This is a genomic window from Myroides sp. LJL119 (genome assembly GCF_054871605.1).
In genome coordinates, this window is the sequence record NZ_JBTXLO010000002.1 from 403700 (window position 1) to 489165 (window position 85466).

Genomic DNA, 85466 nt, shown 5'->3' on the forward strand with positions numbered 1-85466 from the left:
AATATGAATATACCATTTTCACCTCCATATATAAGTGAGGACGTAATTACTGAAGTAGTAGATTCTTTGCGTTCAGGCTGGATAACAACAGGACCAAAGGTAAAAGAGTTGGAATCAGAAATAAAAAAATATTGTGGCGCAAAAGAAGTTTTATGCGTTAATTCTTGGACATCTGGAGCAATTATGATGTTAAGATGGTTCGGTATAGAACCTGGTGATGAAGTAATAATTCCAGCATATACCTATAGTGCTACTGCATTAGCAGTATATCATGCCGGTGGTACTCCTGTAATGGTTGATGTTAATAGTAATTTTAATATTTCAATTGATAATATAAGAAAAGCTATAACTGACCGTACTAAAGTAATTTTACCCGTGGATATTGCAGGTTTTCCTTGTGATTACGATTCTATAATGTCTCTTGTTAATGAGAGCGAAATTAAAAAGAAATTTCAGGTAAATTCCGAAAATCAAAGAAAATTAGGTAGAATTTTAGTAATTAACGATGCGGCTCATTCATTGGGAGCAAAGTTTGAAGATGGGGTTAGGACAGGTAGTGAAACAGATATAGCTATTTTTTCTCTGCATGCTGTAAAAAATATTACAACTGCTGAAGGAGGAGCGATTTGCTTGAATTTACCGCTTCCTTTTGATAATAGCGACTTATATTCGGTACTACGTCAGATGAGTTTAAACTGCCAGACTAAAGATGCTTTTTCTAAAAGTAAAGCAGGTAGTTGGAGGTATGATATAACTGGTCTTGGTATGAAAATAAATATGGCTGATGTAAATGCAGCTATTGGTCTAGCTCAAATTCGCAATTATCCTTCAATTTTAACCGAACGAAAAAGAGTGTTTAATTTATATGACCGTTTTTTTAGAAGTTTAGATTGGGCTATAATTCCACCAAGTGTAATAAATGGAAGGGAAAGTTCATACCATTTGTATGCTTTGCGAATTAAGAATATATCAGAAAGTGAAAGGGATGCTATAATAGATGAGATTTCGAAAAAAGGGGTTGCGGTTAATGTTCATTTTATTCCTTTACCCATGCTTTCCTTTTTCAAGGAAAAAGGGTTTGAAATTAAGAATTTCCCACAAGCTTATGAAAACTACAAATGCGAAATTTCTTTGCCAATATATCCACAATTGACGGATAAAGAAGTTGAGTATGTTATTAGTGCAGTTGTTGAATCATATCAATTGGTAGTTAAAGGATAAATAGTAATGAAAAGGGTATTTGATATCATTGCAAGTGCTACAGGACTTATTTTATTAAGTCCTGTTTTTATAATAGTAGCTATAGCTATAAAATTAGATTCAAAAGGACCGATTTTTTATAGACAAACACGAGTAGGACTTAATAATCAGGATTTTCAAATTTTTAAATTTAGATCCATGTATATGGATGCAGATAAAAAGGGTTTGATTACAGTTGGTGGGCGAGATCCTAGGGTTACAAATATAGGTTATTACATTAGAAAATTTAAGCTTGACGAATTTCCTCAATTGCTAAACGTGTTTGTTGGTGAAATGAGCATTGTTGGTCCGCGTCCAGAAGTTAGAAAGTATGTTTTAATGTATTCAAAGGAACAGTTAAAAGTTTTGTCAGTTCGTCCGGGGATAACTGATAACGCATCTATTAAGTATAGAAATGAAAATGATATTTTGGAAACTGCTAATGATCCTGAGAAAATGTATGTCGATGTTATTATGCCAGATAAGTTGAAATTTAATTTAGAATATGTAAATAATCAAACGATTATTAATGATATTAAAATTATTTTTTTAACTTTTAAAGAGATATTACGTAAATAATTATTATATATTAAAAAGATGAAAATTTTAGTTACTGGGGGATTGGGATTTATTGGTTCTCATACCGTTGTTGCATTGATAGAGCGCGGGTTTGAAATAGTTATTGTCGATGATTTGTCTAATTCCTCGATTGATATTTTACATCGTATAAATTCGATTACAGGTAAGCAGGTTATTTTCGAACAATTAGATCTTAAAAATGAGATTGAGGTTGAGCGATTGTTTTCAAAATACTTTGATATTGAAGCTGTGATTCATTTTGCTGCTTTTAAGTCTGTAAATGAAAGTATAAATAAGCCTCTAGATTATTATAAGAACAATATTTACCCAATTATTAACTTATTAGATCAGTTTAAGAAAAAAGACGGAGGACATTTTATTTTTAGTTCATCATGTACTGTCTATGGTGAGGCCAATTCTATGCCAATCACAGAAGAAGAATCTCGTAAAGAGCCTTTTTCTCCATATGGTAATACTAAACGTATAGGTGAGGATATTATTAATGACTTTTGTAAGATTAGTAAAGTGTCAGCAGTTATTTTGCGATATTTTAATCCTATTGGTGCTCATGCTTCGGGTTTAATTGGTGAATTACCTACTGGTGTACCACAAAATCTTATTCCTTTTATTACACAATCCGCAATAGGAAAGCGTGGTCCTATATCCATATATGGTATTGACTACCCTACAGATGATGGTACGTGTATAAGAGATTATATACATGTAGTTGACTTGGCGCAGGCCCATGTAGTTGCAGTAGAAAGACTTTTGAAAAAAGATAACTCCTCAGTCGTTGAAACTTATAATATTGGCACGGGTAGGGGAACATCTGTTCTAGAAATAATTAAAACTTTTGAAAAAGTAAATGGGATTAAGTTAGATTATTCATTTAAATCTCGACGTGAAGGAGATGTTGCTACTGCGTACGCTTCTACTATTAAAGCTAATAATGTACTTGGATGGCAACCTAAAGAAACTTTAGATGCTGCTCTTAAAAGTGCATGGGAATGGGAAAAGTCTTTATTTGAATCTGAAAATTCTTAAGTTAGTTTAATAGTAATAGTCTCTCTTTCTGAGATTGAGTTAGAATTAAGAAACAATGTTATTTTCTTTATTCGTATAGATTTTCAGATTTGAATATTTCTAATTTATGAAAAAACTTTCTATGTTCAGATTTGTTGACAAATTTAAATTATACAATAAATCTGAACTCTTTTGTTCTAAATTCATTTTACGATTGATGTAAATTTACGATAGAGCTTTTTTGGGATAAATATCAAAATCCGTTTTGAGGGACTAGAGCTTACAATATTATCAAGAAATAATGAAAATTAAAAAAGAGCGGATGTTTTGCATTTTAGGAATATGATAGATTGTAAGTAAAATTATTGTATTACTTTATATCTTAATTTTTTATAAATAGTAATTTCTATTATTTTTAAGTATCGTAATGAATGAAGTTTTTTTAGTTGGAATTTTTTAACAAGATATAATCGTTCTGCGGTAGTTTTAATATGGTAAAGTTACTTATCATGAATCAAAATAAATAATTGAATATTGATTAATGTCAGTCATAAGTTTTAAAGTATTGATTCTTAACGTTAAATCAAGAATTGGTTAGACTCAAAAGAGTCTAAGCCAATTTTTTACAGCCTACGCATTTTAGTTAAGCGATAATTTATTTAAGATTAACAACTTTACTATTTTCTTTTTCGGCAACTTCTTTTCTCAAAGAGCTACTTGAAAAACGATGATCTCTAGTGTTAAAATATAAAGCAATAGGTTTCTCTTCACAATATTTTCTACCTGTAAAGTTTTTATGCGCATATTCATCTCCTAGTATACGGACATCGATGTGAAAAGAGCGGAGTATATCCTCCAAGTCCTGTTCTGTAGCGTAAGGAACAATTTCATCTACAAATTTGCAACCCTTGAGTTGTATATATCTTTCAACAACGCTTTGCGTAGGTTTGTTTTTTTCAGGTCTGTCAATAGTAGGATCCGTTTGAAGTCCGACAATTAAATAATCACATTGACGCTTAGCTTCTTCCAACATTTTAATATGTCCTGCATGTAGTAAATCAAACGCGCTAAAAGTTATTCCTATTTTCATTTCTAGTAAATATTTGCACTAATTTATAATATTTTTTTTATATCAATAAGACTTCTTAATAGATAATGTTTCAAAAATAATAAATTCTATAATTCCAAAAGCAAGAATTAAGTGAATGGTTAGAATATACTAGTAAGCATATTTACTTTTGAGTACAAAATTGATTCATACGTTAAGTTTGTAATTTCGGCTTCTGCGCAATCAGATTAAAATTAATTTACTATTTTATTAATGATAGGTTAATTACATTTAGCTAATTCTTTTATCTATATGTTTGTTGTGGAACACAAATTAAATTATTTTCCTTATATGTAAACTAGTGCTTTTTGTTTATGATTATATTTTTGATTGAACTTCATCGGTAAATGTTTAGTCTTAACTCGAAAAAAATACACTTTTACAAATTTTCCACTGTTAATTGGCAATAATTATGTATTTTTGACGTCACATTATTTGCTATGATATTGTAAGAAGAAATCTCGGTTTGTAATATAAAAAGTAATTAGAAGTAAATTACTTGTATTTTTTAAACCTAGAGTAATGTTACAGAAGATATTTTTGTAACAGTAATAATTAAAAGAAGTATACTGTTTTTTATAAATGAAAAATATTTACCAACCGTTTAGTGTCTTAAATGATACCATAAAAGTTTATGAGGATGATCAAAGTGCTTCCGTGTATGTAGCGGGTAGAATCGCAAACATCATTGAAAACAAGCAAAGTTTAGGACAGAGTGCTATTTTGGGCCTTGCCACTGGGGCTACACCAAAAGGCGTGTATAAGGAATTAATTCGTTTACATAAAAATGAAGGTCTTAGCTTTAATAATGTGATTACCTTTAATTTAGATGAATATTATCCAATGCAGCCTGTTGAGGAGTTAAGTTACGTTTCTTTTATGAATACTAACTTATTTAATCATATTGATATAAATAAAAACAATATTCATATTCCAGATGGAACTTTATCTAATGAAGCAATCAGAGAATTTTGTCTAGAATATGACAAGAAAATTTCTGCATTAGGTGGATTAGATATGCAATTATTAGGTATAGGAAGAACCGGTCACATTGGTTTTAACGAGCCTGGATCGGTAATTGATTCCACTACACGTTTAGTTACGTTAAATGACTTAACTAGGTCGGATGCTATTGATGATTTTAAAGGACTAGAAAACGTACCAACTCATGCCATTACTATGGGTATTAAAACTATCACTGAGGCTAAAGAAATCATTTTATTGGCTTTAAGTGAACGTAAGGCTGAGATCATGCAAAAAGCTTTAGAGGGTGAAATTTCTGCTCAGGTGCCTGCTACTTATTTAAAACAGTTCTCTCATGTGGAGTATGTTCTTGATCAAGGTGCAGCCAAATTGCTTCAAAGCATGGAAGTGAATAATTAAATTTTGGGATATTAATTACTTTAAAAGGTACTTTATCGCTTTTGTATCTTTTTATGGTTTTTACATATTATATTAAAGGTCTGAACTTGTTCAGACCTTTGTTTTTTATTGCATTTATACCTTATATTTGTTTTGCAAGATTAGAATATAGTCTTGCATTTTTTATTTAACTAACTACAACAAAGAATAATGACATTTGAAAAACAACTTCAACAAAAAATCGATTTGAAAACGAAGCCTCTAGGTTCGCTAGGGTTTTTAGAAGAATTAGCTTTTAAAGTTGCAAAGGTTCAAAACACCTTAACTCCTTGTTTGAATAATCCTACTATGGTTGTCTTTGCAGGGGATCATGGCTTAGCTAAAAAGGGTGTTAGCGCCTATCCACCTGAGGTAACCCATCAGATGGTTTTAAACTTTTTATCAAACGGGGCTGCAATTAATGTTTTTTGTAAGCAAAACAATATAGACATAAAAATTGTAGATGCTGGGGTGAATTTTGACTTTGAAGACCACCATGCTTTAATAAAAGCTAAAGCGGGTTACGGTACCAATAATTGTTTAGAACAAAAGGCCATGAGTAAAGAGCAATTAGACTTTTGCTTTACTAGTGGAGCTAAGATTGTTGAAAATGCTTTTGATTCAGGATGTAATATAATTGGCTTTGGTGAAATGGGTATTGGTAATACATCTAGCGCATCGTTGATAATGTCTATGTTAACGGGATTGCCTATTTCGGATTGTGTGGGACGTGGAACAGGAATGAATGACCAGCAGTTATATCACAAGTTAGCCATTTTGCAAGGTGTTATACAAAAACATAGTGATGTTAAAGAACCTCTAGATATTTTGCAAAGTGTTGGGGGATTTGAAATTGCTCAAATCACAGGGGGTATGTTACAGGCTAAAAAACTTAATATGCTTATTATGGTAGATGGTTTTATTGCTACAGCTGCTTATGGGATAGCGCGAGCAATAAATCCAGAAATAGATCAAAATGCAATATTTTGCCATGTTTCGGATGAAGTTGGGCATAAAGAGTTTTTAAAGGCCATTGGTCAGCGTGCAATTTTAAATTTAAATCTACGTGTTGGCGAGGGAACCGGTTGTGCTTTAGCTTATCCTATTGTGCAAAGCGCGGTAAATTTTTTAAATGAAATGGCCAGCTTTGATAGCGCTGGAGTTTCAAATAAATAGTGTAGCATGTTAAAAAAGGAAATTACTTATTTTTTAACGGCCTTAATGTTTTTTACTAGAATTCCTATACCTTTTAAAGTGGCGTATTCCAATGAGATTATGAATCAATCGCAGAAGTATTATCCATTAGTTGGGCTGTTTGTAGGGGTATTTAATGCTGTTGTTTTTTATGTATGTCATTTGGTATTGCCAATTTCCGTGAGTCTTGTGCTTATGATTATTGCCAGTGTGCTTTTAACAGGGGCTTTTCACGAAGATGGTTTAGGTGATGTGTGCGATAGTTTTGGAGGTGGTTATGGTAAACAAAAGATACTTACTATAATGAAAGATAGCCGTATGGGAGCATATGGTGTAATAGGTATTGTGTTAATCTTACTTTTGAAGTTTGAATCCATGGTATTTTTGGCCCAGGTTAATTTAAAGGAATTTCTTATCGTACTTGTTATCGCTCATAGTGCCAGTAGGTATCTATCGGGTCTTATGATCCATACCCATAGTTATGTCACCGATATTGATCAAAGTAAAAGTAAACCCATTGCAAGTAAGGCATTACCTACAAAAACTCTTTTAGTTGGACTTGTTTTTACTTTACTACCTTTTTTGTTTTTAGCTAATCCAATTTATTTATTAGTACTTGTTTTTGCTTATTTGGGTAAAGTTTATTTAGGTTGGTATTTCAATAAACACATAGGTGGTTATACGGGGGATTGCCTAGGTACGGTACAGCAGGTAACCGAGGTGATGATTTATATAGGATTTATAATATTATGGAAATTTATTTAATACGTCACACAAGTGTAGATATAGATAAAGGAGTATGTTACGGGCATAGTGATGTTTTTCTTAAATCAACTTATAGTAAAGAGCTTGGTGAAATCAAAGATCTTTTGCAAGGAGACTTTGATATAATATATACTAGTCCTTTAATAAGGTGTAAGCAAGCAGCTAGTGACCTTGCAAGTTACTTAGGGGAATTAGAAGTACGATCAGATAGTAGATTGAAAGAAATGAATTTTGGAGCCTGGGAACTACAAAGGTGGGAGGATATCAATCTGCAGGAAATTCAGCCTTGGTATGATGATTTTGTAAATCAAAGGGCCAAGGAAGGAGAAAGCTTTTTAGATTTAAATCAGCGTGTTGTAGAATTTATAAAGGCATTGAAAAGTCAAAATTATAAACGAGTTGTTCTAGTTACTCATGCCGGTGTGATTAGGTGTTTTTTAAATCATTTTTATAATATTCCCTTAGAAAAAACTTTTGATGTTAAGATAGACTACGCTTCGGTGGTCCAAATCAACCTTTAAAAAGAAAACTACACTAGGTATTATCTTAAAAGATAACCAACTAGTGTAGTGATTTCTTACCTTTTCTTAGTAAAGCGATTAAGAATTAGGATTATCAGATTAGAATACTGGGGATCTAAAAAATTACTGTAATTAAACTTAGTATTAATTAAGTTGTTTTTTGGTACAATGTTTTAACCATGTTATTACAGTAATCCGTAGCGGATTTACAAACGCAAGAGTAATAAGCAAGGTTTTAAATAAAGCTTTCTTATTAGATGGTAATCCAAAGAACTCTTTTAATTCATCTACTTGCTCGGCTTGAATCCAATGCTTTAATTCTTTATGCCAAATTAAAGTAATTGGACTGGGATTAGCCTTTTTTAACTCTTCTAATGTAAATGGTCCTTCTACAGTTGCACTTTGTAAGTAAAAGTATTTTCTCATTGTAGGTACCGGTTTTTAATCTTAAGTAAGGTTGTAAGGTTATTATGAAATTAAAATTTAAGTAAATATATCCTTTTTGGATAACAGTTTTAAGTATAATTTCGTATATTATATCTATTTCTTTGTGTGTTGATTTTTTGAACAGTCGTAAGTGTTGATAATCAGCTAGTTGTTTGTTTTGGTGTTTCAGAAAATTTTACAAGAAAAAGACGTTTCAAAAAATAGTTGCTACGCGTTTTTAACTTTATACAAAGCGAAAAACTATAAAGAGAATAAAATCTTATAAGATTGGTGCTCTAAAAAGAGATTCTTTGTTCTCTTGTCATACGTTCTTTTAGTAATTAATTAAATCAAATTGTTTTACCGAGTTTTTTTCATTTTAAAGGGTATGTAACTTTATTGGTTACTGGGTGAGTCAGAATTAAATGAAAAAGCAGACGAAAATTTTGCCTTAAGAAGAAATGATTTGAATGATTTGTTGTGTAGAATAATTCTAAATAATATCTTTACCGTTTTAAACAGCAAGTTTTAAATCTTTGGTATGTATAAAAGTTATTTAATAATTATAACCTTATTTATGTTTAGTGTTATAGGAAGAGCTCAAGAAGTAAAGCCAATATCAATTGGAAGTAAATACTCTCTTTATGCCAATGAGCTACAAGAACAAAGAGAAGTAGAAATTTATTTACCACTAGGATATGATACTAAATTGGAAAATTCTAGTTATCCAGTTGTTTACTTACTGGACTCGGAGAGTAACTTTCATTATTTAACTGGGATTATAGCTAATCTATCCAAGGGGCCTTATCCAAAAATACCTCCCATGATTGTGGTTGGAATTATCAATACAGATCGATCACGAGATTTAACACCTAGTACACCTTTAAACATGAGTGTGCAGGAAAAAGCTAGGATATCTGGAGAGACTGGTGGTAATGCAAAATTTTTCGCTTTTATAGAGCAAGATTTAATTCCCTTTGTTGAATCTAATTTTTCAACTAATGGCTATAATATATTAATAGGACATTCTTTTGGAGGTATTACTAGTTTAAACTACCTATTAAAAAACAACGACACTTTTAAAAGCTTCGTGGTCCATGATCCAAGTATTTGGTGGGATGGGGAATATATTTTACAGCAGTTTAAAGCCACAATGGCTGAGAATTATCACGGAAAAAAACTATTCTTATCTCAAGTTGGAGCTTTACAAAACAAAGGACACTTACAAGCGCATTATAAAGCCATCAAAGAATTTGATTCACTAATACAAAAAGAAGATAATCTGGGATTAGAATATATTTATAAACAATATCCGGAGGAAGACCATGGAAGTATTGTTTTAAAAGCTAATATAGATGCTTTAAAATATTTATTTCAAGGGTTTGATATAAACTTTAAACAAGTCGAACAAAATCCAGATCTTATAAAAGACTCCTATGAGAGTTTCTCCATTAAAATGAACCATAGATTTGTGCCAGATGCTAATTATCTAAAACTTGTAATTGATTTTTTTAAACGTTCGGGTAAGCAAAAACAAGCGCAGGATATTTTAGATTATAGTGAAACTATTTACCCTGACTTTATAAAAGCTTATCAGTATTAGTCTGATGAAAATTAATTAGAAAAACTGGCTATAAGAGTCTAAAGTGTATACCGCTTGTACAACTCGTTATTAAGATCAGAAAATCCAATATTAGTTTTCAATATTGGTTTTTAATTTTCTGATCTTAAATCCAAAGTCTATATAAAGGCGGTTAGTATTGTTTTATCTTGTAGGATACAACACTAGAATGCTATTTTAGAGATGCTTTAATCATGGCTTAAATGATTTTTTTTTTTAAGCTAAGTGCAATTTTAAAGTTTATACCTTGAAGGTTAAGCCATATAAATTCCTTTATTGTTACACTTAGCAAAGCGATCGTTTTTTTTTTAAGTATTTAGGCTTGTTAATCAAAGCTTATAAGTACTTTTTGGCAAAACCTAAAACTGTTACATAGCTTCAAAAGTCACGGTATGTGTTTGCGTATCTGGAGCCTGTAAATAGTTATAATTACTACTAATGGTAACCTTTGTGAAGCCTGCAGTCTTAAGGGCTAATTCAAACTCTTTTACACCCCAAAAGCGAAGGGAAAATAAATCAATCTCCGAATTGATTAGTCCTTTTTCATTGTCCCAATGTTCGTATCTAAGTTGAGAAACCGTTGTTTGTGATACGTAATTTGTTTCTACACGTGCTTCATTAAGTGTTAGTAGTCCCCTTGGTATATTCCATTGCCTAGCAAGAGTAGCAGGTTCAAAAAGTGAAGACAAAAGAGATAAATCAACAATAAGTCGTCCATTGTCTTTTAATGCTGATTTAAAGCGTTTTAAAACCGTAATAGATTCATTTACATCTGTGATTAGCTGAAATGAACCAGCAGGAATTATAATAGCCTCATAAGGTGTAGTGTGTGTGAATGTATGGAACATTTCTTGTTTAAAGTTTCCTTTTAGTCCTCTTTTTAGGCATTCTTGTTCACAATAAGCAAGCATTTCTGCAGAAGCATCGAAACCTTCTATATCAAATCCAGTTTCTAATAAAGGAATTAATATTCTGCCGTTTCCACAAGCAGGCTCTAGAATTTTTCCTTGTGTATTTTTTAATCTCTCACTGTAGTATTCCACATCTCCAAAAGACCTTCCAATAGGTTTATCAATATGATATACCCAAGAGGCTAGTGATCCATATCTATTGGTTAAAGTAGTGTTTTTCATATTTGTAAATAAGTTGTTGTAAACATAGAGAAAAAAGTGAAAAGCAAAAAACGTAAGCTTTAATTAATTTAAAAAAATAAAAGTGAAGACTTAGTAAGTTTCAATATCTTATACTGTAGGTACTCTTGGAACAGCAAGTAAATATCGTTTATTAAAAGGGAAGAGTGGTAATATTTTAACTTAGCTATTAAAGTTGTACTTTTTCATTTACTGTTTTTGTAAATCTCTTTTTATGTACAAGACAAACTTGTACCCTTATTTTGTTAACTATGAATTTGTGCGATTAAGGACTAATTATAGATAGGTCGCTATGGATACCAAAGAGGTCTTGATGTTGCTGTTTTTGAACTAATGAATATTAACTGTAATTTATTAAAATAACTTGCAGTAGTAAAATGATTTTTTAAAAATAGTAGATGAGACTTTTTTGTATTTTTACCAATATAAATTATGATTGTTAACTATGAAAATATACCACAACACTAATTGCAGTAAGAGCTGTAAGGCCTTGAATTTACTTTTAGAGAATAATTTTAAATTTGATATAAAACAGTATATCCATCAGAGTCTTACAAGGGAAGAGCTAATTGATCTTCTGAAAAAATTAGATATGCAACCTTTGGATATTATCAGAACAACTGATAGTTTATTTATCGAGAAATTTCAAGATAAAGAGTACTCTTTTGATCAGTGGATACAAGTTATAATAGAGAACCCAACTCTTTTGCAAAGACCTATCGTAGTTTTGGCAGATAAGGCTATAATTGCGCGTCCACCAGAAAGAGTACTGGAATTACTCTAAATACATCATAAATCTAACTTAAAGTAAATAAAGGGGAGGGGTAATGCAAAGTAGTAATTCCAAAAAGGTTAAAAACTCAAATTGGATATTTTTTTAAGATTGTTATGTGAAAATAGAGTTAGTTTCTATTGCATAATTATTTGCATTTTGCTTTACAGGACATTGGGTGTTAACATACTTTTTGTAGTATTTATTAAGTAGTTATTTACAAGGAAAGTATCTTGTTACTTTGTAGAGGTAAGTTTTAATTTTCTTGAAATAAAGAAGCTTAAAAGGAACGTTTCTAAATAGAGTTTCAAGTGTCAAAATAGCATTATTTATACTTAGTTTTGCTTTAAACTCATTACAATTAATAGATATGACTAAAACAAAACTTACCATTAATGATAATGGATCGGTAAAGATTGAAGGTGATTTCGAAATCGTTGATAAGCATGGTAACTCATACGGATTACAAGGAAGAACGATTGTTTCTATTTGCCGTTGCGGATTATCTAAAAACAAACCTTTTTGTGACGGTGCGCATAAAGGACATTTTGAACATAATGCAGAAGCATTTGACTTACCTCCAAAAAAAGCTTAAAGCACTTTATAAATTCTACACCCTCTAATTAAATTACTACTTAATTTGAGGGTTTTTTTATTATAGATATCGTTACCATGGTAGATAATTTAAACAACTAAAGTAATATCTTACATAAATATAGAAGGCTGGAAAACCCTCCTTTTTGAGTAGATCATTTTCTATTAGAGGCTGGAAAACCCTCCTTTTTTGGGTAAGTCTTTTTTCTATCAGAGGCGGGTAAACCCTCCTTTTTACGTATATCGTTTTTTATTAGAGGCGGGTAAACCCTCCTTTTTACGTATATCGTTTTTTATTAGAGGCGGGAAAACCCTCCTTTTTGAGTAGATCATTTTCTATCAGAGGCGGGTAAACCCTCCTTTTTACGTATTTGTTTATTCATCAAGGGCGGGAAAACCCTCCTTTTTAGCGTATATCGTTTTCTATCAGAGGCAGGAAAACCCTCCTTTTTGAGTAGATCATTTTGTCTCCAAGGCGGGAAAACCCTCCTTTTTGAGTAGATCATTTTGTCTCCAAGGCGGGAAAACCCTCCTTTTTTGGGTAAGTCTTTTTCTATCAGAGGCGGGAAAACCCTCCTTTTTGAGTAGATCATTTTGTCTCCAAGGCGGGAAAACCCTCCTTTTTACGTATTTGTTTATTCATCAAGGGCGGGAAAACCCTCCTTTTTCGCGTATTTGCTTTTTTTATCAAGGGCGGGAAAATCCTCCTTTAAGCGCATCTCTTTTTCTATCAGAGGCGGGAATACCCTCCTTTTTGAGTAGATTATTTTCTATCAGAGGCGGGAATACCCTCCTTTTTAAGTAGATCCTTTTGTCTCCAAGGCGGGAAAACCCTCCTTTTTACGTATATCTTTTTCTATCAAAGGCGGGTAAACCCTCCTTTTTGAGTAAATCTTTTTCTATCAAAGGCGGGAAAACCCTCCTTTTTTGGGTAAGTCTTTTTTCTATCAGAGGCGGGAATACCCTCCTTTTTTGGGTAAGTCTTTTTCTATTAGAGGCGGGAAAACCCTCCTTTTCGCGTATATCTTTTTTTTTGAGAGGCGGGAAAACCCTCCTTTTTCGCGTATATCTTTTTTATGAGAGGCGGGAAAACCCTCCTTTTTCGCGTATATCTTTTTTTTTGAGAGGCGGGAAAACCCTCCTTTTTCGCGTATATCTTTTTTTATGAGAGGCGGGAAAACCCTCCTTTTCGCGTATATCTTTTTTTTTGAGAGGCGGGAAAACCCTCCTTTTTCGCGTATATCTTTTTTATGAGAGGCGGGAAAACCCTCCTTTTTCGCGTATATCTTTTTTCTATCAGAGGCGGGAAAACCCTCCTTTTTCGCGTATATCTTTTTTTATGAGAGGCGGGAAAGCCCTCCTTTTTCGCGTATATCTTTTTTTATGAGAGGCGGGAAAACCCTCCTTTTTGAGTAGATCATTTTCTATTAGAGGCGGGAAAACCCTCCTTTTCGCGTATATTTTTTTCTATTAGAGGCGGGAAAACCCTCCTTTTTGAGTAGATCATTTTCTATTAGAGGTAGGAAAACCCTCCTTTTTACGTGTTTTTTTATTCATCAAGGGGGGAAAACCCTCCTTTTTTGGGTAAGTCTTTTTTCTATTAGAGGCGGGAAAACCCTCCTTTTTGAGTAGGTCCTTTTGTCTCCAAGGCGGGAAAACCCTCCTTTTTTTGGTAAGTCTTTTTCTATTAGAGGCTGGAAAACCCTCCTTTTTACGTATTTGTTTATTCATCAAGGGCGGGAAAACCCTCCTTTTTTGGGTAATTCTTTTGTCTCCAAGGCGGGAAAACTCTCCTTTTTGAGTAGATCATTTTCTATTAGAGGCGGGTAAACCCTCCTTTTTTGGGTAAGTCTTTTTTCTATTAGAGGCGGGAAAACCCTCCTTTTTTGGGTAAGTCTTTTTTCTATTAGAGGCGGGAAAACCCTCCTTTTTGAGTAGATCATTTTCTATTAGAGGCGGGTAAACCCTCCTTTTTCACGTATATCTTTTTCTATCAGAGGCGGGAAAACCCTCCTTTTTCACGTATATCTTTTTCTATCAGAGGCGGGAAAACCCTCCTTTTAGCGTATTTGTTTTTTTTATCAAAGGCAGGAAAATCCTCCTTTTTGAGTAAATCTTTTTGTCTCCAAGGCAGAAAAACCCTCCTTTTAGCATATTTATTCTTTGCTTAAAAGCGTTAATTAATTATTAGAACAGGAGACTGATTTGTTTTGATGATATATTAACTTCCAAAGTAAAGGGGTATAGACTTCTTAAAAAATTTGCCACAAAAATGAAGTGGAATATATAAGGGTTAATTTGCTTTATTAGGAATAATAAGCATTAGGGATAAATTGAATCTTTTAAAGCATGTGTACTAGCTTTTTTTGTTTTTGGTATACTTTAGTTTCTGGCGGTTATAAATCACAAAGAGTTTGTACGGTTAGATACCATATGATACACTAAGGTTTTAAACTTAATTTTAAAATCGGATAATCTCTACCTTGATCATCTTTTTCTGATCTATCAATGATATGAAAACCAAGCTTTTTATAAAATAAAAAAGCCTGGTGGTTTTGTTGATTAACATCCACTAGGTAAGCATTCTTGCATTTTATGGCGAATTCTAAGAGTTTTCTTCCAAAACCTTCTCTAAAGTACTTAGGATCTATAAATAGCATTTCTACTTTGTTTTTAAAAATACCAATAAACCCTAGTACTTGATCTTTAAAAGTCAAGCAATATATATCAAGTGTAGTAAAGTCCATGTTTTCAACTAGTTTTTTGATTTCGATAAAATCTTCCGCACTTAAAAAGTCATGAGTAGCTTTAACGGAGTTTTCCCATATATTAAGTATAGCGCTACGATATATCTGTTTGTAGGGTGTAATAGATAGGTTTGAGTCTAGCATCTTAAAATTGTTTATAGGATGTAAATATAAAAATTGTCTACCTAAAGGACATCTTTATAGTTTATAAAATAAAAGCATAAGGCTTAAATATCTTTATCGGAAAAACTATCCGTAAGACAGCTAAGGATCAATAATTGTAATTTTTACAGCCTTCTATATTCAAGGTTTGTTTTAATTTATAACGCTTAAAGCCTTATGGGGCTTTAATACCGGAGCTGTTTACAGTTCTAATTGGCAGTAAAAAGCTAGTGTCTTTAAAATTTAACAAGCTTTTGATTTCTTAATTTTGTTAAAATTAGTAATAAAAATAACGTTGTTTTTGTTTCAATTGTTATCTTAAATAGATAAATTATTATAAATTTCAACTTAAAACTTGTTTTATTTTTATTATATTTGTATTAAACCTTAACATTTAATTAAGGTGGGTAGGACTTTCCATATTTGTTTATGTAAGGTTCTTATAAAATAACAATATTCTGAATCGCCTTGTAAAGGTGGATTGGTAACTAATTACTTTTGTGATAGTTCTAAGGGTAATATCAAAGGGTGATATTCCAATTTATTGAAAATAGGATATTTTCTGACTCTGAAGCTTGTCAAAAATTAGTTTGTTTTATGTTTTTTATAATTGCCATGTTTTGTCATTTGTAGGTATATGTTAAAGCATGGAGCGCTATAGACGTGTCAAATAGTTAGGTTTTATTGAAACACGTTTTAAGAATCTAAATAGTAAGTTTGAAATCGTACGCCTAGCCTTTTTAGGGAATATTAGGATGTATTTTGTGGTTGTGCTAGTTTTTTAATTATAAAAAAAGTAAAATAAAATGAAAAATGAGATTGCCTTACGACAAGTTTCCGTAGATGATAGATTAATGCATGTTGTTAGTTTAATTTTCTATGGATTTCTTTCTGTTGCTTTATTTGTAGGTTTTTATTTAGGTAATATTATTTTTAATGATATTTGGAATAATACCCTTTTTACAGCAATTATGCTAATAGTTCTGGTACTAGCATATTCTAATCCTGATAATTCAAAACGACTTAAACTAGAGATTAGTTTCGTTATCATTTTAGGAGGCTTTTTGCTTGGACTGTTATTTCTGTATAACACTTATTGGTTGGTTTTCGAATTCATTAATGTGTTTACTGTACTTTACTTTTTGGTATATAGTCATTACTTTAAAAATAAGATGTTCATATACAGAGAGTGGTTCTATTGTATCAGTGTTTTAAACTTCTGTATCATTTTAAATTTAGTGCTCTTTAATAGTTATCTTCTAACTTATTTAGATTTATGGGGGCGATCTGCATTAATAAACAATATTATCAATCACTTTCAGGTTGGTTTACAAGGAGGGGTAATCATTATTATTTTTGGGACTTTTTTAATGTTCCAAAAAAAGATTTCAGGTCGTTTATGGCTGCGAGTAAGGTCGAGATTTAAAAAAATATATTCCTTTTTTAAGCCATTTAATCCCGTTGATATTCCCAGTGATCAGCCCCAAGGTAGTACCGAAAGCCCGAAGCCTCAAGAAACAAGAAGGAAGAAAAATAGTCAACAGGAAGTTTACAACTCTTTACGCCATCAGATAAGTAAAGAGATAATAGATAACAAGGCCTTTCTTAATCCAGATTTATCCTTAGATGGATTTGCTCAACATGTAGGTTATCCAGCTACTATAGTTCGCCGATATATTAGACAATCTAGTTCTGTGACTTTTAAAAACTATATAAATCGCTTAAAAGTTGAGTATGCTATCGAGCTAATAAAGGATAATAAGAATAAAATTAGTATTGAGGATTTAAGCATTATGGCTGGCTTTAATAATCGAATTAGTTTTTATCGTGCTTTTGTAACTGTTTATGGGTTTGCACCCTCAGAGATTACCTAATAGTATATCGATTATTACTTATTTTTTTAATTAATTCACATATTTATAGATATTTATATACTCAATGGGAATCTTAGAACTGTTCTTTCCTTTTTAGTAATCGTCTTTAAAAAGCAATATCTTAGTTTAAAAGGTTAATTAATTTGTTTTTGCTTTATTATAGACATGTGTGAGGGGTTAGATGAAACAGTGGATAATAATAAAGAAGATTTGTAGAGCATAAATATTTTATAAGCAATTCTTTACCTATAATGTTTTATGGTCTATTTTGTGTCCAAGGAGGGATTAAAATAAGTCTTTTTTGATATCTAAAGAAGAGTATTGTATATAAGCAACCTTGGGAATGTTTAGGGATCTTATTTTTATTTTCCTAGCCATAATTGTCCATAGTGTTTCGTTAATTTGAAGTAGGAGACAAAAAAAGACTTTTATATCACTTAATGGATAATTCCCATTATATAGCAAAGATCTATATATTAATACAAAGCGAGATTAATTTATAGGTATTTAAATAATAAAGACCTTGATCTTATTCTAAAGGGATATAGACTTTTAGCCTATATCAAAGATCTATCAATTAATGTAAAGCGAGATTAATTTACTGGTATATAAATAACAAAGACCTTGATCTTATTCTAAAGGGATATAGGCTTTTAGCCTATATCAAAGATCTATCAATTAATGTAAAGCGAGATTAATTTACTGGTATATAAATAATAAGGACCTTGATCTTATTCTAATGGATATATGCTTTTAACCTATATCAAAGACCTATATATTAATCTAAAGTCAGATTAATTTGATGATATATAAACACCAAGGGGACTAGATGTTTTTCTATAGTGATATAAACTCTTAGTTTATATCAAAGACCTAGATTGCTGTAAAGTGATACAAACTCTAAGTATCTATTAAATAATGATCTAAAACTGTATGTAATATATACCTGAGTATCTATTAAAATTGACTTCATACTTTTACATAAAACTAAGCTCTTTGCTTATTACATTAAAGTCAAACTTCTTAACTATTTCAATTAGAAACTTCCACTTTACTAGGGTTTAAAGCATTAATTGTTTTTTATCTATGGTTTGGTAGGCTTTTTTTGTCTTTTTTATTTAAAAGAAGGCTCTGTAAAGCAGTTGTAGGTTATTAAGTTGCAAGTCTTTTTTTTCTTACAGCACTTTTTTTATTCCTACATTCAAGTAATAAATGCAACGGGTAAAAAAAAAGCCAGCAGAAAGACTTTAATTAGTACAATGTTTTTTCAAATACGGTGGGTGGGTAAGTAAAATAGAAGTAATTCCCATAGATCAAGCAGGTATAAAAAGTGCTGTAGCCTATATAACTCTCTCTACTTTATAATAAAGGATATAGTTGGTCCTTTATTGCTGCAATATTTTTTAGGATACTTCCTCAATAGGCTTTATTTGCTTTGTTTTATTCTAAAAACAAGACAATCTAATTAGTTCTTAAACAACTCTTGAATTTAATTTAAAGGCATTGAGTAGGTCTAAAATGATCTATTTGTAAGTAAGGTTTTACAGAGTTGTTGTACGCTACTCCTTGTTTTTGCTTTCTCTTAGTCGCAAGACAATATATAAAGACAACTAAGGTCTTGTGATCTTATAAGAGTTTGATAGGTTTTTACTACCAGAATCCTAGAAAACAAAGCCAGTTAATATTTTTTAAGAATATAGAATCTACACTATGAAAATAAGAAAAGCCCTTTGTCTTGATAAAAGTGCTCTTTTTTAGACAATAATTAGTCTTTAATGAGTTGATTTTTAAATTTATACAAGCAAATTTTTTGCTTCTGGCTCTTATTTTTCTGTTTTTTTGGCTTTCCAAAAGAAAAAATAGGGGAAAAATTGAATTTGAAAAGCTCAAATAGAATTGTTTATTGTTGTTTTGATACTAAAACAAGTGATTTTTGTGCGAAAAAGTGAGAATGATAGATTCTTTAGTAAATAAAAAAATGCAAAGTATTAAAATACCTGACTTTTTAATTTTCCCAATGTTAATTATCGTGTCTTCAATGATAAATAATGGGCTATTTGATGCGTTTCGCGAATCAAATGCGGTTTTTGAATGGTTCTTTAACGTTTAATAAATATTTAAATTATTACAGTATTCTCTTATTTTAGTAGTTTTTGGTATAAAAAAAACATTTAAATAAGGGTGTTCATGCTTTAAATTATCAATTGTATACTGTTTTATGATATTGCGAAACAATTCTTAACATGACCGATAATAATTTTGCCTTCGTAAAACAAAAAGAAAAGTTTAATGAAGAAAATAATTTTACCCGCTGCTTTACTTGTATTTTCAAATTACATGTATGGCCAAGTTGGAATCGGTACAGCCAACCCAAATAAATCTGCCGAGTTAACTATTTTATCATCCGATAAAGGGGTATTGATTCCCAATGTTGCATTAGTTGACCACAAAGATAGTTCAACAATTGCAAATGGTAATGTAGAGAGTTTGATTATTTATAATACAACAACTACAGAGTATTTAAAACCAGGTTATTACTACTGGAATAAAGATACATGGCAACGTTTGGTTAATTCAGACGATATGAAAGTTTACATGGAATCTATTGTTAGCGATCAGATAACTGGTAAAGATGGAAAAGATGGTAAATCAGCTTTTGATTTATGGAAAGAGATTCCAGGAAATGAAAATAAAACCCAAGATGAATTTTTAACTGGACTTGTTGGAGCTCAGGGGATTGCAGGATTCCCAGGTCAAAGTGGAACCCCAGGTACTCCAGGTGAACCAGGTGGTCCAGGTAAAGGAGTTAATTTGGTTGTAAACCAAGACGGTTTATGGATCTATAACGAATCTACAGGTTCTTGGATTAATGTACATGGTAAAGATGGAGTGGATGGTAAATCAGCTTTTGATTTATGGAAAGAAGTTCCAGGAAATGAAAATAAAACGCAAGACGAGTTTGTAGCTGGACTTATTGGAGCTCAAGGTATTGCTGGTCTTCCAGGTCAAAGTGGAACTCCAGGTACCCCAGGTGAGCCGGGTGGTCCAGGTAAAGGAGTTAATATGGTTGTAAACCAAGATGGTTTATGGATCTATAACGAGTCTACAGGTTCTTGGATTAATGTACACGGTAAAGATGGAGTGGATGGTAAATCAGCTTTTGATTTATGGAAAGAAGTTCCAGGAAATGAAAATAAAACCCAAGAAGAGTTTGTAGCTGGGCTTGTTGGAGCTCAAGGTATTGCAGGACTTCCAGGTCAAAGTGGAACCCCAGGTACCCCAGGTGAACCAGGTGGTCCCGGAAAAGGAGTTAGCATGGTTATAAACCAAGATGGTTTATGGATCTATAACGAGTCTACCGGTTCTTGGATTAATGTACACGGTAAAGATGGAGAGAAAGGGGAAGATGGTAAATCTGCCTTTGAATTGTGGAAAGAAATTGCAGGAAATGAGACCAAAACCTTAGAAGAGTTCTTAGCTGGACTAGTTGGAGCTCAAGGTATTGCAGGACTTCCAGGTCAAAGTGGAACCCCAGGTACTCCAGGTGAGCCAGGAGGTCCAGGAAAAGGAGTTAGCATGGTTGTAAACCAAGATGGTTTATGGATCTATAACGAGTCTACCGGTACTTGGACTAATGTTCACGGTAAAGATGGAGTGGATGGTAAATCAGCTTTTGATTTATGGAAAGAAGTTCCAGGAAATGAAAATAAAACGCAAGAAGAGTTTGTAGCAGGACTTATTGGAGCACAAGGTATTGCTGGACTTCCAGGTCAAAGTGGTACCCCAGGTACACCAGGTGAGCCAGGTGGTCCAGGTAAAGGAGTTAGCATGGTTGTAAACCAAGACGGTTTATGGATATATAACGAATCTACAGGTTCTTGGATTAATGTACACGGTAAAGATGGAAAAGATGGTAAATCAGCTTTTGATTTATGGAAAGAAGTTCCAGGAAATGAAAATAAAACCCAAGAGGAGTTTGTAGCAGGACTTATTGGAGCTCAAGGTATTGCTGGTCTTCCAGGTCAAAGTGGAACCCCAGGTACCCCAGGTGAACCAGGTGGTCCCGGAAAAGGAGTAAACATGGTTGTAAACCAAGATGGTTTATGGATCTATAACGAGGCTACTGGTACATGGACTAATGTTCACGGTAAAGACGGAGTGGATGGTAAATCTGCTTTTGAAATCTGGAAAGAAATTCCAGGAAATGAAAATAAAACAATTCAGGAATTCTATACCAGTCAAACAGGAGAGAAAGGACAAGATGGTAAATCAGCTTTTGAATTATGGAAAGAAGTTCCAGGAAATGAAAATAAGACTCAAGAAGAGTTTTTAGCTGGACTTATTGGAGCTCAAGGTATTGCTGGACTTCCAGGTCAAAGTGGAACCCCAGGTACTCCAGGTGAGCCAGGTGGTCCGGGAAAAGGAGTTAGCATGGTTGTAAACCAAGATGGTTTATGGATCTATAACGAATCTACTGGTACTTGGACTAATGTTCACGGTAAGGATGGTATAGACGGAGTGGATGGTAAATCAGCTTTTGATTTATGGAAAGAAGTTCCAGGGAATGAAGATAAAACGCAAGAAGAGTTTGTAGCAGGACTTATTGGAGCTCAAGGTATTGCTGGACTTCCAGGTCAAAGCGGAACTCCAGGTACTCCAGGTGAGCCGGGTGGTCCAGGTAAAGGAGTTAGCATGGTTGTAAACCAAGACGGTTTATGGATCTATAACGAGTCTACAGGTTCTTGGATTAATGTACACGGTAAAGATGGAGTGGATGGTAAATCAGCTTTTGATTTATGGAAAGAAGTTCCAGGAAATGAAGATAAAACCCAAGAGGAGTTTGTAGCAGGTCTTATTGGAGCTCAAGGTATTGCCGGACTTCCAGGTCAAAGTGGAACCCCAGGTACTCCAGGTGAGCCAGGTGGTCCAGGTAAAGGAGTTAATATGGTTGTAAATCAAGATGGTTTATGGATTTATAACGAGTCTACCGGTACTTGGACTAATGTTCATGGTAAAGATGGTATCGACGGAGTGGATGGTAAATCGGCTTTTGATTTATGGAAAGAAGTTCCAGGAAATGAAGATAAAACGCAAGAAGAGTTTGTAGCAGGACTTATTGGAGCTCAAGGTATTGCTGGACTTCCAGGTCAAAGCGGAACCCCAGGTACCCCAGGTGAACCAGGTGGTCCCGGAAAAGGAGTTAGCATGGTTGTAAACCAAGATGGTTTATGGATCTATAACCAGGCTACTGGTTCTTGGATTAATGTACATGGTAAAGATGGAGTGGATGGTAAATCAGCTTTTGATTTATGGAAAGAAATTCCAGGAAATGAAAATAAAACAATTCAAGAGTTCTATACCAGTCAAACAGGTGAGAAAGGACAAGATGGTAAATCAGCTTTTGAATTATGGAAAGAGATTTCAGGAAATGAAAATAAGACTCAAGATGAGTTTTTAGCTGGACTTGTTGGAGCTCAAGGTATTGCTGGATCTCCAGGTCAAAGTGGAACCCCAGGTACTCCAGGTGAGCCAGGAGGCCCAGGAAAAGGAGTTAACATGGTTGTAAACCAAGATGGTTTATGGATCTATAACGAATCTACTGGTACTTGGACTAATGTTCACGGTAAAGATGGAGTGGATGGTAAATCTGCCTTTGAAATCTGGAAAGAGATTCCTGGAAATGAAAATAAAACCCAGGAGGAATTTCATAAAAATAATATTGGACAAAAAGGAGATAAAGGTGAAACTGGTGATGCTGGAAAATCTGCTTTTGAGATCTGGAAACAACAACCAGGTAATGCCAATAAAGATGAAGCGGCATTTTTAACTAGCATTAAAGGATCCAAAGGGGATACTGGAGCAAAAGGATCTAAAGGAGAGACTGGAGCAGGTGGAATTCCAGGAGCAAAAGGAGACAAGGGTGATGCTGGAAAATCTGCTTTTGAGATCTGGAAACAACAACCAGGTAATGCCAATAAAGATGAAGCGGCGTTTTTAACTAGCATTAAAGGAGCCACAGGTAATACTGGAGCAAAAGGAGACAAAGGTGATACTGGAGCAACTGGAAATCCAGGGGCAAAAGGAGACAAAGGGGATACCGGAGCAAAAGGAGACAAAGGAGACAAAGGAGACAGAGGTGAAAAAGGAAGTACAGGTGCAAAAGGAGATTCTGGATTCGCTTTTGAAGATCAACGTGATAAAAGTGGAGTGCCTGGTAAACCTGGAGCCTTCGATGGTCCAGCAGCAGGTGTTACCATTGTTGAGAATAAAAATGGAGTTTGGGTTTATAATCCATATAGACAGGAGTGGAAAAGTTTGCAAGCCGCACAGAAAGTTACCACTATAACCAATAATAAAAATGGTACTTATACCTATACGGCAGAGGACAACGGGCAAACATTGATTAATGCTGTTATGCCAAAATTCTTTTACATGCCACCGGTTGTTTTTGATACCAGAGAGAAAGGAAATTATACAAAAAACTTGTACGCATTATACACAGATCAATTCAAAAACACACTTGTTAGAAGTGAAGGAGCTTCCGCTAATATTCCAGTGGTTGATGTAGCGGATTTAGAATTCCACATTACTTATTATGATCAAAATGTTTTTGGAAATCTTAAAATTGATAAACAAGGAAATTTAACCTATACAGTATTAAATAATGCTTCAAAGAGCTCATTTATAAATATTGTGTTTGTTGTAAAAGATAAATAGAATGAAGCAAATAAATTTTTTAAATTATATCAGAAGTAAATTAGTCTTAGTAGTATTCTTTGTAGTTCAGATGACATTTGGATCATCTGTACTGCAAAGTACGCAAGGAGTTTCTGTGAATATTTTTCCAGAAACACTTTATGCTAAGATCGATGAACCTCTTATGGTAGATTTTGTAATTCGCAATGAATCATCTGTTGTGCTTAATAATCTACAAGTACAGATAAACTATAACGCTGGTTTTGATGTAATATCCAGTGATGCTGGGATATCTAGTCAAGTAAATCTTTGGAATGCCGGTAGTTTACAACCCGGGGAGACTAAGGTTGGTAAAGTGAATTTTCTTGTGAAAGTAGAGGGGCATTTAGAATTAGCTGCTATACTTCGCGAGGGTTCAACAACCCTATCCACACACAAGGTTGAAATAATCAGAGATTATGGAGATCTATGTGGTAATGCTACACCTGATTTTGCAATTGCAAGTTATGCCACTTTGGTTAAGACAAAAACAGGATTTCAAATTTGGGGTCCTTTAACAGGTCCAAAAGGAAGTTCTTATAATCATACTCCTACACAAATTGTTCCTTCTAAAGGATATAATTATGAAGGAGCTCCCTTACACGCAACTGTTGGAGGAGATTCTGGAGGGCACTATTTGTTAACAACCAAAGGACTTTACACTTGGGGTGAGGCAATTATTGATGCAAACAGAAGAGTTGGTGTATATGGTATGTTTAGCGCTTTAACAGGTGAGCAAGGCGAGCCTTTTTTTACAAAGGTAAAGTACTGGCCTTCTGAATTGGAGCCAAAAGATATTAAATTTCTAAGAGCCTCAGTTAATGTTGTTGCTATGGTAACTAATAAAGGAGAGGTATATATTTATACCAATAACTTTAATTTAAAAGGTAACCCGGAATCTGTGTCCGTGCCTTCAACTTATGGAGACAGATGGCACAAGGTTTTAAAAATGGATAATACACCTTTAACAGGTGTTAAATCCCTAGATTTAGGTATTAATTATGCTTATGCACTAACCAATGATGATGAATTATATACTTGGGGGGACCATGTTTTCACTGGAGCAGGTTCTATTGCTTTTGCTGCAAATAGAGCTTATTTGATGAAAAAACCGCCTTTAGTTGGCAAAATAGCCATGATAACCTCTGGAGGTCATGGTAAACCTTTGGTTAGTAATAATTTTGTACAAACTAGTTACTATGTTTTAGATCAGGCAAGTGGGATAGTATATGCATTAGGGTCTAATGGTTACGGGCAGTTAAGTCAAGGAGATAATTACAATGATTTTCTCTCGTGGACTCCTATAAAGACAACTAAAGGTGAAAATTTCACAGATATTGTTTTCATTAATGGAAGTACTGGAAATACCGGTAATGGTGCCCCAAGTTTTGGAGCAGTCCAAAAAAACGGAGAGGTGTGGACAGTAGGTATGAACAAATATGGTAAACTCGGTTTGCCACTTGATATTCTTTATGCTTCGCATTTAACAAAACCATTTGGCACCCAAGGACGTAAGATTACTGCAATTTACATGGGTGGATCTCTTAGTATGGCAATAGATGAAAACAGTACCAGGTATGGTTATGCTGGTCACCGATCCTATGGTAGTATGGGGACGGGTCTTACTCCCGGACTTAGTGATTATTATACTTACTTTAATTTCGAAGATACACCTGAAATTCAAGAGTTGTGTGCGATGTATCCTCAAGGAGAATTAGAACTCATAAAATATGGTGAGTATCAAGATACTAACAAAAATGGACGTATAGATCTTGGAGATCAAATTATATATCGTTTTACATTAACCAACAAAACCAACCAGGTATTATCTAATATAAATATAGAAGATCCCAAGTTATCTGAAATAAAATGGGATCAACCTTTACTTGTTGAATTAAAACCAAATGAAGTTTATAGTGGATTTTATGGGGTATATCCAATAACAAGAGATGATATAGATAGACAAGGAGTCTATAATCTTGCCACTGTTACCGCTATGGGTGAATCCGGCTTTACATTTAGTAATATATCGCGTTCTGCTCAACCTGAGCTTCCATCGGATCCTGGGTTTAATCCGGAGTGTTCCAGTTGTACTTTTGTTGAATTACAAGGAAATAGCCTTGTAGAGTTTACCAAACAAGGTGAGTTAATACAATCTGATTTGCCTAGAGATGCTTATGTGGGCCAACGAATAACTTTTACTTTTAAAGCTTCTAATATTGGGGAGAAACCCTTGCGAAATGTTGTTATAACCGATAACCTTTTAGGAGTAACTCTAACGAATCCCCTACAAGGAGATACAAACAATAATAATATTTTAGATGTTGGAGAAACATGGCTTTACAAAGCAGATAAATTGGTTACCCTTGAGGATATCCAGCGTGGTGCGGTTTACAACATAGCTAGGTTTACGGCTGAAGAAAACGATAAAACCGTCTATAGTGTTATGTCGGTGGATCCAAACCCAGTTGATCCAAACACACCAGGCCACCCGGGTGTAGATCCGGATTGTCCTACCTGTACCATTGTACTAATAGATGGCGTATTGCAAGTTATTAGTAATTCTAACGTATATCAAAGAGTTCTATAGTATGAGAAATAAGCTAATTTTTATAGGAAGTTTGTTTGCTAGTTGCACAGCGTTTTGTCAAGAGCAAGCCATATTTGTCAACCTTGGAACCCTAAGTGTTGGACAGCAAAGTACATTGTCTAGTCTATATGATTTTTCAAACAAGGAACAAGCTGTTGTTAAAAACGATGGTAAAACAATTTATTACAGTGACTTTAACAACGATAATTTATATTACCATTCTACTGGTAAAACCAGCGCCTTGGCTGTGTTTAATCCAGTAAATCAAGGACAGAAACAGATAATTTCTGGTCTTGGTACAACGGATTTTTACGATGTTGTTTTTCAAGGAGAATCTCCTGAAAGTAGTTTTGAATTGCAAAGTGAGTGGCGAGTTTTTAATTCGGTTGATTTTCAAAATGGAATTGTCAGGGTTGACTCCCTAAAGGGAATGTTAACCCTGGAGAATTCCGCGGTTGTAAAAACAGTACATGATAAGGGACACGTTCAAGGATTTGTTGAAAAAATTGGGAATCAAGATTTTAGTTTTCCAACTGGTGACAAAGGGAATTATAGAGGAGCTAGTATTAGCTCACCTTTGAGTAAAACAGATATCTATCAAAGTAAATATATCTTGGATGACAAGGCCTTTTTCTTAGAAAACAATCAATTGTCAGGGGTTATAAATACCCTTAATGATACAGAGTATTGGATTGTAGAGGCAAGTAATAAAAATAGTAAACAAGGAGTTGTTCTTACTCTTAGTTGGAGTGATTCCACTACTGCACAACCTATTTTACAAGATAACCTAGAGGACCTTCATGTGGTTAAATGGGATCAGAAACAGAAACTATGGGTAGACCAAGGTGGAATTGTTGATTTACAAAACAAGACTGTTACAATTCCAACCAGTATTCAAGATTTTGGTGTCTTTACCCTGGCTACAGTTAAAAAACAATGGTTGTTAGAGGGAGATGTAGTGATATATAACTTCGTGTCTACTCATGCAGATGGTAAAAACGATTACTTTAAAATAGATAATATCCAACGATTTGAAAACAACTCTGTGGAGATATTTAATCGTTGGGGAACAAAAGTATATTCAACCACGAATTACGATAGTAATTCAAATGTTTTTAATGGCTATTCCAACACTGGTGGAAAACTTGGTTCTGTTCAGAAGTTACCCTCGGGTACATACTACTATATTCTAAACTATGAATATAAAGATAAAACGGGAAGTAGACCCGTTAAAAAAGCAGGTTACCTACACCTGGAATCAAATTAATAAAATTATCTAATGAGAATTTATAATAAAATAAAATTACTGGGAATATGCCTACTTTTTGTAGGCAGTTTCCAAAATATTCATGCCCAGCAAGATCCACAATACACCCAATATATGTATAATACGAGTCAAATTAACCCAGGTTATGTGGCCAGTAAAGATGTACTTTCTATTTTTGGTGTTTATCGTACCCAATGGGTTGGTTTACAAGGGGCACCTAAGACCACTAATTTGGCTCTTTCAAGTCCTATTTCTAATAATGGTCTTGCTTTAGGGGTGAATTATACCAATGATCGTTTAGGGGCAATGGATGAAAATACGGTTTCTTTAAATCTAGGATATAGTATAAATATAGGTTATGATTATCATTTGGCCTTTGGACTTAAAGCATCTGCAAATATGCTAAATGTGGATTATTCAAGGCTACATATATATGATCAAAGTGATCCGTTTACCCAAAATAACATAAGCAATAAATTTACTCCCAATATTGGGGCAGGATTATATTTATATTCCGATAAAATGTATCTAGGAGCTTCGGTACCACAATTTTTGAGTACTACAGCTTATGATGATAATCAAATCACCACCATGCGTGAGAAGATGCACTTTTATTTAATGGGAGGTTATGTGTTTGATATTAATTACAATATTAAATTAAAGCCAGCATTTTTGTTAAAGACTGTTCAAGGAGCGCCCCTGCAAGTGGATTTATCGGCCAATGTACTGTTTAATGAAAAATTCACCTTAGGAGCTGGTTATCGTTGGGATAGTGCTTTAAGTGCCCTGGCAGGTTTTCAAGTAAATCAAAATATTTTCATAGGTTATTCGTATGATTTTGAGACAACCAAGTTGGCTCATTACAACTCAGGATCGCATGAAATCTTTTTAAGATTTGAATTGTTTAACTCCAATAAAAGGATTAATACACCGCGTTTCTTTTAAAAAAGCTGCTATGAAAATAAATCATTACTTAAAACAATTTGGATTGTTGGTTGTTTTTTTTGCCACAGCAAGCCTTTGTGGTTACGCCCAGGTTAACAAGCACCAAAAGGCGGATCAGAAATATGAGAATTATGCTCTAATTGATGCAATCCAACTCTACGAAAAGGCTATTGAACAAGGTCAGATAAACCAACAGATATTAGAAAAACTAGGGGATTCCTATTATTTTAATGCCAAATACGATCAGGCCAGTAAATGGTATCAAAGCTTATTTGAGCATCAATACCCTGGTAAGAACCTAGCCTTAATTCAGCCTGAGTATTATTATAGATATGCTCAGAGTTTAAAAGCTACACAAAAATACGATAAAGCAAGGCTTGTTATGCAAGAGTTTGCAAATTTACAAAAAGATGATCTGCGCTCTTTACTATTTGTAAAAGACCCGAATTATATCGAAAAATTATTAAATCAAAAACAAGAATATCAAGTAAAAGTCTTGGATATAAATAGTCCCTATTCGGACTATGGAGGAGTTGTTTATCAAGATGGGATTGTTTTTACCTCGTCTAGGGCTACCAATTCGGCCTTGAAAAAGGATTTAAACCCTTGGACCAACCAAGCTTATTCGAGTCTATATATTTCACAAATTAGTCCACAGGGTGATTTTTCACAGCCAAGACTGTTTATGCCTGAATTAGACTCGGAGTTAAATGATGCTAGTGGAGTGTTTACACAGGACCAAAAAACTATTTACTTTACTAGCAATAATGCTAAGAAAAACGGTAAACCAGCTTTGGATAAGCAAAACACTTCGTTGTTAAAGATATTTAAAGCCAGCCGACAAGATGATGGCACTTGGGGTGAAGTAGTGGAGTTACCCTTTAACTCGGATAGCTATAATTGTGCACACCCAGCTTTGTCTGTTGATCAAAAATGGCTGTACTTTAGCTCTGATAAACCTTCAAGTATTGGTAGTTCTGATCTATATAGAGTTCAGATTCATCAAGATGGGACTTATGGGATACCTCAGAATTTAGGAAACCAAATAAATACGCCCGGGAGAGAGGTTTTCGGATTTATATCTAAAGACAATTATCTATACTTTAGCTCCGATGGGCATCCAGGGCTTGGAGGGTTGGATGTGTTTCGGGTTAAAATTAATCCAGATAACACCTTTGGTGGGGTTGTAAACATAGGCCAGCCTATTAATAGTAATGCAGATGATTTTGCTATTTATTACAATAGTGACTCCAAAAACGGTCTGGTGAGCTCTAATAGGGAATCGGTGAACTCGACCGATAATATCTATTTATTTGAACAAATACCATGCTGGGAACCTATTAAAGGAGTTGTCAAAGAAAAAGACAATGATATGCTACTTAAAAGTGTTATGGTGTCAATCTATGAAAAAGAAGGTGATTTAGTTCAACAGATACAAACCGATGAAAGGGGCTATTTTCAAACTAAAGATTTGCCCTGTGATAAGAAATACAGAATTTACATACAAAATGAATTTTATAACGATTATGAGAAGTTTGTTAGCAGTTCAAAAGACGTAATAAACCTGCAACTAGATCGTTCGGTAATACCTGTCAAGCAAGATGATGATTTGTTTAAACAGCTGAATCTCAAACCAATATTTTTTGAATTTGATAGTTATCTTATTACTCCACAAGCATCTGTAGAGTTATCTAAAGTAGTACAGGTTTTAAATCAGATTCCTACTATGGTGATTCAGATTCGATCTCATACAGATAATATTGGAGATCAGGCTTATAATGAACTCTTGTCTTGCAAACGAGCACAAGCAACAAAAAATTGGATTGTAAGCCAAGGAATTGCCCCTGATAGAGTACAGGCAGTTGGTCTTGGGCAAAGGGAACCTGTTGTTAAGTGCAACAAGCAAAAATCTTGCAGTCAAAAGGATCATCAATTAAATAGAAGAAGTGAATTTATTGTTGTTTTACTTTAAGTTTAATATAATTTGTTTGTTTTTTTTTTCACTTCGCTTTTAATTTTTGAATGGTAGTTTTTCTCCATTTTAAAGACTACTAAACAAATCAAGGTAAGTTGTATTGCGTTTATCGCTTTATAATTTGCCTTGTCTTGTTTTAACCCTATTGCTATAGAAATTCCAAGTGTTATAGAAATTCTAAGGGTTATAGAATAACGAGTTAGGGTGAAGGAAAAACAGGAAAACCTTTAGGGTAATTGTCAAAGTAACTGGTTAAGTTAGCATGATTTTGTATTGATATCCGCTAGCTTTTTACTTTGTTTCTATTTTTACTTTAGTTTAAACTATATGGTATTATTTAGCTTATTTTATCAAATATGGTTTTAAAAAATTCTTTAGGCTTCTTATAAAGTTAAACCTATTATTTATATGTGTTTTATAAATATTTTCTGGATGACTTTGAGTTTTCTAGTACATTATGTAAAAGGATGGTAAATACAAATAGTACCTTTTGAGAAAGGTGACTATTTTTAATTAAAATACTCATTTAAGTGTTTTTATTAAATTTTTGTTATTTAATAAATCATTTAGATGTGTTTTTTTTATTTTGTAATTCATTAATATTTCTCTTTAAAGAAAGGAAAATCAAAAAATGCTTCAATGAGACCCCAGCAAATTAAAAGTTTTCAATTAAAACATGGACTTGTACACGAAATAGAAATAGTGGATTTACAAGAATTATTTCAACGAGCTAATACTATTTTAAGCTCCCCGGTTAATGTTGAAATTTACGTTATTGTACTTTTAGAACAAGGAGAGGAGAGTCATATGGTGGAGTTTAAAACCGTTAGAATGAAATTTAATTCTATTGTGTTTTTCCACAAACATATCATTCAGCAATTTGCTCCTGATAAAAATAGTACCCTGCAAGGAATAGCAATTTTATTCTCCGAATCCTTTTTTGTAAAGGATAAAAAAGATTTTCTTTTTTTAAATTTCAATAAGCTCTTTAATCCCAATATGCCTGTTGTAATAAGGCAAGATGCTCAAAAGATGAAAAGTTTCGGGGCTTTAGTAAAACAACTCGAGCAAGAATTGGAAAAGCCAGAGGATTATCTAAAACGGTTTGTACTAAAGAACTTGTTACACAATTTTTTGTATCACTGTCAAAGAGAAGCAGACTCTATCGGGGTGACTTCTTATAATGACCTACAGACGGATTTGGTAATGCGATTTTATCAAAACTTAGAGGCTGGTTATTTAAAAGAACACCATGTTTTACATTATGCTAATCAGTTGGGAGTTACCCCAAAGATGTTAAATCTTGCTACCACAAAAGTTCTAGGTAAAACCATTAAGCAAGTTATTGATCAAAGAATAGTACTTGAGGCTAAAAGACTTTTAGCAAATAGTGATATATCAATCAAAGAAATTAGCTTCTATTTAGGTTTTGAGGAAGCGACCTATTTTGTGAGTTATTTTAAAAAGCATAATCAGTGTACTCCTTTAGAATTTAGACAAAAATTCAAAAAAGAATAAAACCTTCATAAAACTGCCTATAATCATCATTTATTAGCAATCAAAGTGCTGTAGCTTTGTTACAGGTTAAAAGAATAAAATATTTCTGCTTTTATAAAAACAGTTTACCTCTAGGTTTTTTAATCCTTTAGTTGTGTTTTTAGCAAGCAAATAAATTAAGTAGTTTATTTTTTTACCAGCGGTGTAAAAATAAGCCGAAGTTAAAAAATGTTTGAATATAAATCTTTCAATATGAATAAGATAGCAGTTAGCGCAGCCAGTGGACAATTAGGAAGACTCACCATTCAGTATTTAAAGAAAATTATCGATAAAGACAATATTATTGCCTTGGCTCGTAATCCAAAAAAAATAGCTGATTTACAAGTAACAACAAGAGCTTTTGATTATAACAAACCCACCGAATTGATGGAAGGTTTACAAGGGGTGGATGTCCTGTTTTTAATAAGTTCAAATGAAATAGGTCTTCGTGCTGCTCAACATAAGAACGTTATTTTCGCAGCGAAACTATCCGGGGTAAAAAGAATTGTGTATACCAGTATTTTACACGCTTCGAGCTCTGAATTAGCAATGGCTAGTGAACACCGAGCCACCGAACATGAAATTATCCTTAGTGAGATACCTTATACCATTTTAAGGAATGGTTTTTATATCGAGAATTATGCCATGTTTATTGATAACTCCCTTCGTACAGGTGTGTTTATAGGTTGTGCTAAAAACGCATTGATTTCAGGGGCCTCTCGAGCAGATTTTGCCCAAGCTGCAGCTATGGTATTAACCTGTGAGGGGCATAATAATAAAATTTATGAATTAGCCGGAGATTACCCCTTTACACTAAAGGAATTTGCAGCAGAGGTATCTAGACAAGCCAAAATGGATATCCCTTATGTAGATTTAAGACCAGTAGTTTATGCCAAAATTCTAGTAAGTCAAGGGGTCCCTATAGAGCTTGCGGGTATTATTGTGGATTGTGATACCAAAGCTAAAAAAGGGGCCCTTTTTTCAACTGATAATTCCCTGTCTCTATTATTGGAAAGGTCAACTACTTTGATGCAGGATGTAATTGCCGATTATCTATAGGTGGTATTGAATTTATCTACCTAAAGAGGTCAACTACAATAATTATCTTGATTAGTGAGGGGCTTATTTATTATAAGTGTTGTATAATAACTGTCCTGTTATCTTGTATGTTGCTTTTTAAGCACAGGGTATTTTTTATAAATGCCCTGTGTATTAAAAAAACAATTCAGTAAACTCTCTTTTTTATAGTTACAGGCCTAACCAAGAAAGTCATAGCTACTTAAAAACAAGTGTAAGTAATTGTTTTTATTGCATGCAGATTTTTTAGGTGAAAGCCTGTTTATAAAAACAGTAAGTTTTTAACCCACAAAAGTCAGTAGTAAGGTTCTTGATATGATCGAAGTAACATTAGCCAAGTTACATGGGTGTTATATACAAGACAAATAGAATTAATGCCATAAATAAATACTGAAGTTAGTTAGTATACCAATGCACTTGCCTTTTTAATGGGACCATTTTATGGTAAGTAGAAATAAATAGTAGGTGAGTTTAATAAATACCCCATATGGTAAGTGTTTATTGGTATATGTTTTAAATACTAAAAACAGACTATAAAAAAATAGCCTGTTTTTATATTTATAATTACATTGTAATTATGCAATTTTCTGGTCCTTTAAACAAAGTAGGTGAAGTAAGCTAAAGTTTTATTAGTCTTCTTTCCAATTTTGAATTTCCTTTTCTATTTCTTGGCGTGTTTTTCCGCTTTTTTCTTGTAGCTTTCCAAGGACTTCATCAAATTTACCTTCAGCAAATAGTTTTTCATCATCAAACCACTGGCCATACTTTTGTTTAAAAGCTCCTTTTATGCGATTCCATTTTCCTTCTAATTCTAATTTGTTCATAATTTGTGTTTTTGGGATTAATATTGTTTTTATTTTCTCTATAAATCTAAAAAAGTATTACATACTTAAATCCAGAGCGATGACTTTTAGTTAAAAGACCAATCCAATAATTTTTGCAATGGCTTATTTAGCAATAAAAAGCTCGGATAGAGCTAGTTTTGAAAAGCATTTTTGCATTAATTTTTTTTGATCTAGTATTTGGGTAAGTAACTCAGAGGACTTTGGTTTTTTTAAAAAATCACTATACACAAGCAAGCTTTGGTAAGAGGCAATTTGATAATGTAGTATCATATTACAAAACTGTATAATCTGTGCATCTTTTAAATAGGGTGATTGTACCACGTTGTTGTCCATATATTGTAAAGCGGCGCAAAACACAAAGGAATTAACAGGCAGATTTTGCTTTTGGTTGTGATTTAAAAAGTCGAAAAGTCGCTGTAAACTAGCTATTTCTAGTTGGATATTATTATACTCTTTTTGAATTGCATGCTTTAAATTGGGTGAGCTAGCTAGATTATTACTTTTTTCAAGCTCAATTAAAAAGGCGTTTTTTGCAGAAAAAAGATTCCTTAAACTATCGGTAAATAAATTATCTAGCTCCCTTGAAGCATCGTCTTTTAGGTCAATTGTGTGTGTCATCTTGATTTGATTTGCGTGAATACTAGCTTAATAGAATTTTAGAAATAACTAAGTTTCTTTACCTTGTTGTAAGTTAGTTTGGGTATCACAACATTTTTTATTTACCAAAACTGCAATAGCTGTCAATGCTATAGCCGTACAGCAGAGGATTTTTCCGATTTTCATAATTTGTTTTTTTTCCATGTTGTTCTTATTTTAAAGTTAATTATTAAAGTTTTTTTTAAAGCTTTCATTGGGGATCTTTAAAAGTCTGTTTTATCCCATTTTTTTTAAACAATTCTAAAAACAGAAACAATAGCTTTTAAAAGCAGTAGTTGTATAGAGATTAGCTAGCAAACAAATTTGAGATTCTTGTATTGGGTGAGTTTAAGTTGCAAGTTATAGCAAACTCTAGTCTGCTGTTTAATTAAAAAAAAATAAAGCAAATCAGGCCCTAATTATTGTTTTTTGTCACCTATGGCTTGAATAAGGCGAATTACCACAAGAATAACTAAAAGAACCAGTAAAATATGAATGGCTCCCCCAACCACTTGGGCAAAACCAAAAAAGCCGACTACCCACCCTATGAGTAGGATAAAAACTAATGTCCAAAATATATCTTTCATAATAAAAATTTTAAAGGGTTAGCATTGATTTTTTTGTTTAATAAAAGCTTTAAAAAAGTGCTTTTATCAAATAATTACCGTAAAATCCTTTTTTGAGTAATTACTAAAGAATCCTACTAATATTATCGGGGTTTTTTAATCTACAACTATACGGTAGATCTTCTTGTAAGGCGAGTTAAACAACAAACTAGGTGTGTTATACAAAACCCGTAGGGTGTTGTTTTAAAGAGGATCATATTTTTTTGTATAAATAGATTTGTAAACTTGGTTTAGAATCTATTTTGTCTGGTATATACCAAAAAGACTTTTTTTATCTATAGGGAGTAAATCCATTGGATTTTAAAAAAAAGAACAAAACCTGTTTTGTAACTTAATCTATAGAACAACCCCTTAGGTTAAAATACGAGAGTAATTCCAAGATGCTATCTTTAAAAGGGTAATCTATTTATAGAAGTATCAAAATCTGTACTAGAAAAAAATAACTCAAAAAGATTAACAATTAAATTTCCCTTGTAAAACCAAAGTTATTTTAATTACAGTCTAACCAATAAGTCACCAAATTAGGCTATAAACTAGCCTTGAAACCAGTAATAGGTAGGATTTTCAAAAAAGAAAAAAATCCTTTTTTAAATTCAATTATTTATTTAGTACTGGGAGTTACAAAAAAGACTCAAAAAGAGTTTTACCCAGAAATAGATATTAAAATAAAACAATAATTCAAAAGAGCTTTTCGTTAAAAAAGATAAGACAACCAAGTAGTGGTTTACCGTTTTTTTTAGGCTATTTACCATGCCTTGATTAGTTAAGGGTAAACCAGGGGATTAAGGGGGAGAATTACAACTTTTATACGAGCTGTTTTATAGCTAAAAATATTTGGCATATAGATTCCTTTTAGTTCCTGTAAAGACGCAGGTTAAATTCTTAAAAAATGCAATATTTTGAAAATCAATAATGTAAAAAAGTTTTTTATTTTATTTAAAACAAATAAAATTTTAATAAAAGTATTTTAAAGTGTCGTTTAGTGTATTTAATACTCAATCTGTGTAAGTTTTCCCCAGTTAGTTTTATTGATTGATCACAGTAATAAAAATTATATAAAATTTGGTTAAAAACATATAATGTACTGATATATAGATTGTTATGTTGTTTTTAAGGCTTTTTATAGCGTTTGTGTTTTTATTTAACATTTATGCGTGGGTTATAATTTATAAATTATATTAAATTATTGTTTATTTTTTATGTTTGTTGTTTTAATTGTGTTTAAGTGATAAAAATATGGCTAATAAATTAAAGTATGATTAAATTGCTCGTATCTCACTGTATATGCCTTAAGAGAGTGAGTTTTGAGGTGATATTTGATTTTTTTATAATTTTTTAAGAATTATTTCTTGCACAGTAATTGAGCTAATTAGAAGTAAATGTGACAAATTAGACAGCTAGTATTTTGTTAATTATTTAAAAATTTGCCATTGCCACAGCACTACAAATAAAAAAGGAAATTCAAAAAATACACTAAACAACAAATCAAAAATAGTAGATCTGTAAGGGTAATAAAATACATGTAATTAAAGCGGTATACTACATAGATAAGAAAGCCAGAGAGAGTAAAAATCTGTCTTTGGGTGATTTTTAAAAAAGGTGTTCCAGCTTAGGTTGAGTAAATCATCAAATAGAGATTTAAAAATTAGACAAGAAAATACTAGGTAGTGTGCCCCGGTGGTTAGGGTATAGTTGTTTTAAAAATAAAGCTTTGTGTTTAAAAGGGATATAAACAAAGCTATAAGTTAATACATGCCCGGTAGCCTTTTACAAAAAACATTAATTATTGATTTAGTTACTATGTGAATTAGGGAAATAGATCTATTAATTCTAAAAATTGCTATGATTAGAAAATCAAAGTGGCTTATTAAGGTAAACTCTCCAATTTGTCTTTTTATACTAATGCCAAAATAGGCCACTTTTTAAAACCAAAGATTATGAAGCTATTTAATAAATTACCATTAGTTCTAGTTTTTTTTGCCCTATTGTTTATGCTATCTTTTTTCGGATCGTGTAAAAAACAAAACCCACCCGCTGTGGTATTATACAAGCAAGAGGTAAACATGCCTGAGGATAGTTCTGGTGTTGATTTTACCAAAGAGTATGACCCGGTGTACAATGATTCGTTAACCACTGATTTAAGTATTTTATTAAACACCCAGTTGTATTATACCGATATGGTAAAACAGAAAACTAAAAATCAAGATATAGTGGATTTTGCAGAAAATATGCTAACGGAGTTTAAAGGCTTACAAGATGAAATGGCATCTATTATTAGTCAAACCAAGCAAGAGAGAATATTTCATCGAAGTACAAAGCACCTTACCATAGATAAGCTAGAGCAAAACTATTTCGATGCATACGATAGAGAATTTTTAAAGGAAATTATTAAGATACAACTAAGTATAAAACAGTTATTAATACAAATTAAAGACAACTTGAAAAATGCCGATCTGAATATTTTTTATGATAAAATAATACAAGAAACCGATCTACGCGTGGATCAAGCCACTAATTTAATAGAGAATGTTTAACCAAAAAAATTGGATTATGAAAATATATATAAAAATGCTTTTTATAGCAACACTGGTATTGGGAATTTGCTCTGGATGTAAGCAATCTACAGCAAAAGACCCAGAAAAAATGGCCAAAGAACAAAACAGGGCCAATCTACCACAGAACCAAGACGACCAATTAAACCCCTTTAGTGATCACAAAAGCCCTCAGGCTAAACAAAACTCAGATATATTAGTTGAAGTGGTTAATTCTCAGCTGTATGAAATTGAGCTAGCTAAAGTAGCAAAGCGCAAAACAAGTAGCGCTAAGGTTAAAGAGTATGCCGATCAATTAGAGAAGCAACATACAAGTCGTTTAGGTAAGTTAAATTCTTTAGCAAAGGATCATAATTATGTAGTACCAAGTAATTTATCGGCTATGGATTGGGAAAATATCCAAGATTTGGAAAATACTCCTACCAATAAATTCGATAAACAATGGATTGATATTATTATTAAAAAGCATAACAAAGCAGTAGATGTTTTGTTAACAGGAATTCAAGAAACAGATCAATCCAGTATAAAAGGAGAATTAAATAATACCCTTTTAGAAACAAGAAAACATTTAGAGTCCGCAAATGAACTAAAAATGAATTACATCAAATAGAAATTGCTTATTTTTTTTTACGTTAAGACCGCCTGATTGCTAGTATTTTGGGCGGTTTTTTATTTTGTTTAATTTACCTTAGGTACCCCCTTGTATTTTTATCTGTAGATGGTATACTTGACTCTAAAGGGAATTAAGGTAAATACAAATTGCTTTTTTTTTGGTTAAGACTGCCTTATAACTAGTGTGTTTGGGTAGTTTTTTGTTTAACTCCAATTGCTAATTACAAGTTGGTTTTTTTACTGCATTACATCACAGGGTTGTTCGACCACCTGTTGCCGCAAAAGTTGCTCCACTTACATAGGAGGCTGCCTCACTTGCTAAGAAAATATATAAAGGCGCGATTTCTTTAGGCTGTCCAGCTCTACCAAGGGGTGTGTTTTTTCCAAAATTCTTTAAATCCGATAAAGTAGTTGGAATCAAAGGTGTCCATATAGGACCCGGGGCCACCGCGTTAACACGTATGTTTTTTCCTTGTTGTAAAAACAACTCCCCCATACTAGCCGTTAAATTCTCAATAGCTGCCTTTGTGGAGGCGTAAGCTAAAAGACTAGGGTTGGGCTGGTATACATTTATAGAGGTGGTATTGATAATACTGCCTTTTTCTGGTATATGGTCCAGTGCATATTTTACCATGTAAAATAAGGCATCCACATTGGTAGCATAGGTTTTTTTCCAATCCGCTATGGTGATATCATAAAAGGTGTTATGTTGTTTTTGAAAAGCCGCATTATTTATTAGAACATCTATCTTTTTAAATCTCTTTACGGTTTGCTCCACAACTTTTTTACAATTCTTTGCCTTGGTTAAGTCTAGTTCAAAGGCCATGGCTTGAACCCCAGCTTTTTTAATCCACTTTAAAGTATCTAGTGCATCTGCTTGTTCTAAGGCTGATAAATATACAATAACCACATTTGCTCCCTCTCTGGCAAAAGCAATAGCGGTAGCCTTACCAATACCAGAGTCACCCCCAGTGATCACAACGGTTTTACCTTTAAATAGTCCATTGCCGCAATAACTGTACTCCCCATGATCTGGATAGTTTTTCATTGCTAATTCATTACCAGGGATTTCTTGCCTTTTTTCGGACTTTTGGTCATTCTGAATTTGATTTTTTTTTGAATTTGACATAATTTGATAATTTTTGATTAGTCTTTATATAAAGACAAAATTCATGCTAGATACCAAATAAAGCGATAGTTCTGCAGTATAATAGATCGGGTTTTTAAAATAAAAATATAACTACTCACAGTGAGTAATAATTACCCAGGATTTTTAAACTATTAAACACATAAGTAATTAAAAGTCAGGTTATTATTTTTTTTAAAGTTTTTTGTTTTTTATAATATCAGCGATTTTTTAGTGAATTAGACTTAAGTATTTAATAAATTATCTGTATTGTGGTTAAACTACCTATTTATATTTAAGGTTTTAAGTATAAGTTAGTTATGTTAAACGCACTCGGATAATCATATGGATGTTTTTAAGCATAATTTTTGTAGTATATAAATTAAAGAAGGTATTAATAAAGTACTAGCTGTCACTAAAGATTTATTAATTAAAACTTCAATACCATGCAAACTCCTAATCAAAACAAACACGATAATGGTGATCAGTTTTACCCTGAGAATAAAAAAAATTGTCTTAGCAAGGGCGAGTTTATTTCTAAGGATAATTCACAGAGCTTTAAAACAGGGGTAAATCAAGTAAATAACCTTTATCCTGTAAAGAGCTATAGGCTGATTAGCCAAACAATAAACGGACCTTTTTATAATAAGCCGATAAATGAGTCTTGTATGTCAGGGGCAAACCAAAATAGTTTAAATAACGTATATATTAGATTCTCATTAAACGATTTTAAGTCCATAGAGAATCATTGTTTACCATTAGTCTGTACCTATGATTTAAATACCCACACAACCCAGTGGTACCCGCAAGCTGGCTATAGAAACGATAAGAGTATCCCGGGTGTTAAATACCAAACAAATAAGCAGTCTTTTAAGGATTCAGATTGCAAAGATCAAAAGGGGCTTGGGAGTGTTAAGGACCAAACAAATAAGGAGCCTTTTAAGGATTCAGGCTATAGAAACGACAAGAGTATACCAGGGCATAGGTACAAAGAGAAATAATTATAGGATGGTTTAAAAACTCTGTCTTAAATAACAGATGGTTATACATAGGCTCAAGTAAATAAAAATAACAATTATAAAGACAATAAGTTTTTATCAAAAAACAGGATTATTTTTTAATCTATAATAGAGGAAACTATTGCTTTTTAAAAATAGGTTTGTAGTAAAACAGTATTTGTTTACTAGAGATCTAAAAAGAATTATTAGCCAAATTTTCATCTACTAATTTGGTTTTCATACTTACTAAATGATTAAATCCAAAGCTTGTTGGATTTGATCAATTGCCCTTGTAAGGGCATAAAACTTCGACTAACTAACTTTTTTTACAAAGACTAAGGAGCTTTTTAAGTAATAATAGGCTTTGTGTAGATTATTGAAAAAATGATTTTTTCAAAATGGTATCAACTCTTTTATAAAGTGGTTGTTAGAGTTTATAAAAATACGATTAATAAGATATACAATGCCATACCATATGGGGAGCTGCGCGTGAGAATACTCTTTTTGGAATTCTATTTCTAAGACTTAGAAACCAATTATGGCTAAGCCATGTTGTGGTAATATTATTTTATAGTCATACTAGATAGATTTTATGGATCAAGATACGTTTAACTAAAATTATATTTATGAAAATTCAAACATTAAAACCCAATACAACAAACCCATTAATTATCCAGTGGAAAAGATTTCAAAGTCTTTTAGGTAATTACAGTGGTTTAATTGATGATTATTATGATGCAGCTTTTTTAGCTTGTATTAAAAGATATCAAAACAAGAAAAAACTGGTTTGTGATGGTAACATTGGAAACAAGACTTGGTTTGAAGCATACAAAGACGGAATGAAGTTCTTTTACACACAAACCAAAGACTTTCCTATAAAACCCGAGTTTAGTTGCTTGGAATCCGATGAGTTGTTATTTCAAACATTTGGAGAAATAGAGTTTATTCACCAGCCAACTAGAGATAATCCGGAACGAGTTTTGATTGTCAATGATTTTGAGACTCAGAATATTGTTCAAGTGGATATACCACAATTAAAGCACATCTTTGGGGCCAAAGACCGGGTTATACGTTTTCACCGCAAAGCACGTGAACAATTACGTGGTTTTTTTAATGAAGTTGAAAAACAAGGTATGCTATCTTTATTACTTAGTTACGGTGGGAGTTATAACCCACGCTTTATTCGGGGATCTACCACAAAATTATCCAATCATTGTTTTGGTACTGCTTTTGACATTAATATGCAATGGAATGGTTTTAATAAACAGCCACAGGTTTTAGGTAAAAAGGGTTCTATTAGAGAATTAGTACCCTTGGCAAATGAATATGGATTTTATTGGGGCGGCCATTTTACAAGGCAAGATGGAATGCACTTTGAAGTAGCCAAGGTATTATAAGGGTTTTTATTACAAACCAGATATGGCCTTTAAAGTGGGGGGGTAGGACATCGTAAAGATTAAAAAGGTGTTTTTAGTAAAAGTTTTTTTGTAACTTACTGGTTTTGATAGAAATATAATCTTTGACTGGTTATGAGAAAAATAGGCTTGTTTGTTATAATGGTAGGGCTTTGTTTGCAAGTGGGTTGCTCAGGTAAAAAACATACCCATCGTATTACGGGATTTGAAAAGCAAATAGATTCCCATTTGGTTTATAAGGAACAAGGTGATAGTACTTTAATAAAGGCATTTTATCAAAAAAGCCTCGAGCTACCAGCCTTGCAGAATAATTCGGATATTATAATTGTAAATCCAAAGAATTCAAGCTTGTCTACTTTAAAGTAATGTTGTTTTGTAAAACTAGATGCTTTTTCTTTTAAAAGCATACGGGGTTTGTTATGTTAGTTTATGCAATTATTTATAGACTAAGAAGATCAACAAGCGCTTTTTTACCAAAAAAACTGTTTTTTGGCCACCCAATAAAGTAGGTCCTGTAACCTATGGAATTCCCCTGATATTTTATGTAAACCAAAGACTTGAAGCCTCTAAAAATGATGTTTCTGCATCTTAAGTGTTTTCTATTAAAAACACAGCTTTAGCTTAAAGTAAAACACCTATAGGGTTTTGTTGACAAAATAGTAGCTAAACCCACCTAGAAAATAAAGTAAGATATCAATCGGATCCTTGGTGTAACGAGGGTTAACAGGTGGTAGGTAATACTCAAAATACACGCTGTAGAAAATAGCCACCACTATAATTAAGGAAATAGAAAGCTTGATGGAGGGATCTTTTTTTAATTTTCTAACTAAAAAAACACTTATACTTAAAACAATGGGAAGGGTTAAAAAATCATTGACATAATTGTTTATCCAACTAGCTAAAACAAGGCCATTTCTTTGACATAAATAAATGATCAGTGCGGTAGTTGTACATAAAGCAAATAATATTTTTTTATACCCAGTGGTTTTTGTTTTCATGTTTTGTTTTATTTAGTAGAAGTTGGATAAAAAAAGGCTATTTAAAAAAGCTGTTATACTTAATCACGTTAAGGCAAAGATAGTAGCAATTATTCAGGCTGTTGTTTTAAAAAGATGTTTTACTAAAACCTGAACTATTACAAAGGTGTTTTTAGGGTAGTTTAATAGGTTTTTGTTACCTGGTGTTTTTTTAAAAACTACGTAATAAGCAAACCTCTTTGCTGAATCATAAAAAGGCCGTTTAAAATAAGAGAAAGTTGTAGGCTTGTGTCTTTTTTAGTTAACTTAAGAACTGCAAGTCAACTAAAAATAAGACAATAAATCGCTAAAAGCACAGTGCATTACCAAAAGACCTTGCTTGTGCTAGAATCTAGTTTTAAGGAGTTAATAAAAAACTCCAATTAAAAACCAAAATCTCGCTACCTCCCTAAAGAGCTCTATATATGCGGCCAGCAAGTGAATTTAAATTGGGTATTGTTTAAACACGTATTGTAAAAGAACCCATTAATCAAAGGATAACTTATTTATCTTTTTTTGGTAAATTCCTTACACGCCCCCCAAAAGAGAAAACTAAAGTAAAACACGAAGATTTTTATTTTTTTTTTACGTTATATCAGTCTATAGCTGCGGTAATGATTAACTAGTGGTTTATTATTTATTTTCTAAAATAAACTAATTCTTTAAAAGTGCGTTATGTTAAAATTAACAATGTAAAAAGGTTATAATCAGTTAGTTGTATTTGGTGTTTTTAGTAAAAAGTGTAGCTATTAACCCCAAAGTGAGGTGTAATATAGCTTTTACCAGGCCCTTTGGTAAGGGGATTGTGTCTTGGCATGTATATTGAATTATAAATAGAAAGTAGGCCGTAAAATAGTTAACAAACTATTTTAGCTTTTCACAGTGAAATAGGTAGCCAAGCTTGATTTCACTTTTTTTAAGTTTTTTAATTGGCTTATTCACGTATTATTATGAAAACTAATTTAAATTCAAAATTTGCATTTGCTCCTAGTGTACTTTCTTGGAAAGACTATGGAGTACTTTTTATTACTTTTGCCTTGTTATTTTGCAGTGCATTAATAGTTTATAATTTTTATCCCTATTTTAATTATACCCAAGATCCTGACTTTGGAATTATTGGTCAGGTTATGGTAGGAGTTAGTATTGTGTTGTTAAGTATCGAGGTATTGTTTTTATTGTTCTTGGTTTATAATTACTTTAAATATAAACCCATTGGGCCAGCCTTAGATCAAGATCTTCCCGTGTGTACGGTAATTGTGCCTGCTTTTAATGAAGGAAAACTTGTATATGATACCCTTTATAGTTTAGCTCAAAGTAATTATCCGAGTGATAAACTTGAGATTCTCTCCTTTGATGATGGTAGCCAGGATGATACATGGCATTGGATGCAAAAAGCTGCTTTAGAATTACCAGGGAAAATTAAAATATATCAGCAACCCAAAAATTTAGGTAAACGACAGGCTTTATATCGCGGTTTTAAATTAGGTAAAGGTGATGTATTTGTTACAGTAGATAGTGATTCAATTGTAAGAAATGACACAATAAGACAAATGGTAAGTCCTTTTGTTAATGATCCTTTATGTGGGGCGGTAGCTGGTAATGTTTTGGTGTTAAATAAAGAAAAGGGAATTATTCCAAAAATGCTAAATGTGAGTTTTGTATTTAGTTTTGAATTTGTACGCTCGGCTCAAAGTAATCTTAAAACGGTTTTGTGTACCCCTGGCGCCTTAGCTGCTTATAAAAAAGATGCAGTTTTAAACGCCTTGGATTCCTGGATTAATCAGACCTTTATGGGAGTAGCCTCGGATATAGGAGAGGACCGTTCGATGACCAATTTTATATTAAAACAAGGTTATCATGTATTATTTCAAAAAAATGCCTATGTATTGACCAATACGCCTGAGAAATACAAAGGACTTTATAAAATGTTTATCCGTTGGGAGAGAAGCAATGTAAGGGAAAATATTATGATGAGTAGGTTTGCTTTTACAAAATTTAGAGTAGGATCCACCCTTGGGGCTCGTGTTCTTCTTATAAATCAATGGTTAAAAGTTCTACTGGCTTATCCATTAACCTTCTTGATGTTGTATTTTTTAGTTCTATTCCCAATTAGATCCATTACAACTGCTCTTTTTGGTATATTAATTTTCTCTTCCATTCAAGTAATGTTCTACGCAAAGAGATACAATATTAAAGATTCTTTTTGGGCCTATAGCTATAGTGTATTTTATACCTTTACTTTATTTTGGATTACTCCCTATGCTATTGCCACAGCAAGTAGAAGTGGATGGTTAACAAGGAGTTTGCCACAACAAAAATAACCATATCAATTTTATTATTATATTTTAAAACGAGTCATACTTTAGTAAATAAAGATGGCTCGTTTTTTTGTTTTTTAAGATAGGAGTAATTTACTATAATTTTAGTTAATTTATATAAATAGAGTTTTTGTAAATAGTTGTTTGATATGGTATTTTTTGTATATATTTATTTTTTTAAATAAAATTTTGATAACTATAAAGTGGTTTTAGATGATTTATCATTTTAATAGACCCTTGGTAAATGCTAAATTCCATGGATTTAAACATAAAAGCAGCTAATGGCTGTTTTTTTTTGTAAAGGTGCATTTTTAAGCTTTAAATAAAAACCAAATCTAGTAGTTGGAAAAAAGGTTTTAAAAAAACTGTGTCTTAGCTTGGCTTTACAAAGAATTAAAGCAGCTAAAAACATTAAAAAATAGTATGCTAATGTAGGTTTTTATAAACCCTAAAAAACAAGATTTAAATTTCCGATACCCCAGTTGTATTATGGTTCTACCTTTTTTTAGTAAGTAGAGTTATTAGAACTTTAGGTAAAACCGGGAGTTTTGTTTTTTGTTTTTATTAAAAATGTATAAATCCACCAGACAAGTAGTTTTATGAGGTACACCGTTTTGTTATTTGTTATTTTTTGCTTTACTGCTAAGGCTCAAAACCTAATTAAAGGTAGAATCAGTGATGAGTTAACCAATACCTTACCTGGGGTTAGTGTTTCCATTTTAGATCCACAAACCAAAGCTATTTTAGCCTATAGTAATTCCAATGACAAGGGAGAGTTTAGTATTGCATATAAAGGGGATCAAACCCAGGTTATTCTTCGAGCTTTTTTAATGAATTATGGTGTTTTAGAACAAGAATTAACCTTACCTACCAAGGATTTACTACTAGAGTTAATCCCAGAAGAAACCATTTTAGAGGAAATCTTTATCAAAGCATCTTTAATTACCCAACATAATGATACTTTGGTATTTGATTTAAATTCGTTTGCCTCTAAAAATGATCGCGTTTTAGAGGATGTTATTAAAAAGATGCCAGGCTTAGAGGTACTTTCCACCGGAGAGATTCAATACCAAGGAAAGTCTATCAATAAGTTTTATGTCGAAGGTAAAGATTTAATGCAAGGTGGATATGGGGCCATTACAAAGGCTCTTCCGAATTTACATGTAAGTAAATTGGAAGTGTTAGAGAATCACCAGCCCATTAAAATGTTACAAGGCAAGATAGCCTCTTCGGATGCAGCCATTAATATTCGATTAAAAAACAAGGTCAGCTTTAGTGGAAGTGGAAAACTTGGTTTAGGGGCTAGTCCTTTGTTGTATAATGCCTCTGTTTCACCTATGTTTTTCTCCAAGGGATTGCAGTACCTTGTGAGCTATGATGCAAATAATACCGGAGAGGAGCCTTTTAATAAATTTAGAAGCTTCGGATCTTTCTCCGAATTTGATGTTTATAGCTATAAAAAGACAGCTGGAAACACGTTATCTATCTCCGGGATTGGATCACCTGATATTAAGCGATCACGTTATTTGTTTAATAAAACCAATTTAGTGTCTGCAAACTTCTTAAACAGCTTTGGTAAGGACTTGGAGTTAAATACCAATGTGTTTTATTTTAATAATTATATAAAACAAGGTGCTATTCAAACCACGCAGATCTATCTTTTGGATTCCACAACCCCCCAAAAAAATGCCATTACCTATACAAGGGATCAAGATGATCATCTATTTGACCAAGAATTACAAGGCAAATTAACCTTGACTCGTAATGGTAAAGAGAATTATTTAAAAAACATTCTAACTTTAAATGTAAAGCAAAATAAAAACCGTGGTTTATTATTGCAAAATAATGATCCGATTTCTCAAAGTGTTTTCTCCCCATCGTTTTCTTTACAAAACAGCTTTACATCCTTGATTCCCTTTGGATCAAAAAAGATGGGTAATTTTAAAAGCATCATCGATTACACCACAGATAAACAGAACTATGGGGTGATTCCCAATGGCAATTTAGAGTTTCCCAATTCAGATTTGGATTCTTATCAAGAGTTAAAGCAGTTCTTTAATGATAAGACCTTTTATACCCAAAATGCCATTTCGGTTTCTTGGACTTTAAAAAAGTGGACCTTAACCCAAGAATACAACTTGTTGTATATCCATAAAGATTTTAATACCCAATTATTTGGCTATAATTCCCAGGGAGTTAACCTGGGGGAGAATTACCAAAATGACTTGATTTATCATCAGTTTTCTAACGCATTAAACTCCAGGCTTTATTTCAAGGGAGTAAGTTGGGATTTTAGCTTCTCTTTGCCTATTTCTTATAATTCTCTTGTCTTAAAAGATAATTCACTGGATTCAAATAATACCAAAAACAGATTTAATATTCTACCTCGAGCATCTTTGACGTATCGCTTAAATGGTATGATTACCTTTGTAGGGAGTATTAATTATTTTAATACCTTTACTCCGGTATCCCAATTATACCCCAATTATATTTTCAGTGGTTTAAATTTTAGTGCTTATCAAAGTACCATTGAAGACTCTAGTGGATTTACTCCCAATTTACGCATGGAGTATAAAAACCCTTTTAACGGACTTTTTGCCAATGCCAGTTTAAATTCAACTTATACCCATAACAAAATCATTTTATCGCGTGATATTGATGCAAATGGGCAAGAAATTATAAAGGCAATCCAAAAAAACAACAATACTAATTCATATCGATTAAGTGTTGGTGTGGGTAAATTTTTCGCTGATTTTAGTACAAATTTAAGACTTAACTACGCCATAAATACCCAAAAAAGTGATGTTTTAGTCAACCAAGAACTCTTAGATGTAAAAACTAATAATCAGTCCTATGGTCTTAATTTGAGTAATAATCACTTGAATTGGTTGAATTTCAATTATAACTTTACCTACAACCAGTCCACTAGAAGCACTAATGCAGAGAGTTCAACAGGCTTTTATCAAAGTGCTCATGAATTTTCTCTGGATGTAATTCCTTTAAAATCCCATAGTTTGATTTACAAATTGGAGTATAAAGAAAATCAGTTTGATTCCCAACATTTCTCAAGTAGATTTATGGATTTAGTCTACCGTTTTAAATGGGATAAGAAAAAGGTAGATATCGATCTGGCTTGGCAAAATATTTTAAATCAAAAGCAATATAATCAAGTGGTTATAAGTCAGATTCAAAGCTCACAAACTATCTATGAAATTCGTCCTATGCAAGTAGTGGTATCGGTTCGGTTTACCTTTTAAATAAAGAAGTTTTCTTTGGTTTATTCAACAAATAACATCATTAGAAATACTAGAAATAGCCCCAGGTGCATCACACCCCAAATAGGAGTTACTCGCCTATAAGATAAAGACATGTAGCTAAGGGCTAAAGTCACAATAAAAAAGAAACTTTCCCAGGGTAAAAGTCCCATTTTTAGGGTTTTTTGAAACACTAAGCTTGTTATAAACACCCCTGGTATGGTTAAACCTACCGTAGAGACAAAAGCACCGTGGCATAGGTTAATAGCCCTTTGAAATTCGTTATTTAACACTGCTTTAATGCTGGTTAAAGACTCGGGAGTAAAGACAATAACAGCTATAATTACACCACTTAAAATACCAGGTAGCTTATAATAACTAATCCCATAATCTACCGTTTTGGCCAGCACATCGGATAAAAAAGCAATAGGTAAGATCATAAATACAAGTAAAATACTGTGAATTACAACCCTAGTTATTAATCCTTTTTTAGCCTTATGTTCCAATAAGCCCGGCTTTGTGTGGTGAGTTGGTTTTTTGGAGTTTTGTTGGGTTTTATCTAGTTTTATATAGCTTTTAGGATATTTGGCGGTTTGATACCACAGAAATATACCATATAATAAAAAGGTTAAAACTGCTATAAATAAACTTTGTGAAGGGGTAAAAATACCCTGTTGCCCTTGGGGTAGATAATTGGGTAGAATCATCGAGATACTTGCCAAAATTAAAATCATTCCCAAATAAGTAAAACTTCCTTGCGGGTTGAATTTCAATTCTTTGAATTTATTTGCACCCAATAAGATACAAAGTCCTATAATTAAATTTAAAATAATCATCATTACCGAGAAAATAGAATTCTTAGCAATAAATGGATCAGGTGTTTCACTGGTTAATACCGCAACAATTAAAATAACCTCTATACTAACAATGGATAAAGTTAAAATAAGGGTTCCATAAGGCTCCGATAGAATTACAGCTAAGGTATGGGCTTTTTTAACTACTAAAAAAGAAGCTATGATAATAATCAAAACCACAGCTATAAATAAAAGCCCTGTTTTAAATATTCCAAGTGAATCAGGTTGTAAATAGAGTGAGAAAAAGTTGGACCCAGCCACCATTAGCCAAACAAAAAATAAAGTTAGTGCACTTTTTTTAGATAGGTAATCACCTATGGTTTTTTTTAAAGAACCAATACGGTTGTTAAATAGCATTTTAGGATAAAAATTTGGATTGTTTCAAAGGCAAAACTAGGGTTAAAAACAAACTAAAAAATTATCCTATGATAAGTAATATTTCTAAAACATAACAGGTCATCGGTTTTTTGCCAATTAGGTTTTAAATTTCCTTTCTTATTCGGCTAAGACTAACCGGGGTGATGCCCAAATAGGAAGCAATATGTTTTAATGGTACATTTTGAATAATACAAGGATGATTAATCATTAGATCTAAATAACGCTGTTTAGCAGTTAAAACCCTGTTTTGAACAATACGACTCTCTAATTTATATAATTCTTTTTCAGCTAATTTTCTTGCCCAATTAGCCAAATAAATATCCTTTTGATACAATTGATTCAAAGTCGATATTTCAATGTGATATAAATCAGCATCTTGTAGTAGTTCAATGGTTTCGTAGCTTTTTTGATTAAAAACATAACTTACCATGGATAAAACCGGTTCACCAGGGGTGCCAAACCAAAAAGTAACATCTTTTTGCTCGAATCCAGCAAAAGCGCGTAGTATTCCTTTTTTTATAAAGTAAAAGTGATTTTGAGCCAAATTATCCTTTAATAAAATATGTCCTTTGGGGTAACTAAGGTGGGTGAAATTGTCCATTAAAAGCTTTTTACTATCTGCAGGTAGTAAATCAATGGAATCTATTATTTGATGTAAGTCAACGTTTTGTTGCATGTTTTTAAAAGGATTATATTTTTTTATTATAAAAAAGAAAATTAAAATTTTTTATCTCAAGAAAAAAACAGTTTTGATAATGTAACAAGATCTAGTTTTTATAAAATTTCTAAAAAGACTCCGTGCCATAATATACTTAATTATTATTTGTAAAAACACTTCATACTAAAAAGTAACAAAAGGATTTTTATTTTACACTTAAATTACTTATTTAACTTTAAGAGGATGTTTTAAGCTATCTGTAGTTTATTTTGTTTTTTTTAATTATATCCCCTTAGCGTAATTCTATGGCTTGCTTAGAGGTATCAATAGTTTTTTGGGAGTCATTTTTTTTTTTGGTGTATGAAATTTTAAAAATAATTAAGCTGCTATTTTTTTTAAAATAGTACTAAAGTGGTTTTAAATCAGCGTATACGTTTTTTAATCCGCAAAGCTAAATTCCCTTGCATATATTATTGTTTTAAAACAGTATTAGTTTTTGCCTGCATTACATTTTAAAAACTAATTCTTATTTGTTAAAATTATTATAAAAAAAGCTGCATTTAATTATTAGTAATAAAAATAGGGGTGATGATATTTTAACATATTGGATGTTAAAATTGATTACTCTTTATCTTTTTAGTAGATTGTTAGTAGAAATATTAGGTAATATAGAACAAATATAATGAATTTGATACTCAAACGATTCTTAAACAACTGTAAATTGTGCTATATATATAAGTAATTAAGATTGTTTGTAAGAATTATTTTAAAATTTATGTTATTATATTGTGTTAATATGTATTTTTTTATTAATTTTAAGATTAATTTAGTAGTTCATTGTAATCAGACATAAAACCATATGGACTAATAAGTTTTTGCTTTGTGCTAGTTAATGTGGCCCAAGGAGGATAAAAGTTAATAAAAAGCCAGAGTGGTATTGGCGCGTTGGTTTTTAATGAAACTTAATTTATAATTAATTGTTAGGTCTTTTATAAATAAGGATAATGTTAAAGCATTGGATAGAAAGGTTGTAAAAAGTTTTTATTTTTTCTGATTTATCTGGCAAGAAGCACATTAGAATAAAAAAGGACAAATACATTGGGTTATATCTGATACGTAAAAGAATTTAAAATAAAAAAAATAGTCACATGAAAAAAAGATGGATTTTACTAAGTGCCTTTTTTTGTACTAGTATAATAAGTTTTGCTCAAGTAGGACTAGGGACGCATTTTCCTAATCTATCTTCTCAGCTTCACATTTCTGCAACAGATAAGGGAGTTTTAATTCCTCAAGTAAAGCTAAAGAACTTAACGGACGACGAAACTATTGCAAATGGAAATGTAACGAGTTTACTTGTGTATAATACAACAAAAGAAGGTGATTTAATACCAGGGTATTATTACTGGAAAGAAGATAGTTGGACTAGGTTACTAACTTCTATAGATGATTCAGTTGTTGACTTTCCTACCAATAGTAATTTTGTTGTTGAGGATGATATATTAAAGTTATTTGATAGCAAGGGCAATTTTGTGGATATAGGTATAGATAAATTAAATATTATTACTTCTTTGGTTAAAAAACCAAATGGGAATGGCGTATATACTTATACCGATGAGAAAGGCGTGGGAGTAGATATTGATATTCCCGCAGAAGTTATCGAAAATTTTCAGCAAATTGTTAATAATACGCAGGTTGAAGAGATTTTAAACACGATCATAAAAACAAATGGAGGGAATGTTTTTTATGACGGGAGCCTTTTAACTTGGAAAAAGCCCGATGGAACCTTTGATAATGTTGACTTAGCGACTGTGGTGAAGGACAATGAAACTTTAACTTCTTTAGAAAACGTTGTAACCCAAGAAACCGACGATTCCGGACAAGAGATTGATGTTTATACCTTAACCTATACCGATGAGGCCGGTAGTCAACACCCAATTGATATAAAAGTCCTTGTTAAGGGTAGTGAAACCCTCACTACTTTGGATTATGATCCAGGTCAAAATATTTTAACCTATACCAATGAAGCTGGTGAAAATACTGTTTTGCATTTACGAGATATTATTAAAGGGGTTGAAACGCTCACTTCATTGGAATTTGATATAGATAAAGATTTATTAAGCTACACCGATGAGTGGGGTGTAGTTAATTCTTTTAACTTACAGACAATTAATAAGCATCCGTGGAACGATGCAAGCAACCATAAGCTTGCAACCTCAAACACAGCAAATATATACACACTAGGCTGGGTGGGAATTGGTTTTACAGAACCATCCTCTTCTCCAAATGAAAAATTGCGAGTTAATGGTAGTATAACGGCTGTTAATAGTTATTATGCCGATTACGTGTTTGAAAGTTATTTTGATGGCTATTCGGATTTGAATTATTCTTATAATTTTAATTCATTAGATAATGTTGAGGAGTTTATCAAAGAAAATCGTCATTTACCTGGAATAACTCCCATAGATGAGTTAGATACAAGTGAAAGCGGTTATGTGATCAACCTCTCGGAGTTATCGGTACAACTTCTTGAAAAGACAGAGGAACTTTACCTACATATGATTGATCAAAATAAAGAGCTACAACAAAAAGAAGCGCGAATCAAAGAATTGGAGAAAACCAATCAAAGTATGCTAGAGAAAGTAAATTTATTAGAGCAAAAAGAATCGCGAATAAATAAGCTAGAACAGGCCAATGAGCAAATGTTGAAAAAACTTGAAATGCTAGAGATTGCTCTTGAAAAATTTATTTAAACTAACTTTTTAAACTATTAATGATGCGTAATAACTATTCAAAATATACGATTGTTCAGGGATTTTTAGCCATTATGTTAGTGTTTTTTATGGGTATGTTCTCAGGGATGTCTCAAACTAATATGACTAAGATCAAAGATGGTACGCTAAGCGGTAGCCCTGTAATTCCAGGTTTAGGTGCAGTACTTGAGTTAGAAAGTGTTAATAAGGGGTTTTTAACTCCTCGTTTAACCACTCAACAAAGAGATGCAATTGACCCGGCAAATAGAGCCGATGGATTAATGATATTTAATACAACAACTGGTTGTTTTAATTATTGGAGTAAGGCTCAGGATAACTGGCTTAGTATGTGTGGAACTCCGCCACCAGCGGTGTTTGATATAACGACGGTACAATGTGGTGCAATTCGAGTAAGTGGAAACTATAAACAAGGAGACTTTCTTACCGGAGCCAATTTTTTAACTGTTCCTGTAACCGTTAGCCAGCCAGGTACTTATCAAGTGATGGCCACCAGTGAGAATGGATATTATTTCACGGCTGAGGGAACTTTTCCATCTGCGGGAAGTTATACCTTAATCCTTGCTGGAGTGGGTACTCCTGCAATGGGATATGATCCTGGTGATCCTGGAGATACGGTATCTTTTTCATTAAATAACAAACCTAGTAGTTGTGAGATAAAAATTCCTGTTGAAAAAGCAGATGTAAGTTATCAGGTTTCATGTAATGAAATAGAAGTACAGGGGGATTATATGATTGGCATGTCTTTAGATGACTCTCATAAACTTATTTTAAAAATCAATGTGCAAAGTGCTGGATATTGGAATATAAGCACTAACACTACAAATGGAATCTCATTTAGAGGTTCTGGAACTTTTGATAGCCCAGGTGCTAAAATTGTGGAACTGGTAGCAAGTGGTACTCCTGTGAATTCTGGTGTACATTCCTTTACTCTTACAACAAACTCCGATGGACAGGCACCTTGTCAGGGTATAGAAGTTACTGTAAAGCCTTTAAGTTATCAAGTGGATTGTAGTGTTGCGGAAGTTAAAGGGGTATATAAACAAGATGTTACGCTACTTGCTAGTAATACCGTTACAATCTCGGTGGATGTAAAGGCTACAGGTAGTACAAGTATTACAACCAATACGGTGGCGGGAGTGTATTTTACCTCTGGACCTTTGCAGTTTAATTCTCTTGGAGTAAGAGACGTAGTTTTAACTGGAGTTGGAACTCCTAATCTACCAGGTATACAAACCTTTACTCTAGCTTCTGTGGAAGGAATGATAGCTACTTGTTCTTTTGATGTAGAGATTCTAGCCCAAGATGTGGCTTATACGATGAATTGTTCTACTATAACCTTACAAGGAAGCTATGCACCTAATACCGCTATGAAGGCTGATAATAAAATGATTGTTACAGTAAATGTACAATATCCAGGGGCTTATAGCATTACAAGTGACCAGGTAAATGGAGTTACTTTCTCTGGTTCAGGAACTTTTAATTTAACAGGAAGTCAAGAAGTGGAATTACAGGCAAGTGGTACACCTTTAAACGGAGGGATTCATCGTTTTACTTTAACTTCAAATAGCGCCATAGGAGCTATTACATGTAATAAAAACGTAGAATTTATTTACAATAAAATAAATGTTCTTGGTTTAGGTGGCGGACTGTACCAGCCGGGTACTGCAGGTTCTAAAGAAACCAGTAGAGCTGTTTTGGAGGCAGCTGTGAATTTTGGACAGAATGGAACCATGAAAACCGATGGGATTACTATTTTTAACGGAGGAATTTACCAGGGTAATACCGTTAAAAACCTTATAAATAACAATAAAATTGATGTAGTGGTAATAGGGTATAATTATATACCAGATAACAATACAATTGCCGTTTTAGAGGATTTTGTGAAAAATAAAAAAGGAGTTTTAATTCATTCTCAGGAGAACGGCGGTTCATCAGTAAATTTAATTAATGCAATAGATTATTCTGCGTCAACTAAAATTATATCAGGAGCTGGTTATATTAACTCGTTATTAGATGTAGAAGATCCAATATTTAACGGCCCTTTTGGTAACGCGCGTGGCAAAAAAGGAGCAAATGATGTAAATAACCCTCAATATGTAACAGGTGTTTCTAGTAACTTTATAATTCTTGGACATCAAGATACAAATACCGATGCTTTATGGATGTTTAGACACAATACTTTAGGTTATTTATTTGTTGCAGATGCCGGTTGGACTGCCGGTAATGCATCCAATAGTTCAACTACTATTTTCCCTGCAGCTATTACAGCCGGTGGTGTACCAATAACAAAGGACTTTTATGGAGGAAATACAGTTTATAATAGTATTTTATACGCCAATGCAATGGCTTGGGCAATACAGTATGTACAAAACAATACGGATAAAAATTACGTTATACCGTAACTGTTTTTGAAATTAGATTAAATTTTTTTAAAATCTGCATGAATATTTGATTCATGCAGATTTTTTACTTTTAAGACCTTTTACAAGTCTTTTGTTTTATATAAAAACGTAAGTGTATTTTACTAAACAAAACATAAATATTCTATAGGTAAAGGATATAGGCATATTTAAGATTGTATGAGTGTCTTGTAATGTAAATAAGTATAATTATTACCTATAAGTATCCTTAGATACATAAAGGGGGTAGTGGAATAATTTGCGGTAGACTTTGGTATACCTACTACTTTTACAGAATGTAATTTTAATGAAAATCACAGAAAAGGGTACTTTCTTACCATTTGTTGTGATTTCTTATTTTGATTGAATTTAATTATATTATATTTTCTTAAGTGTTAAATGTTTAGTATATTTATATTATTTTAATATAATTTAGTGTGTAAAACAATATATGTCATTTGATTTTATGGAAACAGTACGTTTTTGTTAATTTATAAAAATCATTCTATGGTCTTCATCTATTTCGATTTAATTATCAAGCTATTATTGGGTTTTTTAATCATTATTTTTTATTTGAATTACACCGGTAAAACGCAAGTTTCCCAAATGAATGCTATTGATTTAATAGGCAATTTTATTCTAGGGGGGATTATAGGGGGGGTGATCTATAACCCGGATATTACCATGTTGCAATATCTTAGTAGTTTATTTATAGGCATTGCTATTATTGGATGTCTAAACTTCTTGGTGAAAAGAACGTCTTTTTTTAGGTCATTCGCCCTTGGTAAGCCAATACGGATTGTAGATAATGGCAAGTTTTGTTTGGATACCCTAAGGGATAAGAATAATAAATTAGATATCTATAATATAGCCTGTAGTTTACGCATTTTGGGCTATGATTCGTTTTCCAATGTCAAGTTTGTGCAAGTCGAGCCAAATGGACAATTATCAGTTCGAGAGAATAAAAAGGATACCTCTTTGCCAGGTAGCTTGGTGTATGCCAATCAAATACTAGATTTGGATTATTTAAAATCCCTGGATAAAGATCAGAACTGGCTTTTAAGTAAATTAAAGGAATTGGACATTGCAGATTTGGATCAAGTATATTTTATAGAATTGTATAATCACCAGATAAATGTGATAGATCAAAAAGGGAATTTACTTCAAACTACTTTTTGATAAAGGTAGTCCGATTATTTTTGGGTTAATTGGTTGTTATTTAACTTTTTTAGTATTTATATATATTATTTTTTATTAAATTTAACAGTTTAATTATTGTTTTTGATAATGATAGGCTAGGAGGTAACAAGCCAAGGTTCTTTACAAGTTATTTTAAAAAGTAAAGTTATATATAACCTATCCTACAAATAGATTACCAAAATAGATTCGTGTAATAAAAAAAGAAAAAAAATAAAGATGAAAAAAAAACTAATTTTAACAACAAGTATTCTTGCACTACTATGTTTTTCCTGTAGTAGTGATGATTCTAATCCAACAAGTAATAGTGGTGGCGATGTGCAGGTTAAATTTACTACCAGTTTGCAAAAAAACAATAAGTTTCTGGGTGAAGGTTCCACTGCCAGGGAAATATGGCAAGGGGATGATCACATAGGTATTTTTAAAGTTTCAAATGCAACTCACCTTGTTGTGGATGGCGAACAAAATATCGAGTATAAGTCTAGTGGCTCCGAGAAGCAAATTTTTTTTGAACCAGCTGGCTCTAAAGTAATCTACTATCCAAATGATCTAGCCGATAAAGTGGATTTTATAGCCTATCATCCTTATAATCAAAGACTCGATAATTGGAATTATTCCGTGGAGCTGAATAACCAAAGTAATCCAGATGCAATAGAACTGCTCTTTGCAAAGGCTGATAATTCGGGTAAGGGATTTGATAAAACAAGCGGCGTTGTAGATTTTGATTTCCAGCATCAATTAGTAAAGTTAGTAATTAAGTTAGATTCACAACAAACCACTGATCTTAGTATTACAAATGTGGTGGTAAATGGGATGAATACTAAGGCTAAATTTGATTTAAAGGGACAAAACGGACTTACTGATTATTCTAATATCATGCCCATTACAGGATTTATGGATGAAAAACAGAAAACATTTGAGTTTATTTTATTACCAGTTTCTGTATTAGGACCCACTCATACTATCGTTTTTACAAGTAGCCAGAATACAACCCATACCTTGGATTTATCATCCAAGTTAAATGCATTAAGATCCGGGAATCTCTATCAAGTGGATTTGGAGTTTAATAAACAAGAAATTCAAGCAGGTATTACTGTAGAGAAATGGACTGTGGATTCACCAAAACATGGAACGGCCCAATAACAACATTAAAATTTAAATGAAATGATACAATCTATAACTAATCGAGTATTGCTTTGCCTTTTGGCAGCAGTTTTTTTCTGGTCTTGTGAAAAAGATGATGTGCAAGATTTGACCAATCCAAGTGATAAAATACAAAAAATTCATTTTAATATGGTTTTACCAAACTCTAAAGATTCAGGATCTTTAAGAGTATCCACCTCAGGGGATAACAATTATAACACCACTTGGCAACAAAACGATCAAATAGGTATTTATATAGTAAAAGGTAATGAACCATTAAAGAGCCAAGGAAACTGGGTTGATAATATGAAAATGGAATATGAAAATGGAAATTGGGTCGCTTATTTTCCAGTGGATAAAGATACCTACCCCTCTGATGGACAGACCTTGAGTTTTTATGCCTATTATCCCTACAATAAGGATGCTAAAGATGCCTTAAATATGTCCTTTGGCTATGTAGGTGATCAGCATTCGGAGCAAAATTTTTCAAAAAGTTACTTTATGGCTGCATCTAATTTAAAATCCGCTGCTTCTGATAAGCCGATTGATTTAAATTTTGCACATAAGTTATCTATGATTGAATTAAAGGTTGAATCAGGTGGTGTAGGAGCTCAAATGTCTAATGAGGTTCAGGTCATGTTAGTGGGGTGTAATACAGGTGGAAACTTTAATTTATCTTCTGGACAAATTAATAATATTTCGGATATTAAGCCCATTACTATGTATAGGGTAGAGAAGTACGATAATCCTAGTTTTCCGTTCGTATTTACATATCGCGCTTTAATACCAGCTCAAAGAATACCTAGTGGTAAGGATCTTTTCGTATTCTCACAAAACCAAGGTAATATAACACGTAGTTTAACCCATAGTACAACCTCAAATGTAGATTTAAATCAAGGTAGTGTTCTACCTTATAATATACGCTTGGTTGGGGCTGATACAAACCATATTTATAAAGTTGGTGATTACTTCCCTTATAAAGGATTCCCTATTCAAGGTATTGTATTTCAGGTGAATCAAACTGGGTCGGCAGGTAAGGTTTTTAGTTTACATCAAAACAAAAACGTAAACTGGGGAGATCCAAAGGTGTATGAAAAACAGATCGGAATAGGTGGTATTGACAGTGAAATCGACGGTGAATTTGCCACTAGAAATATTACATCAAGACGAAGAAATGAGCCTGATTTTGCAAACAAATACGCTATGTTTAAATGGGTACATGAAAATAAAAATGAAAACGATTTAAAAGGGGAATGGTATGTTCCAGCTAAAGAAGAAGCTGAGTTGTTAATTCAAACATGGCTAGAGAACAAGGATGAATTAACCAAGGTGATTAATAATGTAAATGGTGATAATATCTATAGTCAGGGCCACTTGATGACCTCTACAGAGTTTGATCAACAACACTATTATGTGGTGTCAAACACCACTGGAGAAGCCTCCATTAATGAAACCCTATCTAAAAAGGATGCTAGAAATTGGTGGTTAAGAATATTGCCAATCTTTAAATTTTAAAAAGTAAACAAACACATGGATTAAAGGCTAGTTTGACTTTGTTGTTTTGAGTATCTAGCTATGAAAAAACGTTAAAAAAAAAGATTAAAAAAACTAGAAGTAACATAACAAGCTAGATTAACTAAAAAGGATAAAAAGCTAATTTTTATAAAAAAAAAGTGCATTACATACCCCACAAGAGTTAATCACCTAATAGCAAAATTATCAAGTAGAGTTACCTATCTATGATTTTAATTAAAACACTATGCTTTTCAGTACGCTTTAAAACGAAATAATAATTTTTAAATACATAAAAATCTGCTTGGTGAATCTGAGCAGATTTTTTTTTAAAGATTCGTATGACTCCCTTTTTACTACAAGAGAACGACTTTGTTTTTTGTTTTTAAAGCAAGAGGTTATTTTAAAAAGCTTAAAAGAAAATGTTTTTTTGCTCTTGTTTTTTAAAGTGATCGTTGTTTAGAGCGAGTTAAAATACGCTTTAAAGGGTAAATTATACGTAAAGAGTGGATGTTTTTTACAAATTAGTCCATATGCTATAAAAGCAAACCAAAGACATAAACAAGGCGCACAAGGCCAAAAAATATCGCATTGCCCTATAGGCCTTCTCTTTGTTCTCTAGAGTTATTTTTACCGGATAGTTAGCATAATTAGGGCGTTTTAAAAACAAGATTATAATGGCTAAAAATAATAGAGTAAAGCCTAGAAAAAACCATAAAAAGGATTTATGACCATATCCATCGGGTTGGACATTTGAATTCCAGTGGATAATTACCGTAGAATTAACATTAGAATAGTTTACAATAGTTAGTATACAACTAACTAGAAAAATTCCCACAGCGGTAAAGTACAACAAGTAAACCGGTTTGGGAACCGCAGATGTACAAGTAAGACGTGTCATATTGAATTCTATGGTTTTTTAAAAATGTTTTATTTGTGATTCGACTAAGTTAGAGAAAATAATTGACTTTGTATTTGTTAATCAAATGGGGGGATTTTAAAATTAAGTTTTGTTTTTTAATTAAAATTAAGAGTTTAATAAGTATATTGCTTTTTTATTTTTGTTAACTATTTGAAAAAAATAAGCCCCAAAAAAGCAGCTAATGACTACTTTAAAAAGGCTTTGAAAGCTAAATAATCTTGTATTAATTAAATAAATATAATTATGAAACACCGAAATTTTACTAGTGCTGTATTGTTGTTTTTTTGTTTTTCTTTTAGTTATGCTCAGCAGCAGATTCCTGTTATGCGTTACACCTACCAAGTAGACTTTTTAAGACAAGGCAAGGATTCTGATCAAAGCGAGCCAATGCAAGAGGTAATGTATTTAGATGTGGTGGATAACACCTCTAGGTTTGCACCCAGTGGGGTTGTACTTAAAAACGAAAAGATGATAGAGCAAAATCAAGCAAATAATTTAACTATGCAAGAAAGACTTGATGCTTTAAAACCTTTTATCAGCCGTTTCCCAGGGGGAGTGGTGTATAACGATTCCCAAGAATTAAATACCTATTCTAGAAGTGGTTTGGATTATTACAATTTGAAAGAACCCCTTGATTTAATAAAGTGGGATATCTCCGATCAGATTGTTCAAATAAACAATATGAATGCCCAAAAGGCCACCGGAGAGCTTAGCGGAAGAGTCTGGACAGTTTATTTTACCCAAGATATAGCCTTACAAGAAGGTCCGTATAAGTTTAAAAATCTACCTGGTTTTGTAATTAAAGCAAGTGATGATAAGGGCGTTTTTAACTTTGAGCTTATTCAGGCCAGTAAAGACTCAACTACCTATTGGTTGGATAAATCCAGTTTAAAGGCTATGGATGTAAATAAAAAGCAATACACCAAGGTTGTAAAGCAAAACAGTAACAAGAGCTTATCTCAGTTATTTCAACAATCCAGTGGAGCAACAATAACAAAGGTTATTGATAAAGATGGTAAGGATGTAACGGATCAGACTTTAAATAAAAAACCGGAACAAAATATTTACGCTATAGAGATCTATGATCTCAAATAAATAGATTTACCCATAAAAGCAGAACTATTTTAGAGGTATTTTATTTTACATGCGTGGCGTTTACAAATAAAAAAAACAAGTCCAATAAAATAATATTGGACTTGTAACAGTAGTGAATATTTCCTTTTTCTTGACTTTTTCTTAATTTCACATGGATAATGATTTTACTTAAAATTAGGTATATGTAAAATTAAAGGGGACTAGGATATAGCGATTTTATATAACAATTTTTTAAAGATGATCTAACTTTTGCCTATGACTTGAAAGTAATTTTACTTCAAACAAATCCCGTGGTAAAAGTCAAAGGAAAATATTGCCTTGTAAAAAGGTATAATTGATTAATAAGAATTTGATTTTAACAAGTTTTACAGTTGTATTATACAAAAGTAAACCACTTTTGAAACATTCCTCCCACAATAGGTAGTTCCTTTTCTTGTTGTTTAAATGCAGCTATTAAACAGTAAATAAAGGCAACTAGAATAATTAAATTAGCGATACCCGATAGAATCATTCCTATTGCAGGAACAAAACCAACAAAGGTTAGTAAAAATCCAACAATTGTAAAACCAATGCTTTGACGAATGTGAAAACTACCTAGTTGGGTAGGATTTTTCTTATTAAGTATATAAGCAACTACTAACCCGATGATGGTTAAATAAGAAATAATTGCTACTAATTTACCTTGATCCTGTGTTAAGCTTTGTGTTTTTGTGTTTTCCATAATGTTATTGTTTACTTGCTTTTTTATTTTTTGTTAAGGCAAATGTAGAGCAAGCTCAAAAGTATTACAATAGCTGAAATTAGGGATATTTAAAAAAAGACGTTGGAGGTAGGGGTAAAAATTAGCCATATACCTTTTAATTGGTCCTGGTAGAGTTTTATAAAGCTTGGTTAATAACAGATCTTTTACAAGAACTAGCTGAAAAAAGGGATTGTGTGATTTTGGTTATGCAATATCTTTGCAAAGCCAGGTTGAATAGCTAAAAATACTAAAGGTAAGAATTCGTGTTTTTTTAAAGACTAAAGCGTTTAAAAAGAGTTTTAAAGATATGAAAACCAATCTATTTAAAAGGGTTTGATTTTTTGCTTTTAATGCAAGTGGGACAATAAAGCTTTATATGTTGTATTTTAGCCCTGTTTTTAATCCAAAGGGATAATATGAAGATGTTTAAAAAAATTCTAGTACAAGCAAACCTAGTAAAACTACTTGTTTTATGCATTGGTATACTTTGGCCTTGTAAAAGCGCCTTAGCCCAGCAAGTTCTAGATTCCCTACAGGTTGCCTATTTAAAAACACAACCAAATTCTAACCAGCGATTTGAAGTGGCAGGAAAGTATATGACTGCCCTTTTTTTTAATAATAACCCAGCAAAGGCCCAGGAGATATTTCAAGAGAATTTACCCGCAGCCATTAAATTCAGTGATGGTGCCCATGCCGCTAGACTCTACGCCATCCAGGCTATGAATCAAAGGTTAAATCAAGATTATATTGGTTCACGTCAAAATATAGCCAATGCACAAAACTATGCACAAACCACCCAGGATTTAGAGGCCAAGGGGTATGTTAATTATGCAAATGGATGGCTTTTAATACGAAACAATCAAGAGGCCGAAGGGGTCCGTAGCCTTTTAAAAGCCTTAGAGTATTATAATCAAAGTAAACCAAGTGCAACATTAAATATTAGAAAAAGTACAGTTTATAATGAGTTAACCGGTGTTTATGCCAATTGGGGAGAGTTTGACTTGCAACAAAAATATGGACAAAGAGCCTTAGATTTAGCCCTGATAGAGAACAATCCCGAGACTATATTTAACGCCTATATGTTAATGGGTAATATCTACGAGCAGCGTTATGATAAGGATCCCGATAATACCCAGATTTTAAATCAGGCCAGGGATTATTATTTAAAGGCCATAGATACCTATCAGAACAATAAAAGTGTGATACCATTTGGTTCACACCTTTCCTTTGCAGCTAATAATTTAGCATCTTTATACCTTAGTTACTACCCCGAGAGTTATCATCCCCAAGTATTGTATTACGCAAACATTGCCAAAGAACAAGGTCTTAAAACCCAGCAATACACCCATGTGGCGTCCGCTTATGGGATTATGGCCGAGGTAGCGCTTTTAAATAAACAAACCGCTTTAACCAAAGAATATTTACTTTCTTCTTTTAACCAAATGTCAAAAAGTAGTATACCGGATTTAAATATTACCTTAAGTATCCTACAAGGCTTATCAGATGTTAGTGAAATGCAAGGCGATTATAAAGAGGCTTTAAAATACCAAAAAGAATATTTACAAAAATTTAAAGCCTTGTTTAATCAAGAACAAGTAGAGTTAAGTAAAAAACTAGAAGCTCAGTTTGATAAGCAAAGACAAGAGCAACAACTGGTTAATATGACTCTTTTAATGGAGAAAAAACAAAGAGAGCTCGAACTTGTACAAGCCCTAGGAGTACAACAAAAACAGGAGTATGAGAATCTAAAGTTACTCGAGGAAAACCAAAGAAAAGAGTTGGCCTTATCCTTACTAGAGGGGCAAAAAAAAGAACAAGAACTCAAACTAACCCAATTAGAGAGTCAACAGGCCAAGGCCGATATTCAAAACTATAAACAAGAGATAAGTTATAAAGAAAAGATAAACACCTATTATATTAGTTTAATTATTGTGTTTTTTCTGGCATTAATCCTTCTTATCTATGCCTATAAGCAAAGGGAAAAAGCCCTTGCCAAGGATAGAAAGATTTATCAGATTACTTTGTCCAAAGCCCAGCAGCAGGCCGAGATTCAGAACCTTACAGCCATGTTAGAAGGACAAGAAAAAGAAAGAAGCCGAATGGCAAGAGACCTACATGATGGATTAGGTGGGCTTTTATCCTCTACAAAAATTAGTCTTTCTAGTTTGCAAGAGAAATTGCCAGATTCTTTGCAACAGGATTTATTTAAAACCCTTGCCCAGATGGATTTATCGGTGGAGGAGTTAAGGAGAATAGCCCATAATTTAATGCCTGATTTACTACAAAGATTTGGATTAAAAGAGGCTCTATGGGATTATGCACAGCGAATGCAAACCCCTTATTTGGAAATTGATTTACAATTTTTGCATTACAAAGATTCCTTACCTATAGAAAGTCAATTGTTAGTCTATCGAATGGTTCAAGAACTTGTCAATAATGCGGTTAAACACGCCAAGGCTAGTTTAATTATTGTTCAATTTGTAGAAGAGCACTCCAATTATACCTTAACGGTAGAGGATGATGGTCAGGGATTTGATGTGGATAAAGTTAAATTAAACTCCTCGGCCGGGATGTTTAATATTCGCTCTCGAATCGATTTTTTAAAAGGCACATTAAATTACCAATCTCAAATAGGAGTGGGTACTAGTATTGAAATTATATTTCCAAAAACAACATAAAAAAATATCATGATAAATATAGCCATAACTGACGATCATGTACTTTTATCTCAAGGATTGCAAATGCTTTTCCAACAACAAAAAGATATGCAGGTAGTTGGGATTTACCCCAACGCTAAACAAATGCAGCAAGGTTTGAAACAACAACCAATTGATTTGCTTATCTTAGATATAAATCTACCCGATGCAAATAGTATAGAATTAATAGAGCCTTTAAAACTTAGATATCCCGAGCTTTTGATTGTCATTATTAGTGTACATGATGAGTATGCGGTGATTAACAGTGTTTTAAAATTAGGAGCCAATGGATATATTCAAAAAAATGCCACCAGCGAGCAGTTAATAACAGGAATTAAAACCGTGTTACAAGGCAAGGTTTATTTATGTGATTTAACCCAAGAGGTAGTTAAAAGAAAAACCAGTGAGCCATTAGATGCTGTTCCAAAATTAACCCGCCGTGAGAAGGAGGTTCTTTTGGAGGCTTCTTTGGGTTTAACTACCCAACAAATTGCTGATAAACTGTTTATTTCTCCCCACACCGTGGAGAGTCATAGAAAGAATTTGATTGAAAAATTTAAGACTAAAAACTTAAGTTCCGCCATTACCCTTGCCACCCAATATGGTCTTTTAAAATAAGGAAAACAAATCACTATTTTCGGGGATACCATAAACCATAAAGCAAAGGTAAATTTGTAGAATTGTGGATTGGGCATTATTTAAAGTATAGCAAAGTAGGTTTAATAAAGTTTATCGCAATAAACCTTAAAAACACAAAACAAAATAGTTTAACAAGACATGAAAATTAGCACGTATATATTTAAAATAATATTTTTTGTTGGGATTTGCTTTTCCTTGACTTCGTGTTTTGATTTTATAGAAGATATCACCATAAAAAACAATGGATCAGGTCATATAAAAGCAACTTTAAATATAAGTCAAAGTAAAACAAAGTTAGCCTCAGTGATGAACCTGGAATCTATTTATGGGTATAAAATTCCATCCAAAGAAAAAGTAGAGCAAACTGTACAAGAAATAGTTAGTTTATTGGAAAATACCCCTGGGATAACCAATGTGAATTATACTTTGGACTTAACTAATTTTATAGCTACACTATCTTGTGATTTTTCTAACATAAAGGCCTTAAATGTTTTTAGTAAAACCATAGAGCAAAAATTCGGCAGTAAGCTACAACTAGCTAAAAGTTACCAGTATGATACCCAAAAAAAGGTGTTTACAAGAAGTTATAATTACGATCCAAGTTTCTCCAAGGCATTGGAAAAATTTGATTTAAAGGACAAAGATTCTTTTAATTCGGCTAGTTATACCCAGATTTTTAGATTCCAGCAAGCCATTAAATCAAGTAATAATCCAAGTGCCAATGTTTCGGGTAATAAACAAAATGTCATGTTAAAACAAAAAGTCGTGGATCTTTTAGATGGTAAAGCTGTTTTAAGTAATACTATTGAATTGTAAAAAATAGAAATATGAAAATAAGAAAAATTAGTTTTTTAATCTTAGCTACTCTACTGGGATTAAATGTAATAGGACAGGATTTAACCCATATGATACCACAACAGGTTAAGTTTGTGGTGAGCATTAATCAAAAGGCAATTCTAGAAAAAGGTTCAGTAGAGTTGTTGAATGAACTTTTTGAGAAAAGTAAATTTTTTAAACAGCAGGATTCAAAAAATAACCATTTAAAGATTACCGATTTAGGTATTGATTTAAATAAACAAGCCTATGTGTATTATCAAAGTACAGATAGTATAAATCTTACTGCAATGCTTTTTTCGGTAGATAAAAACAAAGAAAATTTGCAGAACATTTTGGAATCTTTTCAAGTAATTGAGCCCATAGGGGATTATACGGTATTGGAAAACCAGGATAAAGATATGCGAGTTGCTTATAACCAAAAGGCAATCCTTTTTGTGAAATCGCAAGTGAATTATAATTATTTTTATAACCAAGAGATTAGCCAACAGGATGACTTAACTTGGCAGGCTTATGATTTTGACCAGAACCAGGATCAATACCAAAGCACCTATGATTATGACTATCAAGAGGATTCGGAGTCTTGGACAAAACAAGAAGATCAAGATTATAAATCTATCGCGCAAGATAATAAAACAAACTCCTTGGAAGAATCCCAAGAGGTAGTTATAATGGAATCCGATTTTAATGAGTACCAAAGCCAAGAACAGTACGATGATGATGATCAAGTAAATCACTACTTACCTGTTATAGATACATATGCAAAAAATGATTCCCTAGCCTTGGCTTTAACACAGCAATGGTTTGATCAATTTTTTCCCGAGCTTTTAAACCCAAAGCAGTCCTTTGCAAATCCCAAGGAATTGATGCTAAATAAAAGCGATCATTTAATTCGCATGCAAGTAACCAATATAGATGATATTTACAAAGATATCTTACCTATGGATATGATTAATATGCCATACGGATTTGATATGGATAATATGAAATATGGGTATAAAAAAGCGAATTTTGATCTATGGGTTAAAGGCAATTTATTAGAGTTGGATACTAATTTTACCATGGACAAGGATTTGGCCACTAGCGTGGTTAACATGTATAATGGTAAATTCAATCCAAAGTTTAAAAAGTATATTCCAAAGGATCATATCGCTTATCTAGCTTTTAATTTTAATATGCAGGCCTATTTACAGGAATTGCCACAAATTATAAGTCAGAGATACGGGCAGATGTTTCCAGAGAATGCAGATTTGTTTGCTTTAATTGCCACTAGTATAGATATAGCTTTTGATCAAAAAGCTTTAGCTAGTGTTTTACCTGGAGATATGGTGGTGTTTTTAAATGACTTTGCGCAAACCACAGTGAGTTATATCGATTATGAATATGACCAAGATTATAACTTTACCCAAGTCGAGAAAACCAAACAAGAGTATTTACCTGATTTTTTATTGGTAGCAAGTTCAAAGGACCAAAGGTTATTTAAAATGGGATTGGATTACGCCCTTTCTCAAGGTAAGGTAACCACACAAGGTGAGATGTACAAAATTCCAGCTAGTGAGTCCTCCAATGCAATGTATGTGCTATTTAAAGAAGATATGATTTTTTTAGCAACGAACTTTCAGCAAATCACCCAAATTAAAAACAATACTTTTCAAGCAGACTTTAATAAAGAAATTAAAAAGCAGTTTGCAGGTAAATGGGGCGTTAATACAGCTTTACAAACCCCAAAGGTAACCGGGGTATTAAAACAACTTGATATACCTGTTTCTAGTGAACTAAGTAATATAGTAAATGATCTTCCGTATTATGGAGCCTTGCAATTTAAATCCGGAATCGCAAAAAATAAAAGTGTTTATGCAAGGGTTTCTCTTAAAATGCCTAAAGACAACAAAAACGCGCTTGCTTATATCTTAAAGCAAATCACCCAGAGTATTCAATAATTGGTTATAAAGATTAAATGATCATGAAAAAAGCCGCTATATTTATTGGTGTATTTATACTATTGGTTTTTAGTCTTATCTATGGTGTTATTCACCATAGATCTGTTGTGGCAAAGCAGCAGTTAATAGACATAAATAGCCAGCGGATAATAAATCTAGGGGTCGATCAATTAGTGATTGATAATTTATCGGATTTTGTATCTTTTTATCCTACAAATAACAATCAAAAACTTGCAAGTGATCACCTTTTTAAAGAGTTTGTATTAAAGGCAGGGATTCAAATACCAGCTAATTTGTACATGTTTGGATTAAAGCAGCCAGATAATAGTTTTTTTGGGATTTTAAAGGTTAATAATTACAATAAATGTTTTTCTTATTTTGCCGAATCGCTCCCTGAACATATGAGTTTTATAGACAAGCAAAACTCTCTTGTTTATCTACAGGTTAACAAGTATTTACAATTGGTGTTTAATAAAGATTATCTGGTATATCAATTAAGTCCAGGCACGGATAACAATCCAAAGTATTTAGTGGATTTGATTAATAATACCGGTAATTGGGTTAGGGTACAAGATTTTAATTGGGATGATATTACCTTAAAAGATCAACATCTTTTATATTGGCAAAAGGATAACAAACTACAGGTAAAGGCCAAGTATAAACGCGATAAAATCGCGTTTTGGGCTACCTATAGATTACAGAAGCCTTACAGGGATTTAGCCTATAATATACCACTGGTAGATAATGCTAGTAGTAGTAGTGTTTTTATTCAAAGTGCTTTACCTTTAAAAGAGTTTAAAGTTTTACAAGACCTGGTTTATAATACCCGTATGCTAGAAAAAAAAGATATCGATAAAATAACCAGTTTTCAATTCTGTATTTCTACCGATTTAGTGGACCAACAAGTAAGTGAGGTTGTTTATGATTACGATTCGGATTTTAATCCCATACAAGTAAATAAAGTTTCAAAAATACAAGTTCCTTTGATTAATATTTTGTTTGGTTTTGAGCCCCATTTAAAGCCTGAACTTTTTGTTTCAAAGCAGTTAAAACAATATTACTATGATTTTTACGGCTTTTCAATGGATCAATTAGTAGGATACTCAACTAATTTACAAGATATACAAAGTAGTTTGGATGATGCACAAACAGCCCCAAAGATGCCTTTGTATATAAACATAGACTTTAGTAAACTACCAGTGGACTGGTCTGTTTGGCCTTTGCAGAATCTTAGAGAAAATAAAGCAAGCTTTAGGCTTGATTCTACACTAGAAAAAACAGATGTTTTACATCTAAAGGCAACCTTTTGCAAAAGGTAATAGATGATTTTCTAAATAACTGTTTTTTTTTGATTACCCCATAGTATACGCAAAGTTAGTTAATAGGGTAAGGAGTCCTCAGGGTTATTATTACTGTTTTTTTTGTCTATTACCAAAACGCGATTCACAAAAATAGTAGATATAAACAAGCAAGAAAGAATAACAGTGGTTAATACAAGTTTCTCGATTTTAGCATGCCAACAAAAGTAAAGCGTACAAAATAGTGCCAATCCAGCTAAAGATTGAAGGTAGATGGTGGCATAACCATAGAAGGTTTTATTTTTTACAGTAATTAAGTACTGTTTTTTTCGAAGTAGGATATAATCCAATAAACAGTAAAATAGTAACTGACAACCTACAAGACCTAAAAACAAATCGTTGTAATATTGTTGTCTCTCAAGGGAATTTATGGCTAGGTATTGCAAGGATAAAAATCCAATACAAACCACACTTGTGGGAATAAAGTTTACTAAAACTACTTTTGTTTTGGATTTATAAGGCCAGACAAGATCCCAGATTGTTACATAGGATAAAGGCGCGTAGAATAGTAAATACGGGTTATATAAACAAATATCGGTGGAGTCTTCAAGTAAAAATATACAAAGTGCAATAAAAATCACATGCGTGAAAATAAGTAAATTAACATACTGCAAAGTAGTACTTTGTTGATTCTTGTCTTGTAAGTAAACATAAATATTGCATAGATTGATAACAATAATTAGTGCTACTAAAATATAAACGATGCTTTGAAAAGTTAGAATCATTTAATCTATGTGTTAGTGTAGGTTTGTCAAATATAGTAAAGTCTAATTAGCAAATAAAGAATTATTGTTTTTTCAAATTGGCAAATGTTTTTAAAAGCAAATATTTTGTTTGTAACCCCGCTTTAAACCCTACGTTTTTTTTTAATAAGGTTTGTACAATTATGTCTTTCCACCAAGACGCACAAGAATAAGTAGAGTACACAAAAGTAAAGTCTGTTAATAAAACAAAACACCTTTAAAAGCTTAGCTTTTAAGCTGCTTTTAAAGGTGTATTTATTTGTTTAGTACTTGAATTTTACTAAAGATTTATTTCTTTTTAGAACCTGGAGGATAGTTAGCTAAGATACTTGTTACATATTTTTGTACTAAAGCCTGTACTTTAGCCTCTGTATTGGCTCCACCAACCAGGCCAGTTCCTTTTCCTTGCCAAATTAAGGTTTTTGTTGCAGGATTTAAAATATCAATATATAACTCACCTTCTAATTCTGTGGTCACCGTGGTTGTTTCTTGTGGATCCCAGTAAGGTGCATATCCCCATCCACCATAGTATCCATAAGGCTCATAGAAGTCTGGGTAATCATAGTTGTTTTGAATGTCGTACTCTTTTTGAGTCTTTGTAAAGATATTTACTAAAATTTGAGGGTTATTAGTTGTCTTTACATATCCCTTTGTAGCAAGATCTGCTTCAATGGCTTGTAAAACGGCCGTCTTGGCCAAGCTATTTAAGTTACACTTGTCAATTCCTTCTTGAAAGAAATTATAGGTTTTAAACTGATTGAAGTTTACCGACTGATTGTAATTAGACGAAACTTGGATACCGCACGATCCTAAAAAAAGCATAATAGCCATTAAGGGTAATAATCGCATTAATTTCATAATTCTTATTTTTTAATTCAACAATTTTTAATTAATGTTAAGTTAATAAAGATTTTTAACTTAAAATAATTTTTAATTGGTATTATTTATATTAATGTTTGTTAAATAGGGATAATTCTTAAACAGAGTCATATTACCCTGCAAAAGCAAGCTGATCCCTTATAAATAAAGGAGTGATAATTTGTTTTAGCCCTAAATAAGCCAAGTTTTTGGTGGTAATTATGTTTTTTAAATGGTGTTTTTTACTTTTAAGAAAAATAACTGCTGATTATAAAAGAGTTTTTAATCTTTATAATAGCTAAAAAACACCTTTAAATTGACTTTTATACACCAATAGATCCTTAAGGGATAGTTTGGGTATTATCGGTTTGTTTTTGACTTCAAACACACAAAACGGCATAGGCTTTAATATAAAAGCAGTATAAGCTAAGGGATGTTTGAGTTTAAAAAAACTTATAACTCTTGCTAAATTTATTTTAAGGTTTTTGATTTTTAAGTGTTTTTTTTATTAAACTACTCTACACTGGGATTCTTTTCTTGTTGGTTTGTTAAGTTGTATTACAAAAAAAAACAAGTCCTTGTTTAAGGACTTGCTTTAAAGATATAAAAGCTTGTTTTAAAGGCTAATTACTGAGACAAGCAGTAAAGAAAAAAAAGGAATCTTATAGTATACCTTGTTTTAAAGTAGCCCTTTATATCATGGTTTATATTTTAGCTATCTAAATTATGTTTGGTATTTGGAGTGGGAGATATAGGGTTATCGCTGTTTTGCGATTTAGGCTTTTGTTTTGAGCTTAGATCGATGTCTAAATCAGGTTGAGCCAATTGTTTATCGGAAGGGATAACGGCAAATTCTTGGGAGAAACCTGAGGCTAAGATACCTGTAGGTATAGCAAAAAAAGCCACACCAATAACCGAGATTATTCCCCCGACAATTCTTCCTACTACCGTAATGGGAACAATATCCCCATAACCCACACTTGTTAAGGTAATAATAGCCCACCACATGGATTCAGGTATACTGGAGAATTTTGTAGGTTGAGCCGCATTCTCACAATAATACATGGCTGTGGAGGCAATAATTAATAAAAATATTAAAATAACAAATACCAAAATAAGCTCATCTCTTTTTCTTCGAAGTACCCTAACAAGTAAATTAAGGGCCGTAACATACCTGGCTACTTTGAAAATACGAAGTAGTCTAAAGACACGTAGTAAGCGTAAAATACGAAGATCCACATAAACAAAAGACAGGTAAAAAGGAGCGATTGCTAACAAATCAATTACTTGCATGGCTGTAATGCCATATCTTAATCTACCAACAAAAGGTTTTCTGTAATTTGGATCGCAAGTTATACTCCACATACGAAGAATGTACTCTAAGGTGAAAAACAGTACCGAGTAGAAACTAAATTGGTCGAAAAATACTCCAAAATCAGCCTGTAAGCTAGAAACAGATTGCAAGATTAAAGTGGCTGCATTTAAAAGAATCACCACCACAATAATTCCCATTACAATTTTACTGGCCAGGGTTTTAGAATCTATGTTAAGTAAGGTATAGATCTTATATCGTATTGGATGTTTTGCATTATAAGGATCTAGGCTTGTATTGGCATTGTTCATATTGTTTTTTTCAGGCGTTAAACATGGACTGGTGTTTTTTATATTCCTATATAAAGGCCTTAAAAATAAAACCCAAAGGGTTTTGTAAGACTTTCTTTCAAAATTAAGAGGTTTTTATGATATATTTAATTAATTGTGTATTTTAATTTTCACTTTAAAGCAAAGGGCTTGCAAATGATTTAGAAAAGCTTTTTCTAATGTTTTTTAAATATTTAAAGTTAAAATAGTAAATGTTTCTTAAATATTTATATCTTTATAATGTAAATAGTATGTAATATTCGTTAACAAGGATTTTATAAGACTGTTTTATTTAGATATACGATTGTTTTAATTTAATTTATTTTTAAAATAATTCTGTGAAATTAGTATAAAATAAAAGCAAGTATGGATTTAAATATCGTTATTTTCTTGAATCTTTGCTTGTAATTATTACTTAAAAAAAGTAAAGACCTAGTAAAAAAAATGGACTAGTTGCAAGTAAATTAATACTGATTTTAGTATCTAATTATTACAAAAAAAGGATATAACAATACAAAGGCCAAAGTCTTTGACTAGATTTTTAATACGTCAACTAATAAGGTTGCAAGTACAATTGCAGGGTTGAGTTTTTAAAATAAAAGGATTTAAAAAAACGTACTGCTTTGCAAGTAGTAACTAATTTAAGGATAAGGTTTTTATAAAGCCTTGCTTTATAGGTGTAGGGTGTTAGTTAAAATCGGAAAAATAAGTAGAAACAACAAAATATTGTAAAAAGTGATTTAGAGATAAATCCAGCCTACAAAGTGCAGCTATTAATTAAATATAACCAAACTATGAGTAAAGAAAATAAAGATCAGGGTTTATCTAATAATGAAAAGCAAAATATAAATTTTGTATCCTATCAGCCCCATACCGCCCAAGAAATACAGACTAATATACCTTTTGCCTGTACTTCACTAGCTGTAAAAGATAAAAACAATAATATGTATCATGGTAGAACCATGGAGTTTACCACCGATCAAATTGTAACTAGTTTAACTTACTACCCGGTGAATCATGCTTTTCAACATCCAGCTCCAGATAATTCGCCAGGTAAAAAGTACCTAGCAAAATACCCGATGTTTGCTTTAACTGTGCCGGTTAGTAAAATTGATCCAATGGGAGCAATGCAAGGGGTAAATAATCAAGGGCTTTCCTTTAGTTTAAATATGATGACTAAGTCGGATTTACCTGACTTAAGTGCAGATAAGTATCCTAATTCCGTTCCATTTACTTCTTTTGGGGAATGGGCTATTGCAAGTTTTGCTAACATTCAGGAATTAAAAGCAGGTATTAATACGGCAGATTTTTGGTCGGATTCTATTGCACTTATTGGCGGGTTGAAAAGTCCGTTTCACTTTGCGTTTTATGATAAATCTGGACAGTGTGCTGTTGTGGAAGTAAGTCAAGGGGTAATTCACCTTTATGATAATCCTACTTATGTTATGACAAACGGACCTGAGTTTCCTTGGCATTTAACAAACTTAGATAACTATGCCAATATGACCAATATTGAGCACAATGCGAATAAGATTGGAAATATGACTTTAATGCAACCCGATAGTGGGGCAGGAACAGGGATTTTACCAGCATCAGGTACTTCGGTTGGTAGATTTGTAAAAGCGTTTTTCTATAGCACTTTTGCCAATTCTGTGGATACACCAGAAAAACAAATCATCGAACTGGCTCACGTGATGAATAACTTTGATAGACCTAAGAACATTTCTGTGGAATATTTAAAGATGCCAAACCACCCAGATCCAGTTTATAGTACCGAATTTACCATCTGGACAGTATTGTCGGATTTATCTCAAGGAGATATTTACATTCGAGCTTATGCAGATATAAATTATACAAAATATAGTTTTAAAGATTTCGCGGATCAGACTCAACTAAAATCAATTGCACTATATTAATTTACGAACGAACGAATATATTTTTTTTTTAACTGAATCTAAAAAAGATCTAGTGCTTTAAAACTTACCTAAGTCACTTCAAGTAATTTTTAACTATGAAGTGACTTTTTTTGTTATTTTATCATAATATAAGTAAAGCTGAATAGCGTGTATTGGCTTTGTATGTAAAATTTTTTAACAAAAAGACTTTAATTTTATTTTATTAAGTTAATTTTTTGTATATTGTATAAGCTTTAATGTGAGCGATGAAGTTAATTAAGTAAAAAACCAAAAAAAATTAAATTATGGCATTACACACGGTAAATCCAGGGGGTAAAGATGCGGAATACTCTGATGCCTATGCGCAGCAGGCTTCCATAAAGCCTATCCCTAAGTACAAAATGGGAGAACAATCTAATGACTCGGTAACGGTAAGGGACTTAATTCTAGATGAATTGTTATTAGATGGAAATGCAAAGCAGAATTTAAGTACGTTTTGTCAAACAGGTCTAAGTGAGGACATTCATATTTTAATGGATAAATGTATCGATAAAAATATGATGGATAAAGATGAATATCCACAAACTGCAGAAATAGAAAGTAGATGTGTGCATATTTTAGCAGATTTATGGAATTCACCCTCTTCAGCAACCACAATGGGATGCTCTACAACAGGGTCCTCTGAGGCAGCAATGCTTGGAGGGTTAGCCATGAAATGGAGATGGAGAGAAAAGCGACAAAAAGAAGGTAAACCAACGGACAAGCCTAATTTAATTACTGGGCCAGTACAGGTTTGTTGGGAGAGATTTGCACGTTATTTCGATGTGGAATTACGTCAGATTCCAATGGAGCACGATCGCTTTTTAATGACGCCAGAGGAGGTTTTAAAAAGAGCCGATGAGAATACAATCGGAGTAGTTCCTACTCTAGGGGTTACCTTTACGCTTCAATATGAAGATGTAAAAGCAATTCACGATTGTTTGGATCAGTTACAAAAAGATACAGGACTTGATATCCCAATGCACGTGGATGGAGCCTCGGGAGGTTTCTTAGCGCCATTTATTCACAAGGATATTCCTTTTGACTTTAGACTTCCAAGAGTAAAGTCAATTAATACCTCGGGACATAAATTTGGATTAGCTCCAATTGGTGTGGGATGGATTGTTTGGCGTGAAAAAACAGATTTACCTGAAGGATTAATCTTTGATGTAAACTATTTAGGAGGAAATATGAAAACCTTCGCATTAAACTTCTCTCGTCCAGGAGGGCAGATCATATCACAATACCATAACTTTTTACATTACGGACGTGAGGGATATACTAGAATCTTACAAGCTATGTCAGATCACGGACAGTATATTGCACAAGAGGTTAAGAAAATGGGCGTGTTTGATATTGTTTACGATGGAGTAAATGGTGTTCCAGGAGCGACATGGAAGTTTAAAGAAGGTGTAAATCCAGGATACACTTTATATGACTTAACAGATCGTATGCGTATTAGAGGATGGCAAGTTGCCTCTTATACTCTTCCAAATGACTGTGAGGATTTAGTGGTTCAACGTGTACTTGTAAGACATGGATTTAGCCGTGATATGGCGGATTTATTATTAGAGGATTTAAGACGTAGTATTGAATACTTTGAGAAGCATCCAGTGAGTGTTCCATTAACTAAAGAAGAAGGAACTACTTTCCATCATTAATAAGGCTTTAAAACAAGTTAAAGAGTAATTATAATTCACTTAAGCCAAGCTATTTTACTTAAAAGATAGCTTGGCTTATTAAATCTAGGAGGTTTTTGATTTGGTGAAATTGAATTTTTTGTTGGTAGCTTGGCCTAATGAACACAGTTAAATAAGGCACTAAAACAGGTTTAGTTTCAGCTATATTAGCCCTTTTTCTTTGCTGTAGTGGAACATTGGAGCTTTGGGTTTTAAATGAAAATATTTTTTCACCTGTGTTTTTGGCTGTAGGTGGGTAAATAAAACTGCAATTTATAAGGGTTTTAGATAATCCTGCATACTTTTTTTTACGTTTTCCTTGGCTTGTTGATACCTATACTACCTCTTTTGCTTTTAGACTACTGGGGGTAAGGATATAAAAAAAAATCTGGACCACGGCCCAGGGTTTATTAAAAAAAGGAGCTAGATAGTGGTTTCTCAGTGCCCAAAAAAAGTTAGTAGGGGTCAAGAGTCAAATAGACTTAACACATCGTGAGTTACCTTTTAAAAAAACTGCCTTACTAGAATCTTGGGAGTAATTATAGTTGTTTTAAAGGACGGATTAATAAAAAAATCAATCCTTATTTTTTAAACTTTTTTGTTTTGTATTTAAAGCCAGAGATAAGACCCACTTTTAAGTAAGTGAAATCCTAAAATAATGCTTGTTGCGAGTTTTTATCTAAAACTAGGTAAAAGGGTATTGTGAAAACAAAATCAAACAAAAACAAACTACTATGAGAAAGTTAGTATTTGTGGGCTGGGCTATACTTTTTGGTATAACAAGTTACGCACAACATCGGGAAGATGATGATTTGAATGAAAAACTCAAGTGGAACAATCAAATGCTTAATATTCTTGTGGATACTAGAATCGATTACCAAAACGTAATTAGCAATGGTGAGTTAATCGATAGGAGTTTCTATGGAGATTTATTAAAGGTTTGGTTCACAGGTGATATTACCCCAACTATACACTACCGGGTTCGTCAACGATTAAATAAAGAACAGGCCGCAAACTCCAGGGACGGCCTCTCGGGTGCAACGGATCTGGCTTGGATTAGTTTTGATATACAAGATAATTGGAATATTATGGTTGGAAAACAAAGTATTCAATTTGGAACCTTTGAATACAACTATTCCACCGCCGATGTGTATTATCCTACCATGATTTACAACGATTTAACTTCTTCGGCCATAGGGGTGAATGTTTTGTATAAATGGAAGAACCAAGAGTTTAATTTCCAGGTAATAAACTCGCCTTATAGTGAATTTGCAAGTGAGTCTTATGAAGATAAAGCTTTGGCCCTAAATTTCCTTTGGGAAGGAAGTTTATTTAAAGGAATTTATAAGACACGCTGGGGATACGGTCTTTTTCAGCACTCTAAAGACAGTTATTATAATTGGTTTACCGTAGGTAATCAAATAAATATTGGAAAATTCACCAGCGAGCTGGATTATTATATTGGAGATCGTAATATGAACTACAGTAGCGTTGTTTTATCTGCTCCAGATCAGTTGCGTTTGGTCGAAGATCAGGCCGTTTCATTAAAGTTTATGTATAATCTAGGGGATTGGCGTCCTTTTATAAAAGCAGTATACAGCCAACGTTATGATAAAAAAGATCAATCCCAGGCCTATAACATTAAAGGTATTGAAGCCGTGGTGGAATGGTATCCTTTTACCAAAGAGCTTTTAAAAGATTTGCGCTTTCATGGAGCATATAGTTTTTCAAATACCGAATTTAAAGGTGATTACCGCGAGCTTACCCAAAATAACCAACATCAACTCCTCGTGGGAGTTAGGTGGCTAGTTAAGGTGAAATAGCACTAAAAAAGGACATAATTTAAAAATTAAATAAATAAAAAACACCCATTAATAGGGTGTTTTTTACTTTAATATATGATAATATTTGTTAAAAATAAAATGACTCATTGTAGTAATTTTGTTAAAAAGTAGCTATATTTGAGATATATAAAATGATTTTACATTAATGAGAGTTTTAAAGTTAACAAGTACTCTGGCAGCTTTTATGTTTGCTGTAGCTGGTTTATTTAGTTCTTTTTCGGCTTATGGGCAAGACTTGTCTTTTTCACAGGCCTATCAAAAAATGAATCAAAACAACAGTAGTTTAAAAGCCGCAGAGAAACAAGCGCAGGTGGAGAGTTTTAAAACAAAAGCTGTCCAAGGTCTAAGGTACCCTTCTGTAAAGGCTTACGGGATGGGATTGTGGACAGATCGATCTTTGGGTGTAAACTTAAATGGTCTTAGAAATGGTATTGCTGATTTTGTTGAGTTACCCAATCCCGATGTGCTAGGAGATTGGAAAATGGACTTTAATAAAAGAGATATGGTCTTTGGAGGTTTTGAAGCAACCCTGCCTATTTTTGTAGGTGGTAAGGTCAACGCCGCGGTAAAGGCCTCTAAGATTGAACAGGATATCGCTTTGGTAAATGTAGATAATACCCAAGGAGCTTTGATAAGTGAACTAGCCGAGCGCTATTTTATGGTAAAATTGGCCCAAGAAGCAGTTCAGGTTAGAAAGCAGGTCTTAAAAGCAATGGAGAAACACCTAGAGGATGCAACTAAACTAGAGGACAATGGTATGATTGCTCCGGTAGAAAAGCTAGTTGCCCAAGTAGCTGTATCGGATGCTAAAAGAGAACTTGAAGCAACTGTAAAAGATGCTACTATGGCGCGAATTGCCCTTGCTAATACCTTGGAGATTGATCAGGTTCCCGATAGCCTATCAACTGATTTTTTCTTAGTCCCAGATCTACAAACCCTGGAGTTTTATAAAGAATCGGCTCAGATGAATTTTCCTTTATTACAAAAAATTGACCTAGAAAGACAACTAGCTCAACAAGGAGTGAAAGTTGCACAAAGTGGTAGATACCCAGCTTTGGTTGCCTTTGGGCAAACCATACTTGCTCATAATAATCCAATTAGTGGATTGGATATCTTATATAACAATAATAAGCCCTGGACAATAGGAGTGGGACTTACTTATAATTTATTCGAAGGGTTTAAAACCAAGAATGAAATCCGCGCTGCAAAGGCAACGGTGGAAAGTGTAGAATTAATGCAAACCAAGGCTGTTAGTGATGTGAAAATGTTAGTCTCAAAACTATATCAGGACATTGAAAAACAACAGGAATTAATAAATAATTTAAAGCTTCAACAGCAATTAGCCCAGGAGTATCTTCGCGTGAGAACCCGTGCCTTTAGCGAAGGATTTGCCTCCTCCACCGATGTGGTGGATGCCGAGGTAGCCTTATCGGTTGTTAAATTATTAAAAATAGAGGCGCATTTTCAATACGCTGTGGAATTAGCAGCTTTATTTGAACTAGCCGGGGTTAGTCAAGACTTTTTACAATACACCAATTAAATTTAAAAGACAATGAAAAAAAATATTATCAATGCATTAATAGGGATTCTTATCATAGGGGTTGTTTTAGGTGTTAGTCTTTGGTATTTGGCCGCTCCAGACCAGGTCTACATGCAAGGACAGGTGGAGGCCAAGCAAATCAACGTTGCCTCTAAGATTCCCGGAAGAGTAGAACAAGTCTTAGTTGAGGAAGGACAAGATGTTAAAAAGGGAGATGTCCTTCTTGTTTTGGGCACCCCAGAGATTGATGCAAAACTCGCTCAAGTTCAAGCCCTAGAGCACGCCGCTCAAGCGATGGATTCTAAGGTAAAGGCTGGGTCAAGACAACAAGAGGTTCAAGCAGCCTATAATATGTTACAACAAGCAAAAACTGCCGCAAGTCTGGCTAAAAGTACCTATGAAAGGGTAGAGAATTTATATAACGATAAGGTGGTACCTGCTCAAAAAAGAGATGAGGCCTATGCGCAATACAAAGCCTCTATGGAGTCCGAGAAAATAGCCGAGTCAAATTATCAGATGATCCAAGAAGGAGCAAGAGAAGAAGATAAAAAAGCGGCTTTGGCTATGGTACATCAGACCCAAGCCGGTGTTGCCGAGGTTAATATTTTTAAATCAGAGGGGCAAGTAAAAGCACCTAGAGATGGACAAATTATTACCATTATGCCAAATGCTGGAGAGATCATAAACGCTGGTTACCCTTTAGTGAACCTAGTAGATTTAGATGATGTATGGGTGTTTTTTAATGTGCGTGAGGATTTAATGCCGTATTTTAAAATGAATACCCAGTTACAGGCCATTATTCCAGGATTGGGTAATCAAGAGGTAACCTTAGAGGTTAGATACATTGCTGCTCAAGGAGATTACGCAACTTGGAGTGCAACCAAGACAAAAGGAGATTTTGATATGAAAACATTTTTAATCAAAGCCTATCCTACAACAAAGGTTCCTGGATTACGTCCTGGAATGAGCGCTTTGATTGATCAAAAGAATTTGAAGTAAAAAAAACATAACGTGAAAAAAGGATTTTTTGCCATATTTAAACAAGAAACGATAAAGATTTTTACCCAGCCTAAAACCCTGTTGCTGATGCTGGGAGTACCTTTGTTTCTTTTTATTTTTTATGCCTCTTTGTTCAAACAAGGGGTGCCTACCAATTTACCCATCGTGGTATTAGATAGCGATAAAAGTCAACTTTCACGTCAGTTTAAAATGATGATTGAATCTACTTCCACTTTAAATATCTATCAGGAAGTAAACGATGAGTTAGAAGGAGAGAAATACATGCGTAAAGGACAGGCCTATGCTTTTGTGATCATACCAAAGGATTTTGAAAGAAATATTTATAGGAATGATTACACAAGTGTGACTTGTTATTACAACGGGGAATATATTTTGCCAGGAGGCCTTATTATGCAAAGCTTCCAAACCCTTGGGATGATGTTTGCTGCTGGGGCCAGAGTACAAACCTTAGAGCAAGGCGGTCTTACCCCGGATCAAGCCCTGGCTATGGTAAATCCAATTAATACAGATTTTCATATTTTGTTTAACCCCTATACCAGTTATGCAATTTATTTGAATTTATCCTTTATGCCAATGGCCTTTCAAATCATTATTATGATTATAACGGTTAATGCCGTTGGTAGACCATTGAAATACCAGCAAGGACATCAAATCTTGGATCTTGCCGGAGGCAGTGTGATAAAAGCCATGCTAGGTACTTTGTTACCCTATACAGTGATTTTTATGATCCTAGGGGTTTTTATGAACGCACTTTTATACTACCGAATTGGAGTTCCATTGCAGGGAAGCTTTTTAGGAGTTAATTTAATCTTTTTGTCCTTTGTCATTGCCATTCAAGCTGTAGGACTTTTTATTGCATCTATTATGACTAGTTTAAGGGTGGCTATAACCGTTGGGGGAGATTATTGCGCTATTGCATTTTCTTTTGCAGGTTATACCTTCCCGGCAGATGGGATGAGTAATTTTATACAAGGAGCCAATTATATATTTCCTTTTACCTCCTATATGCGATTTGTGGTGGATTATGCCATGCGGGGAATAATGTTTAATCACAATCAAGATGTTTATCTAATCGGTTTGGCAGTATTTACAGCCCTGGGAGCCATAGGAATACCATTTTATGCAAGAAAATTACAAAAAGGAGGTTACAATGCTTAAAACAATCATAGAGAACTTTGCTAACGTTACAAAATCGGCATTAATCGAGTTGAAATTAATTTTCAAAGATTTTGCGGTCTATAGTATTTATGTACTTGCTATAATGGCTGTATCTTTATTGTACGCTTATGTATATACCAATGAGATTATTATTCACATACCGGTTGCGGTGGTGGATAATGATCAAACAAGTACCACCAGGGAAATTACCCGAATGTTAGATGCAAGTCAAGAGCTAGAAGTCGTTCATCAAAGTACCTCTTTGGATGCAGCAAGGGTTTTATTTGATCAAGAAAAAGTTCGTGCCATTGTGGTAATTGAAAAAGATTTTACCAAGAAACTCCAGAATTCTACCGTTCCTACGGTGGTCGGATATATTGATACGGCTAATATTTTATATTATAAAGAAACCCTGGCTACTTTAATGAATGTAGTTCAAACCATGGGAGCAGAGGTAGAGTTAAATCAAATAATGAGCTCAGGGGTACCCATGAATCAGGCCATAGCCACTCGAAGACCTTTTGATGTTAATGCTATACCTTTGTTTAATATTGCCGATGGTTATGGGACTTTTGTTTTGCCGGTAGTTTTTATTATCGCCATCCAAACCCTTCAATTAACCGCAATGGGAATATTAAATGGAACCCTTAGAGAAAAAAATCTTTTTGTATCTACATTTGGTTTTGCAAGAAGAAGATTTGGTAGCGTGTTTTTAACTATGGGTAGGAGTTTACCCTATTTATTTATATCCATTTGTTTACTTTTATTTGAGGTCACTGTGGTAACTCATATTAATGTGTTCCCACAAAGAGGAAGTTATTGGGATATTATTTTGTTTGCCATACCGGTGGTTTTATCCATTACTTTTTTAGGCATGTTTTTAACGAATTGGTTTAAACAAAGAGAAGATGCCCTTATGACTATCACTATTTTCTCTATTCCAAGTTTGGCCCTTTGTGGTCTTTCATGGCCCGTTACTGCCTTTCCAGCATGGCTGGCTATTTTAGCTAAGTTTGTACCAACTACCTACGGTGTGCAAGGATTTGTTTCCATTAGTCAATTCGGAGCTAGTATAACCGAGCTTAAAGAGGCCTATGTGTTTTTATGGGGACTTACAGGGTTTTATTTTATACTGGCTTGCTGGACCAATGCTAGACTTTTAAAGGGTGAGAATAAAAGTAAATCAGCCCATGTGCAACTGCCAGAGCAAAGCTAGTGGGAGTGTAAAAACAAATAGATAAGAAAATAGAAAAACAGATTATAAAGATTTAAAAAAGTTAATAAAAATATAAAAACAAGTCCTTAACCGGTTGGTTATGGGCTTTTTTTAATGTATTTTTATACATGAATATCTTAATATATTTATTAGAGTGTCTTTTAATAATTAAAATACTGTAGATAATATATTTTAAAGCAAAAAAAAATTAACTAATTATTACTTGCTTGGATAGTCTTAAAAAATGAAGACTACTTAGTTTAAACTACTATAAAACTTTATATTGTATGGAGGATAAATCAAACACATCAACAAGCTCTAGTTTATCGGCTACAAGCACTACTAATAAGACTTACCTTAGTAGATTTGCGTTTTTTGCCATGACGGCATCTTTGTTTATTACCGTTTATGAATACCCTACTTTTGCACAAAGTGGTAAGGCATTGGTGTTTTTTTTAGTTGCCTGTGGTATATTATGGTTTTTGCCCGTTGCACTTTGCTCGGCTGAGTTGGCCACTATAAAAGGTAATCAACAAGGAGGAATATTTAGCTGGGTAGGTAATGCCCTTGGCACCCCAATGGGATTTGCCGCACTTTTTTTCCAGTGGTTTCAAATAACAGTTGGTTTTGTAACAATGCTTTATTTTGTAACAGGAACCGTGGCGGCAGTTTTTGATTTACCGGCTTTAAATGACGTGCCATGGATTAAGTTTTTGGCCGTGGTTGGGGCTTTTTGGATTATTACATTTTTGCAGTTTCAAGGGACGCAAAGCACAGCAAAGATTGCTAAATATGGATTTTCCTTTGGAATTATAGTTCCTGTGAGTTGTATGTTTTTTTTAGCGGTTTACTATTTTTCTCAAGGCCATAGTATATCCACTAATTTTACCCAAGTAAGTTTTATTCCCAATAAAGGAAATATCGCTGCTTTAACATCCTTTGTTTTAGCATACATGGGAGTAGAGGCCTCGGCCCCACATGCAACAGAATTAAATAACTTTAAACGAAACTATCCCTTGATCATGGTAGCTTTAGTTATCGTAGGGGTGTGCTTTAGTACCATTGGAGGTAGCGTGGTATCAATGGTTTTACAAGGAAATATATCTTCAAATGAAGGAATAATAGATGCGCTACATGTTTTAGTGGGCTCCTCCCAATATAATTGGGTTGTGGTGGCTTTAGGTAGTTTAATTTGCTTTGGTATTGTAGCCCAGGTAAGTTCATGGATTGTTAGTCCAACGGCTGGTTTACAATACGTTGCTGACCAAGGTATGTTACCGGCTGTGTTTAAAACAAATAATAAAAAGGGAGTTCCTGTATTTATTTTATACATACAAGGGATTATTGTTACTATTTGGGCGGCTATCTTAACCTTTGGATCAGGTAGCTCGGGTGGGAATATATCCTTTCAGACCGCTATTTCATTAACAGTAATTATTTACCTAAGCGCTTATATTTTGTTTTTTATAGCCTATTTTAATGTGCTTTTATTTAAAAAAGATTTGCCAAGAGCTTATCAAGTTCCTGGAGGTAATATAGTGAAATTTATTGTTGCCAGTGTTGGTTTATTAATGAGTATGGCAGCGATTCTAACAGCTTTTGTAATTCCAAGCTCTTTAAGTGAGTCAGAGGGTAAAACCTATGTTATACTGCTTTTGGTTAGCTTTGCCATTACCCTTGTTTTGCCATTTGTTATCTTTAAGGCATATAATAAAAACAAAAAAACTTTACCATCTTAAAACTAGACATGCCCCAAAAAGTTAGACACTTTTTGGGGCATTTTTTATGAGTAGAAAACAGAATTATCAGTTTGATTTTAAACTTAAACTAGTGGAACTAGTCGTTAAGCAAGGGTACACAGCTCATTTGGTTTGTAGAGAATATAAAGTCTCCGCTGCTACTTTTGACTTTTGGTGTAAGCAATATCACTATCATGGAGCAAAAGGTTTGGAAAAACCTTCTGTTTCTAAGAGTTTTAATACGGAAGAAAAATTA

The 85466-nt window shown here is 32.9% G+C and carries 62 protein-coding genes (1 of these 62 cut by a window edge); 46 read left to right on the top strand and 16 right to left on the bottom strand.

Annotation, left to right across the window (positions count from 1 at the left end; all coding sequences use genetic code 11):
- The 4 genes in view from ACYSNV_RS04645 to galE are tightly spaced (at most 18 nt apart) and all read left to right on the top strand, a layout consistent with a single transcriptional unit that may run on beyond the window.
- Window positions 1–2, top strand: partial view of a glycosyltransferase gene (locus ACYSNV_RS04645; protein WP_461761399.1) — a 2-nt sliver only. 817 nt of this gene lie to the left of the window's left edge; a 2-nt sliver of its 819-nt coding sequence is all that appears in the window; the start codon falls outside the window, past its left edge; the stop codon is cut by the window's left edge — 2 of its three bases fall inside, at window positions 1–2.
- A gap of 1 nt (window position 3) precedes the next feature.
- Window positions 4–1221: a DegT/DnrJ/EryC1/StrS family aminotransferase gene (locus tag ACYSNV_RS04650; protein ID WP_461761400.1), complete on the top strand. Its 1218-nt coding sequence runs from the start codon at window positions 4–6 to the stop codon at window positions 1219–1221.
- Between the two features lie 6 nt (window positions 1222–1227).
- Window positions 1228–1818, top strand: a complete 591-nt coding sequence (locus tag ACYSNV_RS04655; protein WP_461761401.1) for a sugar transferase — start codon at window positions 1228–1230, stop codon at window positions 1816–1818.
- 18 nt (window positions 1819–1836) lie between these two features.
- Window positions 1837–2862: a UDP-glucose 4-epimerase GalE gene (gene galE, locus ACYSNV_RS04660; RefSeq protein WP_461761402.1), complete on the top strand. Its 1026-nt coding sequence runs from the start codon at window positions 1837–1839 to the stop codon at window positions 2860–2862.
- A gap of 634 nt (window positions 2863–3496) precedes the next feature.
- On the opposite strand, the gene ACYSNV_RS04665 is transcribed toward galE, so the two are convergent.
- The gene (locus ACYSNV_RS04665) at window positions 3497–3931 is read right to left on the bottom strand and encodes an adenylyltransferase/cytidyltransferase family protein (RefSeq protein WP_461761403.1); all 435 of its coding nucleotides are present in this window, start codon (window positions 3929–3931) and stop codon (window positions 3497–3499) included.
- A 600-nt stretch (window positions 3932–4531) separates the two neighbouring features.
- On the opposite strand from ACYSNV_RS04665, the gene nagB reads away from it, so the two are divergent.
- The 4 genes from nagB to cobC all read left to right on the top strand — a co-directional run bounded on the left by nagB (window position 4532) and on the right by cobC (window position 7830).
- Entirely contained in the window at window positions 4532–5332 is an 801-nt protein-coding gene (gene nagB, locus ACYSNV_RS04670; RefSeq protein ID WP_461761404.1) for a glucosamine-6-phosphate deaminase, read from the top strand.
- Window positions 5333–5521: 189 nt separating this feature from the next.
- Window positions 5522–6526: a nicotinate-nucleotide--dimethylbenzimidazole phosphoribosyltransferase gene (cobT, locus tag ACYSNV_RS04675; RefSeq protein ID WP_461761405.1), complete on the top strand. Its 1005-nt coding sequence runs from the start codon at window positions 5522–5524 to the stop codon at window positions 6524–6526.
- A 6-nt stretch (window positions 6527–6532) separates the two neighbouring features.
- The gene (locus tag ACYSNV_RS04680) at window positions 6533–7309 is read left to right on the top strand and encodes an adenosylcobinamide-GDP ribazoletransferase (protein ID WP_461761406.1); all 777 of its coding nucleotides are present in this window, start codon (window positions 6533–6535) and stop codon (window positions 7307–7309) included.
- Window positions 7294–7830, top strand: a complete 537-nt coding sequence (gene cobC, locus ACYSNV_RS04685) for an alpha-ribazole phosphatase (protein WP_461761407.1) — start codon at window positions 7294–7296, stop codon at window positions 7828–7830. The genes ACYSNV_RS04680 and cobC overlap by 16 nt, the downstream gene beginning before the upstream one ends.
- Window positions 7831–7974: 144 nt before the next feature.
- Here cobC and ACYSNV_RS04690 read toward each other — a convergent pair whose 3' ends face one another.
- Complete coding sequence (locus tag ACYSNV_RS04690) at window positions 7975–8256, bottom strand: DUF4339 domain-containing protein (RefSeq protein WP_461761408.1); 282 nt, start codon at window positions 8254–8256, stop codon at window positions 7975–7977.
- Window positions 8257–8833: 577 nt separating this feature from the next.
- On the opposite strand from ACYSNV_RS04690, the gene ACYSNV_RS04695 reads away from it, so the two are divergent.
- Window positions 8834–9859, top strand: coding sequence for an alpha/beta hydrolase (locus ACYSNV_RS04695; protein WP_461761409.1), 1026 nt, complete (start codon window positions 8834–8836; stop codon window positions 9857–9859).
- 386 nt (window positions 9860–10245) lie between these two features.
- Here ACYSNV_RS04695 and ACYSNV_RS04700 read toward each other — a convergent pair whose 3' ends face one another.
- Window positions 10246–11010: a class I SAM-dependent methyltransferase gene (locus tag ACYSNV_RS04700; protein ID WP_461761410.1), complete on the bottom strand. Its 765-nt coding sequence runs from the start codon at window positions 11008–11010 to the stop codon at window positions 10246–10248.
- A 463-nt stretch (window positions 11011–11473) separates the two neighbouring features.
- On the opposite strand from ACYSNV_RS04700, the gene ACYSNV_RS04705 reads away from it, so the two are divergent.
- Entirely contained in the window at window positions 11474–11812 is a 339-nt protein-coding gene (locus ACYSNV_RS04705) for an ArsC/Spx/MgsR family protein (protein ID WP_461761411.1), read from the top strand.
- Window positions 11813–12170: 358 nt separating this feature from the next.
- A complete protein-coding gene (locus ACYSNV_RS04710; RefSeq protein ID WP_461761412.1) occupies window positions 12171–12395 on the top strand; it encodes a CDGSH iron-sulfur domain-containing protein in 225 nt (74 codons plus the stop codon).
- 2440 nt (window positions 12396–14835) lie between these two features.
- Here ACYSNV_RS04710 and ACYSNV_RS04715 read toward each other — a convergent pair.
- Window positions 14836–15285 carry a GNAT family N-acetyltransferase gene (locus tag ACYSNV_RS04715; RefSeq protein WP_461761413.1) on the bottom strand — a complete coding sequence of 150 codons (450 nt, stop codon included), beginning with the start codon at window positions 15283–15285 and terminating at the stop codon, window positions 14836–14838.
- An 824-nt stretch (window positions 15286–16109) separates the two neighbouring features.
- Here ACYSNV_RS04715 and ACYSNV_RS04720 point away from each other — a divergent pair.
- The 8 genes from ACYSNV_RS04720 (at window position 16110) to ACYSNV_RS04755 (ending at window position 33284) form a co-directional block, all read left to right on the top strand.
- Complete coding sequence (locus ACYSNV_RS04720; RefSeq protein ID WP_461761414.1) at window positions 16110–17177, top strand: helix-turn-helix domain-containing protein; 1068 nt, start codon at window positions 16110–16112, stop codon at window positions 17175–17177.
- Between the two features lie 2289 nt (window positions 17178–19466).
- Window positions 19467–23894, top strand: a complete 4428-nt coding sequence (locus tag ACYSNV_RS04725; RefSeq protein WP_461761415.1) for a collagen-like triple helix repeat-containing protein — start codon at window positions 19467–19469, stop codon at window positions 23892–23894.
- A 1-nt stretch (window position 23895) separates the two neighbouring features.
- Window positions 23896–26502 carry a DUF7507 domain-containing protein gene (locus tag ACYSNV_RS04730; protein WP_461761416.1) on the top strand — a complete coding sequence of 869 codons (2607 nt, stop codon included), beginning with the start codon at window positions 23896–23898 and terminating at the stop codon, window positions 26500–26502.
- 1 nt (window position 26503) lies between these two features.
- Window positions 26504–27769, top strand: coding sequence for a gliding motility-associated C-terminal domain-containing protein (locus tag ACYSNV_RS04735; RefSeq protein ID WP_461761417.1), 1266 nt, complete (start codon window positions 26504–26506; stop codon window positions 27767–27769).
- 12 nt (window positions 27770–27781) lie between these two features.
- Window positions 27782–28714 carry a PorP/SprF family type IX secretion system membrane protein gene (locus tag ACYSNV_RS04740; RefSeq protein ID WP_461761418.1) on the top strand — a complete coding sequence of 311 codons (933 nt, stop codon included), beginning with the start codon at window positions 27782–27784 and terminating at the stop codon, window positions 28712–28714.
- 10 nt (window positions 28715–28724) lie between these two features.
- Window positions 28725–30686, top strand: coding sequence for an OmpA family protein (locus ACYSNV_RS04745; RefSeq protein WP_461761419.1), 1962 nt, complete (start codon window positions 28725–28727; stop codon window positions 30684–30686).
- A gap of 642 nt (window positions 30687–31328) precedes the next feature.
- Complete coding sequence (locus tag ACYSNV_RS04750; protein WP_461761420.1) at window positions 31329–32207, top strand: helix-turn-helix domain-containing protein; 879 nt, start codon at window positions 31329–31331, stop codon at window positions 32205–32207.
- 231 nt (window positions 32208–32438) lie between these two features.
- A complete protein-coding gene (locus ACYSNV_RS04755; protein WP_461761421.1) occupies window positions 32439–33284 on the top strand; it encodes an SDR family oxidoreductase in 846 nt (281 codons plus the stop codon).
- Between the two features lie 647 nt (window positions 33285–33931).
- Here the strand turns inward: ACYSNV_RS04755 and ACYSNV_RS04760 are convergent.
- From ACYSNV_RS04760 to ACYSNV_RS04770, 3 genes are all read right to left on the bottom strand, one after another.
- Window positions 33932–34126, bottom strand: a complete 195-nt coding sequence (locus ACYSNV_RS04760; protein ID WP_461761422.1) for a CsbD family protein — start codon at window positions 34124–34126, stop codon at window positions 33932–33934.
- A 123-nt stretch (window positions 34127–34249) separates the two neighbouring features.
- Complete coding sequence (locus ACYSNV_RS04765) at window positions 34250–34765, bottom strand: DUF892 family protein (RefSeq protein ID WP_461761423.1); 516 nt, start codon at window positions 34763–34765, stop codon at window positions 34250–34252.
- Between the two features lie 437 nt (window positions 34766–35202).
- Complete coding sequence (locus tag ACYSNV_RS04770; protein ID WP_461761424.1) at window positions 35203–35370, bottom strand: lmo0937 family membrane protein; 168 nt, start codon at window positions 35368–35370, stop codon at window positions 35203–35205.
- A gap of 1976 nt (window positions 35371–37346) precedes the next feature.
- Here ACYSNV_RS04770 and ACYSNV_RS04775 point away from each other — a divergent pair.
- Both ACYSNV_RS04775 and ACYSNV_RS04780 read left to right on the top strand, forming a co-directional pair.
- Window positions 37347–37943, top strand: coding sequence for a DUF4142 domain-containing protein (locus ACYSNV_RS04775; protein WP_461761425.1), 597 nt, complete (start codon window positions 37347–37349; stop codon window positions 37941–37943).
- Window positions 37944–37959: 16 nt separating this feature from the next.
- Complete coding sequence (locus ACYSNV_RS04780; RefSeq protein WP_461761426.1) at window positions 37960–38571, top strand: DUF4142 domain-containing protein; 612 nt, start codon at window positions 37960–37962, stop codon at window positions 38569–38571.
- 252 nt (window positions 38572–38823) lie between these two features.
- On the opposite strand, the gene ACYSNV_RS04785 is transcribed toward ACYSNV_RS04780, so the two are convergent.
- Entirely contained in the window at window positions 38824–39702 is an 879-nt protein-coding gene (locus tag ACYSNV_RS04785) for an SDR family oxidoreductase (protein ID WP_461761427.1), read from the bottom strand.
- Between the two features lie 443 nt (window positions 39703–40145).
- On the opposite strand from ACYSNV_RS04785, the gene ACYSNV_RS04790 reads away from it, so the two are divergent.
- From ACYSNV_RS04790 to ACYSNV_RS04800, 3 genes are all read left to right on the top strand, one after another.
- Window positions 40146–40700 carry a hypothetical protein gene (locus ACYSNV_RS04790; RefSeq protein ID WP_461761428.1) on the top strand — a complete coding sequence of 185 codons (555 nt, stop codon included), beginning with the start codon at window positions 40146–40148 and terminating at the stop codon, window positions 40698–40700.
- Between the two features lie 623 nt (window positions 40701–41323).
- Window positions 41324–42094 (top strand): M15 family metallopeptidase, encoded by a 771-nt coding sequence (locus ACYSNV_RS04795; protein WP_461761429.1) that lies wholly within the window; start codon window positions 41324–41326, stop codon window positions 42092–42094.
- A gap of 132 nt (window positions 42095–42226) precedes the next feature.
- Window positions 42227–42478: a hypothetical protein gene (locus tag ACYSNV_RS04800; protein WP_461761430.1), complete on the top strand. Its 252-nt coding sequence runs from the start codon at window positions 42227–42229 to the stop codon at window positions 42476–42478.
- 269 nt (window positions 42479–42747) lie between these two features.
- Here ACYSNV_RS04800 and ACYSNV_RS04805 read toward each other — a convergent pair whose 3' ends face one another.
- Window positions 42748–43110 carry a hypothetical protein gene (locus tag ACYSNV_RS04805; protein WP_461761431.1) on the bottom strand — a complete coding sequence of 121 codons (363 nt, stop codon included), beginning with the start codon at window positions 43108–43110 and terminating at the stop codon, window positions 42748–42750.
- 968 nt (window positions 43111–44078) lie between these two features.
- On the opposite strand from ACYSNV_RS04805, the gene ACYSNV_RS04810 reads away from it, so the two are divergent.
- Both ACYSNV_RS04810 and ACYSNV_RS04815 read left to right on the top strand, forming a co-directional pair.
- On the top strand, window positions 44079–45449 hold the full coding sequence (locus tag ACYSNV_RS04810; RefSeq protein WP_461761432.1) for a glycosyltransferase family 2 protein: 1371 nt from the start codon (window positions 44079–44081) through the stop codon (window positions 45447–45449).
- A 596-nt stretch (window positions 45450–46045) separates the two neighbouring features.
- The gene (locus ACYSNV_RS04815) at window positions 46046–48703 is read left to right on the top strand and encodes a peptidase associated domain and porin domain-containing protein (RefSeq protein ID WP_461761433.1); all 2658 of its coding nucleotides are present in this window, start codon (window positions 46046–46048) and stop codon (window positions 48701–48703) included.
- Window positions 48704–48723: 20 nt separating this feature from the next.
- Here ACYSNV_RS04815 and ACYSNV_RS04820 read toward each other — a convergent pair whose 3' ends face one another.
- Both ACYSNV_RS04820 and ACYSNV_RS04825 read right to left on the bottom strand, forming a co-directional pair.
- Window positions 48724–49911: a calcium:cation antiporter gene (locus tag ACYSNV_RS04820; protein ID WP_461761434.1), complete on the bottom strand. Its 1188-nt coding sequence runs from the start codon at window positions 49909–49911 to the stop codon at window positions 48724–48726.
- A gap of 124 nt (window positions 49912–50035) precedes the next feature.
- The gene (locus ACYSNV_RS04825; protein WP_461761435.1) at window positions 50036–50608 is read right to left on the bottom strand and encodes a Crp/Fnr family transcriptional regulator; all 573 of its coding nucleotides are present in this window, start codon (window positions 50606–50608) and stop codon (window positions 50036–50038) included.
- 1130 nt (window positions 50609–51738) lie between these two features.
- On the opposite strand from ACYSNV_RS04825, the gene ACYSNV_RS04830 reads away from it, so the two are divergent.
- The 5 genes from ACYSNV_RS04830 to ACYSNV_RS04850 all read left to right on the top strand — a co-directional run bounded on the left by ACYSNV_RS04830 (window position 51739) and on the right by ACYSNV_RS04850 (window position 59615).
- Complete coding sequence (locus ACYSNV_RS04830) at window positions 51739–53340, top strand: hypothetical protein (protein ID WP_461761436.1); 1602 nt, start codon at window positions 51739–51741, stop codon at window positions 53338–53340.
- 20 nt (window positions 53341–53360) lie between these two features.
- Entirely contained in the window at window positions 53361–55763 is a 2403-nt protein-coding gene (locus ACYSNV_RS04835) for a hypothetical protein (RefSeq protein WP_461761437.1), read from the top strand.
- 504 nt (window positions 55764–56267) lie between these two features.
- Complete coding sequence (locus ACYSNV_RS04840) at window positions 56268–56939, top strand: DUF421 domain-containing protein (protein WP_461761438.1); 672 nt, start codon at window positions 56268–56270, stop codon at window positions 56937–56939.
- Window positions 56940–57176: 237 nt separating this feature from the next.
- Entirely contained in the window at window positions 57177–58100 is a 924-nt protein-coding gene (locus tag ACYSNV_RS04845) for a fimbrillin family protein (RefSeq protein ID WP_461761439.1), read from the top strand.
- Between the two features lie 21 nt (window positions 58101–58121).
- Window positions 58122–59615 carry a fimbrillin family protein gene (locus ACYSNV_RS04850; protein WP_461761440.1) on the top strand — a complete coding sequence of 498 codons (1494 nt, stop codon included), beginning with the start codon at window positions 58122–58124 and terminating at the stop codon, window positions 59613–59615.
- Between the two features lie 514 nt (window positions 59616–60129).
- Here ACYSNV_RS04850 and ACYSNV_RS04855 read toward each other — a convergent pair.
- Window positions 60130–60513, bottom strand: a complete 384-nt coding sequence (locus ACYSNV_RS04855; RefSeq protein ID WP_461761441.1) for a DUF1648 domain-containing protein — start codon at window positions 60511–60513, stop codon at window positions 60130–60132.
- A 264-nt stretch (window positions 60514–60777) separates the two neighbouring features.
- Between ACYSNV_RS04855 and ACYSNV_RS04860 the strand changes: the two genes are divergently transcribed.
- A complete protein-coding gene (locus tag ACYSNV_RS04860; protein ID WP_461761442.1) occupies window positions 60778–61629 on the top strand; it encodes a GLPGLI family protein in 852 nt (283 codons plus the stop codon).
- 376 nt (window positions 61630–62005) lie between these two features.
- On the opposite strand, the gene ACYSNV_RS04865 is transcribed toward ACYSNV_RS04860, so the two are convergent.
- Window positions 62006–62350 carry a DUF4870 domain-containing protein gene (locus tag ACYSNV_RS04865; protein WP_461761443.1) on the bottom strand — a complete coding sequence of 115 codons (345 nt, stop codon included), beginning with the start codon at window positions 62348–62350 and terminating at the stop codon, window positions 62006–62008.
- A gap of 437 nt (window positions 62351–62787) precedes the next feature.
- Here ACYSNV_RS04865 and ACYSNV_RS04870 point away from each other — a divergent pair, with 437 nt between their 5' ends.
- The 5 genes from ACYSNV_RS04870 (at window position 62788) to ACYSNV_RS04890 (ending at window position 69799) form a co-directional block, all read left to right on the top strand.
- Window positions 62788–65049 carry a histidine kinase gene (locus ACYSNV_RS04870; RefSeq protein WP_461761444.1) on the top strand — a complete coding sequence of 754 codons (2262 nt, stop codon included), beginning with the start codon at window positions 62788–62790 and terminating at the stop codon, window positions 65047–65049.
- A gap of 9 nt (window positions 65050–65058) precedes the next feature.
- Entirely contained in the window at window positions 65059–65685 is a 627-nt protein-coding gene (locus ACYSNV_RS04875) for a response regulator (RefSeq protein WP_461761445.1), read from the top strand.
- A gap of 159 nt (window positions 65686–65844) precedes the next feature.
- Complete coding sequence (locus ACYSNV_RS04880; RefSeq protein WP_461761446.1) at window positions 65845–66522, top strand: hypothetical protein; 678 nt, start codon at window positions 65845–65847, stop codon at window positions 66520–66522.
- Between the two features lie 11 nt (window positions 66523–66533).
- Window positions 66534–68480 carry a hypothetical protein gene (locus ACYSNV_RS04885; protein ID WP_461761447.1) on the top strand — a complete coding sequence of 649 codons (1947 nt, stop codon included), beginning with the start codon at window positions 66534–66536 and terminating at the stop codon, window positions 68478–68480.
- A gap of 23 nt (window positions 68481–68503) precedes the next feature.
- A complete protein-coding gene (locus ACYSNV_RS04890) occupies window positions 68504–69799 on the top strand; it encodes a hypothetical protein (RefSeq protein ID WP_461761448.1) in 1296 nt (431 codons plus the stop codon).
- 59 nt (window positions 69800–69858) lie between these two features.
- On the opposite strand, the gene ACYSNV_RS04895 is transcribed toward ACYSNV_RS04890, so the two are convergent.
- The 3 genes from ACYSNV_RS04895 to ACYSNV_RS04905 form a co-directional block, all read right to left on the bottom strand.
- A complete protein-coding gene (locus tag ACYSNV_RS04895) occupies window positions 69859–70563 on the bottom strand; it encodes a hypothetical protein (RefSeq protein WP_461761449.1) in 705 nt (234 codons plus the stop codon).
- Window positions 70564–70869: 306 nt separating this feature from the next.
- The gene (locus tag ACYSNV_RS04900) at window positions 70870–71439 is read right to left on the bottom strand and encodes a DUF4136 domain-containing protein (protein WP_461761450.1); all 570 of its coding nucleotides are present in this window, start codon (window positions 71437–71439) and stop codon (window positions 70870–70872) included.
- A 711-nt stretch (window positions 71440–72150) separates the two neighbouring features.
- Entirely contained in the window at window positions 72151–73062 is a 912-nt protein-coding gene (locus ACYSNV_RS04905) for an ion transporter (RefSeq protein WP_461761451.1), read from the bottom strand.
- A gap of 812 nt (window positions 73063–73874) precedes the next feature.
- Here ACYSNV_RS04905 and ACYSNV_RS04910 point away from each other — a divergent pair.
- The 9 genes from ACYSNV_RS04910 to ACYSNV_RS04950 all read left to right on the top strand — a co-directional run.
- A complete protein-coding gene (locus ACYSNV_RS04910) occupies window positions 73875–74996 on the top strand; it encodes a linear amide C-N hydrolase (protein WP_461761452.1) in 1122 nt (373 codons plus the stop codon).
- Window positions 74997–75280: 284 nt separating this feature from the next.
- Window positions 75281–76675 carry a glutamate decarboxylase gene (locus ACYSNV_RS04915; protein WP_461761453.1) on the top strand — a complete coding sequence of 465 codons (1395 nt, stop codon included), beginning with the start codon at window positions 75281–75283 and terminating at the stop codon, window positions 76673–76675.
- Between the two features lie 752 nt (window positions 76676–77427).
- Complete coding sequence (locus ACYSNV_RS04920) at window positions 77428–78516, top strand: porin (RefSeq protein WP_461761454.1); 1089 nt, start codon at window positions 77428–77430, stop codon at window positions 78514–78516.
- Window positions 78517–78682: 166 nt separating this feature from the next.
- Window positions 78683–80077 (top strand): TolC family protein, encoded by a 1395-nt coding sequence (locus ACYSNV_RS04925; protein ID WP_461761455.1) that lies wholly within the window; start codon window positions 78683–78685, stop codon window positions 80075–80077.
- A 12-nt stretch (window positions 80078–80089) separates the two neighbouring features.
- On the top strand, window positions 80090–81076 hold the full coding sequence (locus tag ACYSNV_RS04930) for an HlyD family secretion protein (protein ID WP_461761456.1): 987 nt from the start codon (window positions 80090–80092) through the stop codon (window positions 81074–81076).
- Between the two features lie 12 nt (window positions 81077–81088).
- Window positions 81089–82255, top strand: a complete 1167-nt coding sequence (locus ACYSNV_RS04935; RefSeq protein ID WP_461761457.1) for an ABC transporter permease — start codon at window positions 81089–81091, stop codon at window positions 82253–82255.
- Window positions 82218–83471 (top strand): ABC transporter permease, encoded by a 1254-nt coding sequence (locus ACYSNV_RS04940; RefSeq protein ID WP_461761458.1) that lies wholly within the window; start codon window positions 82218–82220, stop codon window positions 83469–83471. The genes ACYSNV_RS04935 and ACYSNV_RS04940 overlap by 38 nt, the downstream gene beginning before the upstream one ends.
- Before the next feature lie 287 nt (window positions 83472–83758).
- Window positions 83759–85210, top strand: a complete 1452-nt coding sequence (locus ACYSNV_RS04945; protein WP_461761459.1) for an amino acid permease — start codon at window positions 83759–83761, stop codon at window positions 85208–85210.
- Window positions 85211–85256: 46 nt separating this feature from the next.
- The coding region (locus tag ACYSNV_RS04950; protein WP_461761460.1) for a transposase at window positions 85257–85466 on the top strand (210 nt) is incomplete at its 3' end.

Coding starts and splice junctions, on each gene's coding strand:
- ACYSNV_RS04840 (WP_461761438.1), top strand. CDS start 56,268: ATGGTCTTCATCTATTTCGATTTAATTATCAAGCTATTATTGGGTTTT.
- ACYSNV_RS04665 (WP_461761403.1), bottom strand. CDS start 3,931: ATGAAAATAGGAATAACTTTTAGCGCGTTTGATTTACTACATGCAGGA.
- ACYSNV_RS04725 (WP_461761415.1), top strand. CDS start 19,467: ATGAAGAAAATAATTTTACCCGCTGCTTTACTTGTATTTTCAAATTAC.
- ACYSNV_RS04860 (WP_461761442.1), top strand. CDS start 60,778: ATGAAACACCGAAATTTTACTAGTGCTGTATTGTTGTTTTTTTGTTTT.
- ACYSNV_RS04895 (WP_461761449.1), bottom strand. CDS start 70,563: ATGATTCTAACTTTTCAAAGCATCGTTTATATTTTAGTAGCACTAATT.
- ACYSNV_RS04780 (WP_461761426.1), top strand. CDS start 37,960: ATGAAAATATATATAAAAATGCTTTTTATAGCAACACTGGTATTGGGA.
- ACYSNV_RS04735 (WP_461761417.1), top strand. CDS start 26,504: ATGAGAAATAAGCTAATTTTTATAGGAAGTTTGTTTGCTAGTTGCACA.
- galE (WP_461761402.1), top strand. CDS start 1,837: ATGAAAATTTTAGTTACTGGGGGATTGGGATTTATTGGTTCTCATACC.
- ACYSNV_RS04900 (WP_461761450.1), bottom strand. CDS start 71,439: ATGAAATTAATGCGATTATTACCCTTAATGGCTATTATGCTTTTTTTA.
- ACYSNV_RS04845 (WP_461761439.1), top strand. CDS start 57,177: ATGAAAAAAAAACTAATTTTAACAACAAGTATTCTTGCACTACTATGT.
- ACYSNV_RS04740 (WP_461761418.1), top strand. CDS start 27,782: ATGAGAATTTATAATAAAATAAAATTACTGGGAATATGCCTACTTTTT.
- ACYSNV_RS04805 (WP_461761431.1), bottom strand. CDS start 43,110: ATGAAAACAAAAACCACTGGGTATAAAAAAATATTATTTGCTTTATGT.
- ACYSNV_RS04915 (WP_461761453.1), top strand. CDS start 75,281: ATGGCATTACACACGGTAAATCCAGGGGGTAAAGATGCGGAATACTCT.
- ACYSNV_RS04755 (WP_461761421.1), top strand. CDS start 32,439: ATGAATAAGATAGCAGTTAGCGCAGCCAGTGGACAATTAGGAAGACTC.
- ACYSNV_RS04885 (WP_461761447.1), top strand. CDS start 66,534: ATGAAAATAAGAAAAATTAGTTTTTTAATCTTAGCTACTCTACTGGGA.
- ACYSNV_RS04825 (WP_461761435.1), bottom strand. CDS start 50,608: ATGCAACAAAACGTTGACTTACATCAAATAATAGATTCCATTGATTTA.
- cobT (WP_461761405.1), top strand. CDS start 5,522: ATGACATTTGAAAAACAACTTCAACAAAAAATCGATTTGAAAACGAAG.
- ACYSNV_RS04865 (WP_461761443.1), bottom strand. CDS start 62,350: ATGGAAAACACAAAAACACAAAGCTTAACACAGGATCAAGGTAAATTA.
- ACYSNV_RS04820 (WP_461761434.1), bottom strand. CDS start 49,911: ATGCTATTTAACAACCGTATTGGTTCTTTAAAAAAAACCATAGGTGAT.
- ACYSNV_RS04690 (WP_461761408.1), bottom strand. CDS start 8,256: ATGAGAAAATACTTTTACTTACAAAGTGCAACTGTAGAAGGACCATTT.
- ACYSNV_RS04890 (WP_461761448.1), top strand. CDS start 68,504: ATGAAAAAAGCCGCTATATTTATTGGTGTATTTATACTATTGGTTTTT.
- ACYSNV_RS04875 (WP_461761445.1), top strand. CDS start 65,059: ATGATAAATATAGCCATAACTGACGATCATGTACTTTTATCTCAAGGA.
- ACYSNV_RS04775 (WP_461761425.1), top strand. CDS start 37,347: ATGAAGCTATTTAATAAATTACCATTAGTTCTAGTTTTTTTTGCCCTA.
- ACYSNV_RS04655 (WP_461761401.1), top strand. CDS start 1,228: ATGAAAAGGGTATTTGATATCATTGCAAGTGCTACAGGACTTATTTTA.
- ACYSNV_RS04855 (WP_461761441.1), bottom strand. CDS start 60,513: ATGACACGTCTTACTTGTACATCTGCGGTTCCCAAACCGGTTTACTTG.
- ACYSNV_RS04925 (WP_461761455.1), top strand. CDS start 78,683: ATGAGAGTTTTAAAGTTAACAAGTACTCTGGCAGCTTTTATGTTTGCT.
- ACYSNV_RS04810 (WP_461761432.1), top strand. CDS start 44,079: ATGAAAACTAATTTAAATTCAAAATTTGCATTTGCTCCTAGTGTACTT.
- ACYSNV_RS04940 (WP_461761458.1), top strand. CDS start 82,218: ATGCAAGAAAATTACAAAAAGGAGGTTACAATGCTTAAAACAATCATA.
- ACYSNV_RS04765 (WP_461761423.1), bottom strand. CDS start 34,765: ATGACACACACAATTGACCTAAAAGACGATGCTTCAAGGGAGCTAGAT.
- cobC (WP_461761407.1), top strand. CDS start 7,294: ATGGAAATTTATTTAATACGTCACACAAGTGTAGATATAGATAAAGGA.
- ACYSNV_RS04920 (WP_461761454.1), top strand. CDS start 77,428: ATGAGAAAGTTAGTATTTGTGGGCTGGGCTATACTTTTTGGTATAACA.
- ACYSNV_RS04930 (WP_461761456.1), top strand. CDS start 80,090: ATGAAAAAAAATATTATCAATGCATTAATAGGGATTCTTATCATAGGG.
- ACYSNV_RS04770 (WP_461761424.1), bottom strand. CDS start 35,370: ATGAAAGATATATTTTGGACATTAGTTTTTATCCTACTCATAGGGTGG.
- ACYSNV_RS04830 (WP_461761436.1), top strand. CDS start 51,739: ATGAAAAAAAGATGGATTTTACTAAGTGCCTTTTTTTGTACTAGTATA.
- ACYSNV_RS04720 (WP_461761414.1), top strand. CDS start 16,110: ATGAAAAATGAGATTGCCTTACGACAAGTTTCCGTAGATGATAGATTA.
- ACYSNV_RS04905 (WP_461761451.1), bottom strand. CDS start 73,062: ATGAACAATGCCAATACAAGCCTAGATCCTTATAATGCAAAACATCCA.
- ACYSNV_RS04715 (WP_461761413.1), bottom strand. CDS start 15,285: ATGCTAGACTCAAACCTATCTATTACACCCTACAAACAGATATATCGT.
- ACYSNV_RS04945 (WP_461761459.1), top strand. CDS start 83,759: ATGGAGGATAAATCAAACACATCAACAAGCTCTAGTTTATCGGCTACA.
- ACYSNV_RS04730 (WP_461761416.1), top strand. CDS start 23,896: ATGAAGCAAATAAATTTTTTAAATTATATCAGAAGTAAATTAGTCTTA.
- ACYSNV_RS04710 (WP_461761412.1), top strand. CDS start 12,171: ATGACTAAAACAAAACTTACCATTAATGATAATGGATCGGTAAAGATT.
- ACYSNV_RS04835 (WP_461761437.1), top strand. CDS start 53,361: ATGATGCGTAATAACTATTCAAAATATACGATTGTTCAGGGATTTTTA.
- ACYSNV_RS04795 (WP_461761429.1), top strand. CDS start 41,324: ATGAAAATTCAAACATTAAAACCCAATACAACAAACCCATTAATTATC.
- nagB (WP_461761404.1), top strand. CDS start 4,532: ATGAAAAATATTTACCAACCGTTTAGTGTCTTAAATGATACCATAAAA.
- ACYSNV_RS04750 (WP_461761420.1), top strand. CDS start 31,329: ATGAGACCCCAGCAAATTAAAAGTTTTCAATTAAAACATGGACTTGTA.
- ACYSNV_RS04680 (WP_461761406.1), top strand. CDS start 6,533: ATGTTAAAAAAGGAAATTACTTATTTTTTAACGGCCTTAATGTTTTTT.
- ACYSNV_RS04745 (WP_461761419.1), top strand. CDS start 28,725: ATGAAAATAAATCATTACTTAAAACAATTTGGATTGTTGGTTGTTTTT.
- ACYSNV_RS04705 (WP_461761411.1), top strand. CDS start 11,474: ATGAAAATATACCACAACACTAATTGCAGTAAGAGCTGTAAGGCCTTG.
- ACYSNV_RS04815 (WP_461761433.1), top strand. CDS start 46,046: ATGAGGTACACCGTTTTGTTATTTGTTATTTTTTGCTTTACTGCTAAG.
- ACYSNV_RS04880 (WP_461761446.1), top strand. CDS start 65,845: ATGAAAATTAGCACGTATATATTTAAAATAATATTTTTTGTTGGGATT.
- ACYSNV_RS04790 (WP_461761428.1), top strand. CDS start 40,146: ATGCAAACTCCTAATCAAAACAAACACGATAATGGTGATCAGTTTTAC.
- ACYSNV_RS04870 (WP_461761444.1), top strand. CDS start 62,788: ATGAAGATGTTTAAAAAAATTCTAGTACAAGCAAACCTAGTAAAACTA.
- ACYSNV_RS04700 (WP_461761410.1), bottom strand. CDS start 11,010: ATGAAAAACACTACTTTAACCAATAGATATGGATCACTAGCCTCTTGG.
- ACYSNV_RS04910 (WP_461761452.1), top strand. CDS start 73,875: ATGAGTAAAGAAAATAAAGATCAGGGTTTATCTAATAATGAAAAGCAA.
- ACYSNV_RS04850 (WP_461761440.1), top strand. CDS start 58,122: ATGATACAATCTATAACTAATCGAGTATTGCTTTGCCTTTTGGCAGCA.
- ACYSNV_RS04760 (WP_461761422.1), bottom strand. CDS start 34,126: ATGAACAAATTAGAATTAGAAGGAAAATGGAATCGCATAAAAGGAGCT.
- ACYSNV_RS04785 (WP_461761427.1), bottom strand. CDS start 39,702: ATGTCAAATTCAAAAAAAAATCAAATTCAGAATGACCAAAAGTCCGAA.
- ACYSNV_RS04695 (WP_461761409.1), top strand. CDS start 8,834: ATGTTTAGTGTTATAGGAAGAGCTCAAGAAGTAAAGCCAATATCAATT.
- ACYSNV_RS04650 (WP_461761400.1), top strand. CDS start 4: ATGAATATACCATTTTCACCTCCATATATAAGTGAGGACGTAATTACT.
- ACYSNV_RS04800 (WP_461761430.1), top strand. CDS start 42,227: ATGAGAAAAATAGGCTTGTTTGTTATAATGGTAGGGCTTTGTTTGCAA.